Origin of the sequence: Hymenobacter algoricola, from assembly GCF_039539525.1 — a bacterium.
Lineage (GTDB): Bacteria > Bacteroidota > Bacteroidia > Cytophagales > Hymenobacteraceae > Hymenobacter > Hymenobacter algoricola.
Genome location: NZ_BAABDH010000021.1, coordinates 1 through 113060, shown reverse-complemented (window position 1 = coordinate 113060; position 113060 = coordinate 1). Strand labels below are relative to the sequence as shown.

Annotated in this window: 102 protein-coding genes, 1 tRNA gene, 1 other RNA gene and 1 pseudogene (1 of these 105 running past the window's edge); 55 read left to right on the top strand and 50 right to left on the bottom strand. The window is 64.8% G+C overall.

The window, feature by feature from the left end; all coding sequences use genetic code 11:
* The 4 genes from ABD842_RS07100 to ABD842_RS07085 all read left to right on the top strand — a co-directional run.
* A protein-coding gene (locus ABD842_RS07100; RefSeq protein WP_345112005.1) for a SusC/RagA family TonB-linked outer membrane protein crosses the window boundary here: on the top strand, nt 1-1059 show its 3' portion. The gene continues 2130 nt to the left of window position 1, outside the view; 1059 of the gene's 3189 nt are visible here — the last part of the coding sequence; the start codon falls outside the window, past its left edge; the stop codon is at nt 1057-1059.
* A gap of 33 nt (nt 1060-1092) precedes the next feature.
* Nucleotides 1093-2487: a RagB/SusD family nutrient uptake outer membrane protein gene (locus ABD842_RS07095; RefSeq protein WP_345112003.1), complete on the top strand. Its 1395-nt coding sequence runs from the start codon at nt 1093-1095 to the stop codon at nt 2485-2487.
* 91 nt (nt 2488-2578) lie between these two features.
* A complete protein-coding gene (locus tag ABD842_RS07090; RefSeq protein ID WP_345112000.1) occupies nt 2579-3085 on the top strand; it encodes a DUF5004 domain-containing protein in 507 nt (168 codons plus the stop codon).
* Between the two features lie 24 nt (nt 3086-3109).
* Nucleotides 3110-3958, top strand: coding sequence for a hypothetical protein (locus ABD842_RS07085; RefSeq protein WP_345111997.1), 849 nt, complete (start codon nt 3110-3112; stop codon nt 3956-3958).
* Nucleotides 3959-4375: 417 nt separating this feature from the next.
* On the opposite strand, the gene ABD842_RS07080 is transcribed toward ABD842_RS07085, so the two are convergent.
* Nucleotides 4376-5464, bottom strand: a complete 1089-nt coding sequence (locus ABD842_RS07080) for a T9SS type A sorting domain-containing protein (RefSeq protein ID WP_345111994.1) — start codon at nt 5462-5464, stop codon at nt 4376-4378.
* A gap of 361 nt (nt 5465-5825) precedes the next feature.
* On the opposite strand from ABD842_RS07080, the gene ABD842_RS07075 reads away from it, so the two are divergent.
* On the top strand, nt 5826-6674 hold the full coding sequence (locus tag ABD842_RS07075; protein ID WP_345111991.1) for an N-acetylglucosamine kinase: 849 nt from the start codon (nt 5826-5828) through the stop codon (nt 6672-6674).
* Nucleotides 6675-6740: 66 nt separating this feature from the next.
* Here ABD842_RS07075 and ABD842_RS07070 read toward each other — a convergent pair whose 3' ends face one another.
* A complete protein-coding gene (locus ABD842_RS07070) occupies nt 6741-9563 on the bottom strand; it encodes a DUF4961 domain-containing protein (protein WP_345111988.1) in 2823 nt (940 codons plus the stop codon).
* A 174-nt stretch (nt 9564-9737) separates the two neighbouring features.
* Between ABD842_RS07070 and ABD842_RS07065 the strand changes: the two genes are divergently transcribed.
* The 8 genes from ABD842_RS07065 to ABD842_RS07030 all read left to right on the top strand — a co-directional run bounded on the left by ABD842_RS07065 (nt 9738) and on the right by ABD842_RS07030 (nt 19980).
* The gene (locus ABD842_RS07065) at nt 9738-10793 is read left to right on the top strand and encodes a DUF2279 domain-containing protein (protein WP_345111986.1); all 1056 of its coding nucleotides are present in this window, start codon (nt 9738-9740) and stop codon (nt 10791-10793) included.
* A gap of 179 nt (nt 10794-10972) precedes the next feature.
* Nucleotides 10973-12094: a Smr/MutS family protein gene (locus tag ABD842_RS07060; RefSeq protein ID WP_345111984.1), complete on the top strand. Its 1122-nt coding sequence runs from the start codon at nt 10973-10975 to the stop codon at nt 12092-12094.
* Between the two features lie 156 nt (nt 12095-12250).
* Nucleotides 12251-13141: an alpha/beta fold hydrolase gene (locus tag ABD842_RS07055; protein WP_345111981.1), complete on the top strand. Its 891-nt coding sequence runs from the start codon at nt 12251-12253 to the stop codon at nt 13139-13141.
* Between the two features lie 116 nt (nt 13142-13257).
* Nucleotides 13258-15264 (top strand): SWIM zinc finger family protein, encoded by a 2007-nt coding sequence (locus ABD842_RS07050; RefSeq protein WP_345111979.1) that lies wholly within the window; start codon nt 13258-13260, stop codon nt 15262-15264.
* Nucleotides 15265-15400: 136 nt separating this feature from the next.
* Nucleotides 15401-17254, top strand: a complete 1854-nt coding sequence (locus ABD842_RS07045) for a M1 family metallopeptidase (protein ID WP_345111976.1) — start codon at nt 15401-15403, stop codon at nt 17252-17254.
* Between the two features lie 118 nt (nt 17255-17372).
* Nucleotides 17373-18167 carry a T9SS type A sorting domain-containing protein gene (locus ABD842_RS07040; protein ID WP_345111974.1) on the top strand — a complete coding sequence of 265 codons (795 nt, stop codon included), beginning with the start codon at nt 17373-17375 and terminating at the stop codon, nt 18165-18167.
* Nucleotides 18168-18242: 75 nt separating this feature from the next.
* Nucleotides 18243-18651: RNase P RNA component class A (gene rnpB, locus ABD842_RS07035), an RNA gene on the top strand.
* Nucleotides 18652-18822: 171 nt separating this feature from the next.
* Nucleotides 18823-19980: a sigma-54-dependent transcriptional regulator gene (locus ABD842_RS07030; RefSeq protein ID WP_345111972.1), complete on the top strand. Its 1158-nt coding sequence runs from the start codon at nt 18823-18825 to the stop codon at nt 19978-19980.
* A gap of 221 nt (nt 19981-20201) precedes the next feature.
* On the opposite strand, the gene ABD842_RS07025 is transcribed toward ABD842_RS07030, so the two are convergent.
* Nucleotides 20202-21203: an acyl-CoA synthetase family protein gene (locus ABD842_RS07025; protein ID WP_345111969.1), complete on the bottom strand. Its 1002-nt coding sequence runs from the start codon at nt 21201-21203 to the stop codon at nt 20202-20204.
* A gap of 123 nt (nt 21204-21326) precedes the next feature.
* On the opposite strand from ABD842_RS07025, the gene ABD842_RS07020 reads away from it, so the two are divergent.
* Nucleotides 21327-21890: a hypothetical protein gene (locus tag ABD842_RS07020; RefSeq protein ID WP_345111967.1), complete on the top strand. Its 564-nt coding sequence runs from the start codon at nt 21327-21329 to the stop codon at nt 21888-21890.
* A 68-nt stretch (nt 21891-21958) separates the two neighbouring features.
* Here ABD842_RS07020 and ABD842_RS07015 read toward each other — a convergent pair whose 3' ends face one another.
* Complete coding sequence (locus tag ABD842_RS07015) at nt 21959-24376, bottom strand: alpha-ketoacid dehydrogenase subunit alpha/beta (protein ID WP_345111964.1); 2418 nt, start codon at nt 24374-24376, stop codon at nt 21959-21961.
* Between the two features lie 209 nt (nt 24377-24585).
* Here ABD842_RS07015 and ABD842_RS07010 point away from each other — a divergent pair, with 209 nt between their 5' ends.
* From ABD842_RS07010 to ABD842_RS06995, 4 genes are all read left to right on the top strand, one after another.
* Nucleotides 24586-25368, top strand: coding sequence for a DUF1573 domain-containing protein (locus ABD842_RS07010; RefSeq protein ID WP_345111961.1), 783 nt, complete (start codon nt 24586-24588; stop codon nt 25366-25368).
* 330 nt (nt 25369-25698) lie between these two features.
* Nucleotides 25699-26826: an alanine dehydrogenase gene (gene ald, locus ABD842_RS07005; protein ID WP_345111958.1), complete on the top strand. Its 1128-nt coding sequence runs from the start codon at nt 25699-25701 to the stop codon at nt 26824-26826.
* 107 nt (nt 26827-26933) lie between these two features.
* The gene (locus tag ABD842_RS07000) at nt 26934-27533 is read left to right on the top strand and encodes an SMI1/KNR4 family protein (RefSeq protein ID WP_345111955.1); all 600 of its coding nucleotides are present in this window, start codon (nt 26934-26936) and stop codon (nt 27531-27533) included.
* 14 nt (nt 27534-27547) lie between these two features.
* Nucleotides 27548-29431, top strand: coding sequence for an LTA synthase family protein (locus tag ABD842_RS06995; protein WP_345111952.1), 1884 nt, complete (start codon nt 27548-27550; stop codon nt 29429-29431).
* Between the two features lie 18 nt (nt 29432-29449).
* Here ABD842_RS06995 and ABD842_RS06990 read toward each other — a convergent pair whose 3' ends face one another.
* The 3 genes from ABD842_RS06990 to ABD842_RS06980 all read right to left on the bottom strand — a co-directional run bounded on the left by ABD842_RS06990 (nt 29450) and on the right by ABD842_RS06980 (nt 32299).
* Nucleotides 29450-29851: a response regulator gene (locus ABD842_RS06990; RefSeq protein WP_345111949.1), complete on the bottom strand. Its 402-nt coding sequence runs from the start codon at nt 29849-29851 to the stop codon at nt 29450-29452.
* Entirely contained in the window at nt 29832-31712 is a 1881-nt protein-coding gene (locus ABD842_RS06985; RefSeq protein WP_345111946.1) for a PAS domain-containing protein, read from the bottom strand. Before ABD842_RS06985 ends, ABD842_RS06990 begins: the two co-directional genes overlap by 20 nt.
* A gap of 128 nt (nt 31713-31840) precedes the next feature.
* Nucleotides 31841-32299 carry a type I restriction enzyme HsdR N-terminal domain-containing protein gene (locus ABD842_RS06980; protein ID WP_345111944.1) on the bottom strand — a complete coding sequence of 153 codons (459 nt, stop codon included), beginning with the start codon at nt 32297-32299 and terminating at the stop codon, nt 31841-31843.
* Between the two features lie 139 nt (nt 32300-32438).
* Between ABD842_RS06980 and ABD842_RS06975 the strand changes: the two genes are divergently transcribed.
* From ABD842_RS06975 to ABD842_RS06965, 3 genes are all read left to right on the top strand, one after another.
* Complete coding sequence (locus ABD842_RS06975) at nt 32439-33212, top strand: AMP nucleosidase (protein ID WP_345111941.1); 774 nt, start codon at nt 32439-32441, stop codon at nt 33210-33212.
* A 150-nt stretch (nt 33213-33362) separates the two neighbouring features.
* Nucleotides 33363-33809, top strand: coding sequence for a hypothetical protein (locus ABD842_RS06970; protein ID WP_345111940.1), 447 nt, complete (start codon nt 33363-33365; stop codon nt 33807-33809).
* Nucleotides 33810-33847: 38 nt separating this feature from the next.
* The gene (locus tag ABD842_RS06965; RefSeq protein WP_345111937.1) at nt 33848-35506 is read left to right on the top strand and encodes an amidohydrolase; all 1659 of its coding nucleotides are present in this window, start codon (nt 33848-33850) and stop codon (nt 35504-35506) included.
* A gap of 306 nt (nt 35507-35812) precedes the next feature.
* Here the strand turns inward: ABD842_RS06965 and ABD842_RS06960 are convergent, their stop codons facing one another.
* Both ABD842_RS06960 and ABD842_RS06955 read right to left on the bottom strand, forming a co-directional pair.
* Entirely contained in the window at nt 35813-36328 is a 516-nt protein-coding gene (locus ABD842_RS06960; protein ID WP_345111934.1) for a DinB family protein, read from the bottom strand.
* Between the two features lie 146 nt (nt 36329-36474).
* Nucleotides 36475-37920, bottom strand: coding sequence for an MFS transporter (locus ABD842_RS06955; protein ID WP_345111932.1), 1446 nt, complete (start codon nt 37918-37920; stop codon nt 36475-36477).
* Nucleotides 37921-38064: 144 nt separating this feature from the next.
* On the opposite strand from ABD842_RS06955, the gene ABD842_RS06950 reads away from it, so the two are divergent.
* On the top strand, nt 38065-39255 hold the full coding sequence (locus tag ABD842_RS06950; RefSeq protein ID WP_345111929.1) for an AAA family ATPase: 1191 nt from the start codon (nt 38065-38067) through the stop codon (nt 39253-39255).
* Nucleotides 39252-39842 carry a DUF4276 family protein gene (locus tag ABD842_RS06945; protein WP_345111927.1) on the top strand — a complete coding sequence of 197 codons (591 nt, stop codon included), beginning with the start codon at nt 39252-39254 and terminating at the stop codon, nt 39840-39842. The genes ABD842_RS06950 and ABD842_RS06945 overlap by 4 nt, the downstream gene beginning before the upstream one ends.
* A gap of 132 nt (nt 39843-39974) precedes the next feature.
* On the opposite strand, the gene ABD842_RS06940 is transcribed toward ABD842_RS06945, so the two are convergent.
* The 7 genes from ABD842_RS06940 to ABD842_RS06910 form a co-directional block, all read right to left on the bottom strand.
* On the bottom strand, nt 39975-40406 hold the full coding sequence (locus ABD842_RS06940; RefSeq protein ID WP_345111924.1) for an HU family DNA-binding protein: 432 nt from the start codon (nt 40404-40406) through the stop codon (nt 39975-39977).
* A 156-nt stretch (nt 40407-40562) separates the two neighbouring features.
* Nucleotides 40563-41177 carry a nucleotidyltransferase family protein gene (locus tag ABD842_RS06935; RefSeq protein ID WP_345111921.1) on the bottom strand — a complete coding sequence of 205 codons (615 nt, stop codon included), beginning with the start codon at nt 41175-41177 and terminating at the stop codon, nt 40563-40565.
* A gap of 15 nt (nt 41178-41192) precedes the next feature.
* The gene (locus tag ABD842_RS06930; RefSeq protein ID WP_345111918.1) at nt 41193-42386 is read right to left on the bottom strand and encodes an XdhC family protein; all 1194 of its coding nucleotides are present in this window, start codon (nt 42384-42386) and stop codon (nt 41193-41195) included.
* Nucleotides 42387-42569: 183 nt separating this feature from the next.
* Complete coding sequence (locus tag ABD842_RS06925) at nt 42570-44909, bottom strand: xanthine dehydrogenase family protein molybdopterin-binding subunit (protein ID WP_345111915.1); 2340 nt, start codon at nt 44907-44909, stop codon at nt 42570-42572.
* A 149-nt stretch (nt 44910-45058) separates the two neighbouring features.
* Nucleotides 45059-46042 carry an FAD binding domain-containing protein gene (locus ABD842_RS06920; protein ID WP_345111913.1) on the bottom strand — a complete coding sequence of 328 codons (984 nt, stop codon included), beginning with the start codon at nt 46040-46042 and terminating at the stop codon, nt 45059-45061.
* Between the two features lie 3 nt (nt 46043-46045).
* Nucleotides 46046-46687, bottom strand: coding sequence for a (2Fe-2S)-binding protein (locus tag ABD842_RS06915; RefSeq protein WP_345111911.1), 642 nt, complete (start codon nt 46685-46687; stop codon nt 46046-46048).
* Between the two features lie 333 nt (nt 46688-47020).
* On the bottom strand, nt 47021-47467 hold the full coding sequence (locus ABD842_RS06910) for a hypothetical protein (protein WP_345111909.1): 447 nt from the start codon (nt 47465-47467) through the stop codon (nt 47021-47023).
* A 380-nt stretch (nt 47468-47847) separates the two neighbouring features.
* Here ABD842_RS06910 and ABD842_RS06905 point away from each other — a divergent pair, with 380 nt between their 5' ends.
* The gene (locus ABD842_RS06905; protein WP_345111906.1) at nt 47848-47982 is read left to right on the top strand and encodes a hypothetical protein; all 135 of its coding nucleotides are present in this window, start codon (nt 47848-47850) and stop codon (nt 47980-47982) included.
* Nucleotides 47983-48104: 122 nt separating this feature from the next.
* On the opposite strand, the gene ABD842_RS06900 is transcribed toward ABD842_RS06905, so the two are convergent.
* Entirely contained in the window at nt 48105-48962 is an 858-nt protein-coding gene (locus ABD842_RS06900; RefSeq protein ID WP_345111905.1) for an AraC family transcriptional regulator, read from the bottom strand.
* A gap of 587 nt (nt 48963-49549) precedes the next feature.
* Here ABD842_RS06900 and ABD842_RS06895 point away from each other — a divergent pair.
* Together ABD842_RS06895 and ABD842_RS06890 are read left to right on the top strand one after the other, a co-directional pair.
* Nucleotides 49550-50788 (top strand): MFS transporter, encoded by a 1239-nt coding sequence (locus ABD842_RS06895; RefSeq protein WP_345111902.1) that lies wholly within the window; start codon nt 49550-49552, stop codon nt 50786-50788.
* A gap of 135 nt (nt 50789-50923) precedes the next feature.
* Nucleotides 50924-51259 carry an ASCH/PUA domain-containing protein gene (locus ABD842_RS06890; RefSeq protein WP_345111899.1) on the top strand — a complete coding sequence of 112 codons (336 nt, stop codon included), beginning with the start codon at nt 50924-50926 and terminating at the stop codon, nt 51257-51259.
* Nucleotides 51260-51269: 10 nt separating this feature from the next.
* Here ABD842_RS06890 and ABD842_RS06885 read toward each other — a convergent pair whose 3' ends face one another.
* Nucleotides 51270-51800 (bottom strand): GAF domain-containing protein, encoded by a 531-nt coding sequence (locus ABD842_RS06885; protein ID WP_345111896.1) that lies wholly within the window; start codon nt 51798-51800, stop codon nt 51270-51272.
* Between the two features lie 224 nt (nt 51801-52024).
* Here ABD842_RS06885 and ABD842_RS06880 point away from each other — a divergent pair, with 224 nt between their 5' ends.
* Entirely contained in the window at nt 52025-52423 is a 399-nt protein-coding gene (locus ABD842_RS06880) for a hypothetical protein (RefSeq protein WP_345111893.1), read from the top strand.
* Nucleotides 52424-52551: 128 nt separating this feature from the next.
* On the opposite strand, the gene ABD842_RS06875 is transcribed toward ABD842_RS06880, so the two are convergent.
* The 3 genes from ABD842_RS06875 to ABD842_RS06865 all read right to left on the bottom strand — a co-directional run bounded on the left by ABD842_RS06875 (nt 52552) and on the right by ABD842_RS06865 (nt 54767).
* Nucleotides 52552-52639 (bottom strand) — tRNA-Ser (locus tag ABD842_RS06875).
* A gap of 57 nt (nt 52640-52696) precedes the next feature.
* Entirely contained in the window at nt 52697-53791 is a 1095-nt protein-coding gene (locus tag ABD842_RS06870; RefSeq protein ID WP_345111891.1) for an asparaginase, read from the bottom strand.
* A 208-nt stretch (nt 53792-53999) separates the two neighbouring features.
* Complete coding sequence (locus tag ABD842_RS06865; RefSeq protein WP_345111888.1) at nt 54000-54767, bottom strand: TatD family hydrolase; 768 nt, start codon at nt 54765-54767, stop codon at nt 54000-54002.
* 587 nt (nt 54768-55354) lie between these two features.
* On the opposite strand from ABD842_RS06865, the gene ABD842_RS06860 reads away from it, so the two are divergent.
* On the top strand, nt 55355-57907 hold the full coding sequence (locus ABD842_RS06860; protein WP_345111885.1) for a metallopeptidase domain-containing protein: 2553 nt from the start codon (nt 55355-55357) through the stop codon (nt 57905-57907).
* 11 nt (nt 57908-57918) lie between these two features.
* Nucleotides 57919-59352 carry a ligand-binding sensor domain-containing protein gene (locus tag ABD842_RS06855; protein ID WP_345111882.1) on the top strand — a complete coding sequence of 478 codons (1434 nt, stop codon included), beginning with the start codon at nt 57919-57921 and terminating at the stop codon, nt 59350-59352.
* Nucleotides 59353-59496: 144 nt separating this feature from the next.
* On the opposite strand, the gene ABD842_RS06850 is transcribed toward ABD842_RS06855, so the two are convergent.
* The 4 genes from ABD842_RS06850 to ABD842_RS06835 all read right to left on the bottom strand — a co-directional run bounded on the left by ABD842_RS06850 (nt 59497) and on the right by ABD842_RS06835 (nt 63998).
* Nucleotides 59497-60606, bottom strand: a complete 1110-nt coding sequence (locus ABD842_RS06850) for a glycosyltransferase (RefSeq protein WP_345111879.1) — start codon at nt 60604-60606, stop codon at nt 59497-59499.
* Between the two features lie 3 nt (nt 60607-60609).
* Nucleotides 60610-61242 (bottom strand): polysaccharide deacetylase family protein, encoded by a 633-nt coding sequence (locus ABD842_RS06845; protein WP_345111876.1) that lies wholly within the window; start codon nt 61240-61242, stop codon nt 60610-60612.
* Nucleotides 61243-61424: 182 nt separating this feature from the next.
* Nucleotides 61425-62558: a glycosyltransferase family 4 protein gene (locus ABD842_RS06840; RefSeq protein ID WP_345111875.1), complete on the bottom strand. Its 1134-nt coding sequence runs from the start codon at nt 62556-62558 to the stop codon at nt 61425-61427.
* A gap of 51 nt (nt 62559-62609) precedes the next feature.
* Complete coding sequence (locus tag ABD842_RS06835) at nt 62610-63998, bottom strand: oligosaccharide flippase family protein (protein ID WP_345111873.1); 1389 nt, start codon at nt 63996-63998, stop codon at nt 62610-62612.
* Between the two features lie 274 nt (nt 63999-64272).
* Between ABD842_RS06835 and ABD842_RS06830 the strand changes: the two genes are divergently transcribed.
* Both ABD842_RS06830 and ABD842_RS06825 read left to right on the top strand, forming a co-directional pair.
* Nucleotides 64273-65349 (top strand): GumC domain-containing protein, encoded by a 1077-nt coding sequence (locus ABD842_RS06830; RefSeq protein WP_345111870.1) that lies wholly within the window; start codon nt 64273-64275, stop codon nt 65347-65349.
* 2 nt (nt 65350-65351) lie between these two features.
* The gene (locus tag ABD842_RS06825) at nt 65352-66830 is read left to right on the top strand and encodes an O-antigen ligase family protein (protein ID WP_345111869.1); all 1479 of its coding nucleotides are present in this window, start codon (nt 65352-65354) and stop codon (nt 66828-66830) included.
* Nucleotides 66831-66954: 124 nt separating this feature from the next.
* Here ABD842_RS06825 and ABD842_RS06820 read toward each other — a convergent pair whose 3' ends face one another.
* The 10 genes from ABD842_RS06820 to ABD842_RS06775 form a co-directional block, all read right to left on the bottom strand.
* The gene (locus ABD842_RS06820; protein WP_345111866.1) at nt 66955-68214 is read right to left on the bottom strand and encodes a PP2C family protein-serine/threonine phosphatase; all 1260 of its coding nucleotides are present in this window, start codon (nt 68212-68214) and stop codon (nt 66955-66957) included.
* Between the two features lie 88 nt (nt 68215-68302).
* Nucleotides 68303-69496, bottom strand: coding sequence for an ABC transporter permease (locus ABD842_RS06815; RefSeq protein WP_345111863.1), 1194 nt, complete (start codon nt 69494-69496; stop codon nt 68303-68305).
* 2 nt (nt 69497-69498) lie between these two features.
* Nucleotides 69499-69756 carry a hypothetical protein gene (locus ABD842_RS06810; protein WP_345111860.1) on the bottom strand — a complete coding sequence of 86 codons (258 nt, stop codon included), beginning with the start codon at nt 69754-69756 and terminating at the stop codon, nt 69499-69501.
* Nucleotides 69757-69846: 90 nt separating this feature from the next.
* Complete coding sequence (locus ABD842_RS06805; protein ID WP_345111858.1) at nt 69847-70368, bottom strand: c-type cytochrome; 522 nt, start codon at nt 70366-70368, stop codon at nt 69847-69849.
* 177 nt (nt 70369-70545) lie between these two features.
* Nucleotides 70546-71478, bottom strand: coding sequence for an NAD(P)/FAD-dependent oxidoreductase (locus ABD842_RS06800; RefSeq protein WP_345111855.1), 933 nt, complete (start codon nt 71476-71478; stop codon nt 70546-70548).
* Nucleotides 71479-71673: 195 nt separating this feature from the next.
* On the bottom strand, nt 71674-72267 hold the full coding sequence (locus ABD842_RS06795; protein ID WP_345111852.1) for a hypothetical protein: 594 nt from the start codon (nt 72265-72267) through the stop codon (nt 71674-71676).
* A gap of 34 nt (nt 72268-72301) precedes the next feature.
* Nucleotides 72302-74674 carry a TonB-dependent receptor gene (locus tag ABD842_RS06790; protein WP_345111850.1) on the bottom strand — a complete coding sequence of 791 codons (2373 nt, stop codon included), beginning with the start codon at nt 74672-74674 and terminating at the stop codon, nt 72302-72304.
* A gap of 165 nt (nt 74675-74839) precedes the next feature.
* Complete coding sequence (locus ABD842_RS06785; RefSeq protein WP_345111847.1) at nt 74840-75157, bottom strand: hypothetical protein; 318 nt, start codon at nt 75155-75157, stop codon at nt 74840-74842.
* 191 nt (nt 75158-75348) lie between these two features.
* Nucleotides 75349-76506, bottom strand: coding sequence for a glycosyltransferase (locus ABD842_RS06780; protein ID WP_345111844.1), 1158 nt, complete (start codon nt 76504-76506; stop codon nt 75349-75351).
* Nucleotides 76503-77534 carry a lysylphosphatidylglycerol synthase transmembrane domain-containing protein gene (locus tag ABD842_RS06775; protein WP_345111841.1) on the bottom strand — a complete coding sequence of 344 codons (1032 nt, stop codon included), beginning with the start codon at nt 77532-77534 and terminating at the stop codon, nt 76503-76505. The genes ABD842_RS06780 and ABD842_RS06775 overlap by 4 nt, the downstream gene beginning before the upstream one ends.
* A gap of 90 nt (nt 77535-77624) precedes the next feature.
* Between ABD842_RS06775 and ruvC the strand changes: the two genes are divergently transcribed.
* Both ruvC and ABD842_RS06765 read left to right on the top strand, forming a co-directional pair.
* A complete protein-coding gene (ruvC, locus tag ABD842_RS06770) occupies nt 77625-78266 on the top strand; it encodes a crossover junction endodeoxyribonuclease RuvC (protein WP_345111839.1) in 642 nt (213 codons plus the stop codon).
* Between the two features lie 59 nt (nt 78267-78325).
* Nucleotides 78326-78541, top strand: a complete 216-nt coding sequence (locus tag ABD842_RS06765; protein ID WP_345111836.1) for a KTSC domain-containing protein — start codon at nt 78326-78328, stop codon at nt 78539-78541.
* Nucleotides 78542-78548: 7 nt separating this feature from the next.
* Here the strand turns inward: ABD842_RS06765 and ABD842_RS06760 are convergent, their stop codons facing one another.
* From ABD842_RS06760 to ABD842_RS06745, 4 genes are all read right to left on the bottom strand, one after another.
* On the bottom strand, nt 78549-79625 hold the full coding sequence (locus tag ABD842_RS06760; RefSeq protein WP_345111834.1) for a tetratricopeptide repeat protein: 1077 nt from the start codon (nt 79623-79625) through the stop codon (nt 78549-78551).
* Between the two features lie 63 nt (nt 79626-79688).
* On the bottom strand, nt 79689-80483 hold the full coding sequence (locus ABD842_RS06755; protein ID WP_345111832.1) for a PhzF family phenazine biosynthesis protein: 795 nt from the start codon (nt 80481-80483) through the stop codon (nt 79689-79691).
* A 179-nt stretch (nt 80484-80662) separates the two neighbouring features.
* A complete protein-coding gene (gene hutI, locus ABD842_RS06750; RefSeq protein WP_345111830.1) occupies nt 80663-81928 on the bottom strand; it encodes an imidazolonepropionase in 1266 nt (421 codons plus the stop codon).
* A gap of 70 nt (nt 81929-81998) precedes the next feature.
* A complete protein-coding gene (locus tag ABD842_RS06745; RefSeq protein ID WP_345111827.1) occupies nt 81999-83126 on the bottom strand; it encodes a hypothetical protein in 1128 nt (375 codons plus the stop codon).
* Between the two features lie 294 nt (nt 83127-83420).
* Between ABD842_RS06745 and pncA the strand changes: the two genes are divergently transcribed.
* Nucleotides 83421-84038, top strand: coding sequence for a bifunctional nicotinamidase/pyrazinamidase (gene pncA / locus ABD842_RS06740; protein WP_345111824.1), 618 nt, complete (start codon nt 83421-83423; stop codon nt 84036-84038).
* Nucleotides 84039-84560, top strand: a pseudogene (locus ABD842_RS06735) (2'-5' RNA ligase family protein).
* Here the strand turns inward: ABD842_RS06735 and ABD842_RS06730 are convergent.
* Nucleotides 84557-84856 (bottom strand): Rossmann-fold NAD(P)-binding domain-containing protein, encoded by a 300-nt coding sequence (locus ABD842_RS06730; protein ID WP_345111822.1) that lies wholly within the window; start codon nt 84854-84856, stop codon nt 84557-84559. The pseudogene ABD842_RS06735 and the gene ABD842_RS06730 sit on opposite strands and share 4 nt — an antisense overlap.
* 190 nt (nt 84857-85046) lie before the next feature.
* On the opposite strand from ABD842_RS06730, the gene ABD842_RS06725 reads away from it, so the two are divergent.
* Nucleotides 85047-85586 carry a GNAT family N-acetyltransferase gene (locus tag ABD842_RS06725; protein ID WP_345111820.1) on the top strand — a complete coding sequence of 180 codons (540 nt, stop codon included), beginning with the start codon at nt 85047-85049 and terminating at the stop codon, nt 85584-85586.
* Between the two features lie 4 nt (nt 85587-85590).
* Here ABD842_RS06725 and ABD842_RS06720 read toward each other — a convergent pair whose 3' ends face one another.
* From ABD842_RS06720 to ABD842_RS06710, 3 genes are all read right to left on the bottom strand, one after another.
* Nucleotides 85591-86019 (bottom strand): BLUF domain-containing protein, encoded by a 429-nt coding sequence (locus tag ABD842_RS06720; protein WP_345111817.1) that lies wholly within the window; start codon nt 86017-86019, stop codon nt 85591-85593.
* A 161-nt stretch (nt 86020-86180) separates the two neighbouring features.
* A complete protein-coding gene (gene ctlX / locus ABD842_RS06715) occupies nt 86181-87107 on the bottom strand; it encodes a citrulline utilization hydrolase CtlX (protein ID WP_345111814.1) in 927 nt (308 codons plus the stop codon).
* Nucleotides 87108-87171: 64 nt separating this feature from the next.
* Nucleotides 87172-88005, bottom strand: coding sequence for a phosphatase PAP2 family protein (locus ABD842_RS06710; RefSeq protein WP_345111811.1), 834 nt, complete (start codon nt 88003-88005; stop codon nt 87172-87174).
* Nucleotides 88006-88448: 443 nt separating this feature from the next.
* Between ABD842_RS06710 and ABD842_RS06705 the strand changes: the two genes are divergently transcribed.
* On the top strand, nt 88449-89402 hold the full coding sequence (locus ABD842_RS06705) for an NmrA family NAD(P)-binding protein (protein ID WP_345111808.1): 954 nt from the start codon (nt 88449-88451) through the stop codon (nt 89400-89402).
* A gap of 78 nt (nt 89403-89480) precedes the next feature.
* On the opposite strand, the gene ABD842_RS06700 is transcribed toward ABD842_RS06705, so the two are convergent.
* Both ABD842_RS06700 and ABD842_RS06695 read right to left on the bottom strand, forming a co-directional pair.
* On the bottom strand, nt 89481-89963 hold the full coding sequence (locus tag ABD842_RS06700; RefSeq protein WP_345111807.1) for a hypothetical protein: 483 nt from the start codon (nt 89961-89963) through the stop codon (nt 89481-89483).
* Between the two features lie 300 nt (nt 89964-90263).
* Nucleotides 90264-90971, bottom strand: a complete 708-nt coding sequence (locus ABD842_RS06695) for a hypothetical protein (RefSeq protein ID WP_345111805.1) — start codon at nt 90969-90971, stop codon at nt 90264-90266.
* Nucleotides 90972-91071: 100 nt separating this feature from the next.
* Between ABD842_RS06695 and ABD842_RS06690 the strand changes: the two genes are divergently transcribed.
* Entirely contained in the window at nt 91072-91428 is a 357-nt protein-coding gene (locus ABD842_RS06690; RefSeq protein ID WP_345111803.1) for a hypothetical protein, read from the top strand.
* A gap of 4 nt (nt 91429-91432) precedes the next feature.
* Nucleotides 91433-92008, top strand: a complete 576-nt coding sequence (locus tag ABD842_RS06685; RefSeq protein ID WP_345111801.1) for an IS630 family transposase — start codon at nt 91433-91435, stop codon at nt 92006-92008.
* Between the two features lie 193 nt (nt 92009-92201).
* Here ABD842_RS06685 and hutU read toward each other — a convergent pair whose 3' ends face one another.
* Nucleotides 92202-94004 (bottom strand): urocanate hydratase, encoded by a 1803-nt coding sequence (gene hutU / locus ABD842_RS06680; RefSeq protein ID WP_345111799.1) that lies wholly within the window; start codon nt 94002-94004, stop codon nt 92202-92204.
* A gap of 308 nt (nt 94005-94312) precedes the next feature.
* Between hutU and ABD842_RS06675 the strand changes: the two genes are divergently transcribed.
* From ABD842_RS06675 to ABD842_RS06660, 4 genes are all read left to right on the top strand, one after another.
* Nucleotides 94313-94990: a DUF2975 domain-containing protein gene (locus ABD842_RS06675; protein ID WP_345111798.1), complete on the top strand. Its 678-nt coding sequence runs from the start codon at nt 94313-94315 to the stop codon at nt 94988-94990.
* A gap of 3 nt (nt 94991-94993) precedes the next feature.
* On the top strand, nt 94994-95224 hold the full coding sequence (locus ABD842_RS06670; protein WP_345111795.1) for a helix-turn-helix domain-containing protein: 231 nt from the start codon (nt 94994-94996) through the stop codon (nt 95222-95224).
* Nucleotides 95225-95320: 96 nt separating this feature from the next.
* Nucleotides 95321-96697, top strand: coding sequence for a serine hydrolase (locus tag ABD842_RS06665; protein ID WP_345111793.1), 1377 nt, complete (start codon nt 95321-95323; stop codon nt 96695-96697).
* 60 nt (nt 96698-96757) lie between these two features.
* Nucleotides 96758-97747 (top strand): MBL fold metallo-hydrolase, encoded by a 990-nt coding sequence (locus ABD842_RS06660; protein ID WP_345111791.1) that lies wholly within the window; start codon nt 96758-96760, stop codon nt 97745-97747.
* 166 nt (nt 97748-97913) lie between these two features.
* On the opposite strand, the gene ABD842_RS06655 is transcribed toward ABD842_RS06660, so the two are convergent.
* From ABD842_RS06655 to ABD842_RS06645, 3 genes are all read right to left on the bottom strand, one after another.
* Nucleotides 97914-98717 (bottom strand): DUF4097 family beta strand repeat-containing protein, encoded by an 804-nt coding sequence (locus tag ABD842_RS06655; RefSeq protein WP_345111788.1) that lies wholly within the window; start codon nt 98715-98717, stop codon nt 97914-97916.
* A 154-nt stretch (nt 98718-98871) separates the two neighbouring features.
* Nucleotides 98872-99675, bottom strand: coding sequence for a DUF4097 family beta strand repeat-containing protein (locus tag ABD842_RS06650; RefSeq protein WP_345111786.1), 804 nt, complete (start codon nt 99673-99675; stop codon nt 98872-98874).
* 167 nt (nt 99676-99842) lie between these two features.
* The gene (locus tag ABD842_RS06645; RefSeq protein ID WP_345111784.1) at nt 99843-100763 is read right to left on the bottom strand and encodes an arginase family protein; all 921 of its coding nucleotides are present in this window, start codon (nt 100761-100763) and stop codon (nt 99843-99845) included.
* A gap of 77 nt (nt 100764-100840) precedes the next feature.
* Between ABD842_RS06645 and ABD842_RS06640 the strand changes: the two genes are divergently transcribed.
* The 11 genes from ABD842_RS06640 to ABD842_RS06590 all read left to right on the top strand — a co-directional run bounded on the left by ABD842_RS06640 (nt 100841) and on the right by ABD842_RS06590 (nt 110607).
* Nucleotides 100841-101308, top strand: a complete 468-nt coding sequence (locus tag ABD842_RS06640) for a hypothetical protein (RefSeq protein ID WP_345111782.1) — start codon at nt 100841-100843, stop codon at nt 101306-101308.
* A 24-nt stretch (nt 101309-101332) separates the two neighbouring features.
* Nucleotides 101333-101734 carry a hypothetical protein gene (locus ABD842_RS06635; RefSeq protein WP_345111779.1) on the top strand — a complete coding sequence of 134 codons (402 nt, stop codon included), beginning with the start codon at nt 101333-101335 and terminating at the stop codon, nt 101732-101734.
* Between the two features lie 74 nt (nt 101735-101808).
* The gene (locus tag ABD842_RS06630; protein ID WP_345111776.1) at nt 101809-102672 is read left to right on the top strand and encodes an SDR family NAD(P)-dependent oxidoreductase; all 864 of its coding nucleotides are present in this window, start codon (nt 101809-101811) and stop codon (nt 102670-102672) included.
* A gap of 108 nt (nt 102673-102780) precedes the next feature.
* A complete protein-coding gene (locus ABD842_RS06625) occupies nt 102781-103515 on the top strand; it encodes a YebC/PmpR family DNA-binding transcriptional regulator (protein WP_345111773.1) in 735 nt (244 codons plus the stop codon).
* Between the two features lie 135 nt (nt 103516-103650).
* Nucleotides 103651-104718, top strand: a complete 1068-nt coding sequence (locus ABD842_RS06620; protein WP_345111770.1) for a serine hydrolase domain-containing protein — start codon at nt 103651-103653, stop codon at nt 104716-104718.
* A gap of 50 nt (nt 104719-104768) precedes the next feature.
* On the top strand, nt 104769-106226 hold the full coding sequence (locus tag ABD842_RS06615) for an MBL fold metallo-hydrolase (protein ID WP_345111767.1): 1458 nt from the start codon (nt 104769-104771) through the stop codon (nt 106224-106226).
* Between the two features lie 75 nt (nt 106227-106301).
* Complete coding sequence (locus ABD842_RS06610) at nt 106302-107360, top strand: proline iminopeptidase-family hydrolase (protein ID WP_345111764.1); 1059 nt, start codon at nt 106302-106304, stop codon at nt 107358-107360.
* Nucleotides 107361-107539: 179 nt separating this feature from the next.
* A complete protein-coding gene (locus ABD842_RS06605) occupies nt 107540-108028 on the top strand; it encodes a hypothetical protein (protein ID WP_345111761.1) in 489 nt (162 codons plus the stop codon).
* 52 nt (nt 108029-108080) lie between these two features.
* Nucleotides 108081-108476 (top strand): hypothetical protein, encoded by a 396-nt coding sequence (locus ABD842_RS06600; protein WP_345111758.1) that lies wholly within the window; start codon nt 108081-108083, stop codon nt 108474-108476.
* Between the two features lie 311 nt (nt 108477-108787).
* Entirely contained in the window at nt 108788-109909 is a 1122-nt protein-coding gene (rluF, locus tag ABD842_RS06595; RefSeq protein ID WP_345111755.1) for a 23S rRNA pseudouridine(2604) synthase RluF, read from the top strand.
* Between the two features lie 173 nt (nt 109910-110082).
* Entirely contained in the window at nt 110083-110607 is a 525-nt protein-coding gene (locus tag ABD842_RS06590) for a GNAT family N-acetyltransferase (protein WP_345111752.1), read from the top strand.
* A 38-nt stretch (nt 110608-110645) separates the two neighbouring features.
* Here the strand turns inward: ABD842_RS06590 and ABD842_RS06585 are convergent, their stop codons facing one another.
* Complete coding sequence (locus tag ABD842_RS06585) at nt 110646-112187, bottom strand: RCC1 domain-containing protein (RefSeq protein WP_345111749.1); 1542 nt, start codon at nt 112185-112187, stop codon at nt 110646-110648.
* Between the two features lie 474 nt (nt 112188-112661).
* Between ABD842_RS06585 and ABD842_RS06580 the strand changes: the two genes are divergently transcribed.
* Entirely contained in the window at nt 112662-112898 is a 237-nt protein-coding gene (locus tag ABD842_RS06580; protein ID WP_345111746.1) for a Kazal-type serine protease inhibitor family protein, read from the top strand.
* Nucleotides 112899-113060 lie beyond the last annotated feature (162 nt).

The following is a 113060-nucleotide window of genomic DNA, read 5'->3' as shown; positions in this document are numbered from 1 at the left end:
AGCGTGCTGCCCAACCCCGACCTGTCGTGGGAGAAAAACCGCGCCGTGGACCTGGGCCTAGACTATGGCTTCCTGCAGGGCCGCATTTCGGGTAGCGTTGCCGTCTACCAGAAAACCAGCTCCGACCTGCTGCTCAACCGCAAGGTACCGGCCTCGGCCGCCGGCTACAGCCCTTCGGATGAAGTGCTGGGCGTGTACATCAACTCGGGCGTAGTGGTGCGCAACCGCGGCGTCGAGTTCGACGTCACCTCCAAAAACCTGGTGGGCGACTTCAGCTGGACCACCTCGTTCAACATCTCGCACAACTCGAATATCGTGACCAACAACGGCGGTTTCGACAGCCCCGACTTCTTCGGTCAGGGCGAAGGCGACACCCGCATCATCCAGGGCCAGCCGATCGGTATTTCGTACGTGCCGATCTACGCCGGCGTAAACCCGGCGAATGGCGACGAGCTGATCTTTGACAAGAACACGGGGGAGAAAATCAAGCTGACGGCCGCTTCGCAGGACGTGAACCGCGTGGCTACCGGCCGGCCGTTCCCCCGGTTCACGGGTGGTCTGGAAAACTCGTTCGGCTACAAGGGCTTCGACCTGAGCGTGCTGCTGTCGTTCTCCGAGGGCGGACAGATCTACGACGATGGCGCCAAGTACCAGCAGGGGGGCCGCATCGGCTCCTGGAACCAGCGCCGCGAGGTGCTGAACCGCTGGCAGAAGCCCGGCGACGACACCGACGTGCCGAAAGTGTCGCTGCTGGAAGGTGGCCGCGCCGACCAGAGCAACTCCTCGCGCTGGCTCTACGACGCCTCGTACCTGCGGGTGCGTACCGCCTCGATCGGCTACACGATTCCGGCCGCTATTTCGCAGGCTGCCCACATTGGCTCGGCCCGCATTTTCGTAAACGGTCAGAACCTGTTCGTATTTACCAAGTATGCCGGCTGGGACCCTGAAGTAGTACGCTACAACTTCAGCAACGGCCAGGGCAACACCTCGTTTGGCGCCCCCTACCTGCCTACCCCGCAGCAGCGCGTGGTAACGGCCGGCGTGAACCTTACCCTGTAAGTTTTTCTTATCTGGTTTCTGACTGATTTCATCATGAAAAAAATACTTCTTCTTTCCCTGGGTCTGAGCTGCGGCTTGCTGACGGGGTGCAAAGACTTCCTGGAGCTGCAATCGACCAACAGCCAGCCGGACGCCGAATTCCTGAAAAACGTCGGCAACGTTGAATCGGTGCTGGTGGGCTCCTACGCCCAGGCCCTGGGCAACAACTTCCTGGGCGGCGAAGTCATTCGCACCAGCGAGGAATACGGCGACAACCTCGACCTGGCCCGCGTGGCGGCCGGCGGCGGCGCCGGGGCTCAGTTCTCCACCCGCGACTTCAGCCTGTTCAACTCCCAGGGCCGCGACCTGTGGAAGTCGGCGTACACCGCTATTTCGCGGGCCAACACGGTTATCACCGCCATCGACCAGAACACCTTCGCCGCCGACCAGGTCGTGAAGGACCGACTCAAGGCGGAAGCTTTGTTCCTGCGGGCCATCTCGCACTTCGAGCTGGTGCGCCTGTTTGCCAAGCCCTACACCAGCAATGCGGGTGGTGAGCCGGGTATTCCGCTGCGTATTATCTCCGTAACCACCCAGGAGGCCGCCGAGCGGGTGCCGCGCAGCTCCGTGGGCGCCGTATACGATCAGGTTATTGCCGACCTGCAGGCGGCCGAAGCCGTTTTGCCCGCCTCCAACGGCAACCGCGCCACCAAGTGGGCGGCCAAAGCCTACCTGGCCCGCGTGTTTTTCAGCAAGGAAGACTACGCTAAAGCGTACACCTATTCCGACGACGTTATCAAAAACGGCGGCTTCAGCCTGGGCACGGCAGCCAACCGCCTGGCCGTAACGCTTCCTTTCCGGCAGGCCGGTGACATCGGGCCAAACGGCACGCCGGTTATCTTCCAGGCCGTCAGCGTCTCGTCGAACGACGTGAGCGGTACGGTGCGGGGCAACTTCTTCAACACCAACGAGGACGCCGTGAACCTGCCGCTGAGCGCTCCTCTGAGTGACCTGCTGCGCAACAAGGGCGGCCGCCGGGATTCGCTGCTGGTGAGCCGGACCGCCGGCAAGCTGCCTTTCTCGCTCAAGTACCAGGGGGGCAACCCCATCAACGTACCGGTGGTGCGCCTGGCCGAAATGTACCTGACCCGCGCCGAATCGGCCGTGCAGCGCTCTGCCACGTTTGACGCGGCAATGGTTCGCGAGGACTACAACATTCTGCGCCGCCTGGCCCGCGTACCCCAGGACCAGACTACTGCCAGCCGGGACGCCCTGCTGACGGCTATCCGCGAGGAGCGCCGGGTGGAGCTGTTCACAGAAAACGACCGGTTCCACGAACTGCGCCGCCTCAAGCAAACCATTCGCGGCGTGGCGTATGACGACTCCCGGATGCTGCTGAAAATTCCGGACACGGAAGTTCAGGCCAACCCGGACATCGTGCAGAACTAAAGCTTAACGGGATTCGCCGCAAGCCCAGGTTTGCGGCGAACCAGTTGGCTGTTTTTTTCATTGTGCCTAGCACACCCCACCAGATACTCAGATGAATCAGAAGCTTTTCCCACTTTTAGGAGTAGTTGCCCTGCTGGGCGCCGCCTCCTGCCAGCCCAAAGAAGACTTTGCGGAAATCGGCGAACCGTTTGCCACGGCCGAAAGCACCATCGGCGACTTCACCCTGACCCAGGTAGTGCAGGTAGACAATGATGCGGTGAATAATAACTACCCCGCCGAGGTGCAGCGCATGGACCTGACGGCCGACTACCCCTACAACCAGGTGGTCTTCTCGTTTCAGGCCAACGGCACCGAGCCCACCAACTTCGTGGTGACGAACCCGGGCAATGCGCCGGTGTTTCTGGGCAGCGGCACCTGGAAGTTCGACGACTCCAAGGGTCCGCGCAAGATTATCATCTCGCAGGCTAATGGCCGCAAGGACACGCTGCAGTACGGGCAGTCGTACCGGCCCTCGGACAACAAGCTTGGCTTAAAGCTGCTGCGCCGTACCGGCAACAAGACGCTGGTGACGTACGAGCTGAACTTCGTCCGCAAATAACTCCCACCCTTCACTAGCATCTCCATGAAGCGTTGTTTTATTCTTCTTTTCTTCCTGCTTGCCTACACCCAGGTGGTTCTGGCGCAGGGAGTCGTAACGACCAATCCCGCCACTTTCACGGCCAAGGACCGGGTGGTTATCACCGTGGACGTGACGGGCACGCCCGTTGACGGCGTCGGCCCCCTGTATATCTGGGCCTTCATTCCCGGCAGTGGCGGCGACGCCATCACCAACGGCGGCAACTTTGCCGCTTCTACGCCCGAGGCCAAAATGACCCAGGTAGGGCCGAACAAATGGTCGTACACCGTCAACTCCTCGGTTGACTTCTTCGCCAAGCCGGTAGCTGTCATTACGGCCTTCGGCTTCCTGGTAAAAAACCAGGACGGCACCAAGCAGACTTCGGACTTCTCGCTGCCGGTAAAGCCGCTGGAGTACGCCGCCAAGCGCGTCGAGACCTTCCCGTCCAACTTCAGCGAGGCGGATGTAGTAACCGTGAAGTACAACCAGTCGAAGGAAACGGTGGAGGCCCTCAAGTTTGAGGATGCTTCGGCCACGCCGCAGGTACTCTACACGGGCAACCTGTTCATCTACCTGGAAGCCAAAGCCAAGAACGCGGCCGGGGTGGAAACCACCTACCGCACGGCTACCAACGTGAATGCCGTGGATGTCAGCGCGGCTACCTACAAGCTCAAGACGACTACTCCCGGCGTCTACACCTTCCGCATGATTCCGCGCCAGCTGTTCACTACGCTGGGCATGAAGGCCGATGAAACCATCACCGACATCACGGTAAACATCCGCAAGGAAAACGCCGCCCAGGCCCGTCGGGGCCAGACCGGCCCGGTAGTTCTGACCCCGTTTAAGCTCAATTAACTGGCCGCGGACCTGCTCCGCCAACAAGCTGAAAAGGACGCCGGAGGATATCCTCCGGCGTCCTTTTTTTGGGCCCTTTTCGGTCTTACCCGCCACCGTCGCCGGTTGCTCTCCCCTACTCGGAACGAGCTGGTGACAAGCGTTTCAGAGGCGCGGCAGCAAGCCTCGCCCTTGCGCTCAACCAGCACGTGCTGGTGGCACATTGGGCCCCAAAACCAGTGGCGCCGGGACGGGCAGGCGTATGCAGCAGGCGATTAGGCCGCTGGCCCAGGCATGGCTGGCAGGTAGCGGCGCAGTAGTTGTTCGGGCTACCGCTGCGAGGCGCGCCGTTACAACCGGGGCGGGCTGAGGGCTATTGCCGGCGCACAAAAAAAGGGCCTGCAGATGCAGGCCCTTTTTCACTAAAATGCGGGTTACTTACTCCACCACTACTTTCTGGGCAGCTACCGAGTTGCCGGCCTGCACTTTCATGATATACACGCCGGCGGCCAGGTTGATGCCTTCCAGGCTAGCCTCGTGGCGGCCAACGGCCTGCTTGCCCACGCTGATCTGACGAACTTCCTGACCGAGCAGGTTGGTCAGCGAGATCTGCACGTCCGATGCCTTATCGGCTACGGTGTATTGTACCTTGGCGGCACCGCTGATGGGGTTAGGCGAAACCTGCACGTTCAGCTTGGCCGCGTCCTGGGCTTTCTGGGTGCTCGTGATAACGGTGTTGGTTGCGAACTGAATGCCGGGCAGGGTAACGAAGTTTGGCTTGGCACCGAGGTTGGCCGTGTTGCCGGTTACCTCCGGAATTGCATCCGTAGAGTAGAAGTCGCCTGACTTGTTGTTCTGCACGGCGAACAGCTGGAGTACGTCGCCGGTCTGCATGCCCATCGTGGCCTTATCCAGCTCGATTTCCCAGCCCTGAATCCCGTTGTGGATTGGTGTAGCAGGGTTCGGGCCCACCAGGAAAAACACGTTCTTGAAGGCCATGCGGGTCAGCTGCAGGCCGCCGGTGGTAGTGGCCGGAGCCGTTACGGCCGTGCCGGCTACAGGCAGGTCACCGGTCAGCTGGTCGGTAGCCAGGCCACCGGCTACGCGGGTGTAGTCGATGATGCTGCTCGCGGAAGCGACGTCAGCGCCTTTCACGCCAAAGCCGTAATCAACCTCAAACTCCATCTTGGGGTCGTTGATTTCAAACGAAGTACCCGTCAGCGTGCTCAGGGGTAGCTCGGTGCCGGCCGCGCGGCCCACTTTGCGGGGCTGGTTCAGGTACACCTGAAACGAGTTACCATTGTTTTCCAGGGCGCCGGTCAGGGCGATGTAGTACTTGGTGGCCGTGTTGCGCACGTACAACTTCACCAGGCCGTGGTCACCAAAGCCATGCGGGCCGGTGTAGGTGCCCAGCGTTACGTAGCCTTCAGCCGGCAATACCTGGCCATCGAGGGTCACCTGGGCCTGGGCGTTGAAAGCAGCCGTAGAGAGCAGGCCGAGGGCTGCGAGGGTAAAGATTTTTTTCATTAGAGTGGGGTTGGGAAAAAGGGAGTGTGAGTTGATGAAAACCCGGGTTTCGGGGCTGCCGGGCCCGGGATATAAGCGTAAAGCTGGTATTCAGCCCCGCAAATTAAAGCCATAATAAGTGATTATTCACTAACCCGCTGCATAATTTCTTGCGTAATTTATTTCGTTCTGCCAATCAGCCGAAGGCCGGGTGGCGGCCCGCACGCCGGTTCGGCCCGGAATATGGGAAATAATTGGCGCCGAAGCCCTAGATTGCAGCCCCGCAGCCCTCTTTCCCGCTACAGAAGAAGTCCCACTCTTTGCCTGAGCCGCAGTCCCGAGTCTCCCTTTTCCGTTCTTTTCAACTCCCTTTTTACAGCGCATGGTAATCATTGCCGACGGCGGCTCGACCAAAACCAACTGGTGTCTTATCGATGAGGCAGGCACCCGCATCTACTTCAATACGGAAGGCTATAACCCCGATTTTGTGGGCACGGAGGCCATTCTGGCTTCCCTGCAGCAGAATCTGCCCGATACGCTGGTGCAGGACCAGATTACGGAGGTCCATTATTATGGCGCCGGTATTTCGTCGGCCAGGAAAGCCGAAATCGTGGCGGCAGCCATGCGGCAGGTATTTACTCACGCTAAGGTGTTTGTCGACCACGACCTGCTGGCGGCCGCCCGCGCCCTGCTGGGCCTCAACCAGGGCTTTGCCGCCATTCTGGGCACCGGCACCAACAGCTGCCTGTACAATGGTAAGGACGTGACGCTGAGCGTGGACTCGCTGGGCTACTTCCTCGGCGACGAGGGCAGCGGCTCGTTTATCGGCAAGCGGCTGCTGCGCGACTACCTGCGCAACCTGCTGCCCGACGGCCTGCAGGAAGCTTTCCGCGAAACCTACGGCCTGAACCGCGACGAAATCCTGGACCGGCTCTACAACCAGCCCCTGCCCAACCGCTTTCTGGCCAGCTTCGCCAAGTTTGCCTACGACCACAACAACGTCAGCTACTGCCGCGACATCGTGCTCAACGGCTTCGAGACGTTCTTCCAGAACCTGGTGCTGCACTACCCCAACTACCAGGACTACACCTTCAACTGCATCGGCTCGGTGGGCTACAACTTCCGCGACGCGCTGGCCCAGGTAGCCAAAAGCCACGGCATGGAAGTCGGCAAAATCATCCGCTCCCCCATCGACGACCTCGTGGACTACCACACGATTCTGACCAAATAGGCTGCCGACTGCCCATAAAAAAAGCGCCCCGAAAGGACGCTTTTTTTTATGGGCAGTCGGCAGCGGCTAGTGCTGCACCACCAGGCGCAGGGTTTGCTGTTGCTCGCCGGTGGTCAGGCGCAGCAGGTACACGCCGTTGGCAAAGTCGGCGGTGGGCAGGCGCAGCTCATGGGAGCCGGCCGTCTGGCGGCCACTGACGGGCACGGTGCGCACGGTGGCGCCGAGCAGGTTCAGCACGGTGAAGGTCACCGGCGAGGCCGTCGTCAGCTCGTAGCGCACCAGGGCCGAATTGGCCGTTGGGTTGGGCGCAACCTGCAGGTTCAGGGTCGAAGCGGCGCGGGGCCGCATGGCCGTCACGGTTTTCACCTTGCGCGAGGTGTACACGGCGTATTCGCCGGGCTGCAGGTTCAGGGCCGCAGCGGGGTCGGTGACGGTGATACTGTCGCCGGTGAGGTAGTTGTACCACTTGCCGGCCCGCTGGAAGTTGGGGAAGATATTGTCGGGGTTGACACTGAAGTTACCCACAATGGTGAGGTCCATGCTCGGGTCGTTGATGTTGATGGCCTTGGTAGTGCCGCGGGTGCGGATGCTGAAGTTGCGCGACTCCAGGGCCGGCTCGTTCACTTTCAGAGCAATCAGCTTGGCGTACACGTCGTGCAGGCGCCGGCGGTTGGCGTCGCCGTAGTAGTTCCAGCGGATGGGCTTGGCCCCGGTGCGGCCGTTGGAGTTGATGCTCACGTCGTAGCCCAGCTCCCCGAACTGCCACACCATTTTCGGGCCCGGAATGGTGAAGAAGAAGGCGGCCAGCATTTCCTGGCGGGCCAGGGCCGTGTTCAGGTCGCGGGTGTTGTAGGTGCCGCTGCTGCTGCCGCCGGTCAGAGTCGTCACCATCAGGCGCTCCTCGTCGTGGCTTTCCATGTAGGTCACCAGGTTGGGCTGCTGAAACTGCCGGCTGGAATAAGCGCCGCCAGACAGGTCGGAGCCCGCCAGCAGGCCCTTGGCGGCCTGGGAGTAGTTGCCGTGCATGTTGCCCCACAGCATCATGCCGTAGTCGGCCAGCACTTTCTCCTCCGAGTTGTCGGCGAAGTGCTCCAGGATGGCATACACGTTGGGGTCGACGCTGACCAAGTGGTTGTAGTAGTCTTTCCAGATGTCGATGCGCGACTGGTCATACTGGGCCATCAAGCCCGACTGCTGGTCGAAGGTCAGGTTGGGCAGGGCCGATACTTTCTGAGTGAAGCCCTTCGACAGGTCGAAGCGGTAGCCATCCACCTTGTATTCCTCCAGCCAGTACGACATCACCTTCTTGGAGAAGTACTTAGTGTAGGCGCTTTCGTGGTTGAAGTCGTAGCACACGTTGAAGGGGTGCGTGGCCGTACGGTTAAACCAGGGGCTGTTGGGGGCCGGGTTGCCGCCGTCGAAGTACAGCTGCACCATCGGGCTTTGGCCACAGCTGTGGTTGAGCACCATGTCGAGCACCACGGCCATGCCGCGGCGGTGGCACTCGTCGATGAAGCGCTTCAGGTCGTCCTTGGGGCCGTAGTACTTGTCGGGCGCGAAGTAGTACGAGGGGTTGTAGCCCCAGGAGTCGTTGCCCTCAAACTCGTTGACGGGCATCAGCTCAACGGCGTTGATGCCCAGCTTCTGCAGGTAAGTCAGCGTGTCGCGCAGGGTCTGGAAATCGTGGCGCTGGATAAAGTCGCGCAGGTGCAGCTCGTAGAGCACCAGGTCGGTGCGCTTGGGGCGCTGGTAGCCGGTGGTGGTCCACTGGTAGGCCGTCTGGTTGGTTTGCAGCACCGAAACGATGCCCGTAGTCAGGCCCGTGGGGTAGGGCTTCAGGTTGGGGTAGGTCACGGCCGTAATAAACCGGTCGTTGCTCGGGTCCAGAACTTTGTCGCTGTAAGGGTCGCCAATGCGCAGGCTGCCATCAACCAGGTACTGGTAGCCGTACTCGCGGCCCGGCTCCAGGTTGTTGATCTGAATCCACCAGCGGGTACCGTCCGGGGTCTGGTTCATAAAGGCCGCGTTGTCGATCTGCCAGTTGTTGAACTCGCCGAGCACGTACACGAACTGCTTGGCGGGGGCCGTCAGATTCAGGATAACCGAAGTGCCGCCGGGCAGGTAGGTGATGCCGTCCTTGGCCCCGGCGGGCAGCGGCGCCACGTTCACCGTCGGCCGCACGGTCAGAATAACGGAGTCGGACACGGTGGTAGCGCCGGCAGTGGCCGTGAAGCGGACCACGTTGCGGCCGGGCTGGGTCACCGTTACGCTGCCGGTCAGCGTCGTGGCGTTGGCCTGCTGGGCGACGGGCACCTTGTTCAGCGCCAGCGTCAGGTTGGAGGCTGCGGAAGCCTCGCCGCTTACGCTGACGGCCGTGTTCTGGGGCACAAACAGCACGCTGCCCCCGGCTACTACCGGGGAGGTGATGCGCGCGGCCAGACCGCCCTGAAATACGTCGATCAGGATGTCGTTGCCGTTGTCGCCGCGGCCGACCACAGTGCCGTCGGCGCTCTTAAACAGCATGGCCAGCTTGAGAATCGTCTGGCCGGCGGGCACGTTGTAGAAGGTGCGCGGGGTGAGGGTAATGGTGTAGGTGTTCGGGCCGGTGCGGGTGAGCTTGGAGGCCGGGTCGCCCTGGTTGAACGCGGGGTTCTTCACGTACTTCCAGTCGGTGTTCGAGGTGCTCAGGTTGGTGATGACGCCGGTGTACACGTACACGTCGCCGGTGAAGTTGAGCAGCCCGCCATTGCCTTTGGTGGCGTCGAAGGTGAGGGTTACCGCGTCCGTATCACGGAAAAAGCTGGGCTGGGTGGTCACGACCTGCGCCTGGACGGCAGGCAGCCCGGTCAGCAGCGCCAGCAGGCACAGCAGTAGTCGAAGTGTCTTCATGGAAATGGTGGGAAGTGGGGAAAACAGGAGCGTAAACATATTACGCAACAAAAAAGGAGTGATGAGGCGGTAAAAACCGAGCTTAAAGATACGCAACAATCTATCCGACAGCCAAGCCGGCCCGGGCTTTTGTTCGTAGCTTTGACGCCCGGCGGCCGTCGGGGCCGTCCGTGCATGATACCAGCTTCCCGTTTTTCTGCAAGTAGCAAGTGGTGGCCCGGGCTGGTGGCGCTGCTGCTGACCGGGCCGCTGAGCAGCCGGGCGCAGTCGGTGGCGGCTGCCCCGCCGCTACCGGCCGCCGACACGACTACGGCCGTCTTGCCAAACCCGGCCGATGCTCCCCGCCCCGTTGGTACCTGGCCTTCTTCGGCCCGCCGCTGGCAGCCCGTAGCTCCTTCCCTGGCATTGCCGGCCGACTCCAGCGGCCTGAGCCGGCGCCTGCCCCTGCTGGCGGGTGGCCTGGCCGTCACGTACTCGGGCCTGCTCTACGTGCTGGATCAGGGCTGGTATACCGGGGCCAAGAGCTCGTTTCACTGGTTCGACGACCTTGCTGAGTGGAAGCAGCTGGACAAGGCCGGGCACTTCTGGGGCGCCTTTCACGAAAGCCGCGGGGCCGTGGACATGCTGCGCTGGGCCGGCGTGCCCGAGCGGCGCGCCCTCTGGTACGGCGGCTTCGTGGGCTTCGTGCTCCAGACTCCCATCGAGTACTTCGACGGCCACGACCCGGCCTACGGCGCCTCAGCTACCGACCTGACCGCCAACTTCCTGGGTTCGGCCGGCCTGATAGCCCAGCAGCTGGCCTGGCACGAGGTGCGGCTGATGCCCAAGTACTCGTTTCATACCACCCGCTACGCCGGCCTCCGCCCCAACGTGCTGGGCAAGTCCTTGGGCGAGCAGCATCTGAAGGACTACAACGGCCAGACCTACTGGCTGTGCGCCGACCTGGCCGCCTGGCTGAACCCCGAAAGCCGGTGGCCCAAGTGGCTGCAGCCCGCCGTGGGCTACGGTGCCCAGCAGATGGTGTTCAACGATGCCCACGCCAACGCCGCGCTGGGGCTGCAGGCCTACCGGCAGTACTACCTCACCTTCGACGTGAACCTGCTGCGGATTCCGACCCGCAGCAAGCTGCTCAAGCGGGTGTTTTACGTGGCCAGCATCTTCCACCTGCCCGCCCCGGCCCTGGAATACAACTCCCGCAACGGCCTGCGCTTACACGGACTCTACTACTAGGCGCTGCCGCGGGCGGAATCTGTGCGGCGGGGAATGAAGCCGGCCGGCGCGGTGTTCCTGGCTGCCGGCCCCGGTCGGCCAAGACCGGCGGGGGCGATTCTGCGTACCTTGCAGCCGCTGCGCGGCCCCAGGACGGCCGCGCTCCGCATTTAAAATTCAACATCCAGAATTCCAGCATTATGAACGTAGGAGACCGGGTCCGCCTGCTTACAGGCCGCGAGGAAGGCATCGTTACGCGCCTGCTCGACAACGACCTCGTGGAGGTAGCCATCGACAATGACTTTACCATTCCGGTGCTGCGCCGCGAGGTGGTGGTGGTAGCCGCCGAGGAGCAGAAAGCCTTCGGACAGAGCGCCAGCGCCATTGCGGCCGAGAAAAAAGCTGCCTCCACCGGCGCGGCCAACGCCGCTAAAGCTGCCAAGGCGGCCAGCCAGAACCAGGCGGCGGCGGCCAAAAAGCCCACCGGGGAAAGTCCGCCACCCACGGCCCCCGTCAAGGCGGTGCCGGTGCAGAAGGGGCTGTACCTGGCCCTGATTCACCAGTCGCCGGAGCTGCTGGCCCTGCACCTGGTCAACCATACGGAGCGCGACGTGCTGTTTACTTATGGGGAGGAAACCGCCGACAAGTACCGTGCCCTGAGCGCCGACCGGCTGCCGGCCAAATCGGCCAGCAAGCCGCTGGGCCACTGGCACCTGAAGGACTTCGACAAGTGGCCCGCCCCGGTGTTTCAGCTGCTGCCCCACCAGGTAAACGATACCACGCCTTACGAGCTGCTCACCAAGCGCCTGCAGTTCCGGGCCGCCAGCTTCTACACCAGCCGCCAGCCCAACGTGCCCGTGCTCCAGCGTGAGGCCTACCTGTTTCAGCTCGACGAGAAGCCCGCCGCCCCGGCCGTGGTAGCTCCCGACAAGCTGGCCGAAACCCTGCAGCAGCAGCTCAGCGGCAACGCCCCCGCCAAGCCCGCCGCCATGGCCCCGCTGCCCGAGCCCGCCAAAGCCATTACGGCCCCGCCCCACGAGGTGGACCTGCACCTGGAGGCGCTGCGCCCCGATGCCGCCACCGAGGAGCCGCCGCTGAGCAACACCGCCATTCTGAAGCTCCAGATCGATGCTTTCGAAGACACGCTGAGCCGGGCGCTGGCCACCAACATGCACGAAATCGTGTTTATCCACGGCTCCGGCAACGGCACCCTGCGCAAGGAGCTGCACAAGCTGCTCAGCCGCAACAAGGACATCAAGTTCTTCGAGGACGCCCAGAAGGAGAAGTTCGGCTACGGCGCCACGCTGGTGCGGCTGAAGTAGTAAGGCTACCCAGAAATCGGCTGTCATCCTGAGCAGAGCAAAGGACCCTATCACAGTAGAACAAGTCGTCGTTACGCTTGTCGTTCAGCCGTGCTAAGGTCCTTCGCAGGCTCAGGATGACAGCCGATTTTGTTTTCAACTCTCCCTGAATTTATCATGCCCACTCCTTTCGCCCAGCCGCTTACCGTATCCCTGCCCGACGGCCGCCGGCTGGGCCTGACGCGCTATGGCAACCCGGCCCACCCAGCCGTCATTTTTCACCACGGCTACGCCTCCTCCGGTTTGTCAGTGCCCCCATGCGCGGCGCTGCTGGCCGAGCTGCAGCTGCAGGTGCTGGCCCCCGACCGGCCCGGGGCGGGGCACTCGGATGTGGATGAGAACCTGACGCTGGACTCGTTTGCGGCCGATGTGCTGGGGGCTGTCGACGCGCTGCAGGTGCCGGGCCGGCTGGGCGTGGCGGGCTGGTCGGCGGGCGGACTGCACGGCCTGGCGCTGGCGGCGCGCTACCCGGGGCGGGTGGCCAGCCTGCATCTGCTCAGCACCATCCTGCCCTTCGGCGACCCGGCCGCCTACGAGGATTTCACCATGGGCTGGAAAACCATCCGCTACGCCAACGAGTACCTGCCCGCCCTGGGCCGGCTGGCCTTCGCCGAAATCAGCGAGGAGTGGCAGGAAAAGCCGGATGCTTCCATTGACAAGTTCCTCCGGCTGATCTTCGGCCCGCCCGAGCAGGTCGTGGGCTTCGAGCCCGCCAACCGCTTGCTGCTGCGCGACGCGGCCGTGCAGGGCTTCACCCACGAGGGCCAGGGCGTGTATTTCGACAGCCGCGCCATCTGCCAACCGCTCCCGTTTTCCCTGGCTGCCGTTCAGGCTTCCACCACCATCTGGCACGGCACCGCCGACACCATCTGGCCCCCGGAAAGCCTGCACTACCTCACCGAGCGGATTCCGCAGGCCCGGATCAACCTGCTGCCCGGCGAGGGACACATGCTGTACCTGCGCCACTGGGCAGCCATTCTGCGCCAGGCGCGGGCCGAAATGGGGTAGCGCCTACCTCGGCGGGAAATTCCGGCCGCGGTTTCACGCCGTCCCTGCTCGTTTCCCTCATTGCCACCAATTCAGAATTTGGGCTATTTTTGAGCCTCCCGTTTCCATTGCTGCCCATGTTCACGTTGGCCGATCTGCGCGCCGAGGCCACCGCCGCCAGTTTCAGCCGCGGGCAGGCCTACTTTGAGGAAGGAGCCGTGGGCCGCGTCCGGCACCGGGTCGAAGACGACTATTTTTCCGCCTTCGTGCGCGGCTCCGCCGACTACTCCGTGGAGCTGACGCTGACGGACGAAGGCCCCGATTTCTGGTGCGACTGCCCCTACGACCACGAAGGCATCTGCAAGCACTGCGTGGCGCTGGGGCTGGCCGTGCTGGACGAGTTCGGCCCAGAGGCCGCACCCCCCAAAGCAGCCGCCAGGACCCCGAAAAACTCTACAACCCCACCCCGAATAGCGGGGGCCACCAACCCAGCCGCGCCGGTGGACGCAGTAGTTTCGGCCTCGGAGCTGGAAGCGGCGCTGCGGGAGGTAGGCAAGCCCGAGAAGCTGAAGTTTCTGGAGCTGGAGCTGCGCCAGAATCCCACCCTGGCCCGCGCCTTTCTCACCCATTTCTACGGCCCCGCGCTGCTCCCTGATCCGCTTGCTGCCGACCTCACCCTGCCCCGGCTGGAAACCCTGCGCGACGAGCTGCGCCGGGCCCTGAGCCGCCTGCGCTTCGGCCACGACGAGCTGGCCGATGACGATGGTAAAAAGCCCGTCGTCATGTTCGGAATCGGAGCCGGGGTAAGCCGGTTTATCCAACCACTGGCCCAGCGCGTTGGCGTGGTGCTGGAACCGGTCCTGCGGCCCGTGGCCGCAACCATTGAAACGGCCCTGGCAGCCGGGCAACTGGCCGAGGCCCTGCGCCGCTGGCACGGGGCCTGGCTGGGTATCACGGGCGTGAAGCAACCCGAAACGGATGTCTATTATCTGTTTTCAGGCAGCCATTATGCCCCGCAGGTGGCCGAGGTCTGGGTACGGATGATGGCTGAAACGGGAGTTGACCTACTGCTGAGCCGACAGGAATTCCCGGCTGAAGAAGCGGCCCGCTGCCTGCCCATGCTCATCCGGCCAGTGGTGGAGGCCCTGCGGCCTGCCCGGCCCGGCCAGTCCCAATGGTCTCCCACGATGCCCCAGGGCGGTCAGGCGCTGCTGCTGGCTGCGGCTTCCAACCCCAGCCTGGCCCCGGCCCTGCGCGAGGCCCTGCAGCCCCACGAGGCGCAGCTCTCGCCCCTGCTGAAACTGCGCCTGGCCGCCGGCTGCCGCGACTGGACCGCCTGGGAGCTACTGGCCACCCAGCAAGCGGCACTCAATCCGGCCCTAGCCCTGAGCCTGCTCCAGTTCTACCTCGACCACGACCGGCGGCCGGACCTGCTGCGGGCGGCCGAGCGCTACCTGCCCCGCTACGCCCAGCTGGTGGGGACTTTCGTGCTGGCCCAGGTGCAGCCCGCCGAGAACCGGCTGCTCTACGTGAAGGCCCTGACGCACCGCCTCGAAGCCGGGCAGGATTTTGCTGATTTCGAAACGCTGGCCGGTCTGTGGACGGTGAAGGAGCGGGCGGCTCTGGTGCTGCGGGTGCTGGTGCAGCGCCCCAACCAGTTCGCGCCCCTGTTCCGGGCCCGGGTGCTGCTGGCCGAAAACCGGCCGGCCGAGCTGCTGCCCCTGGCCCTGGCGCTCGACTGGCACCCGCGTCCGCGCGCTTCCTACTGGGCCGTGTACGCGCCTACCGACCTGACTGAGCTGCCCGAGATACTGCAGCTGGCCGCCCGCCAGGCGCCCGAAGCCACCCTGGATGCCGTGATGGAGCGCACCGAACAATACCTCGACAATACCCCCCGCCGCACCCTGGAGCTGTACCAACGCATCGGTAGCTGGCTCAAGGCGCTGTACGAGCTGCCCGCCCTCACCGAGCAGGTACTGCTGTTCGCCGAAGGCCTCTACACCAAGTACAACAAGCTCAGTCGCCTGCGCCAGGCGCTGCGCGAAGCCCAGGTGGTGCCCGAGCCGGAAGCGCCGCTGCTGCGGCCGCCGCAGTCCGGAATACCGCGCCGGGCCCCCAAGCCCCGCAACCCCTTCGGAAAGTAAACCGGCCGGTTTTCGGACGCTCGCGCTCCGCGGACCTCCGCGAAACCTCTGCGAAACCTCTGCCGGAACCGCCGCTGTTTGTTCGGGGCCGAATACAGTGCCACCCTCGTTACTTTGCAGAAATCTTCTGCCCCTTATGAACCTCAAGCTTCTCGCCGCCCTGCTCCTGCTTAGTGCCCCTGCCCTGGCCCAACAGAATCTACCCGTGCCGCTCAACCTGCAGGCCACCTACGCCAAGGGTACCCGCAGTGAAACCGGCCAGCCGGGTCCGAAGTACTGGCAGAACACCGCCGACTACGACCTCAAAGTCAGCTTCGACCCGGCCACGCGCTTGGTAAAGGGCTCCGTGGATATCACCTACCTCAACAACAGCCCCGACTCGCTGCGGCAGATCTGGTTTAAGCTCTACCCCAACTACTACCAGAAGGGCGGCGCCCGGGCTTCGTCCATCAAGCCTGAGGACGTGAGTGAGGGTGTCAAAATCGAGCAGCTCAGCATCAACGGCGTGGCTTCCGACGTGGATAAGTTGCGCATCGACGGCACGAATATGCCGGTGAGTCTGCGCCGGGCGCTGGGGCCGCAGCAGGCGGCGAAAGTGACGGTGGCTTACTCTTACACCCTGAATAAAGGCTCCCACATGCGCACCGGCGAGGTGGAGGAAAACGCCGATTTCGTGGCCTACTTCTTCCCCCGCATTGCCGTCTACGACGACATCGACGGCTGGAACCGCTTCGCCTACAACGGCAGCCAGGAGTTCTACAACGACTTCGGCAACTTCAAGGCCGCCATTACCGTGCCCCGCAACTTCGTGGTGTGGGCCACCGGCGAGCTGCTGAATGCCGATAAGGTGCTGACCAAAAAGTACGCCCAGCGCCTGCGCGACGCCGAGCAAAAGGACGCCTACACCACCATCATCGGCCCCGTCGACCTGGCCCGTAAGGACATCACGGCCGCCAACGCCCAGAACACCTGGCTGTTTGAGGCCCGGAACGTAACCGACTTCGTGTTTGCCACCACCGACCACTACGTGTGGCAGGCCACCAGCCTGGTGGTGGACCCGGCCACCAAACGGCGCACCCGCGTCGATGCCGTGTACAACCCCAAGCATAAGGACTTCGAGGAAGTAGCCCAGTTTGGGCGCCGCACGGTGGAAGCCATGAGCTACACGTTTCCGAAGTGGCCCTTCCCCTACTCCCACGAAACCGTATTCGACGGCCTCGACCAGATGGAGTACCCGATGATGGTGAACGACAACCCGCTCGACAAGCGCGAGGACGTCATCACCCTCACCGACCACGAGATATTCCACACCATGTTCCCGTTTTATATGGGCGTCAACGAAACCAAGTACGGCTGGATGGACGAGGGCTGGGCCACCATCGGCGAGTGGATCATCTCGCCGCTCATCGAGCCTAAAATGGTGGACGACTACGGCGTGGAGCCCTACGCCCGCGCCGCGGCCACCGAAGTCGACGTGCCCATCACCACGCTCAGCACCCAGCAGAGCGGCACGGCCTTTTTCCTCAACTCCTACCCCAAGCCCGCCCTGGGCTACCTCTACGTGAAGGATATGCTCGGCGACGAGCTGTTTACCAAGGCCCTGCACACCTACATCCGCAACTGGAACGGCAAGCACCCCATGCCCTACGACTTCTTCAACTCGATGAACGCCGGGGCCGGCCAGAACCTGAACTGGTTCTGGCAGCGCTGGTTTTTCGACGGCGGCTACCCCGACCTGGCTTTGCAAAGCGTCACGCCCCAGAGTATCGTCGTGCAGGCCAAAGGCACCAAGCCCGTGCCGGTAGATTTGACCATCACTTTCGCCGACAACACCACCCAGAAAATCCACCGCTCGGTAGCCGTGTGGCAGGCCGGTAATACGACGGTGACGGTGCCCGTGGACGGCGGCAAAGCGGTGAAGAAAGTGGTACTGGGCAGCACCTACGTGCCGGATAATAACAAGGTGGATAACGTGTGGGAGGGGAAGTAACGGTAAAGCTTGGGTAGCTGATGTGCCATTGTCCGCGGGCAGCTGGTCCCGAGCGGTTCCGGGGGGTTACATAGTAGTACGAGGCGTATAAACCGGGGTAACCCTGCTTTACCGCGCTATGAAGTATTCCCCCGCTCTATTCTTACTCAGCCTGCTGCTCACGGGCTGCGATGACCCGACTGCCCGTTTCGACGAGTTTACCGTGTCCCACCCAGTTAATCTGGCTAGGGTGCTGGGCTCCGACCTGACGCTGCTCGGCCCCTCCGACACGGTACACCTGCAAGTGCGTTTCGACCCCGCTACCCGCCTCAACCGGCTCATCGACCTCCGCGATACCAGCCTGGTGCTCGAAGGACAGGCATTTCACCACCGCCGCCTGTACTACGTGGTAGAGCTGAGGGAAGCGGGAAGCTGCTGGGTACACGCGGTACGTATTCGCGGTAATGAGGTAACGGGGCTGAACCGGGGCTACCGGCAGATGGAAGACCTTTCGGCGGTGGTGAAGCAAGGGCAGTTCGGGGAGTTGATCCGCTATCGGATCCTCGGCAACGACAGCACCCGCATGCGCTTCGACATGCGCACGCTACGCGCCTTCTACCGCACAGAGCTGGACAGCTTCGAGACCTACCGCATAGCCCGGCCGTTGGCGGCCCGCGTGGCCGAAACTGCCCCCGCTGCCACCCTAAGCCTCTATCCCAATCCGGCCAATACCCACGCCACGCTCGACTTCGCCACCCCCGCCACCCGCACCGTGCAGGTCTATACTCAGGCGGGGCAGCTGGTCCGGGTGCTGCCGGCCCAGGCAGCAACGCTGGAGCTACCGGTGCGGGAGTGGTCAGAAGGCACGTATATCCTGCGGGTAACCGGGGCCGAATCAGCCGTGCAGACCGTGCGGCTGGTGGTAAAGCGGTGAAAAATCGCGGTATCCGACTGCATCTACGTCGCAGCCGGCGGCATTATTGATTAATCCCTGCCTACCTTTACCCCCGTGATGAGTCGCTCCACCGCGGCGCCGGGGCTTTAAGCCGGCGACGAGGAAAGTCCGGGCAACGCAGCGCACCCTGCTTCCTAACGGGAAGGATGGGCCGCAAGGTCCAGACAGCCAGTGCCACAGAAAACTACCGCCTACGTGCCGGCTTCGGCCGGCGCCGGTAAGGGTGAAAAGGTGCGGTAAGAGCGCACCAGCGGCTGGGTGACCAGTCCGGCTGGGTAAACCTCAGGGGTTGAAAGACCAAATAAGCGGATACGTCCGGGGGCAACCCCGGGCACCGGGCGGCTCGTCCGGCATCCGTGGGTAGGTTGATGGAGCCTTTCCGCGAGGACTGGCCTAGATAAATGGTGGAGACGCGGCCTTTCGGGGCCGCGTACAAAACCCGGCTTACAGACTCATCATGCGTCTTTCGGCAGCCGCCGCAGCTTTCGGGTTGCGGCGGCTGTTTTGGTTTTTGATGAGCGTCATGCTGAGCGCAGCCGAAGCATGACAGTCGTTCTGTTGGTACCACCAGCTTACATCCTTTGTGCCCGCGTTTTCGTTACTTCGCCCTACCCCTTCTCACTTCCCCGCACCTATGCCCCGCATTCTCATCATTGACGACGAACGAGCCATCCGCAACACGCTGAAGGAAATTCTGGAGTACGAAAGCTACACCGTGGATCAGGCCGAGGATGGCCCCACCGGCCTCGACCTGATGATCAGGAACAAGTACGACGTGGTGCTCTGCGACATCAAGATGCCCAAGATGGACGGCCTCGAAGTGCTGGAGCGCGCCCGCCTGGCGTCCCCGGATTCGGCCTTCATCATGATTTCGGCCCACGGCAACATCGAAACCGCCGTGGACGCCACCAAGAAGGGCGCGTTCGACTTCATCCAGAAGCCCCCGGACCTGAACCGCCTGCTCGTGACCGTGCGCAACGCCCTGGACCGCACCAAGCTGGTGACGGAAACCAAGACGCTGAAAAAGAAGATTGCCAAAAGCTCCGAGATGATCGGTGCCTCGCCCGAGCTGGAAGCCGTGCGCAAGGCCATCAGCAAGGTGGCTCCCACCGACGCCCGCGTGCTCATCACCGGCCCCAACGGCGCGGGCAAGGAGATGGTGGCCCGGCAGCTGCACGAGCTCAGCAACCGCAACAACGGCCCCATGATCGAGGTCAACTGCGCCGCCATTCCCTCCGAGCTGATTGAGTCGGAGCTGTTCGGGCACGAAAAGGGCTCGTTCACCTCGGCCGTGAAGCAGCGCATCGGCAAGTTTGAGCAGGCCGACGGCGGCACGCTCTTCCTCGACGAAATCGGCGACATGAGCCTTTCAGCCCAGGCCAAAGTGCTGCGCGCCCTGCAGGAGAGCAAGATCACCCGGGTGGGCGGCGAAAAGGAAATCACGGTGAACGTGCGCGTGATTGCCGCCACCAACAAGGACCTGCAGCAGGAGATAGCCGAGCGCAACTTCCGCGAAGACCTCTACCACCGCCTCTCCGTCATCCTGATCAAGGTGCCCGCCCTCAACGACCGCCGCGACGACATCCCCGACCTGGTGCAGCGCTTCCTGCAGGACATTGCCCGCGACTACGGCGACAAGCCCAAGAACATCGACGCCAAAGCCCTGGACTACCTCAAAAGCCTGGACTGGCGCGGCAACATCCGCGAGCTGCGCAACGTGGTGGAGCGCCTCATCATCATGAGCGAAGACACGATTACGGAAGCCGACGCCCGGACGTACGCGGGGAAGTAAAACCGACCCACGCCCTCCCGGCTGTCATCCTGAGCGGCGCGCAGCAGATCGAAGGACCTTCCTCTTCATTCTCTATACGCTTTTTCAGCAAGCAAAGCCCTTTTCCGTTAGCGCGGTTAAGGGCTTTGTGCATTTAAAAGAGTACCCATGGGGTGATGAGCAAGGACCTTCACTACGCGTACGCCAGCTGAAGGATGACAAACAGTTTGGGGCAGCCTCCCCTACGCCAGCTGATTACACCCGCGCACGTCCGAGTTGTCCATTCTGCCCAGCACTTCGAAGGAGCCGTCGGGGTGCATGCGGGCCAGGTCCTTGGTTTCCAGAAAGGCGCAGGAGTCCACGTTGGCCAGGTCGACGACGTTGATGGCGCCATCGGGGCGGTAGGCCGCCACGGAAAACGGGTCGGCGGGGTCGCGCAGCAGCACCCGCAGCGGCGCCGGGCAGTGGAAGCGGCCGTCGCCGCGGCTGTAGGCCTGGGAGAGCAGCTCCGTCATGCCGTACTCGGAGTGAATGCCGGCCGGGCCGAAGGCCTGCTGAAGCTCGGCGTGCAGCTCCTCGCGGATCATCTCGCGGCGGCGGCCCTTCATGCCGCCGGTTTCGAGTACCGTCAGGTTTTGCAGCTCCGGGACCGGACCATAGTCGGAGGCCAGGTCGAGCAACGCGTAGGAAACCCCGATCAGCAGCACCCGGCGGCTGGCATCCTGCTTGGCCGCAGCCAGGGCCTGCAGCAGCGCGGCATGGTCGCGCAGAAAAAACGCGGGCTGCGTCTGCCCCGATTCCCGGGCAAAGTAGTCGACCATGGCCACCAACGAAGAGTGACCCTGCTCCAGATACGACGGCAGCAGGGCCAGAAACGTGTAGCCGGTGAGCGGGCCGTAGAGGCTTTCGAAAATGCGGGCCGCGTTTTGGCGGTACAGCTGTGAGTCGCGCACAAGGTGGCGGCTGCGCTGCTGCAGGGTGGTGCCGCTGCTCAGAAACAGCTCCTGCGGTGCCCAGTCGGCGGGCGCGGTACGCACCTCGTGGGTCTTGAAAAACTCGATGGGCAGAAACGGGATGTCCTCCAGCCGCTGCACCGCTTCGGGCCGGCGGCTCAGCGCGGCCAGCCACTGCCGGTAGGGCGGGCAGTGCACGGCCTGGTGGCGAAACAGCTGCAGGGCCAGGGGCTCAAAAGTAGCGGCCAAAACGGCCGGCAGGGCTTGCAGGTAGGCAGCGCGGAAACTCATTCGGGGGTGGCGGGTGTTAGCGAATTGATATAACAAAGGCGGCGGCGCTTCGTTGAGAAGTTGTACCTTCCGCTGCCGGATCCGGACGCCGTTTTCGAACCGTTTTTTCTGCTTGCTATGGCCATGTTTCGTACTCTTTCAGGGGCCGCCGTTGTCCTTTCCACTTTTGCCCTCAGCTCCTGCCTGAATACGCCGAACTTTCCGAGTACGCCCAGCATCGAGTTCAAGGAGATAAAAGTCACCCGGGTAGATGACGGTATCACCACGGCCTTCGACCACGTCGTGATTACGGTCAACTTCAAGGATGGCGAAGGAGATCTGGGCCTGAACGAGAGTGACAAAACTCCCAACAGCCCATATGCCAAAACGCTGCCGGACGGCACTCCAAATCGCAATTACAACAACTACTTTCTGGTGCCTTACTTTGAAGTCAGTCCCGGCCGATTTGAGCCGGTAGTGTTTCAAAATGCTGACAACATCTACATCTCCACTTACCCGCCTCTCGACCCGCCCGGGGGCAAGGCTGCACCGCTGAAAGGAGACCTGACCTTCACCACCGACATTTTGGTTGATGGCTCTTTTACCCCCATCAAATCGGGTCAGACCATCCGCTTCGAGCTTAGTATCATGGACCGTGCCCTGAACGAGAGCAACAAAGTGGTTACCTCGAGTTATCTGGTCCAGTAGCGGCCAGCAGCCCCACAAAAAAGCCCGGCCGGATATCCAGCCGGGCTTTTCTATGGAATTTACCAACCCTAATAGATGGCCGGGAAACGCTTGGGCTCGGCTTCGCTCATCAGCTCATACACGGCGTCGAACACATCCTCCGCGTTGGGCTTGCTGAAGTAGTCGCCGTCGGAGCCATAGGGCGGGCGGTGGGGCTGCGCGGCCAGGCAGCGGGGCTGCGAGTCGAGGAGCTTGTAGGCCTGCTGCTCGTCGAGCACGTGCTGCATCATGTAGGCCGTGGCGCCGCCGGGCACGTCTTCGTCGGCGAACAGCACCCGGCTGGTTTTGCGCAGGCTGTCGGCAATGACGTGGTCGATGTCGAAGGGCAGCAGGGTCTGCACGTCGATTACCTCGGCGGAAATGCCCACCTCCGCCAGCTGCTTGGCCGCGTCCAGCACGATGCGGCACATCGAGCCGTAGGTGACGATGGTGATGTCGGTGCCGGCCTGCAGGGTTTCGGGCACGCCCAGCGGCAGCGTGAACTCGCCCACGTTCAGCGGAATTCGCTCCTTGAGGCGGTAGCCGTTCAGGCACTCAATCACCAAAGCCGGCTCGTCGGAACGCAGCAGCGTGTTGTAAAAGCCCGCCGCCTGGGTCATGTCGCGCGGGACGAGCACGTGCATGCCGCGGATGCTGCTCAGGATCATGCCAATGGGGGAGCCCGAATGCCAGACGCCTTCCAAACGGTGCCCGCGGGTACGCACAATCAGGGGCGCTTTCTGCCCGCCCTTGGTGCGGTACTGCAGGCAGGCCACGTCGTCGCTCAGAATCTGGATGGCGTAGAGCAGATAGTCGAGGTACTGGATTTCGGTGATGGGTCGCAGCCCGCGCAGGGCGGCGCCGATGCCCTGCCCCACGATGGTGCATTCGCGGATGCCGGTATCGGTCACGCGCAGCTCGCCAAACTTGTCCTGCAGGCCGGCAAAGGCCTGGTTCACGTCCCCGATTTTGCCCACGTCCTCGCCGATGGCGAAGATGGCCGGGTCGCGGCGGAAGTTGGCCTCGAAGCAGGCCTGCAGCACCTCGCGGCCATCCACGGGGGCGGCGTCGGCGGCAAATTCGGCCGGCACTACGTCGATGTTCAGCGCGGCCTGCTCACTCTGGCTGTAGAGGTAGGAGTTGTAGCGGTCGGCATTTTCGGCCAGGGCCTGCTCCAGGTAGTCCTTCAAATCCTGGCGGGCATTGCTGCGGCGCTTGTCGCGCACGAGGCGCAGGGCCCGGCGCACGGTGCGCACAATGTCGGCGCGGATGGGCGTCGGGTTGTGGCGCAGGTGCTCCACCATGTCGTGCAGGGCGTTTTCCTCCCCCGTTTCGGCCACCAGCTTTTCCAGCACCACTACGGCTTCGTCGCGCTCCTGCTTGATGGGGTTGAAGAAGGCCTCCCAGGCGGCCACGCGGGCCTGCTTGATGACGTCCTTGGTTTCGGTTTCAATCTGGCTGAGCTCGTCTTCCGTGGCGTGGCCCTCGGCCAGCAGCCACTCGCGCATCTTACGCAGGCAGTCGTGCTCCTCTTCCCAGCTCAGCCGGTCCTTGCTCTTGTAGCGCTCGTGCGAGCCGGAGGTGGAGTGGCCCTGGGGCTGGGTTACTTCGGTCACGTGAATCAGCACCGGCACATGCTCGCGGCGGCACACTTCGGCGGCCCGCAGATAGGTATCGACCAGGGCGGCATAGTCCCAGCCTTTGACCACGAAAATCTCGAAGCCCTGCTCCCCGGGTCCGTTGCGCTGGAAGCCGGCCAGAATCTCGCTGATGCTCTGCTTGGTGGTCTGGTATTCGGCGGGCACCGAGATGCCGTAATGGTCGTCCCAGACGCTGACCAGCATCGGAATCTGCAGCACGCCGGCCGCGTTGATGGCCTCGAAAAACATGCCTTCCGAAGTGCTGGCGTTGCCAATCGTGCCGAAGGCAATTTCGTTGCCGTTCACCGAAAACTGGGTCAGCTCATGCAGCTCGGGGTTCTGCCGGTACAGCTTGGAAGCGTAAGCCAAGCCTACCAGCCGCGGCATCTGCGAGGCCGTGGGCGACACGTCGGCGGAGGAGTTTTTCAGCTCTGCCAGATTCTTGAACTGGCCGTCCTCGTCGAGCAGGCGGGTGGCGAAGTGGCCGTTCATGGCGCGGCCGGCGGTGGCGGGCTCCGCCTCGGCGTCGGGGTGGGCGTAGAGCTGGGCAAAGTACTGCTGCCAGGTCAGCTCGCCGGCGGCCACCATAAAGGTCTGGTCGCGGTAGTAGCCGGAGCGGAAGTCGCCGGGCTGGAAGGCGCGGGCCATGGCCAGCTGCGGCAGCTCCTTGCCGTCGCCGAAGATGCCGAACTTGGCTTTGCCCATAAATACTTCCTTGCGGCCCGCGAGGGAGGCCTGCCGGCTTTCCCAGCCCAGGCGGTAGTCACGGAGCAGGTCTTCTTTGCTAAGGGCCGCCGGGGCGGCTACGATAGGTTCAGCGGTGGGCATAAGGCGGATGGGCGGGGATTTTGGCGGCGGAAAGGACTCTGGAAAAGGCCGGCTCAGAAAGCAGGCCCACAAAAGTACGGATTTGGGCGTGACCCGGCACAAAACCGCCTTTCGGCCCTGGTACGAATCAGGCCGGTTTTTGTCTATCTTTGGCTTGCGGGCCAAATGGGGCGCCGCAATCTGGTTTAACCTACCGCCGGCTGACTGCTATGAAAAACTTTGCCTCCCTGCTGCTGGGCCTCGTGCTGCTGTTCGTTCATCTCGGCGCCCGGGCCCAGGGCGTAATGACGTTTGAAAAAGACACCCACGACTTCGGCAACGTGGCCGAGGGCACCATGGCCACCCACGAGTTTCGCTTCAAGAACACCGGCACGCAGCCCATCGTTATTGCCAACGTACAGGCCAGCTGCGGCTGCACCACCCCCGACTGGACCAAGACGCCGGTGCTGCCCGGCAAAACCGGCATCGTGAAAGCCATGTACAGCAGCGCCGGCCGGCCCGGCGTGTTCAACAAAACCGTAACCGTGACCAGCAACGCCGCCACGCCGAGCACCGTGCTCAGCATCAAGGGCAACGTACTGGACAAGGGCCAGGTAAAATCCACGCTCACGCCCGCCCAGCTGGCTCTCTCCCCGCGCCTGACCCTGGACCGCGCGGCCCACGACTTCGGCAAGATGGAGGCCGGGCAGCAGCCCTCGGCGCGCTTCACGGTGAAAAATACCGGCAAGCAGGAACTGGTGCTCAGTCAGCTGACGTCCTCGTGCAACTGCGTAGGCTACAAAAACACGCCCGCCCCCATTAAGCCGGGCCAGAGCGGCACCATCGAACTGATTTACGGGCAGCGCCAGATCGGGCAGATGTCGGATGTGGTGACTATTTCCTCGAACGACCTGACCGGCGACGCCAAGCTCACGCTGAAAGCCAACGTGGTACGCGACCTGAACGGCACCAGCATGATGAAGGAAAACGGCGTGGCCGTCCCGTTCAAGTAAGCAGGTGATTGGGTAAGTCGTTTGTCATCCTGAGTGGAGCGAAGCGAAATGAAGGACCCTCCTCTGATAACCAATCAGCTACATTAACTGAGCAACGCCCTTTTCCGATCAGCGCGGGAAAGGGCGTTGTGCATTGAAAGGATTTTGGTAGTGACGAAGAGGAAGGGCCTTCATTCCGCTTCGCTTCACTCAGGATGACAAACGATTTACCTGATTCCCCAATCCCCTAATTACATACTTACCCGGGCACCCACAAACCCGGCAGCATTGCCTATCTTTGCGGCCGTTTTCCGCCTAGTATCTCCCACCTCCACTCCTTTAGTTTCTGCCATGATTATTGGTGTCCCGAAAGAAATCAAAAACAACGAAAACCGCGTGGGCCTGACGCCCGCCGGGGTTGCTGAACTCCGCAAGCACGGCCATGAGCTGTACGTGCAGGCCACGGCCGGCCTGGGCAGCGGCTTTCAGGATGCCGAGTACGAGCAGGCCGGCGCCACCGTGCTGGCGACTATCGAGCAGGTGTATGCCAAGGCGGAGATGATTGTGAAGGTGAAGGAGCCCATTGCTTCGGAGTACCCGCTCATCAAGGAAGGCCAGCTGCTGTTCACCTACTTCCACTTCGCCAGCGGCGAGGAGCTCACCCACGCCATGATTGAGCGCAAGGCCGTGTGCCTGGCCTACGAAACCGTGGAGCTGCCCACCCGCGCCCTGCCCCTGCTCATTCCGATGAGCGAAGTGGCCGGCCGCATGGCCCCCCAGGAAGGCGCCAAGTACCTGGAGAAGCCGCTCAAAGGCCGCGGTATCCTGCTCGGCGGCGTACCCGGCGTGAAGCCCGCCGAAGTACTGGTGCTGGGCGCCGGTATCGTGGGCACCCAAGCCGCCAAGATTGCCGCCGGCCTCGGCGCGCTGGTGACCGTGATGGACATCAACCTGAACCGGCTGCGCGAGCTCGACGACTTCATGCCCAAGAATGTGGTGACCCAGTACTCGAACGAGTACAACATCCGCGCGGCCATCAAAACGGCCGACCTGATCATCGGCGCGGTGCTGATTCCGGGGGCCAAGGCGCCCCACCTCATCACCCGCGACATGCTCAAGACCATGCGCCCCGGCACCGTGCTCGTGGACGTGGCCGTGGACCAGGGCGGCTGCATCGAAACCTGCAAGCCGACCACCCACGAAGACCCGACCTTCATCATCGACGACATCGTGCACTACTGCGTGGCCAACATGCCGGGCGCGGTGCCTTACACCAGCACGCTGGCCCTCACCAACGCTACGCTGCCCTACGCCGTGAAGCTGGCCAACCTGGGCTGGCAGAAAGCCTGCCAGCAGGACGCTGCCCTGCGCCTGGGCCTGAACGTGGTCAACGGCGACGTCGTGTACCAGGGCGTAGCCGATGCCTGGAACCTGCCGATGGTTGACGTAAACAGCGTACTGGAGCCGGCGCACGCTTAATTCTCTGCTTATCGAACAAAAAAGCCTTCCCGATAGAACTCGGGAAGGCTTTTTTACTGAGTGGCGCAAATCGTCGCGCCCAGCTTTCCTTCCCCTTGTAGCTCTTCATGAAAGGACTCCTTTTTCAGGGCCGCCCGATTTCGGACGCCCAAACTTTCGCTCTGCTGCCGCTCTACCTGCAGGATTTTCTGCGGGCCCAAAACGGCGTGGTCGCCTATTTCGGGGGGCTTCACATCCGGGGCTGCTGCCACTATCCGCTCTGGCACGACCTGGGTGCCGCCTGGAACGGTGAGCAGGCTTTCTGGAAGCGCTACCGCACGGTGCAGCCCACCGACATTCCCTTCGCCCAGGACTGCGTGGGCAACCAGTTTCTGCTCCGCGGCGACGCGGTGCTCTTTCTGGATACCGAAACCGGCGAAATTGCCGACCTGGAGGTAGATTTCAAGCACTTTCTGTTCGGCATCGAGAAGTTTCCGCTCGATGCGCTGGGCATGGAGCCGCTGCGCAGCTTTCAGCAGCGGGGCGGCCAGCTGGAGCCCGGGCAGCTGCTGAGCATGTACCCGCCGGTGTGCATCCAGTCCCGCTCCGAGCAGCGGACGCTGAAGCCGATTCCGGCCCTGGAGCGGCTGACGTACCTGAGCGGGTTTTACGCCCAGATCAAGGACCTGCCCGACGGGCAGCGCCTGCACTACACGCTGAAAGCGTAGCTTTTTTTTCCGCCATGCCCTCCCCCCTGCTGCGTTTGCTGCTGCGTCGTCTGGCCCTGCTCATGGGCGCCTACGTGCTGCTGCGCCTGGGATTTTACCTCTCCAATTTCAGCACCTTCCGCGAAGCCACCTTCGGGCAGGTGCTGCTGGCCTTCGGGCACGGCTTCCGATTCGACGTGGCGGCCCTGCTGCTGCTGAATGTGCCGTTCACGCTGTTTTCGCTGGTGCCGGCCGCCGGGCGGGGCTGGCAACGGTTTTTGCGGGCCCTGTATCTGCTGCTCAATGCCCCGGGGCTGGCGCTGAACATCATCGACACCCAGTACTTCAAGTTTATCGGGCGGCGCACCAGCAACGAGCTGTTTACCATCACCGGGGATATTGAGCGGCAGTCGGGGCAGCTGCTGGGGCAGTACTGGTTTCTGTTTGTGCCGCTGCTGCTGCTGCTGGGGCTGCTGGCCTATTTTTACCCCATGGTCCCGGCAGTCCGGCCCGCGGCGGCGGCGTGGCGGCGGATTGGGCAGCCCGTGCTTGAGGTGGTGCTGGTAGCCGCGCTGACGGTGCTCGGCATCCGCGGGGGCCTGCAGCTCAAGCCCCTGCGCACCGGCCACGCGTTTATGCAGACGCCACCCGTGCTGGGCCACGTGGCGCTGAACAGCACCTTTACCTTCCTCAAAAGCCTGGGCTACCAGCCCCTGGACCGGCGCACGTTCTTCGCCGACCCTGCCGAGCTGCGGCCGGCGCTGGCGGCCCATTATCCGGCGGCCCGCCCCGGCGCCCCCCGCGACAACGTGGTGATTCTGCTGGTCGAGAGCTTTGCCTCCGAGTACACGGGCCTGGAAAACGGCGGGGGCGGCTACACGCCGTTCTTTGATTCGCTGGCGACGAAGGGGCGGTTTTTTCGGGAGCACTACGCCAATGGCCGCCGCTCTATCGAGGCCCTGCCGGCCGTGCTGGCGGGGCTGCCATCCCTGATTGAAAGCCCCTTTATCACCTCCAACTTCCAGACCGACGAGCTGCACGGCCTGGGGGAGTTGCTGGGCCGGCAGGGCTACGCCACCTCGGTGTTTCACGGTGCCCAAAACGGGACGATGGGCTTCAACACGTTCAGCGGCATTGCCGGCGTGCAGCAGTACTTCGGGCTGAACGAGTATCCGGGTGGGGCGAAAAGCCCGGACTTCGACGGCCACTGGGGCATTGCCGACGAGCCCTACCTGCAGTACTTCGCCCAGGAGCTAAGCCGGCAGAAGCAGCCGTTTTTCTCCACTCTGTTTACCCTTACCTCCCACGAACCGTTTGAGGTGCCGGCCCGCTACCAGGGCCGCTTTCCGGCCGGCACGCTGCCCATTCACGGCGTTATCGGCTACACTGACTTTGCCCTGCGGCAGTTTTTCAAAGCCGCCGCCAGCCAGCCCTGGTACCAGAACACGCTGTTTATCCTGCTGGCCGACCATACCTCGCAGAGCGACAAGCCCGACTACCAGAACACGCTGGGCGCCTTCAAAACGCCCCTGCTGCTGTTTCACCCCGGCCGCCCGCTGCCCGCCGCCGACGTGCACCGCATCACCCAGCAGGCCGACGTGCCCGCCACGGTGGTGGATCTGCTCAACATCCCGGCCGACCGGCAGCTGCTGCCCTTCGGCTATTCCGTGTTTGATACCACCACCAGCGGCCGCGCCTTTTTCCTGAGCGGCAGCTCGTTGTTCCTGGTGCACCGCGACTTCGTGACGGAGCTGACCAGCGACGACAAAATTCACCTCTACCCCTACCAGACCCACCTGCTGCCGGCCGCACCCTTACCTACGCCCGACCCGCAAAAGGCCCGGCAGTACGGCCGGGAGCTGAAAGCCGCCGCCCAGTTTTTCACCGACGGTCTGCTCGACAACAAATTCTACCGCTAGCGGCCCCGGGCGCTTCCCTCACGTTGGCTTGCCGTCCGCTTCGAGCCGCGAGTGAATGGCGCGGATTTCCTCGCTGTCGATGGGCTTGTGGATCAGGCCCGCCACCAGGTCGTACTCCCGGGATTTCTCCAGGTCCGCCAGGGCCAGCGAGGAGGTGAGGATATAGATGTGGCAGCGCCCGAGCAGCTCGTCCTTATAGGGCGCCAGCGCATCGAGAAACTGCCAGCCATTCATGACCGGCATGTTCAGGTCCAGAAACACCACCTGGGGCGCGTCCTGGGCTTTGTCTCTGACCAAGGTGTCCAGCGCCTGCCGGGCCGACTGAAACGTGCTGATGGAGTTGGAAAACCCCTCGGCCCGCAACAGCTGCTCGGTCAGGTAGATGCCGAGGTCGTCGTCGTCAATGAGGTAGGTTTTCATCCGCATAGGCCCTAAAGTAGAGAGTAAATTCGGTTCCCTGGCCCACCTGGCTGCGTACGGCAATCTGGCCGCCCATCGATTCGACGTGGGCCTTTACCAGAAACAGCCCGATGCCGCGCCCCGTCTTGTCGGCGTGGAAGCGCCGGTAGAGCTGAAATACCTCGTCGCCGGCCGGCTGCTGGTCGAAGCCCGCGCCGTTGTCGCGCACTACCAGGGTGATGGGCTGCCGGGGCGCGGCGGTGGCCGAGATGGTAATGCGCAGCGGGCGGGCGTCGTCGCGGTACTTGATGGCGTTGGAAACCAGGTTGTGAAAGATGCTGTGGAAGTAGGCGCGGCTGCCCAGCACCCGCAGCGACTTCGGAATCTGGCAGACCAGCTCCCCGCCGCACTCCTGCAGCAGCTCCTGCATGTTCAGCAGCACCTGGTCGCAGACCTCGGCCACGGCTACCGGCTCGGGGCGGTAGCGGCCCTGCTGGTCGCGGATGGAGAGAATAGCGTTGACGTCGGTCAGCACGCCATCCAGCCGCTGCAGGCTGGTGCGCAGGTTGCGCAGTGAGTCGTCGAATACGGCCGTCGTTTTGTCTACCCGCGAAAGCAGGTCCACGTAGCCCAGCGCGTTGGCCAGCGGCGCCCGCAGGTTGTGCGAGACAATGTAGGTGAACTGCTGCAGGTCGGCGTTCTGCTCGCCCAGCTTTGCCGTCATCAGGCGCTGCCGCTCTTCGGCCTGCTTGCGCTCCGTAATGTCCTGCATGGCCCCGATCATGCGCACGGGCCGACCCTGCGCATCGCGCAGAATGTAGCCGCGGTCAAATACCACGGCCCAGGAGCCATCGGCGCGGCGAAACCGGTATTCCTGCTGCCAGAACGAGCCCCGGGTTTCGTAGGCCGTGTGCCGCAGCCCATCCACCACGCGGTGGTGCTCGTCGGGTTCCACGTGGTCGGACCAATGGCTGAACGGCGTCGGGTTCTGCGTGAGCTGGTGGCCGAACAGGTCCTCGTAGCCTTCACCCCAGTACAGCGTATCGGCGGCGATGTTCCAGTCGTAGAGGGCGTCGCTGGTGGCTTTGAGCACGTACTGAAACCGCTCGTTGCTCACCCGCAGGTCTTCTTCCACGGTCTTCTGCGGCGTCAGATCGTGCACGATGCCCACCAGCTGGCAGCAGCCCCCGGCTGCGTCGAGGACGGGCGTCACGCTCACTTCGGCGGTTTTGCGGCCGCTGGGATAGTCGGATACTTCCTGCCATACCACCGGCTGCCGGGTGCGTAGCGCCTGCTGGTAGTGCGCCAGCACCAGACTCAGCGAGGGCTCGGGAATAATCTTGGCTACCAGAGCGCCCACCACCCGAGCGGCGGGTACGCCGGTGGTTCTTTCAAACGCCTTGTTGACGAATACAAACCGGAACTGCCCGTCTTCCTCCCGGCGCAGCACAAACGTTATGTCGGCAATATTGTCGAAGATGACCGACAGCTGCCGCTCGCGCTCCAGCAGCGCGGTGGTAGCTCCCGACACCGCTGCTATGGGCTTCACCAGGCCGTATACGCCGGCCTGCTGTCCTGCCGGGCCGGGCAGGGGCAGCAGCGTCACCCAGACCGCCTCCGGCTTTCCGGCCACCACTACCTGGGTTTCGTACTCCACTACTTCGCCCGCGGCGGCGCGGGCCAGCTGCTGCCGGGTGTGCTCGGCCGCGGCGGGCAGCAGCTCCCGCAGGCGGGGGCCGGTCAGCGTGGCGGCGGTTTCGCCCAGCCAGGCCGCCAGGCCGGCCGTCACGCGCAGCAGCGCGCCGTGCTCGTCGACCACAAAGGCAATGGCGCGGCTTTGCTCAAACTGCGTGCTGCCCAAAGGCGCATCCGGATGTATCATGGCCGTGGGGATAAAGTCGTTTTCTGGAGCGGCCGGCGCTATCAGAGAGCCGCGGGCCGGTTGGCCAAGCTAAAGAAAGCAAATTGGCGCGAACAGCCCCAGAAGCAGAGTCTTCAACCAGCCGACGCTCATTCCGCCAGGGGCCCGGCGTAGGGCGGTATTGCGGTCAGCCGCTCGTTGGTGCGCAGCGCAAAGTCAACCCGCCAGCAGTAGTGCTGCAGGCCGTTGGTGAGCAGCAGCAGCGGCGCGCCGATGGTCTGGTTGTAGGTAGCAGCCTGGTGGGCGGTGGCCGCCGTGATGGGCACCGAAGGAGCCTTGCACTCCACGAGCAGCAGGGGCCGGCCGGCGGCATCGAAGGCGCAGAGGTCGGTGCGCTTCTGGCGCTGGTTGTAGGCGTGGCCGCGCTCCAGGCTCAGCAGCCCCTTCGGATAACCCAGGTGGCCGATCAGATAGTGAACTACGTGCTGGCGCACCCACTCCTCGGGGGTCAGCACAATATATTTACGGCGCAGAATATCCCAGATCTGCGGATTTGGGGCCGATTGTGTAAGTTTGTGGGCGAAAGGCGGCAGGTTCAACTCTTGCATCACCTCCAAAGGTACGGCCCGGAGCCACAGCTACCGCTTTTCTCCGGCACCGTCGTACCCTTTCCGTTCGACGGTTTTTTTGTATCCCACAGTTTCCCCCAGCCCCCTTACCCTCTCTCACTTACGCCCAAAACGCATTATGAAAACCAAAGCCGACATCGTCGAGAACTGGCTGCCCCGCTACACCGGCGTGCCCCTCAAGGAGTTTGGGCAGTACATCCTGCTCACCAACTTCATCAACTACGTAACCATGTTTGCCGAGCAGTTTGGGGTGGAAATCCGCGGCATCGACAAGCCCATGCAGACGGCCACGGCCAACAACATCACCATCATCAACTTCGGCATGGGCTCCCCCATGGCGGCCACGGTGATGGATTTGCTCAGCGCCGTGAAGCCCAAGGCGGCTCTGTTTCTGGGCAAGTGCGGCGGCCTGAAAAACAAAACCAAGCTCGGCGACCTGATCCTGCCCATTGCCGCCATCCGCGGCGAGGGTACGTCCGACGACTACCTGCCGGCCGAGATTCCGGCCCTGCCCTCGTTTCGCCTGCAGCGGGCCGTGAGCAGCATGATCAAGAAGCACGAGAAGGACTACTGGACCGGCACGGTGTACACCACCAACCGCCGCGTGTGGGAGCACGACGAGAACTTCAAGGACTACCTGCGCCAGATCCGGGCCATGGCCGTGGACATGGAAACGGCCACCATCTTCACCGTCGGCTTCGTGAACGAGATTCCCCACGGCGCGCTGCTGCTGGTGAGCGACAACCCGATGACGCCCGAAGGCGTGAAAACCTCCGAGAGCGACAAGAAGGTGACCACCGACTTCGTCACCTCCCACCTGCAGATCGGCATCGACTCGCTGATTGAGCTGCAGACGTCGGGCGAATCGGTGAAGCACATGCGCTTCGAATAAGCCGGTGCGGCTTCGCAGATTTTTCTAGCTTGCAGCGCCGCGCCGCCGCAACCAATCCCCGGGGCTGCTGCAGCTGCCGGGGATTGTTTTTTTCTACCCTACCCGCCTTTTCCTTACCCCCTCTGCCCCGTTCTCCCCTCCCTTCCTGGTATGAGCTCTTTTTCCTCCTCTTACCTTAGCATTGACTACCGGCCGGAGGAGCGCGTGCTGGCCGGCCACTGGCAGCGGGGCGTGATGCCCTTCGAGCTGCACCGCGGCTACGCCGCCCTGCTCGACGAGGCCGTAGCCCGGCGCTGCCGCTTCTGGCTGATCGACCTCAGCGGCCGGGTTGGCGGCGTGGGGGCGGCCGACGTGCAGTGGATGATGGACGAGTTTTTTCCGCAGCTGCCCGGCCGCCTGCGCCTGCCCGTATACCTGGCCTACCTGATGGCCCCGCACCAGCTGGCCGGGGTGCTGGCCAACCCCGGCATCCCGGACCTCACCTACTTCGACGGCCGGCCCTACTGCCTGGAGCGCTTCACCACGGAGGCAGAAGCGCTGGAGTGGCTGGCGCAGTGCCGGCGGCAGGATGCCCGCCGCCGCCGGAAGGCAGCGTAGGCGCGGGCGCAAACCGCCGCGGCGCGTACCTTCGCCGCATGACTTCACTTCTGCGCTCCGCTCTGCTGCTCTCGTTGCCGCTGCTCGGCTTCTTCGGCTGCCAGTCCTCCTCCCGCCAGCCCGCCGACCTGCTCGTGTACAACGCCACCGTGTATACCGTGGACTCTACCTTCTCTACCGCCCAGGCCTTTGCCGTGCAGGACGGTAAATTCGTGGGGGTGGGCACGGCTGAGGAACTACGCGGGAAGTTTCAGGCCAAAGCGGAACTGGACGCGCAGGGCCAGTTTGTGTACCCCGGCTTCTACGACGCCCACTGCCACTTCTACCGCTACGCCCTGGGCCTGCGCGACGCGGACCTGGTGGGCACGGACTCCTGGGCGGCGGTGGTGCAGCGCCTGCAGCAGCAGCGGCAGCAGTATCCGCAGGCGGCCTGGCTGACGGGCCGCGGCTGGGACCAGAACGACTGGGCCAGCAAGCAGTTTCCCACCAAAGACACGCTCGACAGGCTCTTCCCCAATACGCCGGTCTTCCTGGTGCGGGTAGACGGGCACGCGGCGCTGGTCAACCAGAAAGCCCTGGACCTGGCCGGCATCACGGCCCGTACGCCCATCAGCGGGGGCACCATCACCAAGGATGCCCAGGGCCGCCCCACGGGCCTGCTGGTCGATAATGCCGTGGACCTGGTTTCGGGGAAAATCCCGGAGCCGACGACGGCCGAGGCCGGGGCCCTGCTGCTCGAAGCCCAGCAGCGCTGCCTGGCCGTGGGCCTGACCAGCATGGCCGACGCCGGCCTCGATAAGGCCAACATCGACCAGCTGGCGGCCTTGCAGCAGCAGGGCAAGCTGAAAGTGCGCCTCTACGCCATGCTCAACCCCACCAAGGCCAACAAGGACTTCTTCTTCCAGAGCGGCCCGGTCTTTACCGACCGGCTTACCGTCAACTCCTTCAAAGTATATGCCGACGGGGCGCTGGGCTCCCGCGGGGCCTGCCTGGTAGAGCCGTATGCCGATAAGCCCAGGGAAACCGGCTTTCTGCTGTCCACCGAAAAGGAATACCGCGCTCTGGCCCGCGAAATTGCGGCCAGCAAGTTTCAGATGAACACCCATGCCATCGGCGACTCGGCCAACCGCATCATCCTGAACATCTACGGGGAGGCGCTGAAGGGGCAGAAGGACCGGCGCTGGCGCATCGAGCACGCCCAGGTTGTCACGCCCGCCGACATGGCCAAGTTCGGGCAGTTCGGCATCGTGCCCTCGGTGCAGCCCACCCACGCCACCTCCGACATGTACTGGGCCGGGGAGCGGCTGGGCGCGGCCCGGCTCAAAACGGCCTATGCCTACGAGCAGCTGCGCCAGCAGTACGGGCAGGTGGCCATCGGCTCCGACTTCCCGGTGGAAGACATCAACCCGCTGTTCGGCTTTCACTCGGCCGTGGCCCGGCAGGATGCCAAGAATTACCCCAGCGGCGGCTTCCAGCCCGAAAACGCCCTGAGCCGCCCCGACGCCCTGCGCGGCATGACCGTGTGGGCCGCCCACGCCGGCTTCGAAGACAAGCAGAAAGGCAGCATCCGCCCCGGCCTGGCCGCCGACTTCGTGGTGCTGGACACCGACCTGCTCAAGGCTGCCGCCCCCCGGCTGCGCGGCGCGAAAGTGCGGCAGACCTGGATTGCCGGGGAGAAGGTGTTCAGCGGTAAATAGACTTCCCATGTCATTGCGAGCGTAGCGTGGTAATCCTTCCTGTGCGCAGGTAGTCCCGCCCTTTTCTCCCAAAGCCCTATTGTTTGAACTGACGTCAGGGCCTATCGGTGTAACGCGAAGTTCCACTTCGCGAGGCGTCCGCGCCGTTTCAACGCTTGTCGGGCAACGCCTTGCAAAGTGGAACTTCGCGTTACAACACAAAGCCCTTTCCCGTACCAACGGGAAAAGGCTTTGTGGGAAAAAAACGGGCTATACTGCACACAGGACGGATTGCCCCGCTTCGCTCGCAATGCCAGGAACTGTACTTTACCGCCCCGGCGCCTCGTCGGCGGAGCTGCCGTAGATGGCGGGCACGGGAATGTCGAGCAGGCGCAGGTAGACGCTCATCTGGCCGCGGTGGTGGATGAGGTGGTTGAGCACCAGCACCCGGGCCACGGCGGCGCGGGGCATGGTCATGAATACCTGCTCGCCGCGGCGCATGGTCCAGAGCTGGTGGAACGTGGCGTCGTCGACATCGGCCAGGGCTTTGTGGATGTTCTCGGCGTTGACGTCGAAGCGGCGCAGCACTTCGTCGGTATCGGCCGGCGAGGGCAGCGGCGTGACGGTGGCCATGTCGGTTTCCGGCGCCTGCAATGACATTTGCAGGAAGCCGACCAGGTTGGCCATGTGCGAGGCCAGCGTGCCGAGCTTCATGGATTTGGGGTGGGGCTGCCAGGCAAACTGCTCCGTGGGCACCCGCTCCAGCAGGCGGCGGGTCAGCTTCAGCTCGCCCTTCAGCTCTTCACTGAGGGCCGTTTGCAGGGCAGGTTGGGCGGGAGTCATGAGCGCAAGGAGACAGAATTAGCGAAGTTGAATACTTATAAAAGCCGGCCTCCGGCGAAAGGTTTCACCGGAGGCCGCAAATTTCGCCCACCCAGGCCCCGCCCGCCGGCCGGGCCTGGGCCTGGGGCCCGCCGCAGCGGTACGGGCTAGCGGTTGGCACTCGCCGCCCCGGCCGCGGCGGCCTCCTGGGGCTCGTCGCGGAGCTTGCGGCCCCGCAGGCGGAGCAGGAAAATCAGCCCGAGCACGAAGAACACGATGAGCGACAGAATGCTGTTGCGCATGGAGCCCGTGACCTGGGCAATGACGCCGAACACGGCCGTGCCGATGACGATGCTGAGCTTCTCGGTCACGTCGAAAAAGCTGAAGAAGGCGGCGGTGTTGGGCGTGTTCTCGGGAATGATCTTGGAGTAGGTGCTGCGCGAGAGGCTCTGCACGGCGCCCATGGTCAGGCCGATGACGGCGGCCAGGGCGTAGAAGCTCCAGCCGGCCTGCACGAAGTAGCCGCCGATGCAGATCAGCATCCAGATAAATACGGCCCAGCTCAGGGCCCGGGTGTTGCCGATGCGCTCCGAGAGCTTCGAGAACAGGTAGGCGCCCAGAATGCCCACCAGCTGAAGCAGCAGGATGGTCATGATCAGGGCTGAGCTTTCGAGCTTGAGCTCCTCGTCGCCGAAGATGGTGGCCACGTACATCACCGTCTGCACGCCCATGTTGTAGGTGAAGTAGGCCAGCAGAAAGCGCTTCAGGTTGGGCAGCTGCTTGAGCTGGTCCCAGACCTTGCCCAGCTCCCGGAAGCCGTTGAGCAGCCAGCCCGAATCATCAGCCGAGGCGGCGCCGGGGGCGCGGCCGGGGTCGGCGGGCAAAGCGAAAAAGGCAATCTGGGCGAAGCCGGCCCACCAGATACCCGTGAGCAGGAACGCCAGGCGGGTGGCAAAGCCTTCTTCCAGCCCGATGGCCGCGTGCCCCATGATCAGGCCCAGGCAGATGAGCAGCAGCAGCACCGAGCCGATGTAGCCCATCGAAAAGCCCCGGGCCGAGAGCGAATCGTACTTTTCCTCGCTCGAAATCAGGGGCAGGTAGGAGTTGTAGAACACGATGGACCCCGAAAAGCCGATGGTGGCCAGCACGAACACGAAGGTACTGAGCGTGAGCGTGTCGGGGGTGAAGAAGAACAGGGCCGCGCAGGAAAAGGCCCCCAGGTAGCAGAAGATCTGCATGAAGAGCTTCTTGCGGCCCGAGAAGTCGGCCAGCGAGGTCAGAAACGGGCTGATGATGGCAATGAACAGGAAGGCCGCCGAAATGGCGTAGGTGAGCAGCGAGGAGCCCGGCACCTGGAAGCCCAGGAACTCGATCGGGCTTTTGCCGCTGTCGGTGCGGGTAATCTGCTTGACCATCGCGCCCCAGTAAATGGGGAAGATGGAGCTGGTAATCACCAGCGGGTACACCGAGTTGGCCCAGTCGTAGAAGGTCCAGCCGCGGGTGATGCGCTTGTCGTCCTTGGGAATGTTCCCGAAGGAAGTATCGGCGGCGGCGGGAATGGCGGTAGCGGGGGTGGTCATGCGGGCGTAGGTTGGCAGTGTGGTGACGGGCAAGATAACGGGAATTCAGCGTTGCCGTTGCCGGGGTCGAAGAGTTAGAAGCGGGTAGTGGCGAGAAGTTGGCCCTCCCCTCGGCAAGCCAAAAGTATATTTCCATTACCTTGAAGCGCTATTTATTCCCCATAGCTGGCCCAGGCAATGAAGATTGAATCCATTCGGTTGCAGAATTTCAAAACATTCCGCGACGTTCACCTGCGCGATATTCCCCCATTCCTAGTCATCGTAGGAGCTAACGGTACGGGGAAGTCGACGCTGTTTGATGTATTCGGCTTCTTGCACGACTGTTTGAAAAGCAACGTGCGGCAGGCTCTCGACAAGCGTGGGCGCTTTAAGGAAGTAATGAGCCGTGACAGCAATGGCAAGAGCATTCTGATAGAGATTCAATACCGGATGCTTATCACTGGAGCCGAGCGACTGGTGACTTACACACTGGAAATAGCAGAGAAGAAGGGGGTACCCTATGTAAAAAGAGAAATCCTGCGGTATAAGCGTGGTCGGCACGGCAAGCCCTATCACTTCCTGGATTTCAAAAGCGGGGTAGGCTACGCCATTACCAATGAGGAGGACTTCAACAAGCCGGACGAAGAGCTAGACCGGGAAACCCAGACGCTGAACTCCCCCGATGTTTTAGCGGTGAAGGGCTTAGGTCAGTTCGAACGCTTTAAGGCGGCCAATGCCTTTCGGCAGCTTATCGAATCATGGCACGTTTCCGACTTTCATATCAGTGCGGCACGAGGACGGAAAGAAGCAGCTGGCAATTCCGAACATCTTTCCGAAACCGGGGATAATCTGCCCCTGGTAGCACAGTATCTGTTCGAACAACACCGGTCGGTATTCGACCGCATCCTAACGACAATGGCCCGGCGGGTGCCCGGCATCCAGACCGTAGAACCGCGGCTGATGGACGATGGCTACCTGACGTTACGCTTTCAGGATGGCTCGTTTAAGACTCCTTTCCTGGATAGATACGTGTCCGATGGCACTATCAAGATGTTTGCTTATCTGGTGTTGCTTTATGACCCTCAGCCCCACCCACTGCTCTGCGTCGAAGAGCCCGAAAACCAGCTCTACCCCCGGCTGATGACCGAGTTGGCAGAAGAGTTTCGGGCTTACGCTGACCGGGGCGGACAGGTGTTGGTTTCTACGCACTCGCCCGATTTTCTGAACGCAGTCGGCCTGAATGAAGTGTGCTGGCTTGTGAAGGAAGCCGGCGGCACGCAGGTACGCCGGGCAAAAGACGATGCGCAGTTAGCCGCTTATATGGCCGAGGGCGACCAAATGGGCTACCTCTGGAAACAAGGCTTTTTCGATGGTGCTGACCCGCGATGAGACGAGAACTAGTATTCTTACTGGAAGAACCTTCCGCCCAAGCGTTGCTCGAAACACTGCTGCCACGCCTGCTCGACTCCTCCATCAAGCCCCGGCTTATTCCATTCGAGGGCAAGCAAGACCTAGAAAAGCGCATGGTAGCTAAATTACGAGGCTATGTAAACCCGGAAGCCCGGTTTATTATCATGCGCGACCAAGACAGCGCCCCCGATTGCCGGGTAGTGAAAGCCCGTCTGACGACCAAGTGCGCAGAAGCTGGTCGGGCCTCCGTGTCGTTGGTGCGTATTGCATGCCGGGCCCTAGAAACCTTTTACCTAGCTGATTTGGCTGCCGTAGAAAGAGCGCTGGGCCTACGGGGCCTCCACAGCCAGCAGGCAAATGCCAAGTTTCGCGCCCCCGACTACCTAGAATCGCCCGACCATGAGCTAAGCAAAATAACAAATCAGGCCTACCAGAAGGTGCGGGACTCCCGGCTGTTAGGCACTTGTCTTGCCATAGCCAACACCCGTTCGGAAAGCTTCAGGAACCTGGTAGGTGCCATCCGGCGCTTGGAAGCAGAGCTATTAGCGCTACCCTCCGGTACCTGATCCGCATGGGCCCTAAAAATAACGGGCCTGCCGGAATAGGCAGGCCCGCTGGCCAGGTTTCCGTGACATAGGTATGTCACCGGGATGACATACCTATGTCACGGGCATGACATCAGTATGTCACCTCAGTACCTACTCTTTCTTGCGCGAGGATGCCTTTACCTGCGTGTTAGACAGTACCGTGCTCACCCGGCGCAGCTGGGCACCCTGCATAGCCTGGGCGAAGAGCTTGCCGGGGCGAAACACCACCTTCACGTTGTCGATCAGGCCGGCGCTGAACTCTTTCTCGGTGGCGGCGCCCTCGCTTTGCAGGCTCACGGAGAAGGAGCCGAAGTCGCCGAAGCGCACGATACGGCCGGCGGCCAGCTCCCGGGGTACGGTCTGAAAGAAGGCTTCGAGCACGGCCATCACGTCGACGGTACTGACGGTGCTCATCTCGTTGATGCGGCCGGCCATGTCGCGCACACTGGTGTCACCCTGGGACCGGGCCACGGCATAAAACTTTTTGGGTGCGGTAGGCTGACCGGGGTTGCCGCGCTCGGCCAGAGAATATTCGATGGGCATAACAGAAGGGGTTAAGAGTGAGGCTTTAAGATAGGCTTATTTAGTAATACTGCATAGATACTTTGCAAAAAGTCTACTTCGCCCGCCGCTCCGGCTTCGCTGCACCTCGGCTCGACCAGTCAGCAGCAGCTGCCGCAAAGCCGCCCGCACCCGGGCCTACCCCCGCGCGGGCCGGGGGCCATCCTCTTCGGCCAGCAGGGCCGCGTACTGTTCCTCCGTGTCCACATCCATGGCTCCTGCGGGAAACGGCACCGGGGCCACCAGCTGCGGGTGCTGCTTCAGCAGCTGCCCGGCCCCGGCGGCGGCGGGCAGCGCACGCAGCAGCGCCAGGGCCGCTGCCGCGAAAAACACCGGTACGCCCCGGACTCCCGCGTATTCGCAGGCCGCGATGGGCCGGCCGGTGGCGGCGTGGGCGGCGCGCAGCTGCCACAGCAGCGCGGGCGTCACGTGGGGCTGGTCGCAGAGCAGCACGGTGAGGGCCGGCAGCGGCCCGGCGGCTTCCAGCGCGGCCAGCCCGGCGTGCAGGGAGGCGCCCATGCCCAGCGCCCAGGCCGGGCACCGCACCACCGTGAGCGGCAGCCCGGCCAGCTCCGGCAGCAGGGCCTCGTGCAGGGCCCCGGTCACGACCACCACCGGGCCGCCTTCCGCCGCGGCCACGGCCGTTTCGGCGGCCCGGCGCAGCAGCGTCTGGCCCTGGTAGGGCAACAGCTGCTTGGGCCGCCCCAGGCGGGAGGACGAGCCGGCGGCGAGCAGCAGCAGGGCGTGGGGCATGGCGGCGGGGCAGCGTTACAGACTACACCCGGCATCGACCCGGCCTTCGGGCACCAGGGGCGCGTCGGCGTGCAGGGGCGGGTGAATCGGGTGGGGCGAGTCGCGCAGGAAGCCGGCGGGGCGGCCGGTGAGCACCGCCTGAATCTCGGCCACGATGGACAGGGCAATTTCCTCCGGCGTCTCGGCGCCCAGGTTCAGGCCGATGGGGCTGTGGAGGCGGCCCCGCAGCTGCGTGGCGGCGTCGGGTACCTGCTGGCTCAGGTCTTCCAGCAGCCGGTCGTACTTCTTGCGCGGCCCCAGCACGCCGATGTAGCGGCTGCTGGCGGCGGGCAGCAGGTGGCGGAGCACGGCCAGATCGTAGTAGTAGTTGTGGGTCATGAGCAGGGCGAAGCTGCTGCCGTCGTAGGGCTCTTCGGCCACCTGGGCCAGGGGCAGCACCCGCACCAGGTCGGCGTCGGGGAAGCGGGCGGGCCGGGCCTGGGCCGGGCGGCCGTCTACCACCTGCACCCGCCAGCCCAGACCGGCGGCCAGCCGCACCAGAGGCTGCACGTCGTTGCCGGCCCCGTACACCGTCAGGCGCACCGGGGGCCGCAGAATTTCCAGGCTCACGCGGGTGGCTCCCGCCGCGGCCGGGTAGTGGCGGGTGGCGGGCTGCCCGGCCGCCAGCGCGGCGCGGGCATCGGCCAGCAGCGGCGCGTACACTTCGGCCCCGGCGGGCAGCGTGCCTTGCGTACTGCCGTCGGCCAGCAGCAGCAGGCGCTGCCCCACCGCTACCCCGGCCCCGGCCCCGGCGGTGCCGAACACCGTGGCTACCACGGCCGGCGCCTCCATGCCCTGCGCCCAGCGGCGCAGCAGCTCCACGGGGTTATCCGGGTCGTGAAAGTCGAGGGGCTCCAGCAAGATCTGCACGATGCCCTGGCAGCCCAGCGCGGCCCCAAACTGCAGGTCGTCGTCGGGGTCGGTCGAGTCGTAGGTGACTACCGTGGGGCGGCCCTGCCGGATCACGCGGCGGGCCCGCTGCCGGGCGTCGCCTTCGAGGCAGCCCCCGCTGATGGCCCCGGTCAGCTGGCCTTCGTCGGTGACCAGCATCCGGGCGCCGGGGCGGCGGTAGGCCGAGCCGGCCACGTCCACCACCGAGGCCAGGGCGCAGGCCCGGCCGGCGGCGCGGTGCTCGTCGTAGGCAGTCAGCAGGCGTTGGAGTTCAGTCATGATAACGAGCAGTACGGATGTGGAAACGGCAGTGTTGGCCTGTACAGAGACAAGAGCACGCCATGCAGAGCAGAGCAGAGCGAAGCATCTCGCGTGCCGACGTTGGGATAGTAACTCAACATCAGCACGCGAGATGCTTCGCTTCGCTCAGCATGACGTGCTCTTGCGCAGCAGAATACAGGACTACACCTGCGTCACCTTGGTTTCCAGAATCTTATCCGGGGTGATGGGCAGGGAGCGGACCCGCTTGCCCGTGGCGTGGAACACGGCATTGGCCACGGCGGCCGACACGCCGACCATCGAAATCTCGCCGATGCCCTTCACGCCCATGGCGTTGATGTAGGGGTCGTGCTCGTCAACAAACTCCACGGTCATGTCGGGAATGTCGGCATTGACGGGAATGTGGTAGTCGGCCAGGCTGGCATTGGTGTAGCGGGCGTAGTGCTGGTCGCGCACGGTGCCTTCCATCAGCGCCGCCCCGATGCCGAAGATGCTGCCGCCAATGATCTGGGAGCGGGCCGTCTTGGCGTTCAGAATCCGGCCGGCCCCGTGCACGCTCACCCAGCGCGTGACGCGCACGGTGCCCAGGTCGGGGTCTACTTTCACCTCGCAGAAGTGGGCGCCGAAGGAGTGCATGGAGTGGTCGCCGGCTTCGTCCTTTTTGGTGGGGCCGGCGTTGGCGGCGCCTTGCGCGTCTTCGTAGCCGCTGCCGTAGCGGCCCTGGCCGTTGCCTTCGATGTCGGCCATTTCGGCGCGCTTCATGATGACGGCAAAGCCCTCCCCTTTCTGCGGGTTGGCCTTGAGCTGCAGGCGGCCCTGCTTCACCTCCACGTCGGCCGGCTTGGCGCGGTACAGCGGCGACTTCTTATCGAGCACCGCCACCTTAATCAGCTTCTGCCACACGTCCTGCGCGGCCATGTACACCGACGACGACACCGTGCCGGCCGCCACCGAGCCGCCCGAGTTGGGGGCCGTAGGCAGCTTGGTGTCGCCCAGCTCGAAGCGCACCTTGTCCACGGGCAGAAACAGCGCGTCGGCCGCTACCTGCGTCATCACGGTGTAGGTGCCGGTGCCCAGGTCGGTAGCGCCCGACTGCACCACGGCGTGGCCGTCGGCGTAGAGGCGGGCGCGGGCCGTGCCCTGGGAATTGTGCACGGGGTAGCTGGCCGTAGCCATGCCCCAGCCCACCAGCAGGCGGCCGTCGCGGGTGGCGCCGGCCTTGGGGTTGCGCTTGCTCCAGCCAAACAGCTCGGCACCGCGGGCGTAGCACTGCCGCAGGCTCTTGCTGCTCCACGGCTGCCCGGTGCCGGGGTCCTTCTCGGCGTAGTTGCGCAGCCGGATTTCCAGCGGATCAAGGCCCAGCTGATACGCCAGATCATCCATGGAGCACTCAATGGCAAACGAGCCCGGCGCCTCGCCGGGGGCCCGGGTAAAGGTGGACGTCATCACGTTGGCCCGCGCCAGCTGATACGACGACTCAAAGTTGTCGCACGCATACAGCAGGTTGATGATTTTGCTGTTGGGCTCGGCGTAGTTGTCCCAGGGCGAAGTAGTGGAGGTTTTCTCGTGAATGAGGGCCGTAAGCTTGCCGTCCTTGGTCGCCCCGATTTTCAGGGTCTGCTCCTGGTCTTCGCGGTGGCCCATGCCCGTAAACATCTGGGGGCGGGTGAGCGAGAGTTTCACCGGCCGCCCCACGGCCTTGGCGGCCAGCACCGTCAGGATGGTGTGGGGCCAGCTGGACCCCTTGCATCCGAAGCCGCCACCCAGGTATTTGGTCACCACGCGCACCTGCTCGGCCGAGAGGCCCAGCATAGTGCTTACCGCTTTTTGGGTGCGCGTCACACCCTGGGTAGCATCGTAGATGGTGAGGCGGTCGGGGGCTTCCCAGTGGGCCGTGGTGGCCCCGGGCTCCATGGGGTTGTGGTGGTTGGTGGCATGGGTGTACCTGTGCGTGAGCTGCACCGGGGCCGCCGCAAAGGCTTGCTGCGGGTTGCCGCGCACCGTGTGGGCCGGCGTCTTGCCGTCCTGTACTTTGGTGGGGTCAAACAGCTTCGCCTGCGGGTCCTCGTAGGAGGCTATCGGCTTTTCGGCGGCCACCTGCACCTTCAGCAGCGCGGCGGCGTACTGGGCCCGCTCCAGCGTATCGGCCACCACCACGGCTACGGGCTGGCCGGCGTAGTGAATCTGGTCGGAGGTCAGCGGCAGAAAGCCCATGGGCGCCCCGATGGCCTTTTTGCCCTCAGCATCGTTGGGCGTCTTGGCCAGCTTGGGCAGGTTCTGGTGGGTGAGAATGGCCAGTACCCCCGGCTGCTTCAGGGCGGCGCTGGTGTCGAAGCCGGTGATGCGACCCTTGGCCACGTCACTGGTTTTGAGCACGGCGTGCACCAGGCCCGGCAGGCTGTTGAACTCGGCCGAGTACTTAGCCTGGCCCATTACTTTGGCGCGGCCGTCCACGCGGTCCAGGGGCTGCCCGACTACGCCGCTGCCGGGGTTGGTTTCAAAGAATCTTGGTTCGGTATCCATGGGGGAGTTGATTCTTGACTACTGATAGAACAGCGTCCTGCCGGGCAGCGCCGGAGCACGTCCGGCACTTCGGCACCGGCTGCCTTCGACGACGCGCGCGGTGCTTCGGTAAGCGCCGAAAAGCTGAAGCAGGACGTTCTTTTATTCTTTTACCCGGCTACTTTCATGAGTGCCTGCACCAGCGTATTCTGGGCCAGCTCTACCTTGAAAGCGTTTTCCTTGCGGGGCTGGGCGCCGCGCAGCGCCGCTGCCGCCGCTGCGCGGAAGGTGGCTTCGGTAGCCGGGGCGCCGGTCAGCACTTTCTCGGCTTCGGGACTGCGCCAGGGCTTGGTACCCACCCCGCCCAGCGCCACGCGGGCCGAGCGGATGGTTCCCCCCTGCACATCGAGGCCTACCGCGGCCGAGGTCAGAGCATACGCGTAGCTGGCCCGCTCCCGCACCTTCAGGTAGGTGGAGCGGCGGGTGTGGGTGGCGGTCGGAATGGTGACGGCCACAATCAGCTCGCCGGGCTCCAGCACGGTTTCCCGCTGGGGCGTTTTGCCGGGCAGCAGGTAAAACTCCGTCACGGGCACGGTGCGCTGCTTGCCCTTCTGGTTTTCCAGGGTCAGCACCGCATCGAAGGCGGCCAGGGCCACCGACAGGTCGCCGGGGTAGGCCGTGGCAATGCAGGCGTCGGAGGTGCCCAGAATGGCCAGGTTGTGGTTGTCGCCGTCCAGGGCCGGGCAGCCCGAGCCGGGCACGCGCTTGTTGCAGGGAAAGGCCGCGTCGCGGAAGTAGCCGCAGCGGGTGCGCTGCAGGATGTTGCCCCCGATGCTGGCCATATTGCGCAGCTGGGGCGAGGCCGCCAGCAGCAGCGACTCCGACACGGCCGGGTAGTGCTGGAGCACCAGCGCGTTTTCGCCCACGTCGCTCATGCGCTCCATAGCCCCGATGCGCAGTCCGTCCTTGGTTTGCTCGATGCCTTTGAAGGGCAGCATATTGATGTCGACCAGCTGGGAGTGCTCCTCCAGGTGGGCTTTCATCAGATCGAGCAGCGTGGTGCCGCCGGCAATGTAGGCCGCGTCCGGCTTGTCTTTGCGGAGGCTGGTGGCTTCCTTGGCCGTACTGGCCTGGGTGTAGCTGAAGTTGTTCATAGTCTAGGCTCCTCCTTTTTGCTGCACCTCACGCACGGCGGCCACGATATTGGGATAGGCGCCGCAGCGGCACAGGTTGCCGCTCATCCACTCGCGGGTCTGGTCGTCGGAAGTGGCGTGGCCCTCGCGCACGCAGGCCACGCCCGACATGATCTGGCCCGGCGTGCAGTAGCCGCACTGGAAGCCGTCGTGCTTGAGGAAGGCGGTCTGCATCGGGTGCAGCTCCTCGCCTTTCGCCAGGCCTTCGATGGTCGTAATTTCCTTGCCCTGGTTCATGACGGCCAGCGTCATGCAGGAGTTGATGCGGCGGCCATCTACGTGCACCGTGCAGGCGCCACACTGCCCATGGTCGCAGCCCTTCTTGGTGCCGGTCAGGTCCATGTACTCGCGCAGGGCGTCGAGCAGGCTCACCCGGGGCTCGGCCTGAATGCTGCGCACCGTGCCGTTCACTTTCAGCTGCATGGTCGAGACGCCTTCCACGGTTTTGGAGAAGGCCGTCAGCCGCTCAGCCTGACTGATCAGCGGCGGCGCCAGGGCCAGCCCCAGGATGCCGCCGGCCTGTTTCATAAAGGTGCGGCGCGAACCATCGTTCGGAGGGCCGCCGGGCGGGGCCGCCGCCGGATCGGACGTAAAATCGTGGGGCATAGCAGAAAGCGTTTAGCGGTGAGATGTCGGGGCGGGCAGCGGGGTAGTCCCGGGAGCGAAGGGCCGCCGGGAGCCGGGTATTCTTAAGCCAACCGTAGGAAATACTCATTGTTCACCAAAAAGTTGAGCTTACCCGGGCGTAATTCCTATACCTCAGAGCAGCTACATAGCTGGCTGTCAGCAATTTTTGTCCCTCCCGGGCTGGATTCGGGCCTTCCTAAATTCGCGGCAACGCCGGCCCGGAGCGGCTACCGGTCCATTTGGCAGCCGCGTAGCCGCCACACAAAAAAGCCCCGACGAAACCGCCGGGGCATTTCTATATATGCAGTGGAATTAGCTTTTAACCTTCAGCTTGTCCTTACGCTGGCCCAAGCCTTCCTTGTGCTTGCTCATCCGCTCGGCCCGCTGCTGGGCGTATTTATTGTACTGGTCGGCGTTCAGAATCTGCTTCAGCTGGGCGTCGTACCGCTCCCGGCTGGCTTTCTTGTCGGCGTGGCGGCCGGCTTTGTTGTTTTCGGCGGCGTACTTGGCACCGCGGGCCTGCATTTCCTGGGCCTGGGCCAGGTAGAGCTGCCGCACTCTGGCGGTCTGGTCGGTCGTCAGCTGCAGGGATTTGGTCAGGCGCCGGGCCATGTGGTCGGCGCGCTGCTCAGGGGTTTTCGGGGTTTTGCCGACCTGCTCTTTTTTATCCTTGGACTTCACTTTCGTCGTCACGGTCTGGGCCGAAACGGCAGCGGCGGAAAAGGAGAAAGCGGCGAGCAGAATGAGGATCTTTTTCATGGCAACAACGGGTAAGGGACGTAGGTGAAATGTTAATTTATCGGGGAGAAGCTGATACCAGCCTCAGCGCTTCTGATACCCCAATAGACAACTGACGTGCCATTTTTTGGCATTCCCGACGGCTGCGGGCTAAATTTAAAATATACTTTTCGCCGTTAAACCTTGCGCCGACCCGCTCTTCTAAGCGCGCCGCCACCGGGGCAATACGGCTTAGAACGCACTCCTGCTACCCAACCGGCGGCACAATCCCCCGGCTGGTCGGGACAATCGTCGCGCCGGCCGATTATCCGGTTTCGGTGCCGTGGCTCGGGGTAGCTTTGAGTAGCCCCCGCCGCCGAAACGCGGGGCAGGTTTCGCCTCCTCCTTATTGTATTCTTACCATGCAGCAGCATTCCGAAAATGACACCGACCTGGAGTCGAGAGCCATTATCTCGGCCGACCAGTACGCCCAGTACCAGCGTCAGCGCGTGGCGCACAGGCGTAACCAACGCTCCGGCTGCCGCCCGAAAGCTTAATTTACCTACCCCATAGAAAAGCCCCGGACGCTTTGTCCGGGGCTTTTCTATGGCCTAAGTGAAAAACAGGACCGGTCGAATCCCGCGGCCATCCGCAGCCTCTCCCATCCGCAGCTTCTGCCTTACACCAGCTCGGCCATTTTCTGCTTGCGGTACGCCGACGGGCTATGCCCCGTAATCTTGCGGAAGGTCTTGTTGAAGTGCGACAGGTTATTGAACCCGCTGGCGTAGCTGACTTCGGTGATGGTGGCATCGGTCAGCAATAGTAGGCAGGCCTGGTTGACGCGGTATTCCTGCACGAAGTCGGTCAGCGTCTGGCCGGTCATTTTCTTGAAGTAGCTGCAGAAGGCCGGCACCGACAGGTTGGCCAGGTCGGCCAGCTCCCGCACCTCAATGTCGTGGTTGTAGTGCAGCTGCACGTACTGGTAGATCTGGTTGAAGCGCTCCTTCTCCTTACCGTACCTGCCCAGGCCGCTGCTGCCCGCGTGCAGCACCGTCACGTCGGGGGCCTGCGCCAGCTGCTGCAGCACCTGCAGCAGCGTGAGCAGGCGCTGAAACGAGGGCTGGGTGGTCATCTCGCGCAGGGCCGCTCCTACCGCCGCCCGGGTCTCGGCCCCAAACGACAGTCCCTGGTGGGAGCGGGCAAACAGCTGCTGTACCGGCATCAGCTCGGGCAGCTGCCAGAAGGCCTCCCCCATCATGTCGGCCCGCAGCTGCAGCACAATCTGCTCGTAGGGGTCCTGGCGGCCGTAGCTGAAGCTCAGGTGCGGCAGGTTGGGGCCAATGAACACCAGCTCGCCTTCCTCGAAGCGGGAAATGTGCTTGCCGATGTGCCGGCGGCCTCCCCCCGACGGGATGAACACCAGCTCGTATTCCGGATGATGATGCCAAACCATGCCGCTCTCTTTCACGCTGGTGTGGTGGAGCAGGGTAAAAGAGCTGCCCGTGGAAGCCTGAATATTCTCGAACTGAAGTTTCATCAGAAATAATGCTTTAATTGCGTTCTGCAAACGTTTGCGGGACAATTCAGCTAAATATAGCATGTGAATTTGCAAATACAGGCGTAGTTGTTTCTAACTTCAGCCGCTACCTTTGTATTGTAGCAACTGGGTAATGAGTCGCCTTACCGAGTTGCTGCCCTGGTTGAGCTTCCGACAGCATACGGCGGGCTTTTTCACCAAGACTTTTCCGACTGCCGGGGTCTGGCCCCTGCTGACGAACATACATATATCGTTCGGCCCCATTTCAGTGTGGGCAGCCGACAAGGACTGACCGCCCGGGCTTTGCCCCCGCGGCCAGGATCGGACCGGAGTTGGGTGGGAATTTTTCTCCGGTTTCTGATTCCACTAAAAGTCGTTCCGGGTGGGGCGGCTTTTTTTATGCCCCTACCCCAGCAAGCCCGCGTTGAGGTCTTGCCACTACAGCCAACGAATTATAATGCTCAAACAATCGTTTGCAGGATTATGATGGCTTAAAAATACGCAACACAGCATCATAAATGAGCAGAGAGCTGGTAGCCAAAGGAGCGGCCAGAGCGTAATTTTGCTGTTTCCATTCTTGTTACGTTATGCCTCAGCTGCTTTCCCGCTTCCCTGATGTGCGGCAGTTGCCGCACCCGGCCCGCGTGGCCGTCATGCTGATTTTCTTCCTGCACGGCCTGCTGTTTGCCAACTGGGCGGCCCGGCTGCCCGAGTTGGAGAACCGCTACGGCCTCACCCACCGCGGCCTGGGCCAGGTATTGTTCTGCAACGCCATGGGTGCGTGGGTCGCCATGCCCCTGGCCGGCTGGCTGATCCAGCGCCTGGGCAGCGCCCGCCTTACTACCATCGGGGCGCTGGGCTTCTGCGGCCTGATTCCGGGCATGGCCCTGCTGCATACGCCGGCGCAGGTAATGACGCTGTTTCTGCTGCTGGGGGCGGCTACCGGCCTGCTCGACGTGGCCATGAACAGCCAGGCCCTGCAGGTTGAGCAGCAGCAGGCGCAGCCTATTATGTCGTCGTTTCACGCCGCGTTCAGCTTTGGCGGCATGCTGGGGGCCGGGGCGGGAGCTTTGAGCGCCCGGCTGGCGTTGGGCTTCGGCCCTCACCTGCTGGGTTTTTCTGCCGGGAGCCTGCTGCTGGTGCTGGCCGTGGCACCGAGCCTGCTCCCGGATGCGCCGGCTGCGGAACCCACCACCGAGCCCACCCGCAGAAGTCGCTTTCGGTGGCCCCGCCCGGCCCTGCTGGCTTTGGGCCTGGTAGCGTTCTGCTGCATGCTGGGCGAAGGAGCCATGGCCGACTGGAGCACGATTTATCTGGTGCAGGATACGGCCGCCACGCCGGCCCTGGCCCCGCTGGGCTACGCCGCCTTTTCCCTCACCATGACCTGCGGACGGGTGTTTGGGGATGCCCTCGTGCTGTGGTTCGGACCGCGCCCGGTGGTGGCCGTGGGCGGCCTGCTGGCTTTCGTGGGGCTGCTTGGCATGCTGCTGGTCCCGCAGACGGTGGTGGGTATCGGCGGGCTGTTTCTGATTGGGCTGGGGCTGTCGGGCATTGTGCCTACGGTATTTAGTGCGGCGGGTCGGCAGCGGGGCCTGGCGCCGGGCGTAGCCATTGGCATGGTTTCGACCATCGGCTACGGCGGGTTTCTGCTGGGGCCGCCGCTGATTGGCTTTCTGGCCGACAGCGTCACGCTGCGGCTGGCACTGGGAGTGGTCGTCGGATTGTTTGCGGTAATGGTAGCCGTGGCCCTGCGGCTGCGCTTCCTGCCGGCCGCTTCGGTCCCGGAGTCTGCCCGGCGGGCGGAAGCGGTACCCGCCCTGCACTAGCTCGCTAGTTCCGGAGAGCCGCTTCGACGATTTTGAGTCCCTGTTTTCTTTGTATTACCAACCTATCCCACAGTATTTTATAAAGGTCAAACCCCGTATAATCATTTATCTCAACTCCCTTTAACAACAATTGCCATGGCTTCCAATGCCCCTTTCTTCGGCCCCGTTGCCGAATCGACCCAACGCCGTACCCACGAACTGAAAACCTGGCCGGCCTGCTTCGCCGCCGTCGAAGCCGGCATCAAGCCCTTCGACGTGCGCGAGAATGACCGCAGCTTCCAGGTCGGCGACGCGCTGCTGCTGCGCGAGTTTGAGCCCGAGAGCGAACAGTACAGCGGCCGTACCACGGCCCGCTGGATCAGCTACGTGCTGCCGGGCGGTAGCTTCGGCGTTGAGCCGGGCTGGTGCGTGCTGGGCTTCGGCGACACCCAGCCACTACCGCCAGGCATCAACGACACCCGGCTCTGGTAACCGAGAGCCTTTACTCCGGGCCGAGCCCGCCCATGTATCCCTGCACGACGGGCAGAAATACGCCCACCGCTGCGTTCAGATAGTCCCGCTCGGCGGCCGTCCAGTGGTGGGGGTGGCCAAAGATGCAGGGCTGCAGAATACCCCACAGCTGGCCTTGGGCGGTGATATGGGCATGCACCAGGGCGCGGTGGCCGAACGTGGTACGCTCGAATTCCTGGTTGAGCACCTCGGGCCCCGCTTCGGTTACGTCGTCCACAAAGACGGAGGGCCTGGCGGCCAGCGCCGCCCGAAACAGCGGGTCCTGGGCCGGCAAATCGCCCGTATCATTCTGCCAGTCGTGACGGGGGTCCGGTACGGCCTCGTCCAGACGCCAGACGAAGGCAATGCGCCCGCGGCCCTGCCGGGGGTCGCGCACGTACAGAAAGCAGCGGTCAGCCCGCAGATACTGACCGACCAGCTCCAGGGCACTTTGCAGCTTTTCAGCCGGCGGGGCGCTGGCGGCAAGGACGGCTTCCAGTTCGGCAAGGGGCGGGACGGTCATCGGGAAGGTCAAGCGTGTGGAGGATAGCGCACGGCACTCAGCCAGGTATACGCAGCCCGGCGCGTTGCGGCGGCAAAGCCGAGCAAGTAGCCTGGCGGTTGGGGCAGAGCATAGCGAATGCCCTTGCCGAAGGAGCCGCAGGCAGGACATTTGCGGGTCAGGCATCAACAAAGCCCATAGTATTTGGTTGCTGGCTTAGTACTTCCCCGCACCACCACTTACCTATGCAGCCGCTGGTTTCCTACTCTTATCTGGATCTGTACCTACACGAGGGCGTTTCCCGCGCCATCGAAGCCCAGTGGAAAGGCTTTATCAGCAGCTCCTTGCTGCGGCAGGCCCTGCTGGAATGCGTGACGCTGGCCCGTGAGCATGGCATTACCGGCTGGATTGCGGATGACAGACTGCTGGGGCCGGTGCGCCCCGTGGACCTGGAGTGGATTGCCACGCAAGTCCTTCCCCAGCTGGTCGAACTGGGCCTGAGGCGGTTTGCCCGTATCGAGGCCGTCGACCCACTCAACAAGCTGCTGATTGGCCAGGCCCAAGCCGCAGCCGAGCAGCAGCTGCACTTTGATTTGCAATCATTTACCGATCTGCAGGCCGCGCGCACCTGGGCCTGCAGGTAGGGGAGCTATTGTTAGCCCTCAGGCGGCCCAGTCCCGGCTACGGGATGAGCAGGTGGCCTGACCCAGCGCCCCGTCTTCTTCCAACAAAGTAAAACCCCCGCCTGCAGCGTGCAGGCGGGGGTTTTCTGTAGAGGGGATGGGATTCGAACCCACGATGACCTTTTGAGCCATACACACTTTCCAGGCGTGCTCCTTCGACCACTCGGACACCCCTCTAGGGCAGCAATCGGGCACAAAGTAACGTCCGAATTTCGGGATACGCAAGCCTCAAGGCTAGGCCAGCGTTATTTCCCCGCGTAAATCATAGGTGAGCAGGCGGGCCGTTTCGGCGGGGCTGCGCTGCAGGCCCAGCACAAACATGAGCTTGGTGATGGCCGCCTCGGTGGTGATGTCGTCGCCGCCGATGATGCCGAGGCCGGCGAAATGGGCGCTGGTTTCGTACTGCCCCTGGATGACGCGGCCTTCCTCGCACTGGCTCACGTTGAGCAGCTGCACGCCCCGCTCGTGGGCTTCGCGCAGGCAGCCGAGAAACCACGGGGCGGTGGGCGCGTTGCCCGAGCCGTAGGTTTCGAGCACGCAGCCGCGCAGGTCGGCTATTTCGAGCATGGCCCGCACCACCCGCTCGGTGATGCCGGGAAACAGCTTCAGCAGCACCACCCGATCGTCGAGCCGCTGGTGCACCCGCAAGGGGCCGCCGGGCAGCAGCAGAATCTGCTTGTCGTTGAAGGCGACCTCGATGCCGGCCCGGGCCAGGGGCGGATAATTCTCGCTGCGGAAGGCGTTGTACTGCTCACTTTCCACTTTTTTGGCCCGGTTGCCGCGGATAAGCAGGTCGTTGAAGAACACGCAAACTTCGGGCACGCGCACCGTGCCGGCCATGGAATGGCGGGCGGCGGCAATGTCGAGGGCCGTAATCAGGTTGCGGCGGGCGTCGGTGCGGATGCGGCCCACGGGCACCTGCGCCCCGGTGAAGATGACCGGCTTGCCCAGGTTTTCGAGCAGGTAGCTCAGCGCGGCCGCCGAATAGGCCATGGTATCGGTGCCGTGGAGCACCACGAAGCCGTCGTAGTGGGCGTAGTTCTCGCCGATGATGCGGGCCAGCAGCAGCCAGTCGGCCGGTACCACGTTCGACGAGTCGATGGCCTCGGGTAGGCTAAGCACCGACAGGTTCATGTTCAGCTGGCGCAGCTCGGGCATCTTTTTGCGGATCTGCTCAAACTTCATCGGCACCAGCTCGCCGCGCTTGTTGTACTCCATGCCCACCGTGCCGCCGGTGTAAATGACCAGCACGGCGGCCGGCGGCCGGTGGCCGGGCACAGGGTCGGTGTTCTGGATAACGGTGGGGGCGGGAAGGCTGGCAGCAGGCATGGGAAACGGGAAGAATGAGCGGAGTCAGACTGTCGGGGCGAGGAACGGCGGGAAATACTCCATCCGTCCCGGGCAGCAAAGAAACCCGGTTTACCCGATACGCGCCGGCAGTACCTTACGTCCGAAGCTGCCGGGTGCAAAGCCGCTGGTCATCCTGCAGAGGCCGGATTGCGGCGCCGGGCCTCCTCGCCCCGGCGGGCTTTCATTCTCACAGCTTGAACAGGGCCTGGGCATTGCGGGTGGTGGCTTCGGCCACTTCAGCCGCGGTTTTGCCCAGCAGCGTGGCTACGCGCAGGGCAATAAGCGGCAGGTACGACGGCTCGTTGCGCTTGCCGCGGTGGGGCGCCGGGGCCAGGTAAGGGCAGTCGGTTTCGAGCAGCAGATGCTCCAGGTCCAGGCCGGGCAGCACTTTGTCGGCGCCCCCGTTTTTGAACGTAGCCACGCCGCCGATGCCGAGCTTAAAGCCCAGCCGGATGACGCGCTCGGCTTCGGCCGGCGTACCCGAAAAGCAGTGAAACACCCCGCGCAGCGTCCCGTCCTGGGCGGCTTCGATCAGGTCGGCGGTTTCCGCGAAGGCGTCGCGGGTGTGGAGCACCAGGGGCAGCTTGTAGGTTTTGGCCAGCGCAATCTGCACCCGCAGGGCTTCCTGCTGCTCGGCCAGCAGGGTTTTATCCCAGTACAGATCGAGGCCGCACTCCCCCACGGCCGCAAACGGGCGCTTGCTCAGCCAGTCCTCCACCAGGTACAGCTCCCGCTGAAAGTCCTTGGTGACGGAGCACGGGTGCAGGCCCATCATGGCGAAGCACCGATCGGGGTAGCGGGCTTCGGTTTCGAGCATTACGTCGACGCTGGTGTGGTCGATGTTGGGCATCACGATGGTCGTCACGCCGGCGTCGAAGGCGCGGCGCAGGGCGTCGTCCCGGTCGGGCTTGAACTGTTCGGAGTAGATGTGGGCGTGCGAATCGGTGAAGTGCATTTTTGGTTTTTGAGTGTTGGTTTATGGATGGTGGATGTTAGGTGTTAGGTGTTAGGTGTTATAGCAGTTTCGCGAACAGTGTAGCGGTTGCATTCGCTCCGGTCGGACGGCTTTTTCCGCCGTCCGACCGGTCGTTGTAGGCCCGATGTATTTATCGGCAGCCAGCGACGACCGGTCCGACGGCGAAAAGCCGTCAGACCGGGTACACCGTTCACGAAACCGCTATAGGTGTTGGTTATAAGGAAGCGGTTTCGTACCAGCTTGCGCGAATTTTTGGCGCTGGATACTGCGCCAAAGTAACCAGCGGCTTGTGCCACAAAAGTAGCTGGGCGGCCGGTTATGATTGGCGGGCGCAAGAACCGGCTGGCTGATAAAAATCAGCCTACGGCCGAAACGGCACTATTCTCAAAACTACTTGCACAATTGAAATATATTGTTCTCCTTTGGGTTCTGCCCTGATTTACCTATTGCAATACGTATTGACCCATTTTTTCACTTTTATCCTTTCCCCATGCTTATCAAATTTACCCCCCCCCCCCCCCCGCGTAACGCGGGCCACTCCCGTTCGCGCCCTGTGGGTGTTGCTCGTGCTGCTCGCCGCTGGCTACGCCCGGCCCGCCACGGCCCAGGAAATGATCTTCCGCAGCCCGTACGCGAACTTCTCCAACGTGTTCAACTGCTTCCCCAACGGAGCGTACCGCACGGCCTCTACCACCAGTGCCAGCGGCCGGGCCGCTTCCGCCTTCTCCGAAAACGGGGTCGCCCTCACGCCCCGGGGCGAGCTGCGGGTATTGGTGATTTATGCCGGCTTCACCAATGACAACGTGGAGCATTTTGTAGACCCAAGCGCTCAGAATATCCCTTACAACAACGACGACGACCCTAGAAACCCCTGGCCCCAGACGCTGAACGGTTCGGCCTGGGGCGAGTCGCTGCCGCGCTCGGCGGCGGCCAACTTCTACACCAGCGCCAGCCAGTTCAGCCCCTCGGCTACCGACCAGACCCTGTCGAACTTCTACTACCAGATGTCGCAGTTCAATTCCCGGCCCTTCAAGCTGACGGCCCTCAACTTCCCGGTGCGGGTGAACGTGACGGCCACCAACAGCCTCAACTACGCCGGCTGGGATACCTACTCCAGCCTGGTAATGGACAGGATCCGTACCGAGCCCGCCCTGCAGGCCCACATGGCCGGCCTGAGCCGGGCCGCGCTGGACGCCCGCACCAACCGCCCGCAGTACCTGAGCGACAACAGCCTCTCGGCCCCCGACGATAAGATCGACTATACTATCATCATCTGGCGCTACGCCGGTGGCTCTCCCGGCACTGGTGGGCCTAACTCAGGCCTGACCTATGGCCTGGAAAACGTCATCGGCAGCGGAGGCGGCTACGCTGCCATTGCCAACAACACGCTCATCGAGGCCACCGGCAGCACCCCGGCGCTGACCACCTACGACGGCTTCACCCAGTGCCTGGGTATAGGGGGAATCGACCATCAGCTCTTCACCCACGAGTTTGCCCACACCCTCTACTACGCCCCCCACGTGAACGGCAACAACGGCGTGAGCGGCGACAAGTACTACGTGACCACGGGCAACAGCATGACCACGGGCAGCATCAACGCCTGGGAGCGGTGGTTTCTGGGCTGGGCCCCGCTGCAGTGCAACGGCGTGAGCGGCGACCTGACCGATGCCCCGGCCCTGGTGTCGGGGGGGCGCTACCGCCTGCGCGACTTCATCACCACCGGCGACGCGCTGCGCATCCGCCTGCCCAACACCTACAACCCCGCCACGGGCACCTACCAGTACCTGTGGCTGGAAAATCACCAGAAGCTCAGCATCTGGGACCAGCGGCAATGGACCCAGGGCGGGGCCGGCCAGCCCCTGCCCGTCATCCCGGCCGGCATGATGGCCTACGTGGAAGACATGCGCCAGAACAAGAACAACCCGACCGGCTGGAACGGCTTCGATGAGGGGGCCAACGGGCTGAAGTACCTCTCGGCCGCCGGCCACTACGACCTGGCCCCCACCGGCACGAGCAGCACCTATAACAACGCGCTGTGGGGCAACCTGATTTATGATTTCAGCCAAGGCGCGGCCAATCCCACCGGCGGGCAGAGCAACTTCATGTTTCTGCGCGGCGACAAGGACTACGACGGCCAGATCGACTACACCACCGCCGCCAACGGGGGTGGCGCCAACGAGTACTTCCACTTCGCGGCCCTCAACGGCACGCCCACCTACGGCTTCATGGGCAACGACGCCCGCTACCGCCTCGGTGCCGCGGCCCCGACCACGACACGCCTGGCGATGGACTCGAACCCGGCCCTGGTATCGACCCCCAGCTTCGATGCCGGCCAGCAGCGGATGGCTCCTATGCAGCTCAGCGGCGTATCGGTGCAGCTCACCGGCTCCGGCCCCGACGGCAGCCTCTACGTGCAGGTCAGCTTTACCGATACCGACATCACCCGCAGCACCCGCTGGACCGGCAGCCTGCGCGTGAGCCCTGTGCCCGGCACTACCAACGGCTACGACGTGAACGTACTGAGCGGAGCCCGCCTTTCGGTGAACCGCAGCGGTACACCTAACCGCACCACGCCCGGCCCGCTGCGCGACTTTATCAACGACACCTACCTGGCCGTGGCCGGGGAGGCGCAGATGCACCTGGAAACGGGTGCCGCCCTGGTAATTGGCAGCGGCAGCACGGTGTACGTGGAAAACGGCGGGCGGCTGCTGGCCGAGGCCGGCAGCGTGGTACGCATCCAGGCCGGGGGCCTGCTCAGCGTCAAGACCCAGGCCGAAGCCGAGGCCCTGCGGCAGTACGATCAGCTCGATATTCAGCCCGGCGGGCAGCTGCAGGTGCGCGACAACCAGCTTTCGATAATCCCCCGGGCCGCCGGCCTGAGCGTGTACCCCAACCCGACCCAGGGCCCGCAGGTGCGCTTCGAGCTGACGGGCGTGCCCGCCGCTGAGGCGGCGACCTACACTTACCGCCTGCTCACGCCCTACGGCCAACCCGTGCGGCAGGGCCATTGCGCCCAGCCCCGCGTCTCGCTGGTGGGCCTGCCGGCGGGCACCTACCTGCTGGAGCTGACCCGCCCCGGCGGCCAGCGCCTGACCCGGCGTGTGCAGGTGAACCCCTAACGAGCCCGGCCATGAAGCACTTCCTTTTCTTCAGCCTGTGCTGGCTGGCGGCCCTGAGTGGGCCGCCAGCTACGGCTCAGCTGCGCGTACAAAAAATCTTTGGCTCGACCGGTAATGAAGCGGGTGGGTTTCTCACGCCTGTTCGGGCCGGGGGCTACCTGGTGGTGGGAGGGCAACAGAAGTTGCCGCCCCTGCCCATCAATCAGAAGCTCTATCTGGTACGGACCAACGCGCAGGGCGATACGCTCTGGACCCGGACCCAAAAGCTGCCCGGCTTTACCCAGCTAACGGTACGCGCCGTGTGTGAAAACACGGCCGGGCAGGTGCTGGTAGCCACCGATGGCGGCGACCCGGCTACGGCCCGCTATGCGGCCATGCTGGTGCTGCTCAACCCCCAAGGCGATACGCTCTGGACCCGCAAGGTCAGCGGCCCGACCAATGACATTTACACTAGCTTGCTATTAGGCAACGACGGCAACTTCGTGCTGACTGCTCTTCTCAACACCTTCCCCCAATGGCTCAAGGTCAATGCCGCCGGGCAGGTCGTGGCCCGCACGGATATTATCTACGACGCCAGCCGCATTGGCTTCGTCTCGGGCCTATTCAAGGACAATTCCGGCCGGGGTGGTTACTGGCTGCAAAACACCAGTGGCGGCTCGCCCAATGAGCGCAAAGCACTGCACCTGACCGAGGCCGGCGTAGTGGATCAGACCAAGCCACTCTACGGCACGGCCAACAACAGCATTCGTAGCGTCGCACCGTTGCCCAACCAAAGCGGCTACCTGATCTGTGAGAATGCCAAACTCACCCGCTACAATGCCGCCCTAGACACAGTCTGGACCAAGTACATCCACTACACCAATGGCTTCGTCGCGGATATTGCCGTGCCCGAGCTGCTCCAGCCCCTGGCTGATGGCAATGTCGTTATGGCCGGCCGCTTCTACTATGCCAACGGCTACCGCGTGTACCTGGGCAAGGTCACCCCGGATGGCCGGGTGCTGCGCGACACGGTGCTCTTCCGCGGGTCGGGCTCGGAATTCGTACGCGGCCTGGCCGTGCAGCCGGGCACGAGCAACTACGTCTTCAGCGGCGAAGCCCAGCAGGGTCCCATCGGCGGCTCGGACCTGTTCCTGGGCATCCACGCCAATTGGACCGTGCTCAGCACCCGTCCTGGCCAAGTGGCCCGCGCCGCCTTTCAGGCCTGGCCCAACCCCGTCAGCGCCGCCCGGCCCGAGCTGACGCTGCGCTCCGACCAGCCCCTGACCGGTGAGCTGCGCCTGTGTGATATGCTGGGCCGCACCGTGCGCACCTGGCCCGTGGCCCCCGCCTTGGCCCAGCCCGCCGGGCAGCGCTTGGCCCTGCCCGGCCTGCCGCCGGGCCTGTACCTACTCAACGGCTCCGGCGCAGATGGCCGCCGCTACTCGGCCCGCATCGTGTGCGAGTGAGGTTAATACTTCTGAATCTTTTGCCAAACGCCCCGTCGTCAGCCAGCGGCGGGGCGTTTCATTAGCGTACGCGCCTTAGTCGGCATGCCAAGTGAGCCGGTTGCAGCAGGAGCCCAGTAGCATGCCAGCTCCAAGCATTAAGCCCTAAACATACTCTCGTCCCTTCCACTCGAAGCGCAGTCGCAGCAGGCGAAACAGGCCCAGGCTCAGCGTCAGCACAATCGTGTACAGCTCGAAGGCCGGCAGCAGCGCCCAGCGCAGCTTCAGCCCGGCCCGGCGGAAGCACAGGTGGGCCAGCAGGCCCTGCAGCAGTATTTTAGCGACCAGCACGCCCAGCGCCGGCAGGGGCCCGGCTACCCCGGCCAGCAAAGCCAGCGCCAGGTAGAAAGCACCGTAGAACAGCAGCCCGCCCTGCAGCCAGGCCGGCAGCGCCTCTACCCCGCCCAGCCACCGCCGCCGCTGGTGCAGCAGGGCCGCGGGCGTGGCAATGGGCAGGGAAAACGCCAGCACGTCGGGCCGGAACAGGTTCCGGAACGTGAAGCCCCGGGCCAGCACCGCCCGGAACAGGGCGTAGTCTTCGGTGACGGAAAACGGCAGGGCCTCATAGCCCCCCGTCGCCTCGTAGGCGGCGCGGGTGACGAGCATGTTGTTGCCCATGGCCGTCACGGGGCGGCCGGCGTCGGACACTACCTGCACCAGGCCCAGCGACAAGAGCCAGTCGAGGCCCTGCAGCTGGTCGAACAAACGTGGCCCGCGCACCACCGTCAGGCCCGTGACGGTGCCCAGAAGGGAGTCGGCCAGCGCGGGCGCCAGCAGGGCTTCCACCCAGGTCGGCGGCACGGCAATGTCGGCGTCGGTGAGCAGGAAGAAGTCGGTGGTGGCAGCGCGGGTGAGGTGGGCCAGCACGTTGGCCTTGCCGCGGGCCGAGCCCAGCGCTTCGGTGACGGGCAGGCAGCGGAAGTGGCCCGCGTAGCCCTGCATGGCGGCCGCGGCTACGGCGGCCGTGGCGTCGGTGGAGGCATCGTCGCCGAGCAGCACCTCCACCAGGTGGGCCGGGTAGCGCAGCTCCCGAATGGCCCGCAGGCAGCGCCCAATAGCGGCTTCCTCGTTGCGGGCCGCAATGAGAATACTCACGCGGGGCAGCGGCGCGGGCAGCGGCAGCGCGGGCGGCCGGCGGTAGCGCCCGAACAGCAGCGTAGCCGTGCCCAGCACCAAAAACCACAGGCCAAAGTAGACGGTGAGCAGGGCCAGCACGGGTTACAGCGGCTCGAAGGTGAAGCCCAGCGCGGCAAAGTGGGCCAGGTAGCGCGGCAGCACGTAGCGCAGGTTGCGGCTGGCCTTCAGGCTGTCGTGAAACACCACGATGGAGCCGGGCCGGGTGGCGCGGATGGCCGTGGCCAGGCACTTGGGGGCCGAAAAGTCCCGGTCGTAGTCGTAGGTCAGCACGTCCCACATCACCAATTGATGGCTGGTGTCGAGGGTGCGGGCCAGGGGAATGGTGATGCGGCCGAAGGGCGGGCGCAGCAGCGGGCGGGCCTCGGGGGCGGGCAGTAGCTCGTTGAGCTCCTGCTGGCAGCGGGCCACATCGGCCAGAAACTCGGGGCGGCCGTGGCTCCAGCCGCTGATATGGCGGTGGGTGTGGTTGGCCAGGCGGTGGCCGGCGGCCAGGGCCTGGCGGGCAATGCCGGGGTGGCGGACCAGGTTTTCGCCCACGCAGAAGAAGGTGGCTTTAGCGTTGTAGCGGGCCAGCTGCTCGAGCACGAATGGCGTTTCTTCGGGAATGGGGCCGTCGTCGAAGGTCAGGTAGAGCTGGTTGCCGGTGCCGGGCATCGCCCAGAGGCATTCGGGCAGGAGCCGCCGCACGGGGCCGGGCATTCGGATCAGGCGCACGGCTTTTTAATTAGTGAGAAACGATTCGTGATGAGCAACTGAGAGTCCCCAGCTCTGCTGGCAGTCACGGCGGCACCGGCAAATTACGGCAAACGATGGCGAACCGGCCAGTTGCCCCTGTTCCCCTGCTGTCGGCCTTCGTAGTCAGCGGCGACCAGGAATTACTCATTTCTACTGCTTATTTACTGCTTACTCACGGCCGCCAGCACCGCCTGCCACAGCGCGTCGGCACTCTGCTCCCAGGAAAATCGCGCGGTATTGCGGTAGCCGCGCTCCACCAGCTGCCCGCGCAGCTCCGCGTCGGCGTGCATGGTTTCCAGGCCCCGGGCGATGGACTCAACGCTGAACGGATCAACCAGCAGGGCCGCGTCGCCGGCTACTTCGGGCAGGCAGCTGCAGTCGGAGGTGATGACGGGGCAGCCGCAGGCCTGGGCCTCGATAATCGGAATGCCGAAGCCCTCGAAATACGGCACGTAGGCCGTGGCCAGGGCCGCGGCGTAGAGCTGCACCAGCTCCTCGTCGGTGACGCGGCCGGTGAGGTGCACGGCGGTGCGGTGCTGCATCTGCTGGTACACGTCGAACATGGGGCCGGCTTTCCAGGCCGTGCGCCCCACGATGAGCAGCTTGGCCGGGGAGCCGGTGCGGGACTTAAACGCGTCAAACGCCCGGAGCAGGTTCACCAGGTTTTTGCGCGGCTGCAGGGCGCCCACGAACAGAAAGTAGGGCTTGCCCGCGCTGAACCGGTCGCGCACGTCCTGCTGGGTGGCGGCGGGCAGGGGCCGGAAATGCTCGTCGGCGGCATTGTACACCACCCGGATTTTGGCGGCGGGAATCTTATAGGTAGCCACGATATCCTGCCGGGTGGCTTCCGACACGGCCACCAGCACCCGGGAAGCCCGGGCGAAGCGGGGGGAGAAATACTGGTAGTAGCGGCGCACCAGCCAGTCGACATCCTGGGGAAAGTGCTCGAAGGCCAGATCGTGCAGCACCGTCACGCGGGGCACGCGGGTAGCCAGGGTGGTGAAGCCGTCGGGACTCAGAAACACGGCCGGGCGGTGGCGGGCCAGCCAGGCCGCTACGGCGCCCTCAAACCAGGCCACGAACAGCAGCGGGTGCCGGGCCGACGGATACAGCACGTGGGGCACCACGTTGGGCGCAAACAGGTAGCGCGGGTCGTGGGCGCGGTCGAAGAGGAAGTGGAACGTGTGCTCCGGGTGCCGGCGCACGAGGCGGCTGAGCGTTTCGTAGGTAAAGCGCCCGATGCCTTCGAGCTTGTCGCCGGGCAGCAGGAAACGGACGTTGACGGCTATCTGCAAGAGGAAGGAAAAGGAAAGTACGGAAAGGCGAAAGTAACAGGCGGCGCGGCGTTACCGGGGACGCAGGGCTTTTAGCTCGCTGAGCCGGACGATGCCGCTGGCAAACAGGATGCCCACGAACACCAGCCCGCCGCCCACGGCCTCCAGCAGCCAGTGGTTCAGCAGCAGGCGCAGGCCCCAGAACGTGGCGCACAGCATCCCGAAGGCCAGCCCCAGCCGGGCCAGCAGCGCCCAGGGCACCTGCACGCCGGCCCGCCGCTGCACCAGCACGAGGTAGCCGACGGACACGAACACGGCGCACAGCAGCGTATTCAGCGCCGCCGCCACGGCTCCGTAGCGCGGCAGTAGCAGCACGTTCAGGCCCACGTTCAGCCCGATGCTCAGCGCGACCAGCCAGCTCACGGCCTTTTCCTGGCTGGTGCTGGTGAGCAGCGTGCTGTAGATGGCGAAGAAAGCGTGGACCAGCACGTTGACAAACAGGATCTTCAGCGCCGTGGTCATGTGGCCCAGCTCGGCCGGGGAGCTGTGGGTGAACTGCCAGAACAGCACCTCCCCGCGAAACAGCACGAAGGCGCACACGAACAGCAGCGGGATGGTGACGATGCGCTGCCCGAACCAGAGCAGCTCCTGTTGCTCCTGGGGCCGGTCGGTGGCGTGGGCAAACTTGGCGAAGAACAGCGGCAGCACCGTCCACATATACATCATAATGGCGTCGACCCAGCGGTAGGCGCCGGCGTAGTAGCCGGCTTCGGCGGGCGTGGCCAGGCGCTCCAGCATCACCATGTCGATCCGCTCATTCAGGCCGTAGAGCAGCGTAATCATGGCGAAGGGCAGGCTGGCGCGCAGCACCGAGCGGGCCTGGTCCCAGCGCAGGCGGTAGCGCACGAAGCCGTAGAGCCGGGTAATGAGGCCGTAGAGCACCACGAAGGTAAACAGCGTGGCGGCCGAGCGGGCTACGACGTAGTTGTCGAGCGTGAGGCCCACGGTAAGCAGGGCCAGCACCAGCCCCAGCAGCAGCGCCTTTTCCAGCACCGAGAGCAGGGCGTCGGTGTTGAAGCGCTGGTGGGCCTGGAGCGTGCCGCGCAGAAAGCTCGTGTACTGCGTCAGCAGCAGCCCCGTGCCGGTGAGGGCCAGCAAGGTCAGGGTGTGGCCCCGGTAGCCGATGCCGTAGCCGACCAGCACAATCAGCCCCAGAAACAGGGCCGACAGCCCGCCCTTCAGGGGCAGAATGGTGGGAAAGTACTCGGGCATAAACCCGGTGCTGGCCGCCACGCGCTTGGTGGTCAGCTGGGTGAGGCCGAGGTCGGAAACGGAGGCAAAAATCAGCGTCAGCGCGTACAGGGCCGTAAACGTGCCGAAGGCCGCGTGGCCCAGGCGGTCCTGCACCAGGCTCTCGACCACCACCCAGCCCGGCTTCACCAGCAGGTTGAGCAGCACCACGAAGCTGATATTTCCGAAAAACTTTTTGATAGCCGCGAGACGATGGGTGGGCGGCGAAATTATGGAAAAACCGCCGGCCCGGCGCCATTTTTATCCGCCCTGGTGCGCTCCACCGCGCAGGGTCGGCCACTTTCCGCGCTTAGTTCAGCGCGCGTCCCCAAATGCCGCCCCTGCGTTTCGGGGCTATTCAATGCGGGGAAAATCGACTAGCTTTGCCCCACGCTGCTTGCCGAAAACCGGTCCCGGCCGCGCCCGTTGCCCATTCTTACCCTGCATGTCTTCCCGCTCCTATTCGCTGCTTGGCCTCTGGCCCGTTATCAATCGGTGGAAATTTCTGGTTCTGACGGCCGTCGGTCTGGCCCTGGTTGTCAGCATTGTCGTGGCCCTGCTGCTGCCCAACATCTACAAGTCCACCGCCGTCTTCTACCCTACTAACCCCAACACCACCGACCCCGACCGCATTTTCACCGAGGGCGGCAAGCTGGAACTTGGCGGACGGGCCGAAGACCTGGACCGCATCATCACCATTGGCGAGTCGCAGACGGTGGCCGAGTTGATGATTAAGCGCTTCCAGCTCCACCAGCACTACAAGGCCGGCAAGCCCGGCAACGACCTAGCCGACCAGACTGCCCTCGACGAGTTCAACAGCAACCTGGCGGTCGTGCACAACGACCGCGACGCCATTGAGCTGACCTTCAAGGATCGGGATAAGGTGTTGGCTGCCAAAATCGCCAATACCCTCACCCAGGTTATTGACTCCATCAATCAGCAGCTCACCTTCGAAAACCGCGGCAAGGTGATTGAGCTCTACGGCGAACGGAAAACCTACCTCGAGCAGCAGTACGCCGCCACCCGCGACAGCCTGGTGCGGGGCCGCCGCCGCTACGGTATCTACGGCATGGACCGGGAGTCGCGCTACCTGGCTCAGGAAATCATCCAGACCGAAACCGACCTGCGCCGGGCCGAGGGCGAAGGCGACTCCCGCCGGGCTGCCGGCCTGCGCCGCGCCCTGAAGGGCCTCACCCAGGCCGACGGCGGCAACCTGCTGAACCTGGAAAACTACGTGGCCGGCACCGACCTGATGACCACGCTCTACGCCCGCTTCAACGACTTGCAGGGCCGCCTGATCGGGGCCCGCAACGCCTACGAAACCGCCAAGCTGGCCATCAGCGGCAAGATCTCCTCGATTTACGTGGTGCAGAAAGCCTTCCCCGCCACCAAGAAAACGGCCCCCGTGCGCTGGCTGATTGTATTGTCGTCGGTGCTGATTACGCTGGTGCTCTCGGTTATCTTCATCACCCTGCTCGAGCTCTACCGCGGCAACCTGAGCCTGGGCCGGGCCCGCGAATAACCATGGAAACCACGCCGACTTTGCTGGAGCGCCTGTGGCCGCGCGACACCGCCCAGCGGCTGTTCGTGGTCTTCATTGCCGGGCTGCTGCTGATCGGGGCCACGGCGGGCCTGAGCCAGAGCCCCTTGCTGCTGGCGCTGCCCCTGGCCGTGCTGGGCGTGGGCGTGCTGCTCGTAGACTGGCGCTGGGTGTACTACGGGCTGCTGTTTGCCCTGGCCTTCTCCCGCGAAATCGGGCTGCCCGGCGGCTTGAGCATGGACGTGCCCTCCGAGCCGCTGATGCTGGTGCTGCTGGGTTGCTTCGCGGTGAGCGTGGTGCTGGGCAAAACCCACGTGCCGGCCCGGTTCTGGGCCCATCCGCTGGTCATCATTATGGCTCTGGCGCTGCTGTGGTCGGTGGTGTCCACGGTGTTTTCGGTGAATACGGTGAAGTCGGTAAAGTACCTGCTGGCCAAAACCTGGTACATCGTACCCTTCGTGTTCGTCACGCTCACCATCGTGCGCCGGCCCGCCGACGTGTGGCGGGTGGCGGCGTTTTACGTGAGCAGCGCCGTCATCACGGTGCTCTACACGGCGGCGCGGCACGGCACCAAGGGCTTTTCCTTCGATTCCATCAACTGGGCCATTCAGCCCTTCTACATCAACCACGTCATCTACGCCGTGGTGGCGGCGCTGCTGGTGCCCTACGCCTTTTACGCCGCCCGCGACGCCGAGCCGGGCCTTCGGCGCACCCTGTGGCGGGGGGCGCTGGGCATTCTGCTGTTCGGCGTGCTGCTCTCCTACACCCGGGCTTCCATTCTGTCGCTGCCCATTGCGGGTCTGTTTTATCTGGTGCTGCGCCTGCGCCTGACGCGGGTGGTACTGGCCGTCGCGGCCCTGGCGGCCACGAGCGGGGCGTTCTACTTTATGAGTCAGAACAACTACATGCTCTACGCCCCGGACTTCGAGAAGACCGTCTTCAACAAGCACAACTTCGAGAAGCACCTGGAGGCCACCTACAAGATGGAGGACGTGTCGGGCATGGAGCGGGTGTACCGCTGGGTGGCAGCGGCGCGCATGGTCAGCGAAAAGCCCGTTACCGGCAGCGGCCCGAGCACGTTCTACCCCGAGTACCGGCGCTACACCGTCAAGAGCTTCCGCACCTACGTGAGCGACAACCGTGAGAAGTCGACCACCCACAACTACTTTCTGCTGCAGCTGGCCGAGCAGGGCTTCCCGGGCTTTCTGCTGTTCGCCGTCCTGATCGGGGCGGCCCTGCTTCAGGTAGAGCGCCTGTACCACCGCAGCCGCTCGGCCCAGCACCGGCGCGTGGTGCTGGCGGCGGGCCTGTCACTGGTGGTCATCACCTTCCACCTGCTGCTCAACGAGCTGGTCGAAGTCGACAAAGTCGGCTCCTTCTTCTACATCGCCCTGGCCATTCTGATGCGGGCCGAAAGCTGGATTGTGGAGGAAGGGGATACGGAATTTGTAGTTAGCAAGTAAGAATTCAGGCTACTACAGGGGCTCCTGCACCTTCTGCCAAACGCACCAAGGCCGACGCCTCTCCCCTTGCGGAGAAGCGTCGGCCTTGCCAATTCCTCATTACTGCTTCTTACTTACTAATTCCCTACTTAAACCGGCAGCTCAGGATGGTGATGTCGTCGGAGAACTGGGTGTCGTTGACGTTGAAGGCCTCGATTTCGCGCAGCATTTCCGCGTGCAGGCCCTTCAGGGGCAGGTAGCGGTTGCGGCGCATCAGGCTGATCAGGCCTTCCTCGCCGTACTCCTCGCCGGCGGCATTGAAGACTTCGGTGAGGCCGTCGGTGTAGTTGAGCAGCAGCGAGTGGGGCGGAATCTGGGTTTCGCCCACGTTCAGCATCGGCAGCTCCTCCATAATGCCCAGCATCACGGTGCCGTCTTTCAGGTATTGGATCGGGCCGGTATCGGGCAGCAGGATGGGGTCGTTGTGGCCGGCATTCACGTATTGCAGGTGGCGGGTGCTGCGGTCGTAGATGCCGAAGAACACGGTGATGAACTTCTCGCCCCCCGAGTTGCGGAACAGCAGGTGGTTGAGCTCGTGCACGATGGTGGCCAGATCCACGTGCTGGCGCAGCAGCGTGCGCAGCCCGGCCTGGAAGTTCGACATCAGCAGCGAGGCCGGCACGCCCTTGCCCGACACGTCGGCCACGCAGAACATGAACTTGTCCTTGTCGATAGTTACCACGTCGTAGTAGTCGCCGCCAATGGCGGTGTGGGGCACGTAGCTGGCGTGCACGGCCACGGCGGCATCGTTGGGCAGCTTGCTGGGAAAGAGCATGTTCTGCACTTCCTGGGCAATTTCAATCTCCTTGCGGATGGCGGCCGCGGCCACGCGCTGGCGGTTGAGCCGGCGGTTTTCAATGGCCCCGATCAGGATGTTGCTCAGCGTCTGCAGAAAGCTGGTGGCTTCCTCGTTGGCGTAGTCGGGCTGCACGTTGCCAATCATGACGTAGGCCAGCACGGCATCTTTCTGCACCACCGGAATGATGGTTTCCAGCTGCTGCCACTCCGCACCCAGCGCGTAGCTACCGACGGGACAGGGCACGGAGGTGCAGTGGTCGATAATGTCTTCCGGCAGCTCAATCTTTTTGAAATCGGCCAGCTGGAAGCCAAACGACACCACGCACTGCCACTGCCGCTCTTCCTTCAGGTACACCACGATGCGGCGGATGTTGAGCTGCCCGAGCAGGGTAAACTGGAAGATCTTGTACAGCGCTTCCTCGGTGGTATCCTGGTTGATGGCCTGCGTGATTTCCAGCAGGGCGCTCAGCTCCTGCTTTTTGAGCAGCAGCTGCTTGCGCAGCGTCAGGGCATCCGCGTTGGGTTGGAGCAGGTTGGTATCGGGCATTTTGGTGGTTTTTGGTTAGCAGTTTTTGGTTGTCGGTTATTGGAATCGGGCCTGGGCCAAAAACCAAGAACTGCCAACCAAAAACCAGTCAGCCGCCAAGCGGCGTCTTGGGGTCGTAGGCATCGCGCAGGCCGTTGCCCAGCAGGTTAAAGCTAAGCACCAGCACACTGATAGCCAAGCCGGGCAGCAGCGTCAGCCACAGACCGGCCCGGGTGCCCAGCAGCTGGAAGCCCTCATTCACCATCAGCCCCCAGGAAGGAGCCGGCGGCTGCACGCCCAGGCCCAGAAAGCTCAGGCCCGCTTCGAGCAGAATGGCCGCCGCGAAGTTAGAGGTTGCAATGACGATAAGCGGGCCGGTCATGTTGGGCAGCAGGTGGCGGATGATCAGGCGGCTCTGGGGCAGGCCCAGCACCCGGCCGGCTTCCACGAAGGTTTTCTCGCGCAGGCCCAGCATCTGCCCGCGCACCACCCGGGCCACATCGACCCACATGGTGAGGCCCACGGCCACAAACGAAGTCCAGACGCCCTTGCTGTCGAGGGCCAGGGAAATGGCAATGACCAGCATGATGCCCGGAATGCTCCACACCACCGTCATCAGCCCCAGCAGCAGGCTGTCGACCCAGCCGCCGAGGTAGCCGGCCAGCGCGCCCACCAGCATGCCCAGGGCCAGGGAAATCAGCACCGCCACCAGCCCGATGCCCAGCGAGATGCGCGTACCCAGCAGCAGGCGGCTCAGCTCGTCGCGGCCGGCTTTGTCGGTACCCAGCCAGTAGATGCGCCGGATAATATGCTCCTGCTCCACTTCTTGGCGCAGCGCGGCCGCCGGGCCGGCGTGGCCCGCCACCGCGGCCAAGGCCAGGGTTTGGGGCAGCTCGGCCAGGGCGCTGTGGTTTTGGTAAGGCTCAATCCGGACTGAGTCGCCCACGAAGCGGTAGCTGCCGATGGGCGAGTCGCGAAACCGGGGCTCCCGGCCGCGCTGCCAGGTGCGCAGCATGTTGTCGTCGGCCGTGCGGGCCGAGTCGGGCCGCGGTAGGCGCAGGATGGTGGCCGTGAAGCCGGGCGGCTCCTTCTGCAGCTGCACCAGGCCGTTGTTGGCGTCGGGGGAGTTGTCGGGCAGCACCCAGTAGCCGGCCAGGGCAATGAGTACGCACAGCCCGATAAAGCCCAGTCCGAGCATGGCGGGCCGGTTTTGGAGCAGGCGCTGCCGCACGTAGTAGCCCGGCGCCCGCGCCACGGGTACCGCCCGAACGACGGGAGCAGCAGGAACGGAGGCGGCGGCCACCGCTAGCGGGAGTTGTGCGCCAGCAGCCCGGCCTTGGTGGCCAGGTAGTAGCAGTCGCGCCCGATGGCGCCGAAGGAAGTCACCTCATAGGCCAGCTCCGTATCCGGGTCGGGATAGAAGCACTTCACGTAGTCCTGCTCCAGCAGGGTGCGCAGGCCGTTTTCCAGCGCGGGCACCGGCAGGCTGGTTTTCTGAGCCAGGTCGCGGAAGGAAGTAACGAAGTACAGCTCGTCGAGAATGTCGAATTCGGAGTTGGTCACGGAAACGAAGGGCAGGTGAGGTCAGCAAATGTAGCGTTACCGCGCCGGAAAGGGAAATCAAACGTGCATCGCCGCAGCGGCAGGCGCTGGTTAGGGCAGCAGCGCTGCATATTGACTGCGGGGCGCCCGCGCCATAGCCCGCTGGGTTTCGATATAAGCCCCTATATCCTTGATTTCGGCTTCCGAGAGCTGGAAGCTGGGCATCTGCTGCTTCTGGTACTGGTTGAAAATCTTCACCGCGTACTCGTCGCCGCGGGCTACCATTTTGCCGAAGTTCTTTACCCAGGGAATAATCCAGGAAAGCGGGCGGCGCTCCGAGATGCCCGCCAGCGCCGGCCCCACCACCACGTCGTTGGCCGCATGGCACTGGGCGCAGTTGCTTTTAAACAGGGCGTCGCCGGCGGCTACGGCTTTGGAATCGACAGGAACCGTATCGGCGGGAGCCAGCTGGGCCGCTAAGGTTGAATCAGCGGATAGCCCGCTGGCTGCGGCCAACTCAGCCGGGGCCGGCTCCTGCAGGCGGTTGACAGCAGCAAGCAACACGGCACCGATAGCGCAGATTATCAACACCACACACACGGGCAGCAGCCAGGCAAACTCAACTTTGCGCATCTTCTTCGGGGCTAAGTGAACACCATTGTTTCACCAGATAAGTACGCCCCGAAAAAGCCGGAAAACAAGGTGTTTTGGCGCTATTTACCCGTCTTTCAACCTTTCCGCCCGTAGCCCCCGCGCCGCCTTATTGCCGGGCAGTACAGAGCTTTCCCTTCGCAGGCGCTGAGCGCTGGGCTAGGCGGCCGCGCTACGGCGCAGGATAAGCGCATCGTTGAGGGCGGCCGCGGCCCGGGTGCCGCTGGCCGCGGCCAGAATAGCTTGCTGAAAAGGCCCGGTCATGTCGCCCACGGCATACACGCCGGGGATGCCGGTCAGGCCCGTCTCACTTACCTGCACGTACCCGCCTTCGGGAGTGAAGGCACAGCCCAGCTGGGCGGCCAGAGTACTACGCTGCCGCTGGTTAGGACGCAGAAATACCGCGTCCACTGGCTGGCGGCGCCCATCCTGCAGCTCAAGGGCCCGCAGGCATTTGGCGGAGCCATCCAGCGCCGACACGGGTGCTTCTTCGACTACAATGGCCAACGCCCTCAGATGGGCCCGCTGCTCGGGGGTCAGATCGGCGGGCCCGTCGGTGTTGAGCGTTAGCCGCGGACACCAGTGGTGCAGCAGCACGGCCTGCTGGTACCCCGCGCGCCCACCACCGTACACGGCAACCTGATTGTAGCGATTCTCCCAGCCGTGGCAATACGGGCAGTGGTACACGCCCCGGCCCCACAATGCGGCCACGCCCGGAATAGCGGGCAGCTCGTCGGACATGCCGGTAGCCAGCAGCAACGAGGGAGTCGTCACCACGGTGCCGCTGCCCAGAGTCAGTACGATGCCGGCAGGGGTTAGCTTTGCTTGTCGGGCTTCGTGCGCGCTGAACTCTACCGGGTAAGGCAGCAGCTGCTCCCGTCCGAGGCCCAGCGCTCGTCGGGGGTCGGACCCATCGCGGGCAAAAAAGCCGTGGGGGTGCAAGGCGGCGGTTGCGGGCAGGCCGCCATCGTCGAGCACCAGTACGCGGCGGCGGGCCCGGCCCAGAACCAAGGCCGCGCTCAGACCAGCGTTGCTGGCTCCTACAACAATCATTTCGTAGGCGCTATGAGCAGGTAGCGGAATTTTAGGCATAACCGAGCGAAAAAAAACCAGGATAGAAACCAGGAAAAAAGGCAGCTCCAGCTCCGGAAGCCCGGAGTCAAGCCGGGGCAGTGGGCGGCTTGCAGGCACCCACTGCCCTTACGCCTGGCTGTCGGTTCTCACCAACCGACAACCAGGCGGCGGCTTTTTCCGGAAAGCGGAGTCGACGGCCGTTGCGCCGGCGCCCTATTGCACCGCTACCGGGACCGTAGCTTCCACATCCACGTCGCCCGGGCCGGCAGTACCGTCCTTCACGCCCGGCTGGTGGCGCAACGTGATTTTCAAGGAGCCCGTGGCCGCCGTCGTGGTTAGCAGGCGCGTGACCAGGCCCACTTCGCGGTTGTTGGCGTCGCGGTCGGTGCGGGTCACGGTCAGCAGGCCCGCGGGCGTGGGGTCGTAGAAGAACAGGTGGTCTTCTTTTTCCGTGGCTACTTCCTCCGTAATGTTGGCCACCGGGTTTTTGGTCTTGTCGAGCAGGGTGATGGTGCCGGTGTAGGTGGTATTGGCGCGCAGCGCCAGCGGGCCGCCGGTGATGACCGGGGCCGCGCCGCCGGCGCCGTCCAGATCTTCCCAGGTGATGGTAGCGGCCGGGGCGGTGCTGCCGCCGGCGGGCGTCAGCGCGTACGTAACGGTCGTAATCAGCTCGTTGTCCTCTTCGGGCTCGGGCTCGTCGTCGTCGTTTTTGCAGGCCGAAAAGGCTAGTGGCAGGGCCAGCAGCAGCGCCACCAGGGGCTTGGCCGACAGCTGGAAACGGTTGGGGGTTGACGTGGTGATTTTCATGGGGTTGGAGGAGTAAAAAGAGAGTTGTGAAAAATTAAAAGGTGAGTTTGAGTCGGACTGTGACGTTGCGGCCCAGCTCGTCGAGGTAGTAGCGGTAGCGGTTGAGGTAGTCGCGGTAGCGGGTGTTGAGCAGGTTGGTGCCACTCACGCCCAGGCTCAGCGGGTGGCGCGTGGCCGGTCCCAGCACCAGGCCGGCTTCGGCATTGAGCAGGGCGTAGCCGGCCGGTGGGGCCTGGTAGTCCTGCCCGTTTTCGGGGCGGGGCGTGCGGGTTTGCCGGGCCACGGCCTGCACCCCGGCCTGGGCATAGAAGCCCCCCAGCCGGAGTGGCGTGCGGGTGGCCGGCTGCTCGTAGCGCAGCCAGGTTTCGGCCCGGTCGGCAGGAGCCAGAATCAGGTAGTCGTTCTTCGTCACGTCCCGCTCCCGCACCGTAGCAGCCTTCAACCCCAGCGTGAGCACGGGCCGCAGGCGGAAGGTGGCCAGCAGGTCGGCGCCCCGAAACCGGGTATCGGTCTGCTGGTAGCGAAACGAGGGAAACAGGCCCCGCACGCTGAGCACCTCCGGGATGGGCGTCTGGTAGATGTAGCCCTCAAAGGCAGTCTGATACACGGTTATTTCCCCGTTGAAGCGCGGGTTGTCGTGCCAGGTGGCGGTAAGGTTCACGCCCTGCGCCGTTTCGGGGGTGAGGGCCGGCGCTCCGGGTGCCCGGGAGATGTCGTAGCCCTCCTCGTACAGGCCGCCATGTACGCCCTGGCTGGCCCGCTCGTTGGCCGCCGGGGCCCGCTGGTTCAGGCTGGCGTCGGCCCGCAGGGTTACGTGGGGCGAGGCGTCCCACACCGCGCCCAGCGAAGCGGCCGGCGTACGGTAGGCAAAGTCCTCTTCGACCACCGTGAACACCCCCGCCGGCCGGGTGGGCCGTCGGGTGTTGAGCAGGCGCCAGTCGCCGCGCAGGCCGGCTTCGAGCAGCCAGCGCGTGGTGGGCCGCCAGCGCCCGAGCCCGTACAGCCCCAGCACCTGGTTGGTGTAGTAGGGCATAAAGAAGCGCGAGCCCGGGCGGTAGGTGTTGTTCTGGTAGGTGCCGCTGACCCCCAGCTCGCCGCTGAAACTGCCCCGGGGCCGCGGCTCCCAGCGCAGCTCGGCGGTGCCGGTTTCGTTGCGGTAGTCCAGCTCGGGCAGGTTTTTGGCGGCCGTCTGGTCGTTGCGGGGGCGGAACTTGTCGTACTCGCCCCGCTCGTCCCACTGCTGAGCCACGGTCAGCCCCAGCCGCCCGCCCCAGCCGCCCAGCCGGTAGGTGCTGCTGAGCTTGAGCAGGGAATGGCGCAGGTCCTGGTAGCCCCGGTCGATAGCGTAGGTGAAGTCCTGGGCCACGCGGGGCGTGTTCTGCTGGGCGGCGCGGGCGTTTTCGGGCAGCGGGTACAACCCCAGCCGGGCGTTGTACTGGCTGAAGAACACTTCCGTCCCCCACCGCGTACGTTGGTAGCCCAGCGTGCCGGCGTAGCTGTATTCGGCGAGGCCCGAGTTGGCAATCCGGTAGTCGGGCGTGGCAGCCAGCCCGGCGCGCCGTACCGTGCCCACCACCCGACCAGCCAGGCCCGGCACCCGCTTGGCGCCGCCCTGCAGCGTGAGCGAGGCCGCGCCCAGGCCGTTGTTGCTGGCCCCGACCAGATGGGCCTCGCCGCTCAGACCGGCCGAGTCGGGCAGGGCCGCCGGCTCGGTGAGCACCACCCCGCCGATGGCATCGGCACCGTAGCGCACGGCCGCCGCCCCCTTGACCACCGTGAGGCGGGCGGCCACGAAGGGGTCGATTTCCGGGCCGTGCTCCTGCCCCCACTGCTGGCCCTCCTGCCGCACCCCGTTGTTGAACAGGGCCACGCGGTTGGAGTGCAGCCCGTGAATCATGGGCTTGAACACGCTCGGACCCGTCTGAATGGCCGACACCCCGCTCACTTTCAGCAGTGCTTCCCCCAGGGCCTGGCCCCGCGTCGCCTGCAGGGCGGCCCCGCTCAGCGCGGCCGTGACCTGCGGGACCGGAGCTTCCACCCGTTGCCCGCGCACCAGCGCGCCCTGCAGCAGCACGGCGTCGGGGTGCAGGCGGAAGTTGCGCACGGTGGCGCTGCCCACGCGCACCTCCACCGTTTCGGGGCGGTAGCCCACGAAGCTGATTTCGAGGTGGTAAAGACCAGGACAAACGTGGAAGTGGTAATTGCCGAACGTATCGGCGGCGCTGACGTCGTGGGTTTCGAGCAGGCGGGCGGTGGCACCGGGCAGCAGCTGCCCGGTTTCGTGGTCGGCGACCCGGCCGGCCAGGGCTAAGTTGCACGCCGCAGCCAGCCCGGCCGGAGCCGGGGGGGCGGGAGCAACGGTACCCGTCTGGGCGCTTGCCGGTGCGCCCTGCAGCAGACCGGCCAAGCCCAAAGCCACGCGCCAACCGCCTCTTCCCCAAAGGGAAAGCGAGGGATGTACACGCATGAAAAAGAAAAGGGGCCGCGGGGCGAAGTGGCACTTCGCCGCAGCGGTGACGCAAGGCCGCGCTGCTTAGCGCGGCTCGTCAGGAGCCCACCGTGCCACGGCGGGCTACGCCTGGGGCGGCCCGCGAGCAGCCCGCTCGCACTGGTCTACACTGGGTAGGCCGGGCACCGGTAGGATGGCCCGCACGGTGAACCCAACCCGCGACACCGGCACCGGGACGAGAACGGGCGCAGCCGGCAGCAGCGGTACGTGGTAAAACTGGTCGACGTGGCAGTGCTGGTGCTGAGGAGTCAGCAGCGGCTTGTCCTTGCGGGCTGCGGCCGGCGCCTGGGCGGCTTCCTCCTGGGTGTGCTCGTGGGCGTGCAGCACCAGCACCCATGCCTCCGGCGCCAGCATCCGCCCAAAGAGCAGGAGCAGCAGCACAGAGAGGTGCAGACGGAAAGCAGCCGAGCGAAACACGGAACGAAAGAAGTAGGTAGTAACTAACGGGCCTCCCCAAAGGTGGACTATGGGTTGTGCCCAAAGGTAGGCAGTTGCCCCCATAAACGCTCCCCTGCCGCTGGCCAACCAAGAAGTTTTTTTTGGCAGTAGGAAAAAGCTGGCTGATGGTGCTACTATCCCGTTTTGCGGCCCTTCCACTCGTAGCCCCCGCGCAGCCCGAGCAGGCCCGTGGCCAGGGCGTAGGGCGCGTAGGCCAGCTGCAGCAGCGGCAGCCAGGCCAGCCACCGCCGCCGACCCATAAAGCCCAGCACCGGCAGCAGAAACCACACGTCGGCGCCGAGCTTCACGGTCCAGGCGGCCAGCACCCAGGGCATAAGCGCAGGCCAAAGAGAGCTCAGAATCAGCCCGGCCAGTAGCGTCACGTTGGCCAGCAGCACCAGCACGGCCAATTGCCGGGGCGCTGGCTGCTGGTAGTGCTGCCACTTGCTGGCCCAGCGCACCCGCTGGCTGAGCAGCGTGCCCAGCGTGGGCTGGGCGGCCGTGCGCACCAGGGCGCTGGCGTCGCGCAGAAACCGGATACCGCCGGGGTAGGCCGCGTGAATCTTGTGGAGCAGAAACTCGTCGTCGCCGCTGGGCACGTGCTCATTGCCGGCAAAGCCCCGCACGGCAGCAAAGGCGGCTTTGCGGTAGCCCAGGTTGGCCCCGTTGCACATCGTAGGCCGGCCCAGCCCGATACCGGCGGCCCCCACCCCAACCAGGGCCGCCAGCTCCACGCCCTGCAGCTCGGCCAGCCAGCCGCGGCCGGTCAGCAGCACCGGCCCGCTGACGAACTGCACTTCCGGCGCAGCGGCCAGCGCGGCGTGGGCCATCATCCAGTCGGGGCCTACGCGGCAGTCGGCGTCGGTGCAGACCACCCAGGCCGCACCGGCGGCCCCCAGCCCGGTGCCGATGGCCGCCTTTTTCCCGGTTTGCGCGCCGGGCAGGTCAGCCAATGAAATCAGTCGTAGTGGGTACTTCACCCGCCTGGCCCAGTCCTGCACTACCGCCGCCGTGTCGTCAGCGGAGTGGTCATCGATAACCAGCACCTCGAACTGGGCGGCGGGCAGGCGCTGCCGGTGCAGGTCCTGGAGCAAAGCGGGCAGGTTCCGGGCCTCGTTGCGGGCGGCAATAAGCACGGAAAGCTGCAGCCCGGTGGCCGGAGGCACGTTGTAATCCGGGCCGGCAGCGGGCAGCCGCAGCCAGGCGCGGCGGAAGCGCAGCAGCTGACGGGCGTATAGCAGCGGGACGCTGAGCAGCCCCAGTCCCAGGACCACCGAAAGAGCTAGGCTCATGGCGTGTCGGCGTTATTTTTCCGGAACACCTTCAGGCGCAGCACGAACAGCAGGCCGGCGGCGCTGGGCAGGGCAATGTTGAGCACCCACAGGCTCAGGCTGGCGCTGAGCACCGGCAGCGCGGGCTCGTGGAGCAGCCCAAACAGGTGGGTGGCCGACAGCTCCCGCACGCCCACATCGGCCAGGGCATTGAGCGAGGGCACCAGGGACTTGAGCAGAAACGTGCCCGCAATGGCGGCAAAGCCCGGCCCAAACGGCGCGTGGGCGTCGTAGGCCAGCAGCAGCAGCCCAAACTGCGCGCAGAACACGGCGTAGCGCAACGCCGAAATAGCCAGCACGACGTGAATGGCGCGGGCCGAGTAGGTGGGCATCACGGCCAGGTAGCGGCGGAAGCGGCGCAGGGGGCGCACCAGCGTGAGGGCCGCCAGCAGCAGGCGGGAGCGGTAGAGCGGCAGCAGCACGAGCAGGTTGAGGAGCACCGTTGCCACCACCAGCCCCAGGCCCGAGGCCGGGTAGCCGCGCAGGTAAAACGTGAGCAGAAAGTACAGCAGCCCCGCCGTGCCAGCCAGCACCGTGACGACCAGCTGACAGTAGCGCCCCAGAAAAACGGCCCCCAGCGCGTCGAGGCGGCGACTTTTCAGCTCGATGATACGGCCGGCGTAGTCGCCCACCCGGTTGGGCGTGACGAAGCCCAGGGTGAGGCCCACCAGCACGGCCCGGAAGCTGCGCCGGAACGACACGGGCTCCAGGTGCCGGGCCAGCCGCCACCACTTCCAGGCCTCCAGCCCCCAGTTGACGGGCACCAGCGCCAGGGCCGCCAGCACCGGCGCCTGCCCCGCCCCGGTCAGGGCTGAGGCCAGCAGCTGCCGCCAGGCCGCCGCCGTGGCTTTGTCGGCAAAGACCGAGTGGTAGAGCAAACCCAGGGTGAGGCCGGTGATGAGCAGCTTGCCCGCCACCACCAGCCCGCGCCGCCGCCGCGTCACTTGTTCCGGCTTTTGGGTGTAGTTTTGTAAAGGGTGCTCGGGCACGGCGGCGGCAGAACGGTTGGTTACGGACGGCAAGTTACCGACTCCAGTCCAACGGCCGCCGGCCCCGACCCTCTTCTTTCCGAATCCCCTATGGCCCGCCTCCCCGACTCCCCCGATCTGCTGCCCAAAGTCATCATGGGCGTCGATCCGGGCACCCAGATTATGGGCTACGCCGTCATTGAGGTGCGCGGGCAAAAGGTGACGGTGCTACGCTACGACGTCATCGACATGAAGAAGATCGGGCCCAACCACGCCCTGAAGCTCAAGCGGATCTTTGAGCGGATGCTGGAGCTGATCGACGAGTTTCTGCCCGACGAGCTGGCCATCGAAGCGCCGTTTTTCGGGGTCAACGTGCAGAGCATGCTCAAGCTGGGCCGGGCCCAGGGCGTGGCCATTGCCGCCTGCCTGTCGCGCCAGATTCCCTACGTCGAATATGCGCCCACCAAGGTGAAGCAGTCGGTAACCGGCTCGGGCAATGCCACCAAGGAGCACGTGGCCCACATGCTGCGCCAGACGCTCACGCTGCCGCCCATCGAGAAAGCCAGCAAGTTTCTGGATGCCACCGACGCACTGGCCGTGGCCCTGTGCCACCACTACCAGAAAGGCAACAACGTGAAGGCCGGCGGCAAAAGCTGGGGTAAGTTCCTGGCCGACAACCCCGACAAGCTGGCCGCCCCGGTGGCGAGCAAGAAGGCCCCGACCAAAGCCACCACGGCAGTCAAGGCCAAGTAGCGTAGCCGGCGCCGCTCACCCTTATTATTATACAGTCCGGTCACTTAAGCCACTAGCCTATGAAGCGCCAGCCCATCCGCTCCACGTCCCTGAAAGCCGTCGGCTACGAGGCCGACACGCGGACGCTGGAAATCGAGTTCCGCAATGGCCGCGTAGTGCGCTACGTGGGCGTGAGTGCGGCCGTGCATCTGGCCTTGCTGGCCGTGCCGGGCAAAGCGCTGTTCGTGACCCAGGTGCTGGAGGGCGGGCCATACCAGCGGGAGCAGGGGCGGTAGCTGGCCCCTACTTGGGCCAGGCGTAGGCCTTCGACCATTCCCGCAGCTCCTTCACTTCCCGGGAGTGCTGCTCCAGCCACTGCGGCACCTCGGGCTGGGCCGTGCGCGAGGCCTGCACCAGGTAGGCCAGCGTGGGCAGGTAGCCGGCCCTTTGCAAATCAATAAAGTAGGGTACGTAGTATTCCCAGGCAAAGCCGGGGCGCGTGGCTGGCTTCTGCTCAGCTAGGCTTTCCAGCAGCGTGCCGAGCTTTTCAATCAGGCGCTCGGTGGGCAGCTGGCCCTTGCTGAGCAGGGCCTTGTCCTTCGCCCCTTTCATCGACAGCAGCATGTCGGCCTGGCCGAAGTTGTCGGGCTTGCTTTTGCGGCTGTTCATCTGCTTGAGCACGTCCCTATCCAGGCTGATGGTCACGCTGCTGTCGGAGGTGGGCGTCACGCCCCGGGCCAGCAGCTTGTCGAGCAGCGCCAGGTTGGGCGCCGACCGCTCGGTGAGGGGTTCGAGCTGCAAAAAGCGCAGGTATTCCAGCACGGCCGGCACCCGGTTGCCGCCGGCCGCCGTTAGGGCCCCCAGCACGCGATGGGCGCTGGCATGGCCCGGATTTTTGCGCACCGCCTGCTGCAGGCTGACTATGGCCTCCTCATACTGCTGGAGCCCGGCCTGGGTCACGCCCAAGTTGTAGTAGAGCAGCCCCTGGTCGGGGAATTTCTTCAGCCCGGCCTGATAAATCCGCACGGCTTCCCGGGGCTTTTTCAGGTCGTCGAGGGCCGTGCCGTAGATGACGTACACGTTGGCATCGGCGCGGGCCTCGTTCAGCAGCAGCTTCTTACTCATCTCAACCACTTCCTCGGGGCGGCCCAACGAGCCGTAGGTCAGGGCCAACTCGTACTGGGCCGTGAAGTCGTCGGGAGCCAGCTTCAGCGCCTGGCGGTAGCGCAGCACGGCCTCATCGTACTTGCCGGCATCGTAGAGGGCCACGCCCTCTTTGATTAGTGCTTTTACCTCGGCGGGGCTCTGGGCGTAGGTGGTGGTCAGAAGGGTGCAGAGCAGAGACACAAGCAACCCTTTGGCAGCGGAATAACGCATCATAGAGAAAATATAAATCGGCTTCTAGATCGACTATATCAGGACGTAGATCATAGTTTTTGCCTGCTATCCGATTTCAATCTCGCCCTTCAGATACGTCACTGCGTAGCCGCTCATCAGGGCCCGGTCGCCGCGCAGCTCGCACCACAGGTCGCCGCCGCGGGCCGACACCTGCCGGGCGCGCAGCACGTTTTTGCCCAGGCGGGCGGCCCAGTACGGAATCAGCGTGGCGTGGGCCGAGCCGGTCACCGGGTCTTCGGGCACGCCCACCCGGGGCGCAAAAAAGCGCGACACGAAGTCGATGCCGTTGGTACCGGGGGCGGTGGCAATAACGCCCACGTACTCCAGGGCCGCAATTCTGGCAAAATCCGGGTTCAGGGCCAGCACTTCGGCCTCGGAGCCGAACAGCGTAACCAGGTCGCGGGAGGCCAGCACGTCGAGGGGCGTGGCGTGCAGGGCGTCGCGCAGGCCGGTGGGATGCACGGCCAGCTGCTGGGGCGGGCGCGAGGGAAAGTCGAGGGTGAAGCGCCCGTCGGCGGCGTGGCGCACCCGCAGCGGACCACTTTTGGAGTGGAAGGTAAGCTCCTCGCCCTGGAAATTGAGGTGGCGAAACAGCACGTGGGCCGAGGCCAGCGTGGCGTGCCCGCAGAGGTCAATTTCGGCCGTGGGCGTAAACCAGCGGATGTCGTAGTCGGCGCCTGCGCGCAGCACGAAAAAGGCGGTTTCGGCCAGGTTATTCTCGGCGGCAATGGCCTGCATGGTTTCGGCGGGCAGCCACGCGGTGAGCGGGCATACGGCGGCGGGGTTGCCGGCAAAAATCCGGTCGGTGAAGGCGTCGATCTGGTAGAGGGGCAGCAGCATAAGACGGGCGTTGGATCGGCGTTAAAGGTAAGCGCAGAAATCAGAAGTGCTCCTCGCGTTCCGCCCTGGCAGGCGGTTTTGAGCTGGCGGGCACCCCCTCCCTTTTTTTATTCCCTTACGCCACCCTTCGTCGGGTCCGCCGGTCATAGGGGCTGAGAGCAGCTGCCGTTTTCGTTTTTCTAGTGGTCAGACAGGTTCTGCCGCTGCCCGCCGATAACGACTTCGCGCACCGGGTTTTCGCCCAGCCAGTAGGGTATTTCCTGGTAGTCGCGCACGTCCAGCACCAGCAGGTCGGCCTGCTTGCCCACTTCCACACTCCCGATTTCGGCGGCCAGATTCAGGGCCCAGGCGGCGTTCAGGGTCACGGCGGCCAGGGCCTCTTTCGGCGTGAAGCCCATTTTCAGGCAGGCCATCGACAGCGCCAGCCACAGGTTTTTGCTCGGGCAGGAGCCGGGATTGAAATCGGTGCTGACGGCAACGGGCACCCCCTGGTCGATGAGCTGCCGGCCGGGGGCGTACTTCTCCTGGCGCAGAAACAGCGGCACCAGCGGCAGCAGCACGGCCACCGTGATGCCCGCGGCAGCCACCCGGGCTGCATCGGTGGGGTTGAGGTAGTCGCAGTGGTCCACGCTGACGGCGCCCAACTCGGCGGCCATGGCGCTGCCGCCCAGGTCGTGGAGCTGCTCGGCGTGAATCTTCAGGCCGAAACCCAGCGCCCGGGCCCGGAGCAGGTAGCGCCGCGCCTCCGCCGCGCTGAAAGCGCCTTCCTCGCAGAAGATATCCACGAACTCGGCCTCGCCTTGCAGGGCCGGCAGCACGTCGGCGGCCAGGAAATCCAGGTAGTCGGCGGCGCGGCCCCAGTACTCGGGCGGCACGACGTGGGCGCCCAGAAACGTAGGCACCACGCGCACGGGCTGCCGGCGGCCCGCCTCCCGGGCCACGCGCACCAGCCGCAGCTCGGTGTCGCAGTCCAGGCCGTAGCCGCTTTTGGCTTCGAGGGTGGTGATGCCGTAGCGGCGGAAGTCGTGGAGGTGGCGCAGGGCATTGGCCAGCAGCTCCGCCTCCGGGGCGGCCCGCGTGGCGCGCACCGTGCTCAGGATGCCGCCGCCCGCGGCCAGAATGTCGAGGTAGGATTCGCCCTGCAGCTTGCGCTGAAACTCGTGGGCGCGGTTGCCGGCAAACACCAGGTGGGTGTGGCATTCCACCAGCCCCGGCATCACCACTCCGCCGGCGGCGTCCAGGGTTTGGGTGGCGGCCGTCACCCGCGCTTCGTCCAGCGCCGCCATCGGACCTACGGCCACTATTTTCTCCCCTTCGCAGGCCACGAAGGCATTTTCGAGAATCTGCCAGTCGGCCAGCGCGGGGCCGCTCAGGGGCCGATCCGCGGGGCCGCCGGCCAGGGTGAGCAGCTGGCCGCAGTTGCGGACGAGAAGGGAATACGACACGGGGCAGGCAAGAAGAGGTGGAGCGCGAAGCTGCAAAAAATAAACTGTTCCGGCGCCGCCCCAGCCACGCTTAGGGCACCGCTGCCGGGCGGATAACCAGGGCCGGCAGGGGCGTAAGGTAGAAGGCCTCCTTGTTGGTAAACACCCGCTCGGCGTAGGAGCCCGGGTGCTGGCTGCTGCCGAAGGGCAGGGCCGCCAGCGGAGTAGCGGGGGCCGCGGCGGGCGCGGGCGGCAGGGCAAAGCAGGCGTCGTACACCAGTCCCCGCTCGTCGAGGGGGCCGCTCCAGGCCACGCAATGCACCCTAAAATCCGCTTTGGCGGGCTTGGTGAAGCCCATCGGGATCAGCTTGCGGGTGACCAGGTAGTAGGCCGAGTTCACCTTCACCCGCCGCAGCCGGCAGCCCAGGGCGTTGCTGAGCAGCATCACGCAGCCCGCCGCGTCGTAGCAGTTGAGCTGCAGATGGGCCATGGCCGGGTTGTTCAGGCTGGCCAGCAGCGCCTGCAGGTCCTCGGTGCGGACCACGTACTGCCCGGCGGCCGCGTCGAGGTGGGTGAGGTTGGCATCGGGCAGCATGGGATTGTACTGAAACTTGGTGCGCTGGCTGGCCTCGTCCCGGCTGCCGTACACGAAGCGGGTGACGGCGCTGGCGGCTTCTTCGGGCGTGCGGGCCCCGGCGGCGGCCCGGCAGCTGACGGCCAGCGTGGCCGCCCACAGCTCTTCTTCCCGCGGTCCGCCCCAGGGCAGGCCCGGGGCGCTGAGCACCCAGTACAGCCGGTGGCGGGTGGTGGCAAAACTAACCCAGTTCCCGGCCGGAGCGCGGTATTCCCAGCGCAGCGTGAGGTCGGCGCCCCCCACGGCCGGGGCGGCGGCCGACTGGAAATACAGCTCCACGCCGTGCGTGGCAGCACGGCGCGCCACGGTAGCGGTGGCGGTGCCCAGGCCGGTATGGCTGGCTACCACGCGCAGGGTCACGGAATCGGCCGGGCCGGACAGCTGCAGCCGGGCGCGCACCCCGGGCCGGGTGCGGCCGGCCTTGCCGACGCTGCCGATGGCAAACACCACGCGGGCCGGGCCGGTCGGGGCCGGAGCTGCCGCCGGACCGATGCTCCGCAGAAATTCCAGCGTCTGCAGTATCGGTGGCTGGGCGGGAGCCGGCACCCCGGCGCCCAGCAGCAGCAGGAGCACTACCGTACGCATCAGCCAGCCTGGCTTACCCGCCCGCAGCACCCGCCATTTGCCCGGCCGCATGGCCGGCCGGGGCGGCGGAAAGAAGTTTGCCTGCTTACTTTGTTGCTGCATCAAAAGACGGATTCACGGGAGCCGGGCGAAGCGGCCGGATTTTTCAGGGCTTTAAATATAGCCAGAACCCGCCCGTGTTTTTTCCGCTTGCTCCGGTTTGCTGGCCCCGGCGGCCGGGCAGCGGCCCCGAACCGGCTGCCTACGCCGGCGGCCGGGCAGCCGTGTACCTCTTCCCTCCCACTTTCCCCGGTTATGAAGGCCCTGCTGGTAATTGATATTCAAAACGATTTTCTGCCCGGCGGCAGCCTGGCCGTGGCCGATGGCGACGCCATCATTGCCGTGGTCAACGCCCTGCCGTCGCACTTCGACCTGGTCGTGGCCACCCAGGACTGGCACCCGGCGGCCCACCGCAGCTTTGCCGCCAGCCACCCGGGCCGGCAGCCGTTCGACACCACCGAGCTGGGCGGGCGGCCCCAGGTGCTCTGGCCCACCCACTGCGTGCAGGGTACGCCCGGCGCCGAGCTGGCCGCCGGCCTCGACCAGCACCGCATCGAGGCCATCTTCCGCAAGGGCACCGACCCGGAAATCGACAGCTACAGCGGGTTTTACGACAACGGCCACCTGAAATCCACCGGGCTGGCCGACTACCTGCGCGGCCGCGGCATCACGCAGGTGTACGTGGCTGGCCTGGCCGCCGATTACTGCGTGTTTTTTACGGCCCAGGACGCGCTGCAGGAAGGGTTTGCCACGTTTCTGCTCGAGGATGCCACCCGCGCCATCAGTGCCGAAGGCTGGGCCCGGGCCCGGGCCCAGCTGGTCAGCCAGGGCGGCCACCTCATCCGGAGCACCGACCTGCTGCTCCCCGCCTAGATGACCAGTCCCGAAACCACCGCGCCGCTTATTCTGACCCTGGCGCTGGACGACGCGGCCGCCGCGTTTTTCAACGAGCGGCGGCAGCTCTACTTTCCCAAGGAGCGCAACTACCTGGCCGCCCACCTCACGCTGTTTCACCACCTGCCCGGCACCGAGCAGGCCGGCATTACGGCCCAGCTGCGGCAATATTGCCAGGCATGCAAGCCGCTGCCGCTGCAAGTCAGTGGCCTGCAGTTTCTGGGCCAGGGCGTGGCCTACCGCCTCGAAAGCGCCGCGCTGGAAGCGCTGCACCGCGAGCTGCAGGCGCAGTAGTGGCCCCGGCTTACCCCCCAGGACCAGCAGCGCCGCCGCCCCCACGTGACGGTGCAGAACAAGGTGCCGCCCGCCGCCGCCCGGGCCTTGCATGAGCAGCTGACCGCCGAGTTCACCCCGTTCGAGGCCGTCGGGACGGGGCTGCAGCTGTGGGCCTACCGCGGCGGGCCCTGGGAAGCGCTGGCAACGTTCGGCTTCGGCGGCTAGCGGTTGTTCCGCTGGGCAAACCAGGCGTCGTTTTCGGCCCGGGAAGCCAGCCGCCGCTCCTCCGGCGTGCCGTAGCCCACGTACTGCTCGCCGGCCACCAGCCGGGCCACCGTAGCGGCGGCCAAAGACCCGCCGGGAACCCCGGAGGCGGGCAGGGCGGGCACTTTGCGCTGGGCCCCGGTCAGCTTATCGGCGCGGCGACCCACGATGCTAATGGTGCTGCCGGCCGGCACAAACCGCTCGGCCGGGGCCAAACCGCCGCCGGTAATCAAAACAGTATCTGCGGCAGGACTCATTGGCTGGGGGCAAAGTAGAATCCGAAGTTTCTGTTACCCTGCCAGGCCCGAGTTTATTGGCGGCGCGGCCCACAAAACGGCTGCAAAAAGCTCCTCCGTAGCGGCGCAAAAGCCTTACCTTTACGGGTCCGGAACCAGATGGGCAACGCCGCAGTTGCCTTGATAAGCACTGTTAGCTTTTGCCCTTTCTATGATAAAACTGGAGTACTTCACCCCTGCTGATTTTTCGCAGCTCATTACCTGGATTCACGACGAGTACCTGCTTATGAACTGGTCGGGCGCCATGTTCAGCTTTCCGCTCACCGCCGACAAGCTGGCCTGGTACGTCGAGGACACCAACGACCTGGCCGCTTCCGACGCTTTCATCTACAAGGCCGTGGATACCGCGTCGGGCGCCACGCTGGGCCATATTTCCCTGGGCGGGCTGAGCCGCAAAAACCGCTCGGCCCGCATCAGCCGGGTGCTGGTCGGCGACACGGGCACCCGGGGCCGCGGCATCGGGCAGGCCATGGTGACGGAGGTGCTCAAAATCGGCTTCGAGCAGCTGGGGCTGCACCGCATCGAGCTGGGCGTGTACTCGTCCAATGAAGCGGCCATCCGCTGCTACCAGAAAAGCGGCCTGACCGTGGAAGGCACCTCCCGCGACATTCTCAACTACGACGGCGCGTACTGGAGCCTGGTGGAGATGAGCATGCTGGAGCACGAGTGGCGCGCCCGCTCTGCCCGCTAGCCCTTTACAGCCGGGCGCCGTTGTCGACCACAAACGACTTGAGCAGGCAGAGCATACCCTCCTCAATGGCGGGCAGATGGGCATCCAGAAAGTGGGTGCGGTGGGGGTTGATGTAGCCCGTCAGCCGAACGAAATCAGCCGCCGACAGCCCCTGAAAGCCCATGGACCAGTTGGGAAAGATGCGGTCCGCAATGCCGCCATCCGCCAGCGTAACCACCTGCGCGTGCCGGTAGTCGGCGCGGATGCGGGCGTAGAGGTTCTGCACCACGGCGGCCTCGCCCTCCAGTACCTGCAGAAAGCTGTCGTTGCCGTAGAGCAGCAGCCCGGTGATTCCCAGCTGGTCGTTGTTGGCGCGGGCCTGCCGCAGCAGCTGCCGCAGCTCGGCCAGGGAAGGGTGCCCCACGGCACAGCTCTGGTAGACGATATGGTGCATAAGCTACAGGCGTTTGCCGGTTCCACGGGCTGCCCCGTTTCCCGCTTTGCTACGGGGCTTTCTTCCTCTTATCCGGAAGATAGCCTTTCCGGCGGTGGCAAGCAAGCGGAGCCAGGTTGTGCGGCCGGTACGCCCGCCACAGTTGCTTTGCTGAAGACAGCCTACTGCCGGGCCGGCAAAAACACCTCCGCCAGCATGCACCGCGCGCTGCCGCCCCCGATGGTTTCGATGGTTGGGATGGACAGGGGCAGCAGCTCGGCGTGGCAGCCCAGGCGCCGGCGCTGCCCGGCGGTCAGCGCGTCGAAGGCGCTTTGCGACAGCGCCAGCAGCGGCCCGGGGCCGGCGGCAGGCCGCAGCGTGAGCATATTGCCGGCAAAGTGCGCCACCTGCGCCAGGGTGATGTCGACCAGCTCGTGGCCCGTACCCGTCAGGGCGGCCGCCACCGCTGCCCGCTCGGCCGCGGCACCGATGCTGGCCAGGCAGACCACGGCAAACCCGGCCCCCACGCACATCATCACGTTGGTATGGTAGATTTCGTGGCCCGCGGCGTCGTGCGCCCGAAACGCCACGGGCCGGTAGCCCAGCTGCCCGGCCACCTCGGCAAACAGGCCGGCATCGGTACGGGCCGAAAGGGCCGCGTAGGCCACGCGGTGCTCATGGTCGAAGATGATGCTGCCGGTACCCTCCAGAAACCGGTCCTGCTGCTCGTAGCCGGATAAGTCGACGACCTCGCGGAGGACAAACTCCCGGCCCAGCGCGGCCAGAATGTCGGGGCGGCGCTCGGGGCGGCGGTTCGGGGCGCACATCGGGTACAGCAGCACGCGGCCGTCGGGGTGCAGGGTAAGCCAGTTGTTGGGAAACACGGCGTCGGGCTTGGCCGGCGCGGGCGTGTCGTCGAATACCAGCACCCGCACGCCCCGGCCCCGGAGCGTGGCCACCACGGCGTCGAACTCGGCAAAGGCGCGGGCCTGCCCGGCGGCTTCGTCGAGGCCGGCAATGGCCTGCTGGAAATGGTTGGACGGGGCCGTGTCCGCATTAAAGCCGAAGCGGGCGGGGCGAACCAGAAAGACGGTGGAAGCAGCTTGCATAGACAAAGCAAGGCAACTGGGCCGACTCCGTGGCTTCACCTGGTTACGAGGCTACCCGCCCGGGCTACAGCTGCTTGGCCAGCAGCAGGCCGCCGTAGGAATGGCCGTTCACGTTCAGGCCCTGAATCGGGGTAAAGGAGTAGCCAGTGCGGCGCGCCGACTTGTGCAGCTGGGGCACCACGATGCCGGCCGTAGCCCCGATGGCGTAGCCCACGATGTTGTCGGAGAGAAAGTGCTTGCCGGCCTCCATGCGCGAATACGCCACCACGGCCGGCACCAGCGCCGCGGCCCCCCACACGAACGGCTGGGCCGGCGAGTCAGGGTTGAAATCGTGGAACACCTTGGCGGCAAAGAACGTGGCCGTGGCCGTGTGACCGGTATGACCGGCGAAAAAGGAGTTGGTGGAAATCTTGCTGGTGCGCTTGGTGCCTCCTTCCGGCCCGTAGAGGAAAGGGCGGTAGCGATACACGGTGCCTACCGTCATGGTAAACAGGGCGGCGGTAATGGCCATCGTTTCCACGTACAGGCCCAGCACCTGCCCGTATTTGCCGCGCACCCCCGGGTTCAGCGCCAGCAGGCCCGGCGCCACCACCAGGGAGCCGTAGCAGGTAATGTCGCTCACCAGCTGGGCCCGGTCGCTGTAGCGGCCGGCCGCAAACCGGTCGAATTTGGGAATGTCATTCCTGTCGAGGGCAGCCGACTCCGCTTCGGACAGGCCGCTCTTCTGCTGCACCAGGTACAGCCCGGTGGCATTGATGGCCCCCAGCCCCAGGATAATGGGGCCATCGACGGCGAAACGGGTGTGGTAGGGCGAAGCGGTAGCCCGCTGGGCCGTGGCCGCCGGGCCGGCCCCCAGCAGCAGGACACCCGACAGGCAGAGAGAAAGGAGTGACTTCATGGCAAAGGACAAGGGATAAAGGAGGAGATGCAGCCCCAACGCAGAAATCTACAGTTGGGTTAGACTCCCGCCCCCGCGCCACCCTACTTCTGCCCTCCCCCACCCAGCGGCAGGGCTTGCCGCTGCTTGCCTGCACCGGAGCAACCGGGCTCAGACGGCGTAAGCCAGCGCGAGCCCGGCAAATAATTATGCGCATGAATAAAGCTTGCAGTAAAGCTTGCAGTAAAGCGGGGTACGGGGCGGTAATGGCGTCGTACTAACACAGATGGAATAGTTCGGCCCGGCATTGCCTGCCGCCCGCGCCGCCCCGGGTACGGCTGTATTACCGGCCCCGCATAACATTCCCCGGAACGGAGCGGTATTACTGCCCAGCACCATCCGCGGCCGCCCCACCACCACTGCCCGCCCGGGCCGGCTGCTTCAGCATTTCTCACTATCGACTTATGGCTCCGCAACCCACCGGCCCGCACTCCGCTCCTGTTACCCCGCCGGCGGCCGCCCCGGCCCTCATCGTACTGGCCGGCGCCACGGGGGCTCTGGGTCTGCTCATTGCCCACCAGCTCCGGCAGCGGGGCGCCACCGTGCGGGCCCTGGTGCGCCCGGCCGCCAGCCCCAAGGCCGAAGCCGAGTCGCTGCGGCTGCAGGGCGTGGAAGTGCTGGCCGTTGACTATACTGACGCCGCGGCGCTGACCCGGGCCTGCACCGGTGCCACCTGCGTGGTGTCGGCCCTATCGGGGCTGCGGGAGGTAATCGTGGAGGCCCAGACGCAGCTGCTGGAAGCCGCCGTGGCCGCCGGCGTGCCGCGCTTCATTCCCTCCGACTACTCCGCCGACTTCACCCGCCTGCCCGAGGGCTCCAACCGCAACTTCGACCTGCGCCGGGAGTTTATGCGCCGGGTTGATAAAGCCCCCATCCAGGCCACTTCCATCCTCAACGGCATGTTTGCCGACCTGCTCACGGGGCAGGCCCCGGTGGTGCTGGCGGGCCCGAAGCGGGTGCTCTACTGGGGCGACGCCGACCAGCCCCTGGACTTCACCACGATGGTAAATACCGCCGAGTTCACCGCCGCCGCCGCCCTCGATGCTACCACGCCCCGCTACCTGCGCGTGGCCGGCGAAGTGGCCAGCCCCCGCGACCTGCGGGCCACCGCCACGGCCGCCACGGGCCGGGAGTTCAAGCTGTTGCGGGCCGGCAGCCTGGGATTTCTGGGCACCATGATCAAGGTAACCAAGACGCTGATGCCCGCCCAAGACGACGTGTTTCCGCCCTGGCAGGGCATGCAGTACCTGCACAACATGCTCAGCGGACAGGCTAAGCTGGCCGAGCCCCTCGACAACGGCCGCTACCCCGACATCCGCTGGACCAAGGTGCGGGATGTGCTGGCCGGGAGCAAGTAGCGCAGGGGCCGAACAATCAGACCGGAAAAGGCCTGCCGATACGTTATCGACAGGCCTTTTCCTGCATATTACGCCGGGCTATTGCCGGGTTAACAGCCACTTAAAGACGACGCCTTTGAACTCGTCGGTGGTGATATCGAGTTTCTCGGCACCGGTTTTTGCCTTCGGTTTCCCGTAGGGCCGCTGGTTGCCGGCGGCGTCCACTACGATCAGGTTCTGGAAGGGAATGAGGACGTACAGATGGTCGCAGGGCCGGCAGCTGCTGGTAAAGACGCTCAGGTCGGCCCAGGGCTGGCTGATGAGCAGGGTCGGCAGCACGGGGCGGCCGTTGCGGATCAGGCTCACCTGGGCGTCTTTAAACCGGTAGCGCACCGGCTCCGGGCAGTCGGCCGCGGAACCCACGCGCAGGGTAACCAGCGGGTTCCAGGGGGCGCCCGCGGCCGTTACTTCCCCGCTTTTGAGCACCACCTTGAGCACGGGCAGGGCGCAGCTGGTTTGGGCCCGGGTCGCGGGGGCCGCCCTGGCTAGCAGAATCAGGATCGGCAGCAAGTGCTTGAGCATCGGCAAAGGCGGTGGAAAGCGGAAGATAAGGCCCTGACGGCCACCGGAGCCCGGCAGGGCCGCGTCCTGTTTTGGCGCCTGGAATGAACAACCCCGGCGCAGGTTGCTGGCTGACTGGTAAATACCAGCGCAGGGACGGCAGCCTGGGAAGGGGGAAGCTGGAACCGCCCCGCCGAGGTTGGCCGGCGGGGCGGATTTGCCGCCCGGCTGTTCAGGGCGAAGGTGGCACCCGGCACAGCCGGGCAACGGCGGGGGACTGGTCACGAGCTACCAGCTTGCGCCGGTTTGGGGCCCGATGACTTAGTTGACCGTGGGCGGGGTCGGTTTGGCCGGGGCCTTGGTGACGTAGTGCTGATTGAAGAACTTCTTGTCGAAGTAAGTGGCGGCCTGGGCGGGCTGCTCGTCGAAGAGCAGGCCCAGGGTGCGGGCATTGCGGGAAAGCTGCCGGGTGAGCAGGGCCCGCTCGGTGCGGGAGCCCAGCCGGGCGTCGGCCTGCTGCTGCTTCTGGCCCGACTGGGTTTGCAGGGCCGCCAGCAGCGCGTCGCGATGTCGGGTGTAGGTAGCCTTGAAGTCGGCTTCGAAGCTCTGCCCGACCTCGCGCAGGGCCGTGTCGAAGCGCTCCAGCAGGCCCGGCCAGGCGGAGTGGCCGGCCTTGTAGTACTCTTCGGCGCCGCCGGGATAGAAGCGCACGCGCTGGGCTTTGTCGCGGAGCTTGTAGTCGATGTAGTCGCGGCCCTCGCCGGCCAGCCACTGCACCAGCGCCTTTTTGGCCGCCTCCAGGGTGAGCGTGGTGCCCTTGCCGGTGCTGCGGGCCGTGCCCGCCTGGCTCCGCTCGCCGAAGTAGGCCTCGTAGCGCGCTTCAGTGGCGGCAATCAGGGCCGTAAAACGGTCCTGGTCGTTGCCCTGGCGCAGTCGCTCCAGGTGGTCGCGCGTACCTGCCTCCAGCTCCTCAAAGCTGATGACGTCGTCGGCAAACCAGTCGCCGAATAATTTATCAAATGCCAACATAAAACAACTATAAAGTGGGAGTTATAGCAGCTTAGCGAACGGTGTAGCTGTTTTCCTGTCAACTGCGTAAGCCCTTGCTATGCAAGCCCATTCTTTGGATTTGCGCCAGCGTATCGCGCAGGCGTGTGCCATGCCGGGGGCCCGGCAGGTACAGGTAGCCGCCCGCTTTTGCGTGAGCGTGGCCTTTGTGGGCAAGCTGCTGCGCCGCCAGCGGCAGACAGGCGTGGTGGCCGCGCTGCCGGGCCGGGGCGGGCGGGCCCGCTACCTGGACGCGACAGCACAGGCCTGGCTCGTGGCGCGGATCGAGCAAGTGCCTGACCTGACGCTGGCTGAGTTGCGCACGGCTTGGGTGGCGGCCGGTGGGCGGCCCGTGTGTTTGCCCGTGCTCTGGCGCGTACTCGACGAGCACGGGCTGCGGCGCAAAAAAAAGCCTGCACGCCACGGAACGGGACACTGAGCGGGTGCACGCGCGACGCGGTCAGCACGTGGAAGCGGTAGCGGCCCGGGCCGACGTGCACCGCTTTCATTGTCTCGATGAAACGGGCCTGCGCCTGGATTACAGCCGTCGCTATGGCCGGGCCCGGGGTAGTCGGCGCGTGGCTGGGGCCGTGCCGCTGCGCCGGGGCCGCTCGCTGACCTTGATCGGCGCCTTGTCGGTACGGGGGCTACACGGGGTGCAGCTGCTGGAAGGCGCGCTCAACCACCGCCGTTTTGCCCTGTATATCGTCCGCATGCTGGCCCCGCAACTGCGTCGGGGTGCTGTGTTGGTGCTCGACAACCTGCCCGTGCATCACCTCTCGGGCGTACGCCAATGGCTGGCGCGGCGCGGCATTGAATTGCTTTTTTTGCCGCCCTATTCGCCCGACTTTACGCCCGTCGAACAGGCCTGGAGCAAACTCAAGACCCGGTTGCGACAAGCCCAGGCCCGCACCTACCAAGCCCTGAAAGAAGCGGTGCAGGACGCCATCGACTGGATCAGCAGCGACGGTGCCAAGGCCTGGTTCAATCACTGCGGCTATCACGTACACCGTTCATGAATCCGCTATAGCAGTTTCGCGAACAGTGTAGCGGTTGCATTCGCTCCGGTCGGACGGCTTTTTCCGCCGTCCGACCGGTCGTTGTAGGCCCGATGTATTTATCGGCAGCCAGCGACGACCGGTCCGACGGCGAAAAGCCGTCAGACCGGGTACACCGTTCACGAAACCGCTATATTTTATACAGCTTAGTTAATTACTCGTTCGTTCCCGGAATCTGCACCCCACGCTCCCGCGCCACGTCCTGGGCTATTTCATACCCCGCATCGGCGTGGCGCAGAACGCCCATGCCGGGGTCAGTAGTTAATACCCGCTTGAGGCGCTCGGCTTTTTCGGGGGTCCCGGTGGCTACTATCACCATGCCGGAGTGGGTGGAGTTGCCGATGCCCACGCCGCCGCCGTTGTGCAGAGATACCCAGTCGGCGCCGCTGGCGCAGTTGGCCAGGGCATTGAGCAGGGGCCAGTCGGCCACGGCGTCGGAGCCGTCCTTCATGCCTTCGGTTTCGCGGTTGGGCGAGGCCACGGAGCCGCAGTCGAGGTGGTCGCGGCCGATGACGATGGGGGCCGACACTTCGCCCCGGGCCACGAGGTCGTTGATGACCAGGCCGAACTTCTCCCGCTCGCCGTAGCCCAGCCAGCACACGCGGGCGGGCAGGCCGATGAAGGGGACTTTGGCCTGGGCCTTTTCGATCCAGCGGGCCAGCATCTTGTTGTCGGGGAAGGTTTCGAGCAGGGCGCGGTCGATGCGCAGGATGTCCTGGGGGTCGCCGCTGAGGGCGGCCCAGCGGAACGGGCCCTTGCCTTCGCAGAACAGCGGGCGGATGTAGCCGGGCACGAAGCCGGGATACAGAAACTGCCCGTTTTCGTCGCGCACCTTCAGGCCGCCCTTCTCGGCCTGCCCGCGCAGGTTGTTGCCGTAGTCGAGGGCCACGGACCCGGCGGTCTGCAGATCGATGATGGCCTGGCAGTGCTTCATGATGGAGGCCAGCGCCCGGCACCTGAACTCGGCGGGGTCATTGGCGCGCAGGGCCAGCACCTCACTCACGTCGCCTTCGGGCAGGTAGTCCATCAGGTCGTGGGCCGAGGTCTGGTCGGTGACGATGTCCACCTTGAAGCCCCGGGCCAGCAGCTCGGGCAGCACGGTGGCCGCGTTGCCGGTCAGGCCCACCGACCAGCCGATGCCATCTTCCTTCGACTGCGTGCAGATCTGGAGGGCGTGGTCGAGGTCCCGGGCCTGGGCGTCGAGGTAACCCTCGCGCACCTTCTGCTGCACCCGCTCGTCGATGGGCTCGATGACCAGGCAGACGCCGTCGTTCATAGTCACGGACAGCGGCTGGGCCCCGCTCATGCCACCCAGTCCGGCCGTGACGGTGATGGTACCGCGCAGGGTGCCGCCGAAGTGCTTGTCGGCCACGGCGGCGAAGGTTTCGTAGGTGCCCTGCAGAATGCCCTGGGTGGCAATGTAGATCCAGGAGCCGGCCGTCATCTGCCCGTACATCATCAGGCCCAGCTTGTCGAGCTCATCGAAGTACTCCTGGGTGCTCCAGGCGGGAACGATATTGGAATTGGCAATGAGCACCCGCGGGGCGTGGGCCCAGGTGCGCAGCACGCCCACGGCCTTGCCACTCTGCACCAGCATGGTTTCGTCGGGCTCCAGGTTTTTCAGGGTTTTGACGATGGTCTGGTACTCCTTCCAGTTGCGGGCCGCGCGGCCGGCGCCGCCGTATACGATCAGCTCGTCGTAGACCAGGCTCACGGCCGGGTCGAGGTTGTTTTCCAGCATCCGCAGGGCCGCCTCGGCCTCCCAGGTTTTGCAGCGCAGGGTGGTGCCGTGCTGGGCCTTTACCGTTTCCTCGGGCTTATACTCGTAGAACATGGGCCGCGTGGTAGCCCCTCCCCCGGCCCCTCCCCTTTTGGGAGGGGTGCCAGACGTAGTTTTATCGGACTGGCTGTTGGCTTCAAGATTGAACTCGGGGGTGTTGGGGGCAGAGTGCGGCATGGGTGGGAATCGGGACGGTGAGTGGGGTAGCAAGTTATATTTTTCGCCCTTCCCTCCCACTGCCCCCGGGGCGCTGCGCAGCAGGTATTCGGCTGCCCACCTTGCCGGCGGCACCGGCAGCCAGGGCGGCCCCGGACTCAGCTCCTTCCTGAAGCAGCCAAATCACGACTATCCACTGCAATACCGGCCAAAGGCCATTCAGGTGCTTTGCAATATTTATTTTCCCAAAAACAGATATTATTTATTGCTTATCAATAAATATTCAATTTCTTTGTGGCAGTAGAAAGTTCACCCCAGCCCCGCTATCCATGAGCCTACTGACCTCCCGACAACGATATACCACTTGGGTAATCACGTCGCTGCGCTACATATTTCTGTTTATGAGCATCGCCGGCTCCATTGCGCTGGCTTACTACCTCCTGCTGGCCGTATTCGACCCTAAGCAGCCGACCGACGTGGTTACACTGAGCGTGCGCCAGAAAAGCATGGACTGGGATGCTGAGCCCTTGCGGGCTACCGAGCAGCAGGTGGCCCGCGGCGGTGCCGTACAATTGGTCCGGCTGGGCACCACCAGCCGGCTGGTGTACCGGGAGCCCAATGTGGCCCGGCGCTTCGTGCTGCGGCTGATGAACTCCCAGCCCCAGCCGGTGCCCTACGTGCTGGCGACGCTGCTGTTCTGCATCCTGCTCTACCGGATCCTGCGCGACATCCGGCCCGGGGTGCCCTTCACCCCGGCCAACGTGCGGCGCCTGCGTTGGCTGGGGCTGCTGTTCGCCACCTGCGACCTGTATAAGCTGACGGCCACGTGGTGGATGCGGCACCATCTGGCCCAGGTGGCCCCCAGCCTGGCCGCCGATCTGGTGCCCGATACGTACTTCAGCTCGTCGTTGGTGGCCAACTGGCTGATCGGCCTGATGCTGGTTATCATCGCGGCCGGCTACGAGCGGGGCGTGGAACTGACGGAGGAAGCTGAACTAACCGTCTGAATCATGGCAATCATCGTCCGACTTGATGTGATGCTGGCGCGGCGCAAAATGTCGCTCAGCGCCCTGGCCGCCGCCGTGGACATCACCCTGGCCAACCTGTCCATTCTGAAAAGCGACAAGGCCAAGGCCATTCGCTTTACTACCCTCGAAGCCATCTGCCAGGCCCTGCAGTGCCAGCCCGGCGACCTGCTCGAATACGTGCCCGACGACAGCCCGTCGCCGCCGTCCGGCTAGCCCTTGCCCCTGCTTTGCGGATATGCTTACCCTCTGCCGAAAACCGGCAGCCGGCTTCTTCATGCCCATTTTTTCCACCTTTTTTATCCTACCATCATGCTACCGCGCCTTTCTTCCTCCCTTCTCCTGCTGAGTCTGCTCACCCTCTCCTGCACGACCCAGGCCCAGAACAAGACCAAGCCGTTTGATGCCGTGATTGGCCAGTATGTCAAGGCCGGGCAGTTCAACGGCACCGTGCTGGTGGCCGAGCATGGCAAAGTGGTGTTCAGCAAGGGCTACGGCCTGGCCAACCGCGAGTGGAGCCAGCCCAACGCCGCCGATACCAGGTTCCGCATTGGCTCCCTGACCAAGCAGTTCACGGCCATGCTGGTGATGCAGCTGGTGGAAAAAGGCCAGCTGAAGCTCGACGCCCCCATCAGCACCTACCTGCCCGACTACCCCAAGCCCGGCGGCGACCGAATCACGCTGCACCACCTGCTCACACACACCGCCGGCATCCCGAACTACACGGCCCAGCCCACCTTTAAAGCGGCCAGCATTCAGCCCACCACGCCGACGGCCTTTGTAAGCAGCTTTGCTTCGCTGCCGCTGGAGTTTGCGCCCGGCGCCTCCTACCACTACTCCAACTCGGGCTACTTCCTGCTGGGCACCATCATCGAAAAGGTAACCGGCAAGCCCTACGCCCAGGTGCTGAGCGAGCAGATTCTGCAGCCCCTGCGCATGCAGGACACTGGCTACGACCTGCCCGGCACCGTGCTGCCCCGGCGCGCCGCCGGCTATGACCGCAACGGGCAGGAGTACGCCAACATCCCCTATATCGATATGGGCGTACCCTACGCGGCCGGCGCGCTCTACTCCACCGTGCAGGACCTCTACAAGTGGGACCAGGCGCTCTACACCACTCAGCTGCTGTCGGAAGCGGGTAAGGCGACGATGTTCAGGCCGGTGAAGAACGGCTACGGCTACGCCTGGATTACCAGTAAAGGCGTGATGGACAAGGATACGGTGAGCCTGCTCTGGCACAACGGCCGCGTCAACGGCTTCGGCGCCAACCTGATGCGCGCCCCGCAGGACCGCAACCTGGTAGTGCTGCTCGATAATGAAGGCGGCGCGCACGTGGAGGATATGACGATGGATCTGATGCGCGTGCTCTACGGCCGCCCCGCCACGGGCCCGAAAGCCGCGCCGGCCGCGCCCAAGGCCATTGCCGTGAATGCCACCACGCTCAGCACGTACACGGGCAAATATGCATTGGCTCCCACGTTTGTCCTGACCGTGACCACGGAAAATGGCCAACTGTTCGCCCAGGCCACCGGCCAGCCGCGCTTCCCGCTGGTGCCCACGGCCCCGGACCGCTTCACGGTGGCTTCCATTCAGGCCGAGCTGGAATTCGTGAAAAACACCGGCGGCACGGTGGAGAAAGTAATCCTGCACCAGGGCGGCCAGCACTCGCCGGGCGCGAAAGTGGAATAAGGTGCACCCCGGCGCGGCAGTTGTGCGTACTGACTGGCTCCAACCAATCCTTTCGAAGCTATGAAACAAGTTGCCAAGGGCGTCCATCAGCTCACCATCCAGCGGTTTGTCAATCTATATTTCGTCGAAACCGGGCAGTCCGGCGAGTGGGTGCTGGTCGATACGGGCCTGCCGGGCTCGGAAAAGGCCATCATTGCCGCCGCCGACGCGCTGTTCTACCCCGGCACCCACCCCGAAGCCATCATCCTCACCCACGGCCACATGGACCACTGCGGCTCGGTGCGGGCCCTGGCCGAGCACTGGAAGGTGCCGGTGCTGGCGCACCCGCTGGAAATGCCGTTTCTGACCGCCAAAGCCGTGTATCCACCCGCCGACCCCACCGTGGACGGCGGCGGCTCCCTGGCCTTCGTGGCCCGGTTTTTCCCGCCCCAGTCGTTCCAGTATTCCGACTTGGTGCAGAAGCTACCGACCGACTCGGACGCCGTACCCTACCTGCCCGACTGGCGCTGGCTGCACACGCCCGGCCACGCGCCCGGGCAGCTGGCTTTGTTCCGCGAGTCGGACCGCACTCTGCTGGGCGGTGATGCCTTTGCTACCACTAACCACGAGTCGGTGCCCAAGCTGCTGCTGAAAGTGCCCGAAATCAACGTGGCCGGCGCGCCCTTCAACTACGACTGGGAGCAGGTGCGCAGCTCGGTGCAGCAGCTGGCCGCGCTGCGGCCGGACGCCATTGGCTGCGGCCACGGCCCGGCCGTGCAGGGTCCTAAGTTCACGGCTCAGCTCCAGCACCTAGCCGACAACTTCCCCATGCCCAAGCACGGCCGTTATGTTTCCGAACCCGCCCGCTTCGACGCCAACGGCGTGGTTTCGGTGCCCGCGGCGGCCCAAGACACCCTGCCGGGCAAGCTGGCCCTGGCCGCCGCGGGCGTGGCGGCGCTGGTCGGCGTCACGCTGCTGGTCAAAAAGCAGAAGAAGCACCAGCAGAACCGGTACCCGCGCCCCACGCCCGACACGCCCCGCAATCCGCGCACGGGCAAAGCGCCGGAGTAAGCCAGCCGTGCGCAGCACCCGCGTCCTAGCTTTCAACGGGCTTTACTGACTCAAAAAATCCCCTTGCCGCCCCGTGGCAAGGGGATTTTTGGTTGAAAGGAACTTCCCAGGTCATCGGCGGAAGAAGATTCCCTGCGCCCGGGCCGACTGGCGAGTTGCCGCGGCCTTACAGCTGGGTCAGCTTCACGTCGCCCTTCACGGTTACGGCTTTGAGCAGGGGCCCGCCCTGGCCCAGGGTGGCGGCTACCACTTTCTGCAGGGTTTCGGATCTGGTGACGGACAGCTTACCGGCGCTGATGCTCCCCACGGTGGTGGCGGCGTACACTTTGGCCGAGTAAGCTTTGGGCAGGTCCCAGGTGATGCTGCCGTTGGTGGTGGCCACGTCGAGACCCTCACCCACCCACTTTGGCCCGGCCAGCTTGATGCGCACCCCGCCGTTGAGCGTGCGGCCCTTGATGCTGCCGCCCACGTTGGTCAGAATCACGGCGCCGTTGGCGGCCTCGAAGGTGACGGGCCCCTGCAGCTCGCTCAGGTTGATGCCGCCGTTGAGCGTGCGCAGGGTCAGAGCCATCTTGCGGGGCACAAATACCTCATAGCTCACGGCCCAGCCCAGCTCGCCATCGGCGGTACTTTCGGCGCGCAGGGTGTAGTCCTGGGCTTTGATGGTGATGCTCTTGCCCAGCTTGCGGGCCTCCTCGTCGGTTTTGCCCCAGGCCAGGATTTTAGCCCGCACCCGCACGTCGGGGCCATCCCAGCCTTTCACCGTGATGCCCCCGTTGGCGCGGCCGTCAATGGTGATGCCCTGGCCGGCGGGCGCGGGCAGGGTTTTGTCGCGGGTTTCGCAGTAGCGCTTGCTGCTGCTGCTGGTGAAGGTGCCGTCGCCGCACTGAATGGTGAAGGCGGGGGCCGACTGGGCCCGGACGGAGCAGGCGGCCAGGCTCAGCAGCAGGGCCAGAAACGGAATTTTCATAAGCGGCGGGGCAGAAAACAGAACGGCCGCAAGGTAGCGCGGCCCTGCTGCCCACAAGCGCAACTGCCGCGTAATAGTTGCCCCGGAGCCAAAAAGAAGCCCGCCGGGCTTTGCGCCGCCGGGCGGGCTTCTTTTTGGCCGGTACGGCTGAGGGCTACTCCTGCTTCACTCTGATGCCGCCGTTGGTGGTTACGGCCCGGACGGAGGCGCCGCCCTGCCCCAGGCTGGTGGCAATTTCCTTGTGGGTGAAGCCGGATTTGGTCACGGGCAGGTTGGCGGCAATGGAGCCCATGTTGGTGCTCGTAAACAGCTTGGCGGAGTAGTTTTTGGGCAGCTCCCAGGTGATGCCGCCGTTGGTGGTTTCCACGTCGAGGCCCTCGCCTTCCCACTTGGTGCCGGTGAGCCTGATGCTCAGCCCGCCGTTGGTGGTATGGCCCTTGATCTGGCCGCTCACGCCGGTGAGCGAAACGCCGCCGTTGACGGCCTCAAACCGGACGCGGGAATCGAGGTTGCTCAGGCTGATGCCGCCGTTGATGGTGGTCAGGGCCAGGGCGGTGCGGCGGGGCACAAACACTTCGTAGCTCACGGCCCAGCCCGGCCCGCTCTGGTCGGGGCCGGCGGCGCGCAGGGTGTTGCCGGTGGTGGCAATGCTGATGCTGCGGGCCTGCTGGCTGGCCGCCGCCTCGGTTTGGCCCCAGCTGGTTACGTTGGCCCGCACCCGCACGTCGCTGCCGTCCCAGCCTTTGACCGTGATGCCCCCGTTGGCGCCGCCGTCGATGGTCAGCGTCTGGCTGCCGGGGCTGGCCAGGGTCAGGTCGCGGATTTCGCAGTAGGTCTTGCTCGTGTTGCCGCTGGTGCGGGAACGGTCGTCGCAGGTGGAGGAAAACACGGGGGCGGTCTGGGCCGCGGCCGACAGCGTGGTCAGGCCGAGCAGGCAAGCGGTAACGAGGTTTTTCATGGTGGGCGAAGCAGAAAGGTGAGACGAGTCAGCCCAACAGATGCAGCCCGGAAACGAACCGTTGCCTTAACCACGAAATACTTCGTAGATAGTTGCGGCCGCGGCCGAAAACCCTCATCGGCGGCCCGCAGCCCGCTGGGTTCAGGCGCAGGAAACCACGTTTGCCACTACTCAGGGCGGAGTGAAGCTTTGGCTACGCCGGTCAGGAAGGCCGTGATGATGGTGGCCGCCAGCCGCGCCGTCTGGTTGTCGCGGTCGAAAACCGGGTTTAGCTCCACCACCTCGAACAGGCGCACCAGCGGGTTCAGCCCGGCCAGAAATGCGGCTTCGGTGGCCTGCCGGGGCGTGAAGCCATCGGCGCTGGGCGCCGATACGGCGGGCGCATAGGCTTCGGCGCAGCCGTCGATATCGAAGCTCACGAAGGCCGGACCGGCGGCCGTAGCCCGCTGCAGGGCCCGGGTCTGGTAGAGCGGCAGGCCGTCGTTCTGCACGTGGGCCAGCGGCACGATGGTAGCCTGCTGCCGGTGCAGAAAGTCAATATCCTCCTTCGTGTTGAGGTTGGAATGGAGCCCGATTTCGGTGAAGCGCGGCCCGGCCAGCACGCCTTCGCGCAGCAGCTTGCCGAAGGGCGTGCCGCTGCTGATCAGCTCGGGCCGGTCCTTCACGTCGGCGTGGGCGTCGAGGTTGATGCCGCCCACGGCCTGCCCCCCGGTGGCGTCGGACAGGCCGCGCACGGTACTGTAGGTGCCGTCGTGGCTGCCACCGAGCACAACTACCCGCGGGTACTGGCGCAGCAGCTCGCCGAGGCGACGGCGGATGGTGGCGTGGTTGGTGGCGTGGTCGGGGTGGCTCAGGTCGAGGCTGCCGGCGTCGGCAATCCGTAGCGTGTCGAGGCTCACGTCGTGCTCCAGGTTGTAGGTTTTGTGGTAGCGGCGCAGCTCCCGGCGGATGGCGTCGGGGGCGTGGCGGGCCCCGGCGCGGCCGCCTTCCAGGACGGTTCCAAAGTCGAGGGGCAGGCCCACGAGGCAGACGTCGGCCTGGGGCAGCGCGGCGGCGGGGCGGATGAGTTCACGCAGAAAGGTTGGCATGGCACGAATGTAGCTTGCCCGGGCCAACCACCCCACCGCGGCCCGGGCAGCCGGCGCGGCAATACCTACCTTGCACCATGCGTACCTTCTGCCTGCTCTTCTTCCTTTGCGGCCTGCTGCTCATCAACCCGCCCGCCCGGGCCCAAAAAACGGCGGTGGCCGCGGCTAAACCGGCTAAAATCCCGGGCCCCGCGGCTTCGTTTTTCACCACCTACGGCTACCTCACCTACGCCATCGTGGACCGCGAAACAAAAGCAGCGCCCATTGCGGCCCGGGGCGTGGGCGGCACGCTCAGCCTGCATCCCGACGGCACCTACCAGAAGCGGCTGACCCTGCAGGGCAACGGCGGCACCCTGCGCTTCGACCAGGACGGCCGCTTCACCTTCACCGGCCAGCAGGTTACCTTCTCCTACACCGACAGCAAAGGCCAGCCCCGCGTGGATCAGGGCACGTTTCGGCTGCAGCCGGCCGTGGGGCTGCTCACGCTCACCCTTATCGGGTATCCGGCCGGCAACCAGGGCATCTACACCCTGCGGGCGCAGTAAGCCTTGGAGGACCGGCGACCGACAATGAAGCGCTTCGAAACCATCCTGTGTGTGACGGGCAGCACGCTGGTTTTCACGCTCGGCATCGGGCTGGGCTTGCGGGCCGGTCCGGGCCTGCTGGTCGCCTACCTCCTGATTTTGCTGCTGCTGCCTCCGCTCCTAGCCCTGAGCCGGCCCATTGGAGAGTGGCTCTGGCCGGGCGCGGCAGCCGGCCGCCTGCTGCTGGGCGGATTAATCAGCCAGCTGGGGGGGCTCATGGTCGTCTATTTGCTCAAGCCCCAACCAGCCGGCTTCCTCCTGTTTGTGCGGGAGCTGCTGCGGCATCCCGGTGTGGCGGCGCTTCTGCTGCTGCCCTTGTGGCTGGCGCTGCTGACTACCTGGTTGGGGAACCGAGTGGCCCACCTTCGACGCTCCCGCCGGGTTTGAGGCGGAAGCGGACCAGCTCGCCCGGGGCGTAGTACGGGGCTGGGATCTTGCGGAATCCGGCTAGCTTGCGGCCTATGGCAGCTTCTTCCCCCTCCCTGTTGATTACCGGCGTTTCGAGCGGCGTGGGCCTGGCCGCGGCCCGGGCCTTTCTGAGCCGCGGCTACCGCGTGTTCGGCTCCGTCCGCCACGCCGCCGACGCGGCCCGCCTGCAGGCGGAGCTGGGCGCCGGCTTCGTGCCTTTGCAGTTCGACGTGACGGATGCCGCCGCCATTGCCCGGGCCGTAGCCCAGGTCCAGGCCGTACTCGGCGACGAGCCGCTGCGGGGCCTGATCAACAATGCCGGCGTGGCTTTCGGCGGACCGCTCCAGCATCAGCCTATTGAGGTGGTGCGGCAGCATTTCGAGGTGAACGTGCTGGGGCTGGTGCAGGTCACCCAGGCCTTTCTGCCCCTGCTCGGCGCCCGGCCCGACTTCCGGGGGCAGCCCGGCCGGGTCATCACCATCGGCTCGGTGAGCGGGCAGGTGGCCGCACCGTTTATGGGGGCGTACGTGGGCACCAAGTTCGCGCTGGAGGGCCTCACGGCCACCTGGCGGCGGGAGCTGCTGCTGTTCGGAGTGCCTATGGTGCTCATCGGGCTGGGCGTCACGCAGACGCCCATCTGGGACAAGGGCATCGACCTGGAGCCGTACCGCACCACGCCCTACTACGGCCCGGCCCAGCGCTTTATCCGCTTCATCAACAAAACCCGCGCCCAGGGCCTGACGCCGGAGTACGTGGCCGGGCGGCTGGTGCAGATTATGGAAACGCCCCGGCCCCGGGTGCGCTACACCATTGTGCCCAACTGGCTGCGCACCTCGCTTATTCCCCGGCTGCTGCCCGCCCGCTGGCTCGATCAGCTGATGGGCCGCGGGCTTGGGCTGCTGCCGCCGCGCCGCTAGCGGCGGCGCGTTGCGCCCGGCCGGGCTTTCTGCTAACTTGCAGCCCTTTCGGCCCCCACCGCCCCGAAACCAGCCAAGAAGCACCAATAACTAAGCACTACACGACGCATGGGAAGAGCATTTGAATTCCGTAAAGGCCGCAAAATGAAGCGCTGGGACAAGATGTCGAAAGACTTCACCCGTATCGGCCGCGAAATCGTGATGGCCGTGAAGGAAAACGGCCCCAACCCGGACACCAACTCCCGCCTGCGCACGGCCATGCAGAACGCCAAGGGCGTGAACATGCCCAAGGACCGGGTGGAATCGGCCATCAAGCGCGCCCACAGCAAGGAGGAAAAAGACTACCAGGAAGTGGTGTACGAAGGCTATGCCCCCCACGGCGTGGCCGTCGTCATCGAAACGGCTACCGACAACCCGACCCGCACCGTGGCCAACGTGCGCATGTACTTCAACCGCGGCAACGGCGCCCTGGGCACGGCCGGCTCCAGCGACTACACCTTCACCCGCAAGGGCGTGTTCCGCCTCGCCGCCGAGGGCCTGACCCTCGATGAGCTGGAGCTGGAGCTGATCGACGCCGGGGCCGAGGACGTGTACGCCGACCAGGAAGAAGACGAGCACGGCGCCGTGAAGGACTTCATCGTGGTGGAAACGGCCTTCACCGACTTCGGGCAGATGCAACGGGCGCTGGAGGAAAAGCACCTCAACGTGGTATCGGCCCAGCTGCAACGCGTGCCCAACACCACCGTCAGCCTCGACGGCGAGCAGCTGGAGGAGGTGATGAGCCTGATTGAGAAGTTCGAGGAGGACGATGACGTGCAGGCCGTGTACCACACGCTGGGCTAGGTTGACCTGTTCGCTACACAACACGCGGGCCGCTCCATTCGGGGCGGCCCGCGTCTGGTTTTGGGCCGGGGCAACCCGCCGCTGACTTCCTCCATCTTGCCGGTATACGCGCCGCTATTTTACCCGACCTGCTATATGAAAATCCTCTTCACTACCGCCCTGCTCCTGTTCCACGGGCTGACCGCCCGGGCCCAGCAGGCCGAGCTGACGGCCCTGCTCAACAAGCACCACGTCACCGGCCTGCAGCTGATCTACGCCAAGAACGGGCAGGCCCAAGCCTATAGCCTCGGGCAGCGCCAGGCCGGCACCGGCCAGCCCGTAACAGCTAAAACCACGTTTCAGGCCGCGTCCCTGGGCAAGGTGGTACTGGCCTACACCGCCCTGCGCCTCGTCGATCAGGGCCGGCTGAGCCTGGATAAGCCGCTGCTCACCTACTACTCCTACCCCCGCCTGCTGGGCCAGCCCGGGGCCGACCGGATTACGGCCCGCCAGGTGCTGACCCACACCGCGGGCCTGCCCAACTGGGCGGCCTACCCGCTGAGTCCGGCCTGGAAAACGTCGGTGCTGCCCTTGACCTATGCCCCCGACAGCTGCTGGAGCTACTCCGGAGAAGGCTACGTGTTCCTGCAGCGCACCCTGGAGCACATCACCGGCCAGTCGCTGGAGGCGCTGGTGGGGCAGCAAGTGTTCGGGCCGCTGCGGATGAGCGGCAGCAGCTTTGTCTGGCAGCAGCGCTTTGCGGCTGATGCCGCCTACGGCCACGACCAGGCCGGGAAGCCCACCGAAATCAAGCGCTTTGCCGAGCCCAACGGCGGCTTCAGCCTGCTCACGACGGCCGCCGACTACCACCGCTTTACGCAGGCCCTGCTCAGTGGCCGGGGCCTGCGGCCCGCCGCCGCCCGGCTGCTGACCACCGCAGCCAGCGCAGCCAACCGCTGCGGGCAGCCGGCCACGCCCACCGACGCCCGCATTGCCTGGGCCTGCGGGGTGGGGCTGGCTGATACCAGCCACGGTCCGGCCCTCTGGCACTGGGGCGACAACGGCGACTTTCGGGGCTTTTTTATAGCTTTACCGAAAACCGGCGAAAGTCTGGTCTTGCTGACCAACAGCGCCAACGGGCTGAAAATGATCGACGACGTGCTGGCGCTGTTTATGGGTCCGGGCCACTACTACGCCATGCAGTGGCTGGCGGAAGAGAAATAAACCCCGGGCCGCCGCGTTAGGTCCCCACTATTTCCTGCTAATCCGCCTTTATGAAAACAAGCTCGTTACTCCTGCTCACCCTACTCGTCCTTGGACGGCTGCCCGCCCAGGCCAAGGGCCCCGACAACCTGCGCGCCTGCTGGGCGCAGCAAGCCCAGCCCCTGCAAGCCAGCTACGTGGCGCTGCGCTACCGCGAAACCCTGGCCCAGCTCGAACACAGCTTCCAGCCCTGGCAGGCCACCAACTACACGGGCGCGGGCCAGGTGTGGAGCCGGGCCGACGGCTTCCTCAAGTCGGACACGCTGCGGCAGGGCCCCAAGACGTACTTCTCCCTCACCCAGCTCACGCCCGCCACCCTGCTCTTTCAGGACTACGGCGACGAAAAGCTGACGCCGGTAACCCCGGAAGCCTTCCGGGAGCAGCCCCTGCAGGCGGCCCGCTACGCCCCGGCCACACTCATTCAGTACTTTGTCGACCAGAAAGTGAAGCCCGCGCCGGAAAGCAGCCGGGCGCTGGTCGTGTACCAGGCCCGGCTCAACGGCACCGTCGTCCGCCTCTTTATCCGCACCACCGACAACCGCCTGAGCAAAGTCACGGCCCTGCGTCATGACGAGCTATTCGGCGACGTGCTGACCACCTACACCTACCAGGACTACGCCACGGTGGGCAAGCTGGCTTACCCGCGCACCATCACCATCGACAAAATCAACGGCAAGCTGACCGACAAGGTCACCATCACGGCGGCGGCGCTGGTGCCGGCCGCGCCCAGCCTGCTCACCCCGCCCGCCGACTACCGGCTGACGCCGAAAACGGCGGCTCCGCCCCAGGTGAGCGTGGAGCACCGCGGGGCCCACCTGCACTTTCTGGGCCTGGCCCACACCGACGACAAGGTGCTGGTGGTGGAGTTCGACACGTTTCTGCTGGTGGCCGAAGCGCCGCTCAACAGCGCGAACGGGGAGCTTATCATCCGGGAGGCCCGCAAGCTTGCGCCCACCAAGCCCATCCGCTACTTCGTGGCCGGCCACTACCACCCGCACTACCTGGGCGGTATGCGGCCCTTCGTGCACCGCGGCGCCACCGTCCTGACCACGGCCGCCGACGTGCCCTACGTGCAGTACTTGGCCGCCGCCCCGCACACGCTCGAGCCCGACAGCCTGCAGCGGCAGCCCCGGCCGCTGAAAACCGAAGTCGTGACGGACACCAGGACCATTGCCGAGGGCGGCTTCGAGATGCAGATTCACGTTATCGGCGCCCAGTCGCAGCACACCAACGACTACCTGATCTACTATTTCCCCACCGAGAAGCTGCTCTTTGAAGACGACCTGGTGTGGATAGCGCAGAAGGGCGACGTGAAGAAAGCCAGCCCCCGGCAGGCCGGCCTCTACCAGGCCATCCAGGACCGCAAGCTGGCCGTCGACACCATCGTGCAGTCGTGGCCGGTGCAGGACTACGGGGTCAAAACCACCATTCCCTTCCGCGAGCTGGAGCAGTCGATGCAGGTGAAGTAGCGGGGCGGGCGGCGGGCTTTTGGCGCCGGGCCGGATTAGTGGTAGGTTTAGCCTTCCCACGCGTTTTCTGCTCCCATGCCCATCTTTTCCCGCCTCCCCGCCGTTGGCCTGTTGCTTGCCGGCTTGATTTCCTGCTCCCAGCCGGCCAAGCCTGATCCGGCGGCCGCCACCATCCCGGCGGCCTACTTCCAGCCTGCCGACTCCGGCGCGGTACAGACCGGCGGCGTGCAGATCATTCCCATCACCACGCCCAAGGGCACCTTCAACGTCTGGACCAAGCGCTTCGGCCACAACCCGCGCATCAAAGTACTGCTGCTCAACGGCGGCCCCGGCGCCACCCACGAGTACTTTGAGTGTCTGGAAAGCTTCCTGCCCCAGGACGGCATCGAGTTTATCTACTACGACCAGCTCGGCTGCGGCAACTCCGACAACCCCCGCGACACGGCCCTGTGGAGCCTGCCGCGCTACGTGGAGGAGGTCGAGCAGGTGCGCCAGGCCCTGAAGCTGGACAAAGACAACTTCTACCTGCTGGGCCACAGCTGGGGCGGCATCCTGGCCGCCGAGTACGCCTTCAAATACCAGCAGCACCTCAAGGGCCTCGTCATCTCCAACATGATGATGAGCATTCCGGCCTATAACCAGTACGCCGACCAGGTGCTGGCCCCGCAACTGAAGCCCGCCGTGCTGGCCGAAATCCGCCGGATTGAGGCCCAAAAGGACTTTCAGAACCCGCGCTACATGCAGCTGCTGGAGGCCAACTTCTACAATGAGCACCTCTGCCGCCTGCCCCGGCTGCCCGAGCCCATGACCCGCGCCCTGGGCAAAACCAACCAGTCGCTCTACGTGACCATGCAGGGCCCCAGCGAGTTCGGGGCCTCCGGCAAGCTGCTGCGCTGGAACCGCGTGCCCGACCTGGCCCAGCTCGCGGTGCCCGTGCTCAGCATCGGCGGCAACCACGACACGATGGACCCCGCCCACATGCGCCTGGTGGCCGCTAAGGTGCAGCACGGCACCGCCCTGATCTGCCCCCAGGGCAGCCACATGAGCATGTACGACGACCAACTGACCTACATGGCCGGCTTGCGCCGGTGGATTCTGGGCGTGGACAAGGGGGAGCAGGAAGTGAAGCTGTAATCCAGACGCGGGGCTTGTCATGCTGAGCGCAGCCGCAGCATGACCTTTTTTTCGACGTTCGAAACAGCTTTTACTTATCCGCCATGAACAGATGCTACTTCCTGCTGCTACTACTGTGCGCCGGCTGCCACTCAGGCCCCGATACCCAGTAGCTTGCTATTGCCGACCTACAGCAGCTTGTGGCGCGTAAAAATGACAGCCTCGTCGTGCTCACCGCCCGGCTGGCCGACGTTCCCCCTCCCCCGGCAGCGGCGGCCCCCTCTCCGCCCACCGCGGCACCGCCGGTAGCTGCCGCACCCAGGCTGTACCAGCAACCCGTAATTACCGCCACCGACGCCGAGCTGCCCGAGGTGCTCAGCCTGCTCGATTCAACCACCACGTTTCAGGCTGATTATTACCCCATCAAAGCGTTCCGCATCTGCAACGGCCCCACCGATACAGCCCGTGAGTACTGCAACTGCTCCCACTACGTCTACATCGCCCTGAACACCGACGACCTTCCCTACGAGTGCAAAGGATTCCGCATCGGGCCGTTTTACGAGGCCCGGTTCAAGGGCTGGAATTCAGATAAAAAGAACCCCGCGCTGCGGATTGAGCACGAGGTCGGGGGCCGCCGCAAAACCGACACCTTCCGCATCGCCTGGGATGGCGGCATTCACCAGCAGTAAGCACTTCGGCCGGGCAATGGTAGTATTGCGCCCTCAACTTCCGTACGCCCCCGTGCCCCTGCCCTACCGCCCCCTGTTCTACTTCGAAAGCGAAGCCGCCATCCTGCTCGAAATCAAGTGCCTCGACCTGCCCGGCGAGCAGGCCCCCGGCCGCCTCTACCACTGGCTCTGGTTCGACAAGGCCACTCAGGCGCTGCAGGCGCAGGAGTTCGTCTCCATGCAGGCCGGGGAGCCCGAGCAGGCGCGGGAGTTCGGGCAGGGTAGCCTGCGCTTCACCGCCCACCGCGCCACCTACGCCCCCCACGACGGCAGCCCGGCCCACCACCTGACCGCCGCCCAGCCCACCGAGCTGCCCATGGCCCTGCGCCAGGCCATCCGCGAGTACCTCGACGCGCAGGAAGCCGCCAGCAAGCCGGGCCACAGCCCCGGCGGGGCGCCATATTGGTAGAAAAAGGCCCTTACCCCGCTGATTTAAGCCCCAGCAGGGCGGCACAATCGTTCAACGATGGTGTCGCCCCGCTGGGGCTTTTCCGCCTAAAAATCCCTATGATCTACTGATATGCTGCCCCGCTGGGGCTTAAAAACACGTTCCGACCAATGCAAAATACCTTCTGACTGAAGCAGAACCCGTCCCGACCGAAGCAGAACACTTCCTGACTCAACCCGGCTGGCTCCCCCTCTCCCCAAGGAGCGGGGGTCGGGGGAGAGGTTTACTCTGCGTACCTTGCGGCTCTTTACCACTTTTTTGCCGCCTGCCCTATGCCCAGTTCCGAATCCACCCGCCTCAACAAGTACATCAGCGAAAGCGGCGTCTGCTCCCGCCGCGAGGCTGACAAGTTCATTGCCGAGGGCAACGTATTCGTGAACGGCAAGCGCGCCAAGATCGGCGACCAGGTGAGTAGCAAGGACCGCGTCATCGTCAACGGTGCCCACATCGAGCCCCGGGCCCCCGAAGACGCCATCTACATTGCCTTCAACAAGCCCCCGGGCATCACCAGCACCACCGAAACCAGCGTCAAGGACAACATCATCCGCTACATCAAGCACAGTGAGCGGATCTTCCCCATCGGCCGCCTCGACAAGGACTCCCAGGGCCTGATTCTGCTGACCTCCGACGGCGACATCGTCAACAAGATTCTGCGCGCCGGCAACAAGCACGAGAAGGAGTACATCGTGATGGTCGACAAGCCCATCAAGGACGACTTCATTGAGGGCATGCGCGGCGGCGTGTCCATCATGGGCATCATGACCCAGAAGTGCGAGGTGAAGAAGGAAACCAACTACATCTTCCGCATCACCCTGATCCAGGGCATGAACCGGCAGATCCGCAAGATGTGCGAGGCTTTCGGCTACGAAGTGGTGCAGCTCGAGCGCATCCGGGTGATGAACATCACCCTGAAGGGCATCGGCGTGGGCGACTGGCGGGAGCTGACCGAAAAGGAGCTGGCCGGCATCATGGAGATGACCAAAAACTCGTCGGGTACCAAGGAAGCCTCCCTGCCCAAGCGCCGCGCCCCGGTGGTCAAGCAGCTCGGCTGGGACGTGAAGCCCCGTACGGCCGAGGAAGGCGTCTTCGAGGAGCAGCAGCCCGCCCGCCCGCCTCGGGCCGCGCGCGCGCCCAAGCCCGCCGGCACGGCCAAGCCCGCCGCCCGCAAAGCCGCCCCGGGCAAGCCGGCAGCTAAGGCCAAGCCGGCCGGCAAAGCCAAGCCTAAAGCTAAATCAGCCCCCGACCCGGACTTCTTCTTCGACGAGAAGCCCACCAAGAAAGCCGCCGCCAAGGCCGCCCGGCCCAGCGTAGCCGGCGGCAAGTTCAAGCCCGCCGCCAAAACCCTGAACCGCAGTCCCAAAGGCAACGCCGGCCGCCGCGGCGGCAGCCGGTAGGCAAAAGGCCCCGTTGGGCGCCAGGGAGCATCCCAGGAATTGACGCTGCCAAAGTAATCGTCCTGCTGAGCCCAGCCGAAGCCGCTCTACCGCCAAAGTAATTCTCATTACCACTGCCCTAGAGAGGCTTCGCCAAGGCTCAGCAGGCCGTTTCTATACCGTGTTTTATAGCCATGCAGATCTTCGTCGAAACCGAGCGCCTGATCCTGCGCGAGCTGCTGCCCTCCGACGACGCGGGCATGTTCGAGCTGGACGCCGACCCCGAGGTGCATCGCTACCTGGGCAACAAAACCGTGCAGACCATCGGGCAGAGCCGGGAGCTGATTGCCTTCGTGCGCCGGCAGTACGTGGACAACGGCATCGGGCGCTGGGCCGTGGTAGAGAAGCAGACCGGCGCGTTCGTGGGCTGGTCGGGCCTGAAACTGGCGCCCGGACCCACCAACGGCCACACCCGCTACTACGACCTGGGCTACCGCTTTATCCGCCGCTACTGGGGCCGGGGCTACGCCACCGAAACGGCCCGGGCCTCGGTGCAGTACGGCTTCGACACCCTACGGCTGCCGCTGATCTGCGGCATTGCCGACGTGCGCAACCTGGCCTCCAATCAGGTACTGCAGAAAGTAGGGCTGGGCTTCATCGAGACCTTTGATCTGGCAGGCCTGCCCCACCACTGGTACCAGCGGCAGCGGCCTCACTAAGTCCCTCCGGCTCGGGGCGGCCCGGGTGAGGGCAGATGCTATTCCACCATCAGGCGGGCAGTGCTGGGCGCCAGCCCCGGGGCCTGCACGGTCAGCAGGTAAAGCCCCGCCGCCAGCCCTTCCAGCGGGAGCACCCGGGCTGCCGCCTGCGTGCGTACCACGCGGCCCTGGCAGTCGACAAGCCGCAACCGGGTAGCCGCCGGCAGCACCGGCAGCTGACAGCGCCCGTGGGCCGGGTTCGGATACACCGTCAGCGACGGCGCCGTAGCCGCGGCGCGGGCAGACAGCACGGGGGCACCGCTGGCAACGAACACCAGCGTATTGTTGGTGCTGCCGGTGCCCAGCTGGCCGTAGCCGTTGTAGCCGGTGCCGAAGATCAGGCCCGTGCCCGTCTGCACGGCCAGGGTGTTGTTCTGGTCGGCGGTGAGCATGCTCCAGGTGTTGTTGCTGGTTTCGCGCACCGGCGTCGAGCGGTTAGCGGTGGTATTGTCGCCGAGCTGCCCGTAGTTGTTGTAGCCCCAGGCCCAGAGCGAGCCGTCGGAGCGCAGGGCGGAGGCATGGTTGGTCCCGGCCGCCACCTGGGTCCAGCGGGTTCCCGCCCCCACGGTCCCGGGCGTGATAACGGCAATGGGCACCCGGCTGAGCGTAGTGGAAGCATCACCGAGCTGCCCGAAGGCATTGTAGCCCCAGGCCCAGAGCGTCCCGTCGGAGCGCAGCGCCAGCGAAAAGTCGTCGCCGCCGCTGATGCTGGTCCAGCGCGTGCCGGCGGCGGCCCCGGCGGGCGTGGGGACGGCGGTGGGCACCGCCCGCGTGGTGGTGCTGCCGTCGCCCAGGGCGCCGTAGTTGTTGTAGCCCCAGGCCCAGAGCGAGCCGTCGGAGCGCAGGGCCAGGGAGTGGGCCCGGCCCGTGGTAATCTGCGTCCAGGTGGTGCCGGCGGCCGCGCCGGCCGGCGTGGTTACGGCTACTGCCAGCGGGCGGGTGGTGGTGGTGTTGTCGCCGAGCTGGCCGTAGACGTTGTAGCCCCAGGCCCAGAGCGAGCCGTCGGAGCGCAGCGCCAGCGTATGATACTCCCGGGACGAGACCTGCGTCCAGGTAGTGCCGGCCGCCGCCGCCGCCGGTACCGGTATGAGCACCGGACTAACGCGGGTGGTGATGGTGCCGTCGCCGAGCTGACTGTAGGTATTGTAGCCCCAGCCCCAGAGGGTCCCATCGGTGCGCAACGCCAGCATGTGGCTGGAGCCCGACGTGACGCCGCTCCAGCGGGTACCGGGCAGGGCGGCAATCGGGGCCGCTACCTGGGCCGGCATGGTGCGGCCGGTGGTGGTCCCGTTGCCGAGCTGGCTGTTGCCGTTGTAGCCCCAGGCCCAGAGGGTGCCATCGGCACGCAGGGCCGCCGCGTGGTTGGAGCCCAGCGTTATCTGGGTGTAGAGCGAGGTCTGGGCCCACAGGTCGGGCAGGAGCAGCAGGAGCAGCAGTGCCGACAACAGAATCCGGAGTACCCCGCCGGCCAGCCGTGCCGGGCGGCCGTGGTTGGGGTTGGCAGTGGCGAAAAAAGCGGGAGTGGCGAAGAGCTGTTTCATAGCCGGGAGGAAGAAAGAGTTGGCACTTAAGAAATATTATTTTGTAAAATTACCGCATAACGCCACCTCTGTCAACACATATATATGTGGCTATGTTGGAGTTGCAGCTGCTGTTGGTGCCGCGTCGCCGGCTACTGTATTGGCCTCTGTGCCACAACCGGGCGGACCGCCCTGGGGTGCAGCCCGGGCGGCGGGATGCGCGGCAATGCCCGGCCGCCGGGCCGGAGTTCCGGGCTCGGCTACCGGGCAAAAGCAAGACGGCCGGACCGCCCGCTGGGCAGTCCACCTGTGCGACGATAGTACAGGTTGCCAAAACCGGCGCCCCGGCGCAGGTCCCGGCGGCCAGGACGGAGGACGTAGCCGCCCCCAGGGTCGTACCGCGCAATGTCACAAATTGAGGCACTGTGGCCTGGCCCGGGGTATCGGAAACGGCTACTATTGGCGTATCCTTTCACCTCAACCCCTTTCTGCGCTATGAAACCGCTGTTCCTCTTCTCCCTTCTGCTCCTGACCGGGGCCTGCGCCAAGGAAACGCCCACTCCGACGGCAATCAACACCCGGACCAGCACCAACGTCCGCGTCGACGACACGTATTGCCCGGATGTGTACGACCCGGTGTGCAGCAACGGCGTCACGTATCCGAATGGCTGCTACGCCCGTAAAGCCGGGGTAAAAACGTATACCCGCGGCGCCTGCGGCGGCGACATCTAGCCGGCCCCCGCTCCGGCAAAAAGGCCCGCGTCAGCAATGATGCGGGCCTTTTTGGCTTCATTGTCGGGTCCGGAAATATGTTGACAGCTTTTCCAAAAGGTGTCATGAAAACCGAGTTTGAGCCGCGTGCGCGGCGTAGTCAGCGCGACTACAGTTTGCCCT

Excerpts from the sequence above, each read along its gene's own strand:
- ABD842_RS06695 (WP_345111805.1), bottom strand. The coding sequence starts at position 90,971 with ATGTTGGCATTTGATAAATTATTCGGCGACTGGTTTGCCGACGACGTC.
- ABD842_RS07000 (WP_345111955.1), top strand. The coding sequence starts at position 26,934 with ATGAAAGGACTCCTTTTTCAGGGCCGCCCGATTTCGGACGCCCAAACT.
- ABD842_RS06675 (WP_345111798.1), top strand. The coding sequence starts at position 94,313 with ATGAGCCTACTGACCTCCCGACAACGATATACCACTTGGGTAATCACG.
- ABD842_RS06800 (WP_345111855.1), bottom strand. The coding sequence starts at position 71,478 with ATGCCTAAAATTCCGCTACCTGCTCATAGCGCCTACGAAATGATTGTT.
- ABD842_RS06910 (WP_345111909.1), bottom strand. The coding sequence starts at position 47,467 with ATGAAAAAGATCCTCATTCTGCTCGCCGCTTTCTCCTTTTCCGCCGCT.
- ABD842_RS06965 (WP_345111937.1), top strand. The coding sequence starts at position 33,848 with ATGACTTCACTTCTGCGCTCCGCTCTGCTGCTCTCGTTGCCGCTGCTC.
- ABD842_RS06995 (WP_345111952.1), top strand. The coding sequence starts at position 27,548 with ATGCCCTCCCCCCTGCTGCGTTTGCTGCTGCGTCGTCTGGCCCTGCTC.
- ABD842_RS06700 (WP_345111807.1), bottom strand. The coding sequence starts at position 89,963 with ATGCTCAAGCACTTGCTGCCGATCCTGATTCTGCTAGCCAGGGCGGCC.
- ABD842_RS06635 (WP_345111779.1), top strand. The coding sequence starts at position 101,333 with ATGAAGCGCTTCGAAACCATCCTGTGTGTGACGGGCAGCACGCTGGTT.
- ABD842_RS06945 (WP_345111927.1), top strand. The coding sequence starts at position 39,252 with ATGAGACGAGAACTAGTATTCTTACTGGAAGAACCTTCCGCCCAAGCG.
- ABD842_RS06865 (WP_345111888.1), bottom strand. The coding sequence starts at position 54,767 with ATGCACTTCACCGATTCGCACGCCCACATCTACTCCGAACAGTTCAAG.
- ABD842_RS06905 (WP_345111906.1), top strand. The coding sequence starts at position 47,848 with ATGCAGCAGCATTCCGAAAATGACACCGACCTGGAGTCGAGAGCCATT.
- ABD842_RS06795 (WP_345111852.1), bottom strand. The coding sequence starts at position 72,267 with ATGAAAATCACCACGTCAACCCCCAACCGTTTCCAGCTGTCGGCCAAG.
- rluF (WP_345111755.1), top strand. The coding sequence starts at position 108,788 with ATGCCCAGTTCCGAATCCACCCGCCTCAACAAGTACATCAGCGAAAGC.
- ABD842_RS06705 (WP_345111808.1), top strand. The coding sequence starts at position 88,449 with ATGGCTCCGCAACCCACCGGCCCGCACTCCGCTCCTGTTACCCCGCCG.
- ABD842_RS06590 (WP_345111752.1), top strand. The coding sequence starts at position 110,083 with ATGCAGATCTTCGTCGAAACCGAGCGCCTGATCCTGCGCGAGCTGCTG.
- ABD842_RS06660 (WP_345111791.1), top strand. The coding sequence starts at position 96,758 with ATGAAACAAGTTGCCAAGGGCGTCCATCAGCTCACCATCCAGCGGTTT.
- ABD842_RS06920 (WP_345111913.1), bottom strand. The coding sequence starts at position 46,042 with ATGAACAACTTCAGCTACACCCAGGCCAGTACGGCCAAGGAAGCCACC.
- ABD842_RS07045 (WP_345111976.1), top strand. The coding sequence starts at position 15,401 with ATGAACCTCAAGCTTCTCGCCGCCCTGCTCCTGCTTAGTGCCCCTGCC.
- ABD842_RS06885 (WP_345111896.1), bottom strand. The coding sequence starts at position 51,800 with ATGACCGTCCCGCCCCTTGCCGAACTGGAAGCCGTCCTTGCCGCCAGC.
- ABD842_RS07015 (WP_345111964.1), bottom strand. The coding sequence starts at position 24,376 with ATGCCCACCGCTGAACCTATCGTAGCCGCCCCGGCGGCCCTTAGCAAA.
- ABD842_RS06760 (WP_345111834.1), bottom strand. The coding sequence starts at position 79,625 with ATGATGCGTTATTCCGCTGCCAAAGGGTTGCTTGTGTCTCTGCTCTGC.
- ABD842_RS06650 (WP_345111786.1), bottom strand. The coding sequence starts at position 99,675 with ATGAAAAACCTCGTTACCGCTTGCCTGCTCGGCCTGACCACGCTGTCG.
- ABD842_RS06710 (WP_345111811.1), bottom strand. The coding sequence starts at position 88,005 with ATGAAGTCACTCCTTTCTCTCTGCCTGTCGGGTGTCCTGCTGCTGGGG.
- ABD842_RS06960 (WP_345111934.1), bottom strand. The coding sequence starts at position 36,328 with ATGACTCCCGCCCAACCTGCCCTGCAAACGGCCCTCAGTGAAGAGCTG.
- ABD842_RS07070 (WP_345111988.1), bottom strand. The coding sequence starts at position 9,563 with ATGAAGACACTTCGACTACTGCTGTGCCTGCTGGCGCTGCTGACCGGG.
- ABD842_RS06930 (WP_345111918.1), bottom strand. The coding sequence starts at position 42,386 with ATGACTGAACTCCAACGCCTGCTGACTGCCTACGACGAGCACCGCGCC.
- ABD842_RS06915 (WP_345111911.1), bottom strand. The coding sequence starts at position 46,687 with ATGCCCCACGATTTTACGTCCGATCCGGCGGCGGCCCCGCCCGGCGGC.
- ABD842_RS06640 (WP_345111782.1), top strand. The coding sequence starts at position 100,841 with ATGCGTACCTTCTGCCTGCTCTTCTTCCTTTGCGGCCTGCTGCTCATC.
- ABD842_RS07060 (WP_345111984.1), top strand. The coding sequence starts at position 10,973 with ATGAACGTAGGAGACCGGGTCCGCCTGCTTACAGGCCGCGAGGAAGGC.
- ABD842_RS06620 (WP_345111770.1), top strand. The coding sequence starts at position 103,651 with ATGAAAATCCTCTTCACTACCGCCCTGCTCCTGTTCCACGGGCTGACC.
- ABD842_RS06625 (WP_345111773.1), top strand. The coding sequence starts at position 102,781 with ATGGGAAGAGCATTTGAATTCCGTAAAGGCCGCAAAATGAAGCGCTGG.
- ABD842_RS06950 (WP_345111929.1), top strand. The coding sequence starts at position 38,065 with ATGAAGATTGAATCCATTCGGTTGCAGAATTTCAAAACATTCCGCGAC.
- ABD842_RS06940 (WP_345111924.1), bottom strand. The coding sequence starts at position 40,406 with ATGCCCATCGAATATTCTCTGGCCGAGCGCGGCAACCCCGGTCAGCCT.
- ABD842_RS06890 (WP_345111899.1), top strand. The coding sequence starts at position 50,924 with ATGGCTTCCAATGCCCCTTTCTTCGGCCCCGTTGCCGAATCGACCCAA.
- ald (WP_345111958.1), top strand. The coding sequence starts at position 25,699 with ATGATTATTGGTGTCCCGAAAGAAATCAAAAACAACGAAAACCGCGTG.
- ABD842_RS07030 (WP_345111972.1), top strand. The coding sequence starts at position 18,823 with ATGCCCCGCATTCTCATCATTGACGACGAACGAGCCATCCGCAACACG.
- ABD842_RS06900 (WP_345111905.1), bottom strand. The coding sequence starts at position 48,962 with ATGAAACTTCAGTTCGAGAATATTCAGGCTTCCACGGGCAGCTCTTTT.
- ABD842_RS06655 (WP_345111788.1), bottom strand. The coding sequence starts at position 98,717 with ATGAAAATTCCGTTTCTGGCCCTGCTGCTGAGCCTGGCCGCCTGCTCC.
- ABD842_RS06580 (WP_345111746.1), top strand. The coding sequence starts at position 112,662 with ATGAAACCGCTGTTCCTCTTCTCCCTTCTGCTCCTGACCGGGGCCTGC.
- ABD842_RS07095 (WP_345112003.1), top strand. The coding sequence starts at position 1,093 with ATGAAAAAAATACTTCTTCTTTCCCTGGGTCTGAGCTGCGGCTTGCTG.
- ABD842_RS06745 (WP_345111827.1), bottom strand. The coding sequence starts at position 83,126 with ATGCGTACGGTAGTGCTCCTGCTGCTGCTGGGCGCCGGGGTGCCGGCT.
- ruvC (WP_345111839.1), top strand. The coding sequence starts at position 77,625 with ATGGCCCGCCTCCCCGACTCCCCCGATCTGCTGCCCAAAGTCATCATG.
- pncA (WP_345111824.1), top strand. The coding sequence starts at position 83,421 with ATGAAGGCCCTGCTGGTAATTGATATTCAAAACGATTTTCTGCCCGGC.
- ABD842_RS06970 (WP_345111940.1), top strand. The coding sequence starts at position 33,363 with ATGAGCTCTTTTTCCTCCTCTTACCTTAGCATTGACTACCGGCCGGAG.
- ABD842_RS06610 (WP_345111764.1), top strand. The coding sequence starts at position 106,302 with ATGCCCATCTTTTCCCGCCTCCCCGCCGTTGGCCTGTTGCTTGCCGGC.
- ABD842_RS06935 (WP_345111921.1), bottom strand. The coding sequence starts at position 41,177 with ATGCCCCACGCCCTGCTGCTGCTCGCCGCCGGCTCGTCCTCCCGCCTG.
- ABD842_RS06820 (WP_345111866.1), bottom strand. The coding sequence starts at position 68,214 with ATGCCCGATACCAACCTGCTCCAACCCAACGCGGATGCCCTGACGCTG.
- hutU (WP_345111799.1), bottom strand. The coding sequence starts at position 94,004 with ATGCCGCACTCTGCCCCCAACACCCCCGAGTTCAATCTTGAAGCCAAC.
- ABD842_RS06880 (WP_345111893.1), top strand. The coding sequence starts at position 52,025 with ATGCAGCCGCTGGTTTCCTACTCTTATCTGGATCTGTACCTACACGAG.
- ctlX (WP_345111814.1), bottom strand. The coding sequence starts at position 87,107 with ATGCAAGCTGCTTCCACCGTCTTTCTGGTTCGCCCCGCCCGCTTCGGC.
- ABD842_RS06980 (WP_345111944.1), bottom strand. The coding sequence starts at position 32,299 with ATGCAAGAGTTGAACCTGCCGCCTTTCGCCCACAAACTTACACAATCG.
- ABD842_RS06720 (WP_345111817.1), bottom strand. The coding sequence starts at position 86,019 with ATGCACCATATCGTCTACCAGAGCTGTGCCGTGGGGCACCCTTCCCTG.
- ABD842_RS06730 (WP_345111822.1), bottom strand. The coding sequence starts at position 84,856 with ATGAGTCCTGCCGCAGATACTGTTTTGATTACCGGCGGCGGTTTGGCC.
- ABD842_RS07050 (WP_345111979.1), top strand. The coding sequence starts at position 13,258 with ATGTTCACGTTGGCCGATCTGCGCGCCGAGGCCACCGCCGCCAGTTTC.
- ABD842_RS07020 (WP_345111967.1), top strand. The coding sequence starts at position 21,327 with ATGTTTCGTACTCTTTCAGGGGCCGCCGTTGTCCTTTCCACTTTTGCC.
- ABD842_RS07085 (WP_345111997.1), top strand. The coding sequence starts at position 3,110 with ATGAAGCGTTGTTTTATTCTTCTTTTCTTCCTGCTTGCCTACACCCAG.
- ABD842_RS07090 (WP_345112000.1), top strand. The coding sequence starts at position 2,579 with ATGAATCAGAAGCTTTTCCCACTTTTAGGAGTAGTTGCCCTGCTGGGC.
- ABD842_RS06645 (WP_345111784.1), bottom strand. The coding sequence starts at position 100,763 with ATGCCAACCTTTCTGCGTGAACTCATCCGCCCCGCCGCCGCGCTGCCC.
- ABD842_RS07055 (WP_345111981.1), top strand. The coding sequence starts at position 12,251 with ATGCCCACTCCTTTCGCCCAGCCGCTTACCGTATCCCTGCCCGACGGC.
- ABD842_RS07080 (WP_345111994.1), bottom strand. The coding sequence starts at position 5,464 with ATGAAAAAAATCTTTACCCTCGCAGCCCTCGGCCTGCTCTCTACGGCT.
- ABD842_RS07075 (WP_345111991.1), top strand. The coding sequence starts at position 5,826 with ATGGTAATCATTGCCGACGGCGGCTCGACCAAAACCAACTGGTGTCTT.
- ABD842_RS06925 (WP_345111915.1), bottom strand. The coding sequence starts at position 44,909 with ATGGATACCGAACCAAGATTCTTTGAAACCAACCCCGGCAGCGGCGTA.
- ABD842_RS06895 (WP_345111902.1), top strand. The coding sequence starts at position 49,550 with ATGCCTCAGCTGCTTTCCCGCTTCCCTGATGTGCGGCAGTTGCCGCAC.
- ABD842_RS06805 (WP_345111858.1), bottom strand. The coding sequence starts at position 70,368 with ATGCGCAAAGTTGAGTTTGCCTGGCTGCTGCCCGTGTGTGTGGTGTTG.
- ABD842_RS06665 (WP_345111793.1), top strand. The coding sequence starts at position 95,321 with ATGCTACCGCGCCTTTCTTCCTCCCTTCTCCTGCTGAGTCTGCTCACC.
- ABD842_RS07040 (WP_345111974.1), top strand. The coding sequence starts at position 17,373 with ATGAAGTATTCCCCCGCTCTATTCTTACTCAGCCTGCTGCTCACGGGC.
- ABD842_RS07025 (WP_345111969.1), bottom strand. The coding sequence starts at position 21,203 with ATGAGTTTCCGCGCTGCCTACCTGCAAGCCCTGCCGGCCGTTTTGGCC.
- ABD842_RS06630 (WP_345111776.1), top strand. The coding sequence starts at position 101,809 with ATGGCAGCTTCTTCCCCCTCCCTGTTGATTACCGGCGTTTCGAGCGGC.
- ABD842_RS06615 (WP_345111767.1), top strand. The coding sequence starts at position 104,769 with ATGAAAACAAGCTCGTTACTCCTGCTCACCCTACTCGTCCTTGGACGG.
- ABD842_RS06765 (WP_345111836.1), top strand. The coding sequence starts at position 78,326 with ATGAAGCGCCAGCCCATCCGCTCCACGTCCCTGAAAGCCGTCGGCTAC.
- ABD842_RS06670 (WP_345111795.1), top strand. The coding sequence starts at position 94,994 with ATGGCAATCATCGTCCGACTTGATGTGATGCTGGCGCGGCGCAAAATG.
- ABD842_RS06975 (WP_345111941.1), top strand. The coding sequence starts at position 32,439 with ATGAAAACCAAAGCCGACATCGTCGAGAACTGGCTGCCCCGCTACACC.
- ABD842_RS06985 (WP_345111946.1), bottom strand. The coding sequence starts at position 31,712 with ATGATACATCCGGATGCGCCTTTGGGCAGCACGCAGTTTGAGCAAAGC.
- ABD842_RS06830 (WP_345111870.1), top strand. The coding sequence starts at position 64,273 with ATGTCTTCCCGCTCCTATTCGCTGCTTGGCCTCTGGCCCGTTATCAAT.
- ABD842_RS06585 (WP_345111749.1), bottom strand. The coding sequence starts at position 112,187 with ATGAAACAGCTCTTCGCCACTCCCGCTTTTTTCGCCACTGCCAACCCC.
- ABD842_RS06855 (WP_345111882.1), top strand. The coding sequence starts at position 57,919 with ATGAAGCACTTCCTTTTCTTCAGCCTGTGCTGGCTGGCGGCCCTGAGT.
- ABD842_RS07065 (WP_345111986.1), top strand. The coding sequence starts at position 9,738 with ATGATACCAGCTTCCCGTTTTTCTGCAAGTAGCAAGTGGTGGCCCGGG.
- ABD842_RS06870 (WP_345111891.1), bottom strand. The coding sequence starts at position 53,791 with ATGCCTGCTGCCAGCCTTCCCGCCCCCACCGTTATCCAGAACACCGAC.
- ABD842_RS06755 (WP_345111832.1), bottom strand. The coding sequence starts at position 80,483 with ATGCTGCTGCCCCTCTACCAGATCGACGCCTTCACCGACCGGATTTTT.
- ABD842_RS06990 (WP_345111949.1), bottom strand. The coding sequence starts at position 29,851 with ATGAAAACCTACCTCATTGACGACGACGACCTCGGCATCTACCTGACC.
- ABD842_RS07010 (WP_345111961.1), top strand. The coding sequence starts at position 24,586 with ATGAAAAACTTTGCCTCCCTGCTGCTGGGCCTCGTGCTGCTGTTCGTT.
- ABD842_RS06825 (WP_345111869.1), top strand. The coding sequence starts at position 65,352 with ATGGAAACCACGCCGACTTTGCTGGAGCGCCTGTGGCCGCGCGACACC.
- ABD842_RS06725 (WP_345111820.1), top strand. The coding sequence starts at position 85,047 with ATGATAAAACTGGAGTACTTCACCCCTGCTGATTTTTCGCAGCTCATT.
- ABD842_RS06780 (WP_345111844.1), bottom strand. The coding sequence starts at position 76,506 with ATGAGCCTAGCTCTTTCGGTGGTCCTGGGACTGGGGCTGCTCAGCGTC.